Genomic DNA, 114157 nt, shown 5'->3' on the forward strand with positions numbered 1-114157 from the left:
GCAGGGTGGCGGCAAGGGCCTGCGCCGCGTCGCGCCCGCGCGCAATGGCTTCGGGCTGGCGCTCGAAACTGCCCGAGGTGATGTCGCCCAGGTCGGGGGCGATCAGGATGTCGTTTTCGCCGAGGGTGGCGAGTTCGGCGTCGACACGGCTCTTGCCGAGCAGGTTGATGAGCTGGCCCGTGATGGAGAAGGCCGAGCTGAGTTGTTCGCGCTTGAGCAGGGTCGACTGGATATTGACCGCAATCACCACGTCGGCGCAGGTCTGGCGGACCAGGCCGATGGGCAGGTTGTTGGCGATGCCGCCGTCGACCAGCAGCTTGCCGTCGAGCTCGACCGGTGCCATCACGCCCGGAATCGCCATGCTGGCCCGCATCGCCTGCGGCAGGCTGCCGTGCTCGAGGATGACGGCGTCGCCGGTCTCGATGTCGGTGGCGACGGCCTTGAACGGAATCGGCAGATCGGCAAAGCGCTCCACGTCGGCCACCGGGCGGGTGAGGCGGCGCAGGAAGCTCTCGATCTCGACGCCGCTGACCAGACCGCGGGCCGCGGCAATGCCATTCGCCTTGAGTCCCAGTTCGACTTCGCTCAGGCCCTTCAGCGCATCGGCCTTGCGCCTGATCGACTGCTCCCGGCGCGGCGGCTTGTCGTTGAACACGTCGTCCCAGTCGGTGGCGACGACAGCCGCTTCGAGATCGTCTGCGGACAGGCCCGCGGCATAGGCGCCGCCGACGATGGAGCCCATGCTGGTGCCGGTGATGCAATCGACCGGAATGCGCAGGGCCTCGAGCACCTGCAGCACGCCGATGTGGGCGGCACCGCGGGCGCCGCCGCCGGACAGGGCGAGGCCGATGCGGGGGCGCTGGGGCGGTGCATCGGCGAATGCCGGCAACACGCTGGACAGCATGAGAAAGGCAAGCAGCACAAGGCTTGCCGGGCGCAGCAGGGTGGGAGTGGGCATTGCGTCAGGGCGCTTGAAGCGGATGGAGCGGGAGATAGGATTGCCACAGTTGAAGCCAGGTCGGCCAGTCGTGGCCCCCGGCGATACGACAGATCTGCGCTGCTGGCAGCACCGCGGCCATCAGCGCATGTCCGCCGGAGAAACGGTCGTCATTGCCATAGCCCAGCCACACCGGTGGCGTGCGGGTGCGAGCCGCGTCCCGCAAGGCGCGCCAGCCGCGGCGCTCGTCGTTGGCGGCGAGGCCGTCGTCGGCCTGCCATGCTGAGAGGCCGCCAGCCGCGGCGATTTCGCGGGTGATGCTGCGGTTGCCGGGATAGGGCGCGAGCAGCACCAGCCCGTCGCTGCCACCGGGGTGCAGATCGGCATGCATCAGCGCGGTGATTCCGCCAATCGAGATTCCGCCGGTGAGAATGTGCGGATACATCGCCCGCCGCGGCGCAATGATTTCGGCCTCGACGCGGGTGGCAAGGCTGCCGTCGCAGACCGCTGCCAGATCGCTTTCCACCAGCACCAGGTCGATGGCTCGGCCGCTGGCGTGCAGGGCCGCGCCGAAACCGGCGTCGATGAAGTCTGCCGGTTTGTCGTAGGCGCCTGCGAGCATGACCAGCAGCGTGGGCGCCGCGACGCCGGCTGCGGCAGGCAGGCTCAGGGTGTTGAGCGTCATCGCAGCGGGCTCAGGGGCCGGGTGGCAGGGGGCGGCGCGGGCTGAGCATGGCCGAGAACACCAGGGCCAGGATGGCGCCCGGGCCGACGGTGATGCCGATGGCCTGCAGCACCGGCACCTCGGAAAAGGCCAGCAGTCCGAAACCGGCTACCGTCGTGAGATTCGCAAACAGCAGGGACGCCAGTGTGGCCGGGCTGGGCGCGGTGTTGCCGCCTTCGCCGCGATCGAAGAACAGGGCGTAGTTGGAGCCGACCGCGACGATCAGCAGCAGGCCGACCAGATGCAGCAGGATGAGTTGCTTGCCGGCCAGCGTCAGCGCCGCGACCACCACGAGAATCGAGGCGGCCAGCGGCAGGGCGACGCGGATGACCCGCATCGGATTGCGCAGGAAGACCAGCAGCAGGGCGAGGATCGCGAGTACGCCGCCGAGCGAGAGCTGGATGGCTTCGCCCAGATAGCCGCGGTAGAGCGTGTCGGATTCGTGCTTGAGATCGAGAAAGAGCGCCGGCGAACCATCGGCCGGAGAGGGGGCGGTGGCCAGTTCGGCGCGCACCGCCGTGGCGTCGATCAGCCCCGCCTGGCGGCCTTCGGTCGGCGCGCGCAGCGGAAGCAGCGCACGTACGCCGTGGTCGGTTTCAATCAGCATGGCGTCAACGGCGAGCGCGAGCGAGGTGCCCTCCATCGAGGCGCGGTTCAGCAGCGGGCGCTGGCGCGCGGCCTCCACTTCATCGAGAAAGGGTTGCAGGCGCTCTGCACGCAGCGGCAGATCCGCGCTGGCCTCCTGCAGGCGGGCGGAAAGCGCATCGCGCTGCGGCAGGCTGTTGATGCGGGCGCGCTGGGTGGCCAGGCTGGGGAGGAAGCGCGTGGCGCTGTCCCAGCCACTGATGAGGCCTGCGTCCTGCAGTCGGTTCAGTGCCGGAGCCAGTGCTTCGGCAGCCTGCAGTGCGGATTCGGCATCATGCCCGTCGACCACGATCAGATAGCGCACGTCGGGTGCGCCGAGTTCGCTGCGCAGGCGCTGGTCGAGCACCTGGTCGGCGATCGGTACCGGGCTCAGTGCGAGCAATTCGCTGTTCCAGATGGCCTGACGCTGGATCGCGATCAGCGCCAGGCTGCTCAGGGCCAGCGTGATCACCAGCCAGCGCAGGCGGGTGGCAGCCGACACCAGCCCGGCGAGGCGCCGGCCGAGCGGGCTCACGTCGCGCAGACTGAAGTCGGCCGGCAGCATGGCCGGGAGCAGGTAGCGCGTCATCAGCGCCGCCGCGATGAGGCCGGCAAGGGAATACAGGCCGAGCTGGGCGAGGCCGGGAAAGCCCGATGCCAGCAGGGCGACGAAGCCGCAGGCCGAGGTCAGCAGGCCGAGGCGGATGGTGGGCCAGAAGCCGTTCCTGCTGTCCTGCGGCTGCCCGCGCTGCACGAAAAGATAGATGGCGTAATCCACCGCCTCGCCGATCAGGGTGGTGCCGAAGCCGAGGGTAAGGCCGTGCACCACGCCAAAACCGAGGCTCACCGCGGCGATGCCGGCCAGGGTGCCGGTGATCACCGGCAGCAGGCCGAGCAGCAGCACCGGCACGGAGCGGTAGATGATGAGCAGCAGGACGATGATCAGGCTGCTGCCGATGGCGGCGATGCGGGTGACTTCATCCTTGATGGTGGTGCGCGACTGCACCGAGAACACGCCGGGCCCGGTCATGTCGAGGCGGATGGCGTTGCCGTTCCGGTTGTTGCCGTACTCGCTGACGGCCTCGTCGAACGCGGCGCGGATGGCGTTCATCGCGGCCTCCTGGGCGTCGATGTCGGAGCCGGAGGCGCGGCTCATCGCCAGCAGCAGGGTGGTGTCGCCATTGCGCGAGATCCACACGTCGCCATCGCGCCGCGGCTGCTCCGCGCTGTCGAGTGCGCTCAGCAGCTGCATGAGCTCGCCAGTGGGGTCGCGGGCGAGCAGGGGTTTGGCGAGCAGCCCTGCGGGGGAGGCGAGCAGGTTTATCGAATCCTGCAGTGCGCTGCGCAGGCCGTCGACGCTGAACCGTTCCGGGGTGACCGCGCTGCTGAGGGCGTAGCGATTCTCGAACAGCCAGCGCCGGTCGGCCTCGAGGTGTACCGCTTCGCCATTGTTGACCGCGGCGAAGCGCTCGTCGGCGCGCAGGGCTGCGGCCATCCTGCGCGACACCTCGCTGCGCCTGGAGATGCTGCCGCCTGACAGGCCGATCAGGGTCATCCGCGACACCATGCCGTCGCGCAGCTGGTCGACGAGCAGCTGCTGTTCCGGGGTCGGGCTGCGGGGCAGGAACACCGACATGTCGGCGGTGAAGCTGGCGCGGGCAACGATCGTGGCCAGCACGCCGACAATGGCCAGCCACATCAGGAAGGCGGACAGGCGCGGGCGCATGCTCATCGCGGTACCGGCTCGATACGCATCTCCGAGCGATCTCCATCGGCCTGGAGAATGTCGACCGCGCGCACTTCGCCCCGGCTGCCGCTGATGCTGATGCGCAACACCACCTTCGCCACCGCCGGATCGGACGGCAGCAGATCGAGCGCCCACTGCGTGGCATTGCCCGACAGCGACAAGGCATAGCTGCGCTCGAGCGTCTTGCGGTCACCGGCCAGCGTGGCGCGGATGCTCGCGATCAGCGCGGCGATTTCCGGGTAGTCGCGCAGGCGCAGGCTGTGGGTCTTGCCGTCGCGGGTGAGGGTCAGGGTGTCGCCATCGAGCACCATGGACTCGCGCACCGGCGTTTCGGTGTGGCGCTCGAGCCTGGCCGGCGCTCGGTAGACCAGTTCGCCGGTCGTGCTCAGGGGCTGGTCGAGGATGGCCAGGTGGCGGGTTTCGACGAAGCGCACCCGCCCGCCGCCATTGGCGGCGAGGGCCTTCATCAGCTCGGCGACATCCCAGCCCGCGGCATGGGCGGGGCCGGCAAGGAGTCCGATCAGGAGTGCAAACAGGCGGACGGTCATCGTGATTGAGCGGATCCGGTCGGACCGAAGTCGTTCCAGAAATCAAAGAAGTTGAACCAGTTTGACGGCGCGTCATGGCAGCAGCGTTCGAGTGCCGCAGCGTAGGCCTGCATGGCGGCATCGATGGCAGCTTCGCGGTCGTGACGTCCGACCGCGCTGAAATCGGCGATCGGTTCGAAACGGATCGTGTAGCGGTTGCCACCGTGATACAGGCCGGCCATGAAGATGATGCGGGCGCCGAGCATGGCCGCCATCCGGAACGGGCCGATCGGCAGATCGGCGGTGGTCCCGAGCAGTTTAACCGGTCTGCGCATTTCGTCACCCAGGCTGCGGTCGGCGAGCACGCCCACCAGTGCGCCGTCCTCGATCCGGGCGTGAATTCTGAGCATGGCGTCGAGCTTGCCCAGCGCAATCACCTCGGGGCTGGCGGAGGGGTTGAGTGCGGCAAGCAGGGTGTTGATCCGGCGCGCATTGTCCTCGAACATCGCCAGCGCGACCTTGAGTCCGGGCTGGGTGCGACCGATTGCGCGAATCACTTCGAAGCTGCCCACGTGAGCGCCGAACAGCAGCGCACCTTCGCCGCTGGCGATCTGGTCGCGGATCAATGCTTCGCCCTCGATACGGATGTCGAACAGGTCGAAGCGGTCCTTCAGCAGGTAAACGCGGTCGTGAATCGTCGCCGCAAAGCTGAACACCTGACGGTAGCCGTCGCCGATACGTGCCGGGCGACCGAGCGCACGCGGCAGGTAGGCGCGTGAGGCGCGCCGTGCGGAGGGGGCGAAGAGAAAGAAATAGGCGGCGATCAGGTGCAGCACGACGCGCCCTGCGGGACGCCCCAGGCGCAGCGACAGCCAGGCCATCAGGCGCAGCATGGCCATGTTGCTGCGCTCGGGCTGTCTCGCCCACTCGGCGCTGGCGGGCACACTTGCCGCGCGCTCGGAGGTCGGTCGCGCGCTCATCGGTCTGCTGCGGGGCTGGGCGCAGGGGTGAAGCTGCCGCTGGCCACCGCCTGACCGTCCGTCGTGTCGATGGCAAAGGCAATGGCGCCGCTCGCTGCAGGTGCCTTCCAGTTCAGGAACACGGCCTCGCCGGGACCCACCGGGCGGATGAACTTGACGTTTCCGACCTGCCACAGCGGGCGTTCGAGCTGCAGCGCACGCGCCAGCGCGCAGGCTGCCTCGTCGAGCAGCACCACGCCGGGCACGATGGGCTGTCCCGGGAAATGGCCGGCAAAGGCGGGGTGGTCGGGGGCGATGTTCAGCGCGCAGCGTCCGGGGCTCATGCGCTTTGCTCCCGGCTGGCGCGGTGCGCCTGCAGCAGGGCTTCACAGGTGTCGCGCGGCAGCTTGCCGGTGGCGTTGCGCGGCAGGGCATCGAGAAAGATCAGCGGACGCGGCATGAAGGCCGGGTCGATGCGCTCGCGCAGGGCGGCGCGCAGGCTTGCCGGGTCGATGCCGGGTGCGACGACGAAGGCGGCGAGGCGGGTGATGTGACCATCGCGTTCGCCGTCTGGCAGGTGAAAGCCGCCGTCGCGCACACCGCTCACGCCCAGCAGTTGCTGGTTGAGGTAACCGAGCGAGGTGCGCTTGCCGGCGATGTTGATGAGGTCGGCGTTCCGCCCCCTGAGCAGGAATCGACCGTTGCGGGTCTGCTCGATGACGTCGGACATCGGCACGGCGATCTCGATGTGGCCCCCGTCTGCCCAGGTCTGACCGTCGCGGTCCTCGAGCCGGATATCGGGAAACAGCGTCCATTGCTCGGTCTGCGCGCTGCGCCGAGTGGCGATCTGGCCGGTTTCGGTGGAACCGTAGATCTCGAGCAGCGGCGCCTGCAGGCGTTCTTCTGCCGCCTGGGCCAGCTCCAGCGGCAGCGGGGCGGTTGCGGAGACGACCAGTGCGACCGGTGTCAGGTCGATGCCTTCGTCGAGCAGGGTGCGCAGATGGAAGGGCGTGGTGATCAGGGCGGCTGGCGCCGGTGTGCTGGCCAGGGCCGCAGCGATGTCGGCCGGGTAGAAGGGGCGGCCGGCGTCGAACGCGGCGCCGCTCTGCCAGGCCACCAGCACGGTGGATTCGAATCCGTACATGTGCTGCGGCGGCACCGTGCCAATCAGCGTGGCGGGCCGCGCGGGATCGAGCCCGAGCGCGACGCCCTCGGCGCGGACGTTGATCACCAGCCGACCCCAGGTCTTGCGGTGCGGCACCGGCGTGCCGGTGGAGCCAGAGGTGAATACCCAGGCCACCAGTTGCGCGGCATCGAGCCGGGGTATGGCAGGCATCGTGGCGGGCACGTCCTGCGCCTCGCACAGGGCGGGGAAGCGCACCGTCGGCAGCGACAGCTGAGCGGGGTCGCCATCGGTCAGAATCTGGCAGTCGGGCGCGAACGCGGCGAGATGGCGCAGGGTTTCAGGCGTGTAGGTCGACGGCAGCAGGCTGACCCTGCCGGAGATCATGCTGGCGGCAAGGCCCACGGCGAAGCGGTAGCGGTCGGTGCATACGTTGAGGATGTGACCGCAGTCGGGCAGCACTGCGGCAACCCGCTCGATGTCGGCGAGAAAGCGGCGCAGGCTGATCGCTTCGCCATGGCGGCGGGCGACGACGGCATCCGGGTCGGTGTGCGAAACGAGGGGGAAGCTGGACACGGGTTGAGCTCAGGCTGCAGGTGGCGTGACACCACGCGAGGCATGGATGAAGGCGCGTACCGAGTCGGCAAGGCCGGTGCGCAGGGCGGGCGGGAGCACGGCCATGCGCACTGCAAACTCGACGACGAACATTGCGGCGATGAGGATCGGGGTCAGCAGGTTGATCAGCAGCGACCAGGCCTGCATCGAACCTGCAAAGAACAGCAGCGTGGATGTCGCCGCAATGGCGACGAAGAACAGGGTCCACGCCAGCGTGGCGCGCCGGGTGTAACGCAGCAGCGCCGGCGCCAGCTCTCTGCCGTGGACGATGCGTGCGAAGCGGGTGATCATCGGCTCGGCGCCATCGGACAGGCTGCGCCCGAAGCCGATCGCCAGCAGCGAGAAGGCGCCGAAGTGCTGGATGAAATAGATCCATTCGAAGCGCGATTCGACCAGTGGCCAGGCGCGCCACAGCAGCACCACAACGGCGGTCCACAGCATCAGCGCAAGTGCACGATGCTTGCTGCGCACTGCCAGCCCGAAGGCGATCGCCATGTAGGGCACAACGGCCACCAGGGCGCCAAGCGTGCTGGGCTGGTCCGGTGCGGTGGTGAGGTGGGCGAGCAGCAGATAGGCGCCGAACGCGACGGCCAGCAGCAAGGTGCGGCCGAGGCGCATGCCGCGGGTCATCAGGATACCCGGTGGGCAGCGATGTAATCGGCCAGGCTGCGCAGCGAAGAGAAAATCTTCAGGTTGTCCTCGTTGTCGGCGCGCAGCGAGAAGCCGAAGCGCTTGGATACGACCAGCGCGACTTCAAGGATGTCGATCGAATCCAGCCCCAGCCCTTCGCCGTACAGCGGCGCATCGGCTTCGATCTCGCCGGCGGCGATCTCGAGGTTGAGGGAAGAAACGATCAGCTCCGCGACTTCGGTCAGCAGTGCAGCATCAGCGGAGGAGGATGTGGTGTCGGTCATCATGGATCAACTGGCAGAAACGTTCGGTCCCGGTGCGCTTCGTGATGGCCTGCGCGCGGGCTGGCCGTCGGGTCGCGACGGGTGCAAAGGGGGAATGTTAACTGGCGTCTGGCGCCAAGGGTGAATTTTCGCTTTTTTGTGGCGCCAGTGACAGGGGGCAAGGCCCGGATTTACCTGATGTTTCCACCCGGACTCAGGCCGACTGCGCGATCTCGATGATGCGGCCGGCTGAGGGCGGAAGCTGTGGCCTGGGCTTGCGCGACACCTTGACCGGCGACATCGCGGCAATCGCATCGGCCTGCAGTTCGGGGCTGAGGAAGGGCGACAGGCCGCGTGGCTGGCGCGGGTGTGGTGCGAAGCTGTGCTTGGCGGCTTCGAGTTCGGCCTTGCCGGCGCTGAAGTAGCGCGCGGCCTGGATGATCTGCGGCAGGTGGCGTACCACGTGCCACAGGCTCCAGCGGTGCTGCCACAGCTTCTTCGAGAAGCGGCGGCGGTAGGGCTTGCTGTCGTAGTAGCGGCGCACATGCCAGTTGTAGAGTGCGTCCATTTCTTCGCGCGATTCGAAGCCCTTGGGCTTGAACACGAAGTTGAGGCAGTTCATCAGGCGCCAGTCCTCGTCGAACTCGCCCTCGGCGCCGGACACGCATTCGTCCCAGATCGGTGCGCCGTACATCGGGCTGAACTTGGTCATGTTCATCTCGTCGAGATCGAGCGAGAGGATGAAGTCGCTGGTCGCCTTCAGGGTTTCGGGCGTTTCGCCCGGCAGGCCGAAGATGAACAGGCCCTTGGCGCGCAAGCCGGCGGCATGGATCTGCTCGACGGTCTTCCTGACTGCGTCCAGGGTGACGCCGGTCTTGTGTCTTTCCATCATCGCCGGATCGGCCGACTCGATGCCCATCGACACCATCAGCGCGCCAGCGCGCTTGAGCAGGGCGAGCATTTCGTCCGAGGTGTGGCCGGTGCGGATCGCACAGTTGAAATCCACGCCGAGCGGCTGGGAGATGAGCAGTTCGCACAGTTCGTGGATGCGCTTCTTGTGTGCGGTGAACAGGTCGTCGTAGATGTTGATGTGATGCACGCCGAAGTTGTCGCGCAGGTGGCGGATGTGGTCGTGCACGTACTGCGCCGAGTTGTACTTGTACAGGCGCTCATACACCGTGCGGTCGCAGAACGAGCAGGTGTAGGGGCAGCCACGCGAGGTGATCATGGTCGCGCCCCAGCGCTTCTCGTAGGAGAACAGCGGCAGGTGGTAGCCATGCGGGAAGCCGGCGAGCTTCTCGTAGGCGGGGAAGGGTAGTTCGTCGAGGTCGAGGATACGCGCACGACGCGGGTTGATCACGATGTTGCCGCCGCCGTCACGGTAGATGATGTTGGCGATGTCCTTGTCGGCCATGCCTTCGGCCACATCCAGAATGGCGCCTTCGCCCTCGCCGATGCACAGGTAGTCGATCTCGGGGAAGTGGTCGAGCAGCGGTCCGCCTACCGACGAGGCATGGACGTTGCCGAAAAAGGTCTTGATGTGCGGATGCCTGCGCTTGATCTCGGCGGCCATGTCCACCGCATCCATGAAACCCGAGGTGGTTGCGGAAAAGCCGACCAGTTCAGGCTTTGTGGCGAGAATCTGCTCGATGTTGGCTTCCAGCGACGGGGGGGCGTAAGGCCCGAGGCAGTCGTGGAGCTGGGTGGGGTGGCCGTGTTTCTCCAGCCACGAAGCCAGTTGCAGGATGCCGATTGGCGCCATGCGATTGGCGAGGACCGAGAAATCGGGCTGCCCGGGCACGAAGTTGAACCCGGCGGGATGAACGAGGGTTACGCGCATGTTCGGAGCTCTCTGTGTTGGCGGTGCCCGAAGGCAGGCTTGTTCTACCCGGATTGTGCGGCATTTCCAGTGTCCAGATAAGGGTTATATGTCCCCGCGCTGGAAAAATATGCAATCAATTCATCCGTCTAGGCAGGGCCTGATCACTGCAGGCCGCGCGAAAGCGTGGTTTCAGCCGCCGAGGCGACGCCATTCGCAGCGATGCTGCGCCGCGCCCGGTTCCACGATGCCGATCAGCACATGGCGATGGCGGCCACAGGCAAGCCAGGCACTGGCGAGCTGCGCCATGCGCTGCCACAGCAGGGCGCTGTCGTCCGTGCCGGGCAGGTAATAGAAGGCATCCAGTCCGGGCAGGCGCTTCTGCACGGGCAGGGCGGCGAGCACCGCCTGGGTGGCGAGAAAATCGAAGGGCATGGGCGCTTCGCTGCGCAGGCACAGGTCTTCGAGCACGCGCGCAAAGGCCTGGCGCGGGCCGCTGCGCGAGGCGACGAGGATCGCGGTGGAGCCGGCATGCTCATCCGGTGGGGCACAGGCATCGACCCCTGCGAGGCACAGTTCGGCGAGCGCGCCGGCGCGGCGCAGCGGCGGTGCGGAGATCGCAGCGGCAACGGCGCGCGCACGCGCGTTCAGTTCTGCGCTGTCGAGTGCGAGCGCGATGCGGGCGCATTCGTGTGCGGCGATGGGCCGTGTGCCCTCATCCGTGCACGGTTCCTTCGTCTGCGCCGACGTGGCGGCTGGCGACGCCCTGAGCACGAGGGCGCCAATGCTGCCGCCGAAGCCGACGAGATTGAGCAGGAGGTGCCGGGGTGGCTGCGCCCGGCCATCCAGCACCGCCAGCAGCAGGCTGAGCTCGGCCACGCCGCTTGCGCCCAGCGTGTGCCCGAGACGGTGCTTGAAGCTGATGGTGGACGGGCGGGCGTCGCCGAACACCGCGCTCACTGCGCAGCTTTCGGCCTCGGCGGTGGCGGCGAGATCCCCGCCGTGCAGCTTGAGCAGGTCGATGTCGTCGGCGCGCAGTCCGGCATCGGCCAGTGCCGCATTCATGGTGGCGCGAATCACCCGGCCGTCGGGCGCGGGGCCGGTGGGTGAATGACCATCGACGCCAAGGCGGCAGGCGGCAAGCTCCCAGCCGCTGTCTGCGTTCGCGCTCAACAGCACGCCGGCCACCGCTTCGCCGAGCACCAGGCCCTTTTCGCCCGCCTGGCGCGCGAGCAGGCCGAGTCCGGCAAAGCCTGCCAGCGTGGTGTCGTTGGCCAGCTCGATACCGATGACGAGGGCGCGGTCGATCACGCCCTGGCGGATCAGGCTGGCTGCGGCATCGATCGCGGCAAAGCCCGAGGTGCAGGTGGTGGACACCGTCCATGGCGTACCCGCAATGCCGAGCCAGTCGGCGACCTGCTGCGGGAAGGCCGCGGCATCGGCCGGCATGTCGATCGCGCCTCGCGTGCGCGCGGCGTGCTCGAGCGCCCCCATCTGCAGCGAGGATGAGGCGACGAACAATGGCGTGCCGGCCCAGTCCGCTGCCGGCAGGGCTTGCGCAAGGTCGCTGCCCACGCGGGTGATGGCGGTGCATGCGCGGGCGCTCCAGTCGGCGTCATCCACCGCCATTGCGAACCAGGGCCAGGCTTCGCCGAGTACCTTGCGTTCGCCGGGGGCGCAGGCCGGGCGCGCGAGTGCGGCGGCGGCCTCGTGCGCGCGCTGGCCCAGCGTCGAGCAGTGTGCGACGGCGGCTATCCGCACGGTCCGCGTCATGGGCGGCTGGCGATGAAGGCGTCGAGCTGTTCGGCCAGGTTGCTGACGCTGGAGAGGATGCGGCGTGTCTCCTTGCTGTCGGTCAGGCGCAGGCCGTATTTCTTCTGGATGGCCATCGACAGCTGCAGGGCGTCGAGCGAATCCAGCGCCAGCGGTGCTTCGGGCCCGAACAGGATTTCGTCGTCGGTGATCGACGCCGGGTCGCAGTCCTTGTCACAGGCATCGACGATCAGTTGCTTGATCGCATGTTTGAGATCGTTCATCTTGGCTCGTCAGCGGAGCGCGCGCAGGGCGCGCCGGTTCAGCAGGATCGCGACGGCCAGCGCCGCGAGGCCGAAGGATAGCAGTGCGGCGGCGGGGCCGAGGACGTCGGCGATGGCGCCGCCGCGCAACATCACGCGGTGAAAGCCGTCCAGCGCCCATGCCATCGGCGACAGGTCGGTCAGGGGCTGCATGCCGGACGGCATGACGAATTTCGGCACCATGATGCCGCCGATCGCACCCATCAGGATGTTGCCGACACCGCCGATCACGGTGGCCTGCTCGGTGCTGCGCGCGCTGCTGGCAATCAGGAGGGCCCAGGCCACGGCGGCGACGCTGACCGCCGCGCTCATCAGCCACAGCGCGAGCAGCGAGGCGGCGCCCGTGGGCAGGGTGAGGGCTTCGCCGCCGGCGAGCGGTACGAGATAGCGTCCGACCAGCACCATCAGCACCGCCTGCACCTGATTGACGACAAAGAAGGGCAGCAGCTTGCCGGCGAGGATCAGGCCGAAGGACACCTGCTGCGTGGCCAGGCGCTGCAGCGTGCCGTGCTGGCGCTCGGCGATGAAGACGGCAGAGATCGGCACCACGACGAAGAACATCGAGAAGATCAGCCATGCAGGCACGTTCTGCTGCACCGATGAAGGCAGGGGGGCGGCGCTTTCCGACCCGTCGGCGAGCGTGGGCTTGCGAACGGCTTCGACCACGACCGGAAGGGGTGGTGCCTTGCCCGCCACGTCGCGCAGTTCGGGGATCAACAGGCTGCGCCCGATGCGCGCGAGCAGGGTGCTCAGTTGCAGGCGGGTGAGTTCGGCTTCGACCTGCTGGCGAAAGCCGTTGCGCACGGCCAGCGGCACCGTGGGGTCGGCGAGCAGGCGCACGCCTGCCGCTTCATGGCCTGCGCTGGCGGCGCTGCCAAGCGCGTGTTCGAAGCCTCGCGGCACCACGAGTACGAAGGCAATCCGACCGTCCGCCACCGCTTCGCGCCCGGTCTGCTCGCTGTCCAGGGTGCCGAACTCCCGCAGCAGGTCGATGCCGGCGAGCTGTCCCTCCAGCGCCTGCGAGGCTTCGCTGCGGTCGAGGTCGACGATGGCGTAGCCCAGATCGGCGGGTACGCCGGGTACGAAGGCGTCGCGCAGTGCCATCGACATCACCAGGATGAAGATGGCCGGCATCAGGAACAGGGCGGCCAGCCCGTGACGATCGCGCAGCAGCGCAAGCGCTTCCTTGCGCCACAGGGCGGCTAGCCGGATCAGGGCGCGGGCTGCAGTCATTGTTCAGTCCCGCAGCGAACGCCGGGTCAGGTGCATGAACACCTGCTCGAGGTTCTGCTGGCCGTGGTTCAGGGCCAGCGGCGTGAGCCCGTGCGCGGCGAGATCCCGCAGGATCTGCGGCAGCGCGGCGGCAGGGACCGGGGTCAGGCAGATGCTGTTCGCGCCCTGCGTCGTGACCGTATGCGCTGCCTCCCAGCGCTTGAGCAGCGGCTGTGGCAGATCGCGGTCGAGGCGGAGCAGCAGTTGCGACTCGCCGGCACCGAGCACCTCGGCCAGCGTGCCGCTGGCGAGCACCCGGCCGTGGTCGATGATGGCGATACGGTCGCAGATGGCTTCGACCTCATCCATGTAATGGCTGGTGTAGATCACCGTCTTGCCGGCGTCGCGCAGGTCGCGGATGGCGTCGAGAAGGAAGTGGCGTGACTGCGGATCGACACCGACGGTGGGCTCATCCAGCAGCAGCAGCGCGGGGTCGCCGAGCAGGCCGATGGCAAGGTTAAGCCGCCGGCGCAAGCCGCCGGAGAGTTCGCCGGCAAGCTGTCTGGCGACGCTCTCGAGGCGGGCGAAACGGATGGCCTCGCTGCTGCGGGCTTTCTGCTGATGCCGGTCCAGCCCCTGCACCCCGGCAAAGAAGGCGAGGTTCTCGGTGACCGTCAGCATGGGGTAGAAGGCGTAGTCCTGCGGTACCAGGGCAATCGCGTTGGGGCGGGCGCGGCGGAAGTCCGACAGCGTCTGAGCGCTGACCCTGATCTGCCCCTGCTGCGGGGCGATGAGGCCGGCGATGAGCGAGATCAGCGTGGTCTTGCCCGCGCCGTTGGGGCCGAGCAGGCCGAACAGACTGCCGCGTCCGACATCGAGCGTGATGGCATCGAGGGCAGCCGTGCTGGCGCTGCGATAACGATGGCTGATGCGCTCGATGGCGATCATTGGATGGCGCGGTCGAGGCTGCCGAAGAAGGTCTTTTCGCGGGCCGCCTGCTGGCGCAGCAGGGCGGCCAGACGGGCCGGATCGAAGGGGTCGCGGTCGCGGATCATGCGCGCGGTGGCGAGCGCGAACTCACGCCAGCCGTCGCCGATCTCGACCAGTTCGCCGGCCAGTTCGGCCAGCGCCGGACGCGCCGCGAGGCTGGCGGCCTCTTCGAGGAAGGAGGCGTACATGTAGCGGAAACCGCCGCCACCGGTGCCGATTTCCTCCTGCATCCGCACCAGGTGGCCGACGAAGAGCTTGGATTTCTGCAGATCGCCAGTCGCGGGCAGGCGCTCGACGGCGCGCGCCACCCGCTCCATGCCGCGAATGCCGATCAGCGGAATCGGCGCGCGCAGCATGATGCGCACCGTCTTGCGGATGGCTGCAGGAATCGCCTTGCGCCAGTCGGGCTCGCTCGGGCGTGTTTCCGGGTAGTAGAGCAGGCCCTTGGGCGCGAGCACGCCGCGGGCGAAGCGCGCACGGGCGAGGTCGGCCGGTGCGCAGCGCACCGGCTCTTCGAACACCGGGTCGGACAGCAGGTATTCGCCGCTGGCGCTGTCGCGGCCATAGGCGAGCACGTTGTGGGCGTTGAAGTGAAAACGCATGTCGTCGGGGAAATACGGCAACCAGAACACCGAGGTCTGCAGGCCGACCACCTTGCCCTCGTCGAGCAGGCTGTTGAGCCGTGCTTCGCCACGTTCAGTGGAGCGGAAGGTTTCGGTGCGCATGCGGATGCCAAGCGGTTTCTGCAGGCCGCGGATGATTGCGCGCGGCGGCATGCGGTAGGCCACCAGCGGCAGGCCGCCGAGCTTGATGAAGGGCAGGTAGGCGAAGGACACGGCCGAAGACAGGCCGAGCGCCATCGGCTCGGACAGGGGCAGGCCGTAGTGGCGCACGATGGCCGACATCACGCCGCTCTCGCAGTGCGAGGCGTGCTGGTGGCTGAACGTGTTTGGGGTGTCCTGCATTCAATCCACCCCCTTGAGCTGGTCGACGCTGATGCCCAGCGCCTCGGCGTAACGTGCGAGCAGGGCAGGACGCAGTCGGGCAAAGATGTCCGGGCGCAGGTGACGGCGCACCCGCCATGCCCAGATGCCGCTGATCTGGGACAGCAGGGTGAGATCCATGCGTGCCTTGTACATGTGGTACTCAAGCGGCGACGTGCTGCCTGCACGTGCCCGCTTGCGCGCGTCCGCCGCAAGACGGTCGAGGTCTTCCACCGCCTGCAGGGTGACGATTTCCTCGGCCTCCCAGCCGCTCGAAGGCACGATGCCGATGCGGCCGTCGGCGCCGCGCGCGTACATGGCCTTGCGGTGGCCGCCGAGGGTGGCGTTGCCTTCCTGTGGAACTTCGTTTGCGTCCATCGTCAGACCACGGTCAGGTGCATGAAACCGCTGGAGAAGCGGCCGCTTTCGGGTACGAAGCACAGCAGGCGCTCGCCTTCGCTCAGGCGGCCGCTGCGCAGCAGTTCGTCGATCATGATGTAGATCGAGGCCGCGCCGGTGTTGCCGCGGGTCGCGAGGTTGGTGAACCAGCGCTCGGGGGCGATCGGCAGGCCGAGCCCGCGCAGGCAGTCGGCGATCTGGTCGCGGAAATAGTGCGAGGACATGTGCGGCAGGAACCAGTCGATCCGGTCGGCGCGGAGCTGGCGACGCTCGATCAGCCGGCGCAGCGGCGCTTCGAGCGTGCTTGCGACCACCTGCTCGTTGAGCAGACGCACGTCCTGCTTGATGGCGAAGATCGACTCCTTGCCCCAGGCCTCGGGCGCGTACCCGGCCCAGCCCTGCAGTCTGCCGTCTTCGTCGCGCTCGCCGCCGGCATACATGCACACCGGCTGGGCGTGGGCCTGCGACGAGAGCTCGATCCAGTCGATGCGCAGTGCGCGTGCACCGGTGCGCGGTGCATCCTGCAGCAGGAAGGCGCCGGCGCCGTCGGACAGCATCCAGCGCAGGAAGTCCTTCTCGAATGCGATCTCGGGGTGACGCTCGAGTGCGGCCACGCGGTGCTCGTTCTCGGCCTCGAAACTGCTCCCGCGCAGCACCGCCGAGGGGCGGTCGGAGCCGGTGGTGACGGCGTTGCGCGTGTTGCCGGCGAGCACCGACAGCCAGCCATACTTGAGCGCGGCGAGTCCGGCAAGGCAGATGCCTGCGGTGCTGACGACTTCACATGCGGGGTTGCCGAGTTCGCCGTGCACCATCACACCGTGATTGGGCATGAGCTGGTCGGGCAGCGAGGTGCCGGTGGCAAGGCATTCGATGTCGTCGAGCGCAAATCCGTCTGTCGCCAGTCCGCGAATGGCCTCGGCCGTCATGCCGGCGTTGCTGTGGGTGGCTGCGCCGGTCGCGGGGTCGATGGCGTAGTGGCGCTGGCGGATGCCGTTGTTGCGCAGCACGATGCGGCGGGCACGCGAAGGCCGTTCGCCGATGCGGCCAAGTACCGACTCGATAGCCTCGTTGTCGACGGGGGCATTGGGCAGGCAGGTGGCCGTGGCGGTGATATATACGGAGCGGGGTTCAGTCATGTTCGGTCATGCGTGCGTTGCCCGAACCGGAGGGCTGTTCGTAGCGCGCGCGCAGCGCATCGAGGCGGTTCCGGAGCAGGGGTGCGAAGCTGCGCTGCAGCACAAGGCTCAAGGGTACCACCGTAATAATCAGGACGATGAGGTAGGTCACAAACAGCGCGAGCGCCGGCACCCGGCGCAGTTGTCCCGGTTTGCCGAACAGGCGTACGAAGCCGGACCACACGCGAAAGGCGCGCTGCCCGGCGCGTTCGCTGACCACCAGGCGCGGATTGACGCTGACGGCGCGCAGGCCGGTGAGCATCGGGGCCCCGCTGCGCTCCTCGTCCCGCGCCAGCGCCGTGACCAGCGCATGGCCGAAGCGTGCTGCAGCAGCAGCCTCGGCTGGCGTGACCCCGGCGGCAGGCAGGCCGAAGAAACGGTCGCGGCGGCCGGTGAACATCCAGCGCGGCGTGGTGATGAAGGTTGCCAGCGGGTGGGCGTTGTCGGTGAAGGCGACGTGATCCGTGAGGTGCGCGCCGGCGGCACCGAGCAGCGTTACGAGCTTGTCGTAGGCCGTCATCCACATGTTGCGGCAGGCGACCACGCTGACCACCGGCTTTCCCGCCAGCAGGCGCTTGCCTTCGTCGCTTTGCAGGAAGGCGGTGACCGGCTGCGAGGGCGACAGGTACCACACCTGCCAGGCCAGGATCACGAGGTCGAAATCGGTGTCCGGCGCCACCGTCAGCGGCAGATTCGGCCGCGGATCGAGGCGCACCGACTCGGGAAAGGCGTCGAGGAAGCGGAAGAAGGGCCACGGGAAGGGGAAGGGCGTCTGCGGGCGCAGGACTTCCTGGTGCACCCGGACGCCGGCGTCCTCGAGCGGGCGCAGCATCGCGGACACAACATCCGACAGCTGGCCGCTCTGCGAATAATGGACAACGAGAACGTTCTTCACTGGCAGGGCCGGTCAGTTGGTGATCTTGTGCAGTTCGAGACCGGAGAACAGCAGCACCTTCTCCTTGCCCGCGCTGGTGGCGAGGATGGTTTCGCCCTTGCCGGTGCCAAGCCCCGAAACCAGCAGTTCGGTGTCCGAGATCGGGTTGAGGCCGATGCGCAGCACGAAGCCGGGAAGCTCGGAGAAGCTGCACTCGCCGACCAGCAAGCCGTCCTCGAGGCGCAGGGCGAGGCGGTCGGGCATGATCCCCAGCTTCTGGCCGACGATGCGGTATTCGCCGACATAGTCGAGCAGACGCTGCGGCACGGGGGCGGGCTTCAGGCGCTCGCCGACGAGCATGGTGTCGTCGCCGAAGTGCCCCACCAGCACGTCGCGGTCTGCCACCTTCTTCATCGAGACGCGGATGCCATCGAAGGCGCTGACCTGCACCGGGATCATGCCGAACAGCTTGTAGCGCAGACCAAACTGCCCGGCCGGACGCGGCTTCAGTTGCAGCGTATGGCCCATCACGCTGGCGTCGAGCGCATCGTCACCCGGCCGCACCCTGACCAGCCCGACCATCGAGTCGTACCACGCCGAGTAGCGTGCGAGCTGTTCCGGTGGCAGGGCCACGTCGGCGCTGGAGGCCGGCACCGGCTCGGGCTGAACGATGCCGGCCTTGGCTTCGAGGGCCAGCTTCAGCGCCTCGGTGGCGACGGTCTTGACCACGCCCTGCGAGGTAGCTGAATTGGATGCGACGATGATGCCGAGTTTGTGCTCGGGCAGCACCACCATCATGCTGTGGGAGTCGAGCAGGGTGCCGCCGTGACTGGCAACGGTGCCCGCGTTGCGGATCTCGATGCCCGACAGCAGCCAGCCCAGCCCGACGCGAAAGCCCATGTCGAGCTGAACATGCGCGTTCTGCGGGCGCAGCATTTCGGCAAGGCTGTCGGCGCCGAGCAACTGCTGCCCGCCGGCACGGCCGTCGGCAAACACCCAGCGCATGAAGCGGCTCATGTCGTCGACGTTCGATACCAGCCCGCCGGAGGGCAGGTCGCGCAGCGCCAGTGCGTCGATCTCCTCGTGCCTGTTGTAGACCTTGAGCGCAGGCTTCGACTCGAAGCGCGTATTCACCATGCCCAGCGGGTTCAGCAGGCGCTGTTGCAGATGCTCACCGAAGGGGATGCCGGCGGTATGCTCGATTGCCGCGCCCAGCAGGCTCACCGCGAGGTTGGAGTAGCCGAAGATGAACTCGGGCGGATAGGCGACGTATTCGTTGCGCACCGCGTCCACCAGGCTGGTGAAGGGCGCAGGTGCCGAGGTGGTCAGCATGCCGCTCAGGTGGTTGGCGGGCAGGCCGGAGTGGTGATGCATGATGTTGCGGGGGGTGATCGGCGCAGCATTGTCGAAGCGCGATCGCACCGAAAATGCGGGCAGCGCGTCCCGCAGCGGACGGTCGATGTCGATGCGGCCCTCTTCTGCAAGCTGCATGGCTGCGGTTGCCGTGAGCACCTTGGCGATCGACCCGAGCCGGTAAGGGGTGTCCGGCGTGGCGGCAATCTCGCGCTCGGCGTCTTCGTAGCCGAAGCCCTCGGACCAGACCACGCGCTGGTCGTCGACCAGTGCGACGGAGAGTCCGGTGACCCTGTTGTCCGCCATCTCCTGCTCGATCAGCCAGCGGGCGCGCTCGATTGCATAGCGGAAGTCGCCGCGCTGAAGATCTGGCGGGCGCTGTGGCGCAGTGGCGCAGGCGCCCAGCACCAGCACGCATGCGCTCAGGGCGAGGTGACGGAGAAACGGGCGGAAGCCGGGAGCGGGGCCTGATGCGGACATGGTGGTTCTGGTGCAGGAGGTCGGACGGACCGAATGTTGACAGGGGTGGCCGAGGCTCAAGATGTGTCGCGCGACAGGCGGCCGGTGCGGGAAACTGCTCGCCTGACAGAAGCCCGCGAATTATACATGTGTCGGCATGCATCGACCCGTGCCTTACGCCACATGTCCTTGTTCCTGGGGATGTAAGTGGACGCGTTGAACCCGGCGCACGGGGGCGGGGTCGAACCGTCCGACATTTAATGGAGATACTTTCGATGAATATCCCGCTGAACGAACAACGCACGATTGCCGCACGTCTGGTCGCGCTGACCCTGATCTCGGACGGAGAGCTCGCCAACCGCGAGGTGGAGGCGCTCGACAGGCACGATATCGCCGCGCTGCTCGGGATTCCCCGCGACGTGCTGATTCAGGCCGTCATCGACCACTGTCAGCAGCTGCTGGCACGTGGCGGCAGTGCAGAGGCCATGCGCCTGCTGGACCTTGAACAGGTTGAGCACATGCTCGATCGCGTCACCGATCCGTCCCTGCGGGCTCTTACCTGCCAGGCCATGCTGGTGCTGTCGAAGGCGGACGGGCGGATTACGCAACCTGAGCAGACCTTGCTGCGCCATGCCCTGAGCCGGTGGGAGCTCTCGCTCAGCGAGCTCGGTCCGCAGCGCTGAAGGCGGGTCAGGCCTGCGTCGCGGCGGGGAGCCGGTGCGGCCCAGCCTCAGGCGCAGGACACTGTTGCGGGCAGGTGGCGGACATGGACGGCGAGCCAGACGGTGTCGGGTGCGGTGGATTCGACGCGATGGCGGCAATGGGCGGGGATGGTCACCCAGTCACCCGGTCGCATGGACATGCGGCTGTCGTCATCGAAAGCGAGCTCCGCGCTACCGGTCACGATCATGACCCACTCGTCGTCGGGCTGGTCGTACCAGAAGCCGGGTGGGCTCGCGCTGCCGTGGGAGGCGATGCGTTCGACGCAGGTGGTGTCGGTCTGCAGCAGCGGCAGAAACTTTTCACCACCTTCGGGGGCGCCAAGGTCGGCAAACAGGTTGCCGGTGGACTGCAGCACTGTCGCGCTGCGTGTTTCTCGTTCGAAAGTCATAGGCTCTGTTTTGGTGTCAATCTCCTGCAAGCCTATTCTCATGGCGAGCTGCTGACCAGTTCAACGGTGTCCTTCTCCAGATCGCGGCCAAGTGCGGAGGCCAGTGTGCGCTGCATCTTCACGTAGCGTTTCTCGCCTGGGGCATACCAGATCAGGAAGTGAATCCGCACCGGTTCGAGTCCGGCGATGGTCGGACCCCCGGTGGCGTGGCGGGTGCTCCAGACTTCGACCTTCCAGGCGTCGAAGCTGCCGGCCGGTACGCGGACGGTTTCACGTCCGATCACTTCGCCTGTGCCGTACCAGCCGCCCCAGTTGCCATCGAGATCGGGGGTCGGAATGCCGCGCCATGACATATCCTCCCGCAACTCGGTGAAGGCGCCGATGAAGGGACTGAACTCGCTGCCGAGACCGCCTGCATGGGCAATGTGTGCTTCGCTGCCGCGCCATCTGACCTGACTGCCGGCAGGCCCGGGGGATGGCTCGGTGTCCTGCATGCGTTCGGTGACTGCGGTGCCGTCCTGCGCGCTTACGGTGACGACGACGGTGCGTTTCGGGCTGGTTGCCCACAGTCCGCGCGTGCGATAGACCCAGCTTTCGCCCGCGCGCGGCAGGCGGCTGTCGACGGCTTCCGGCGCCGGGCGCGCAGGAGCCGGTTTTGGCGCTGCTTCAGGCCGGGTGACGATCGCAGGCTGGGGCGCGGCAGCTTCGGGCTTTGGCTTGATCGTGACGGCGGGTTTGGTGGCTTGCGCGGGCCTGGGTGCAGGCTGCTTTGGCGGCGCAGTGGTTTCGCGGGGCTTTGCTGCGGGGGTGGGTGCTGCGGGGGCCGGGGCAGCAGCTGCGGCTGGCGGTGCGGCGACCGGTGCAGTGACCGCCGGCTCGGCGGGGGCTTCCGCTGGTGGCTGTGTGCCCGCGCTGGCCCCGCCGGTGGCGGCTGCCGGGGGCGCAGGGGCAGGCGGTTCCGCTGCGGCGAGCAGGGTGGGGGTGGAGTGGTCGGTGACTGCGTCTCCCGGTTCGCGAACGCTGCTGGGCGGGCGTGTGGTGTCGTCAATCGCCAGCTTCTGCCATGACAGCCAGCCACCCGCTGCGAGCGCGACGCAGGTCGCTCCGATGATCGCCGGCAGGCGCCAGCGCGGCTTGTCGGTACCGAAGATGCGATCGAGTGCCTTCAGGACTTCGCCGGTCGATGCATCCCACTGCTTGTGGTTGATCTCGATGGCCTGGCGTCGTGCGAGCGCCTTGAGGTCGGGCGGGAGCGCATTTTCGCCGGGCATTTCCGCATCATTGACCAGCACCGGCAGCACGCGGATCTTGCGTCTCAGCGCGGCGGCGGTCTCGAGGCGGACGAAGTCGTGGGGGTCGTCGATGCGGCGACTGTCGTTGCCGATGTCCTCGCCCAGCCATTTGGGGCCGATGAGCACCAGCAGGACGGTGCATGAGGCGACCGCGCTGTCGATGGCGTCGATGAAGTCGGTGCCGGGGTCGATGCCTTCGACATCCATGAACACGCGCTCACGCCCGAAGCGGGCCGCGAGCCGGTCATAGAGGCGGCCTGCGTAACCCGATGAGTCCTCGCGGCGATAGCTGATGAAAATCCCGTCCATGCGCAGCTCCCGTGTGCGGGGCGAGGCGGGCGGCCGAGGTCGGTCGGCCCGCCTGCTGAACTAAGCATAGTCGGGTGCGGCGGCCATTGTGGCGGCCTTCAGCTGCCTTTCTTGGCGTCGATGAGGGGAACGACGCCCTCGAACTCGAAGCGCTTGCGCCCGGCTTCCATCTCGGTTAGCGGCTCGCAGGGCTTGAGTGTGGCGAGGCTGCGCACGGTCAGGTCCTGGTAGCAGCGGGTGCCGTCGACTTTCCAGTTCATCTCCTGTTCCGACAGGTCACGCATGATCTTTGCGGGCATGCCGGCGACCAGTTTCCCCGCGGGGATTTCCATGCCGGCTTTGACGAAGGCGCAGGCGGCGACGATGCTCGATTCGCCGATGCTGGCGTTGTCCATGATGACGGCGTTCATGCCGATCAGGGCGTTGCGACCGACACGGCAGCCATGCAGCACTGCGCCGTGGCCGACGTGGCCATCGACTTCGATCACGGTGTCGGTGCCGGGGAAGCCGTGCATGACACAGGTGTCCTGGATGTTGCTGCCTTCTTCCAGCACGATGCGGCCGAAGTCGCCGCGCAGCGAGGCGAGCGGGGCGACATAGCAGCGCGGGCCGACGATGACGTCACCAATCAGAACGGCATCGGGATGGACGAAGGCGGTGGGGTGGATGACGGGTTTGAGGCCGTCGATTTCGTAGCAGGGCATTGGGTGTCTCCTGGTCTCGTCTTCTGCTCTTCTATGCGGCAGTGCTGGATTGTTGCGTATTCTGGTTCGTGCCTGGCGCCCAACCGCGGCGCGGGCGGTCCGTCGGCGCCTGCTGTCGTGGCCTTCGGCTGCCCTCGCTGCGAACCTGCGCAGGGGAGGCGATGCAAACTCGCCCGGCTGCGCCGGACTCAGACATGCACCGCCTTGTTTCCCCTGCGCAGGTCCTCCGCTCGGCACAACAGAAGTTGCCGCCGGGCCGCCCGCGCCACGGCTGGGCGCCGTGAGCGTGGGCTCGTGATCTGGGTAAGAGCGAAAAGCCTGAATTGCTGAAGGCTCTGACCCAGTTCGCCGTGGTCTTACTCTACGTGGTAGCGGCGTTGTACGACGCGGAAACGGTTGGCTACGAAGGCGCTGTCGGAGTAGCTCGCGTTTGCAGCCGGGTTCATGCCTACGCCGTGGTAGTCGGAGAAGGCTGAGGACTGGTTCACGAACACGCCGCCGGTGAGGTTGATCGACAGGGCTACGCCGGCACGCAGGCTGGCGTCGGTCATGGCGTCGATGACGTCCTGCTTGCTTGAGTACAGGCCGACGGTGAGCGCGCCGTGTTCCTTGACGATGCGTTCCGACAGGGCGATGGCTGCGGCGCCGTCGGCGACCCTGACCACGAAGCTGACCGGGCCGAAGCGCTCTTCCATGTAGCTCTTTTCGTCGGCCGCGTCGCAGGTGAGCAGCACCGGGGTTCGGACTTCGGCCTGCGGGAAGTCGGGATGCTCGACCTTCCTGGAAGCCAGCACCACCTTGCCGTATTCGCCGGCTTCGGCGATGCGGCCGAGGGTGGCTTCGGACTGGATGGCGCCGAGCACGGCGGTCGCGACCGCCGGGTCGGTGAGGAACTTGTCGATTGCGGCGCCGAGGTCGGCGGCGACTTCGTCAAAGGACTTGTGACCCTGGTCGGTGTCGATGCCACCGGCCGGCACCAGGATGGCCTGGGTGGTGGTGCACATCTGGCCCGAGTACAGGCTCAGGGTGAAGGCGAGGTTGCGCATCATCGCCTTGTAGCTGTCGGTGGATTCGATGACGACGTTGTTCACGCCTGCGAGTTCGGCATACACCTGGGCCTGGCGGGCGTTGTCGATCAGCCACTGGCCGAAGACGTTGCTGCCGGTGAAGTCGATCGACTTCACTGCGGGGTGGGTGGCGAGCGCCTGGGTGGCGGCGCGCTTCTCGACCACGGCCAGCGACACCAGGTTGGGGTCGAGGCCGGCTTCGCTCAGCACTTCACGCGCGATCTTCACCGTCATCGCTGCCGGCAGGATGGAATTGCTGTGGGCCTTGATGATGACCGGGTTGCCGGTGACCAGGGTGGCGAACAGGCCGGGGTAGGTGTTCCAGGTCGGGAAGGTGCCGCAGCCGACGACCAGGCCAACGCCGCGGCCGACGATCTCGTAGTGCTTTTTCATCTTCAGCGGCGGGTTCTTGCCCTGCGGCTTTTCCCAGATGGTTTCGGCCGGCACCCGGCTCATTTCGTCCCATGCGTACGCAACGGCTTCCAGGCCGCGATCCTGCGCATGCGGGCCGCCGGCCTGGAAGGCCATCATCCAGCCCTGACCGGTGGTCATCATCACCGCGTGGGCGATCTCGAAGCTGCGCTTGTTGAGGCGGTCGAGGATTTCGAGGCACACGCCGACACGGCCTTCTGCACCGACCTTGCGCCAGCCTTCCATTGCGACCTGTGCGGCAGCAATCAGGGCCTCCGGGTCGCACACGGGATAGCGCACATCGAGGGCGATGCCATAGGGCGACCGTTCGGTGGCGAGCCAGCCGGTCTGGCCAGGCTGATCGAGCGCGAATTCCTTGCCGAGGCAGGCCTCAAACGCTTTCTTGCCATCGTCTGGCGCACTTTCGCCATAGACCTTGGGGCTGGGCATTTCGGGAAAGGGCGTCCAGTAACCGCGACCGTGAATGGCGGCGATGGCTGCGTCCAGGGTGGCCTTGTGCTTCTCGAACAGCGGATGGGTCATGCCTTGTCTCCTCAGATTTTTTGGGGCCGTCGGACGGGTCCGCGCGGGGTGATACATGCTTCGATGGTGCAGAAAAAGTGCAAGTGAAAAAAGCTTGTCTTTTGATCTGGATCAAGACTACTATTGATTGACCGGTCGGTCAAACAACGAAAACAGTTGTCGTACCGACCCCGGGGTTCGACCCCGGAAAGAACAATCCCCAGCGTGCGCCAGCGCGCCGGGCAAGACAAGGCCAGGAGGAGACAAGATGAACGCAGCAACCGGATACGGTGAAACCATTCGCCTCGAGATCGAAGCGGGCGTGGCTACACTGACCCTGAACCGACCCGATCGTCTGAACAGCTTCAACGATCAGATGCATGGCGAGATGCGTGCCGCGCTGGCACAGGTGAAGGCGGGTCGGGCGGACGCTTCGGTGCGCGTGCTGCTCATTACCGGTGCTGGCCGTGGCTTCTGCGCCGGACAGGACCTCTCCGACCGTTCGGTTGCGGCCGGCGGCGAGGCGCCTGATCTGGGCGCGTCGGTGGAGAAGAACTACAAGCCGCTAGTGACGACGCTGCGCAAGCTCGACCTGCCGGTGATCTGCGCCGTCAATGGCGTGGCGGCCGGCGCCGGTGCCAACCTGGCGCTGGCCTGCGACATGGTGTTTGCAGCCCGCTCGGCGAGCTTCATCCAGGCCTTCTGCAAGCTCGGCCTGATTCCCGATACGGGCGGCACCTGGATTCTGCCGCGTCTGCTCGGCCCTGCGCGGGCCATGGGTTTGTCCATGCTGGGCGACAAGCTCTCTGCCGAGCAGGCCGAAGCCTGGGGCCTGATCTGGAAGTGTGTCGATGATGATGCGCTGATGCCCACGGTGCAGGCGCTTGCTGCACAGATGGCCAAGGGGCCGACCTTCGGCTTTGCTCAGACCAAGAAGGCCATCTGGGCCAGTTCCACCAATGACTTCGACACCCAGCTCGATCTCGAGCGCGACATGATGCGCGACTGCGGCCGCTCGCACGACTACCGCGAGGGCGTCGCCGCCTTCATGGAAAAGCGCGTGCCCGAGTTCAAGGGGAGCTGAGCCGTGGCGCTTGACAAGAATGTAAAGGTGCTGGTCATCGGTGCCGGCGCCATGGGTGCGGGCATCGCCCATGTCGCGGCGCTGGCCGGACATCCGGTGTATCTGTACGACACCCGCGCCGAAGCCATTGACAAGGGCCTTGGCGGGATCGCGAAGGACCTCGATTTCCTGGTCTCCAAAGGCAAGCTGGATTCCGCCGCGCGTGAAGCGACCATGGCGCGGCTGACCGCTGTGACGGATCTGGACGCCGCCAGCGATGCCGGCCTGGCGATCGAAGCCATTGTCGAAAACCTCGACATCAAGCAGAAGCTCTTCCTGCAGCTCGAAAGCCTGCTCGGCGATGAGGCCATCCTTGCCTCCAATACGTCGTCGCTGTCGATAACCGCGATGGCCGCAGTGCTGGCCCGTCCCGAGCGCCTTGCCGGCCTGCACTTCTTCAATCCGGCGCCGCGCATGAAGCTGGTAGAGATCGTCTCCGGCCTCGCCACCGACCGTGCAGTGGCCAACACCCTGTACGCCACCGCAAAGGCGTGGGGCAAGGTGGCCGTGCATGCGAAATCCACGCCCGGCTTCATCGTCAACCGGGTGGCCCGGCCCTTCTACGCCGAAGCACTGCGGGTGCTCAACGAATGCGCAGCCGAGCCCGCCACCATCGACGCCGCGATGCGCGAATGCTGTGGTTTTCCGATGGGACCGTTCGAGCTGATGGACCTGATCGGCCACGATGTGAACTACGCGGTGACGCGCTCGGTGTTCGATGCCTATTTCGGCGACAAGCGCTTCACGCCCAGCCTGATTCAGTACGATCTGGTGCTGGCCGGACGGCTCGGACGCAAGAGCGGGCGTGGTTTCTACGCCTACGGCGCCGACGTCGCGAAACCCGCGGCAAGGACCGAGGCGCCCGCGACGGCCGAGCGTAGCGTGACTGCGGTGGGCAGCCTCGGTGTGGCCGAGCCGCTGCTGGCCAGGCTGGAAGCCGCGGGTGTCGCGGTGACGCGCAAGGCCGGACCGGCGGACGCCGCCGGGTGGCTGGAGATCGGCCGCGGGCGCTTGACCCTGAGCGACGGACGCACCGCAGCCCGGCGCACGGCGGAAGAGGGGCTGAGCAATCTCGTGCTGCTCGATCTGTGTCTCGATTACGCCACCACGCCGCGCGTTGTGCTGTCACGCGCGGACCACTGCGGTCTGGGCGCGTGGCATGCGGTGGTCGGCACGCTGCAGCAGGCTGGTCTGACAGTGTCGCGCATCGACGACGTGGCCGGACTGATCGGTCTGCGCACGGTCGCCATGCTCGCCAACGAGGGTGCGGATGCGGTGCTGCAAGGCATCGGTTCCGCCGCCGACATCGATCTTGCAATGCGCTTCGGCACCAACTATCCGAAAGGGCCGCTGAGCTGGGCGGACCAGATCGGCGTGCGCTTCGTGGCGCGGGTGCTGCACAACCTGCGTGAGCATTACGGTGAGGAGCGCTACCGCGTCTCGCCGCTGATCCTGAGAAAAAGCCATAACGGAGACAGCTTTCATGAGTGAAGTGTTGAATCGTGACCTGAGCGCCGGTCTTGATCCGCAGGCACTGGCCGAGCGCGTGCGCGACGGCATGTTCGAGCGCGATCAGGCTGCACGTGGTCTGGGCATGGCCTTTGTTGACGTCGGGCCCGGTCGCTCGACCATGACCATGACCGTGCGTGAGGACATGCTCAACGGCTTTCGTATCTGCCACGGCGGATTCATCACCACGCTCGCCGATACCGCCTTTGCCTATGCTTGTAACAGCGGCAACGAGATGACCGTGGCTTCGGGCATCAGCGTGGACTTCATGGCGCCTGGCCGTCCGGGTGACGTGTTGAGCGCCGAGGCGCGCGAAGTCTCCGCCTCGGGCCGCACCGGCGTGTACGACATCACGGTGACGAACCAGACGGGCGAGCTGATCGCCGTGATGCGCGGCAAGTCGTACCGGATGAAGGGCCGGCCGGTGGTCGAGCTGTAACGAATACAAAAATACAAGAACACCAGAATCAGATCGGACATAGAGGAGCAGGAGACAAAAATGACGGTGAATACATATTCCCCACCCGAACTCGAGCCTATCGAAAAGGCCAGCATCGACGAACTGCGTGCGCTGCAGCTCGAGCGGCTGAAGTGGAGCGTGCGTCACGCCTATGAGAACGTGCCGCACTACCGCAAGGCGTTCGACGACAAGGGCGTGCATCCGGACGACCTGAAGACGCTCGAGGATCTGGCGAAGTTTCCCTTCACCACCAAGCACGACCTGCGCGACAACTACCCGTTCGGGATGTTCGCCGTGCCGATGAACAAGGTGGCGCGGGTGCATGCCTCCTCCGGCACCACCGGCAAACCGACCGTGGTCGGCTACACGCTGAAGGACATCGACACCTGGGCCAACGTCGTGGCGCGCTCGATTCGCGCTTCGGGTGGGCGTCCTGGTGACATGGTGCATATCTCCTACGGCTATGGTCTCTTCACCGGCGGCATGGGTGCGCACTACGGTGCCGAGCGTCTTGGCTGCACGGTGATCCCGATGTCGGGCGGGCAGACCGAGAAGCAGGTCCAGATCATTCAGGACTTCAAGCCCAGCATCATCATGGTGACGCCGTCCTACATGCTGACCATCCTCGACGAGATGGAAGCGCAGGGCATCGACCCCAAGAGCACCTCGCTCAGGATCGGTATCTTCGGTGCCGAGCCCTGGACCCCGGCAATGCGCCTGGCGGTCGAGGCACGTGCAGGGATCGACGCGGTCGACATCTACGGTCTGTCCGAAGTCATGGGGCCGGGCGTCGCCAACGAATGCGTCGAAACCAAAGACGGCCCGACGATCTGGGAAGACCATTTCTATCCCGAAATCATCAACCCGGAAACGGGCGAAGTCGTGCCGGACGGCGAGGAAGGCGAGCTTGTCTTTACGTCCCTGAGCAAGGAAGCGATGCCGGTGATCCGTTATCGCACCCGCGACCTTACCCGTCTGCTGCCGCCGACTGCGCGCAGCATGCGCCGCATGGCCAAGATCACCGGCCGCTCGGACGACATGCTGATCATCCGCGGTGTGAACGTGTTCCCGACCCAGATCGAGGAGCTGATCTGCAAGATGCCCAAGCTGGCGCCGCAGTATCTGCTCGAGGTCGACAAGAACGGCCACATGGACACGCTGACGGTGAAGGTCGAGGTCAACGCCGAGGCCAATGTTGGTCGGCATCCGGAGCAGAAAGAGGCGCTGGCCAAGGAGCTCACCCACCACATCAAGGCCCTGATCGGTGTGTCGTGCAAGGTCGTGGTTGGCGAGCCGTTCTCGATCGAACGGGTCACGGTCGGCAAGGCCAAGCGCGTCGTCGATCGCAGGCCGAAAGAATAATGCATCTCCCGCGGCCAGCTATCCCGCTGTGCCGCTTGTGAACCCCACGAGGAGTCCACCATGTATACACAGTCACTCAGCATTCCCGACGGCGACGCCAAGGGCCCGCGCAAGGTCGAAAACCCCGAGTATCTGGCCGAGTTCAACGCCAAGATCGATGCCGGCGGCTTCATCGAGGCCAAGGACTGGATGCCCGAGGCCTATCGCAAGACCCTGGTGCGCCAGATCAGCCAGCACGCCCACTCCGAGATCGTCGGCATGCTGCCCGAAGGCAACTGGATCACCCGCGCACCCAGCCTCAAGCGCAAGGCCATTCTGCTGGCCAAGGTGCAGGACGAGGGCGGCCACGGTCTGTATCTGTATGCGGCGGCCGAAACCCTCGGCGTGTCGCGCGACGAACTGACCGAGGCGCTGCTCTCGGGCAAGGCCAAGTACAGCTCGATCTTCAACTACCCGACGCTCAACTGGGCGGATATCGGCGTGATCGGCTGGCTGGTCGATGGCGCGGCGATCATGAACCAGATCCCGCTGTGCAAGTGCAGCTACGGCCCCTATGCCCGCGCCATGGTGCGGGTGTGCAAGGAAGAGTCCTTCCATCAGCGCCAGGGCTATGACCTGCTGCTGCAGATGATGAAGGGCACGGAAGAGCAGCGCGAGATGGTGCAGGACGCGGTCGATCGCTGGTGGTTCCCGTCGATCATGATGTTCGGCCCGCACGACAAGGACAGCGTGCACACCGACTCCGCACGCTGGGGCATCAAGCGCATCTCCAACGACGACCTGCGGCAGAAGTTCGTCGATGCCACGGTCAAGCAGGCCGAGGTGCTCGGCGTCAGCCTGCCCGATCCCGAACTGAAGTGGAACGAGGCGCGCGGTCATTACGACTTCGGCGTGATCGACTGGGACGAGTTCTGGAACGTGGTCGGTGGTCATGGTCAGTGCAACGTCGATCGCCTGGCTGCACGCAACAAGGCCTGGGACGACGGTGCCTGGGTGCGCGAGGCCGCAATCGCCCACGCCGAGAAGATGGCCGAACGCGAGCGTCAGGCTGCCTGATCCGGCAACTGAATCGAAGTGCGGGCCTGCAAAGCACGGGCCCGACAGCACACACATTGAGGAGTGAGAGACATGGAACGCAAGGAATGGCCCCTGTGGGAAGTTTTCATCCGTAGCCGTAACGGCCTGGACCACAAGCATTGCGGCAGCGTGCACGCGCCGGACGCAAAGATGGCGCTGCAGATGGCGCGCGACGTCTATACCCGTCGCCTCGAAGGCGTGTCGATCTGGGTGGTGAAGGCCTCCGACATCGTCGCCTCCGACCCCGATGCCAAGCCCGAGCTGTTCGATCCGGCGGAAGACAAGATCTACCGCCACCCGACCTTCTATCAGCTGCCCGACGAAGTTAACCACATGTAATGGCGGACGACATGACGCAAACCTCAGTCCAAACCGTTGTCGCCTCAGCGGAACACATCGAATACGTGATGCGCCTCGGCGACAACGCCCTGATCCTCGGTCAGCGCCTGTCGGAGTGGTGCGGACACGCGCCGGTCATCGAAGAAGATCTGGCGCTTGCCAACATGGCGCTCGATCTGGTCGGCCAGGCCCGCCTGCTGCTGACCCATGCCGGCAATCTCGAAGGCAAGGGCCGCGACGAAGACCAGATGGCCTTCCTGCGTGTCGAGCGCGACTATCGCAACGTCACCATGATGGAAGTGCCGAACGAGGACTTCGGGCGCACGACGGTACGAAACTTCCTCTACAGCGCATTCCAGATCCTGCTGTGGCAGAAGCTCGCCACATCGTCCGATACCGAGCTCGCCGCCATCGCCGCCAAGAGCCTGAAGGAAGCCCGCTATCACTTCAATCACTCGGCCGAGTGGGTGATCCGTCTTGGCGATGGCACCGAGGTGTCGCACACGAAGACCCAGGCCGCACTCGACTACCTGTGGCCCTACACCGCCGAACTGTTCGCCGCCAACCCGACCGATGAAGCCGTTTCCGCGGCCGGCATCGGCCCGGCCTGGGGCGAGCTCGAGGCCGACTGGGAAGCCATGGTGCTGCCGGTCTTCGCCCAGGCCACGCTGGTGGTGCCGGCGCGCACGCCGTTCAAGAGCTTCGGCAAGTTCGGCCGTCACTCCGAGCACATGGGGCACCTGCTGGCGACCATGCAGTACATGCAGCGCACCTATCCCGGCGCGCAGTGGTGAGACGAAGAATGGATAAGCCTGCTGCATGCAGCGGCTTATCCACACTTCCTGGAGATACACAATGTTGACCGAAGACCAGGTCTGGAAGCTGCTCGACAGCGTGCCCGACCCCGAAGTGCCGGCGGTATCGGTGGTGGAGCTCGGCATCATCCGCGAGTTGCACTGCGCGGACGACGTGATCACCGTGGTGGTGACGCCGACGTATTCCGGCTGTCCCGCGACAGAGGTCATCGGGCTTGCGATTCGGGACACCCTGCTGGCCGCCGGTGCGGGCAAGGTCGAGCTGCAAACCCGGCTCGATCCGGCGTGGACCAGCGACTGGATCGGTGAGGCGGCGCGCGAGAAGCTGCGTGCGTACGGCATCGTTCCGCCGACCGGCAAGGCTGCGGTGGGCGGGGCGCAGCCGATCCATTTCGTGAAGAAGACGCTGACCTGCCCGCGCTGCGGCTCAAACGATACCGAGCGCCTGTCCGAGTTCGGCTCGACCGCCTGCAAGGCGACGTATCGCTGCAAGAGCTGCCTCGAACCCTTCGAATATTTCAAACCGATCTGATCCGCCCCACAAGACGGACAACGGAGACAAACATGACGCCGAAATTTCACCCGCTCACGATCGCCGAAGTGCGCCGCGAGACCCCCGAAGCCATCAGCCTGCGCTTCGACGTGCCCGTCGAGCTGGCCGACGACTACCGCTTTGTGCAGGGCCAGCACCTGACGCTCAAGGCCAATGTTGGTGGCGAGGAGTTGCGCCGCTCCTACTCGATCTGTGCCGGAGTCGACGACGGCGAATTGCGCGTCGCGATCAAGAAGATCGGCGGGGGACGTTTCTCCACCTGGGCCAATGCCAGCATCAAGGCCGGCGACGTGATCGAGGTCATGACGCCCGAGGGGCGCTTCCATACTGAACTCGATCCGGCCAATGCCCGCCACTACGTCGCGTTTGCGGCCGGTAGCGGCATCACCCCGATCCTGTCGCTGATCAAGACCACGCTGCGCGCCGAGCCCGACAGCCGCTTCACCCTGATCTACGGCAACCAGCGTCAGGGCAGCGTGATCTTCTCCGAGACACTGGAAGACCTGAAAGACCGTTACATGACGCGCTTCACGATGTACCACGTGTTCTCGCGCGAAGAGCAGGACGTCGAGCTGTTCAATGGTCGTCTCGACCGTGCCCGCGTGGCGAGTTTCCTCGATACCCTGATTCCGGCCGACACCATCGATGCGGCCTTTATCTGCGGGCCCGGCGGCATGATCGACGAGGTCGAAGCCGGTCTGCTGGCCAGCGGCGTCGACGCGGGGCGCATCCACCTCGAGCGCTTCGGTGTACCCGACAGCGGTCCCGCCCATCATGTGGAAGCGGGCGACGCACCGCAGGCGCGGATCACCATCATTGCCGACGGTCTGAAGCGCGAGATGGATTTCCGCGCCGAAGACCCGTCCATCCTCGATGTCGCGCTGCGGGCGGGGATGGATCTGCCGTACTCATGCAAGGGTGGGGTATGCTGCACCTGCCGCGCCAAGGTCATCGAGGGCAAGGTTCGCATGGACAAGAACTACACTCTCGAACAACCCGACGTTGACGCCGGTTATGTGCTCACCTGCCAGTCCCATCCGCTGACCGAGCGGGTGGTCATCAGCTTCGACGATCGTTGAAAGGCGGCATCCCAGACGCGTGCGGGTGAGCGAACTCATTTGCACAGGAACGGAAGCGAACAATGGCCAGGGGCAAATCTCCCACATTCGAGGTACAGCGCGGCGTCATCCTTCAGGAGGCGGCGCAGCTCTTTGCCGACAAGGGTTTTCACAACGCGTCGATGGCCGAGCTGGCCAAGGCCTGCGGGGTGTCGAAGCCGCTGCTCTACCACTACTACAAGGACAAGGAGAACATCCTGTTCGACATCGCCGACAGCTACATGGATCAGCTGCTTGCGATCGTGGCCGGTGTGGAGTCGCAGGACCTGGAGGCCGAGCCCCATCTGTCGGGGCTGGTCACGCGCTTCATGGAGGAATACGAGCATTCACAGAGCCAGCACGTGGTGCTGGTGCAGGACGTGAAGTTTCTGCAGACCGCCCAGGAAGAGTATGTGGTGGGCAAGCAGCGCAAGGTGGTGGCGGCGTTTGCCGATGCCATCGAGCGCGTCGAGCCCGGGCTCAGGTCGCGCAACCTCGACAAGCCGGTGGCGATGATCCTGTTCGGCATGATCAACTGGACCTTTACCTGGCTGCGCTCGGACGGTCATTACACCTATGGCGACATGGCGCCGGTGGTGACCGCAATCCTGCTCAACGGGGTCAAGGGTTTGCTCAAGACTGAAATGCGGCCGGCAACGGCGGTGGAAAACGAATAGACGCTGCCTGCCTGCACGGGCGCAGCGGCAACAATGACGAGGAGACACTCAGTGACAGAAGCCTTTATCTGCGACGGTATCCGGACACCCTTCGGGCGCTATGGCGGCGCCTTGTCGGGCGTGCGTGCGGACGATCTTGCAGCGCTGCCGATCCGGGCACTGCGTGAGCGCAATCCCGGGGTCGACTGGGCTGCCGTTGAGGACATCTACTACGGCTGCGCCAACCAGGCCGGCGAGGACAACCGCGACGTCGCGCGCATGGCCGGCCTGCTGGCGGGGCTGCCGATCGACGTGCCGGGCTCGACCATCAACCGCCTGTGCGGTTCGGGCATGGATGCGGTGGGCATCGTGGCCCGCGCCATCAAGGCCGGCGAGGCCGGGATGATGATCGCCGGCGGCGTCGAGAGCATGAGCCGCGCGCCCTTCGTCATGGGCAAGGCCGACACGGCCTTCTCGCGCAGCGCGAAGATCGAGGACACCACCATTGGCTGGCGCTTCGTGAATCCGCTGATGAAGGCGAAGTACGGTATCGACTCGATGCCGGAAACCGCCGAGAACGTCGCCACCGACTTCAAGGTCAGCCGTGCCGACCAGGACGCCTTTGCGCTGCGCAGTCAGCAGCGCTACGCGGCGGCGGCCGAACGTGGTTTCTTCGACGGCGAACTGTGTCCGGTGGAGATCCCGCGCAAGAAGGGCGATCCGGTCGTGGTCGCAGCGGACGAGCATCCGCGTGCCGACACCACCATCGAAACGCTGTCACGGCTCAAGGGCGTGGTGCGCCCGGACGGCTCGGTCACCGCGGGTAACGCCTCGGGCGTCAATGATGGTGCGGTCGCCCTGCTGATCGCGTCCGGCGAGGCGGCGGCAAAGCACGGCCTCAAGCCGCGTGCGCGCATCGTGGCCATGGCGACCGCCGGGGTCGAACCACGCATCATGGGCATCGGGCCGGCGCCTGCCTCGCTCAAGGTGCTCGAGAAAGCGGGTCTCACGCTCGAGCAGATGGACGTCATCGAACTCAACGAAGCGTTCGCAGCCCAGGGGCTGGCGGTGACGCGCCAACTCGGACTGCGCGACGACGATCCGCGGGTGAATCCCAATGGCGGCGCGATCGCCATCGGTCACCCGCTGGGCGCGTCGGGCGCACGCCTGGTGCTTACCGCCTTGCGTCAGCTGGAGGCGACGGGCGGTCGTTATGGCTTGTGCACCATGTGCATCGGGGTGGGACAGGGCATCGCAATGATCATCGAGCGGGTCTGATCTGCGATGTCTTCACAATTCGTCAGTTTTTAACGAATTAGGTATGTAATAATTTTGCGGCAGGTAACCGGGACACCTCAAGCCCGTTTACTCACATAAACCAAGAGGAGGAGACACCATGAAGCTGAAGAACACTCTGCTGGCCGCCATCGGCCTCGCATTCGTCGCCACCGCAGCACAGGCCGACGTCAATGTAGGCGTGATCGTGTCTGCGACCGGTCCCGCCGCGTCGCTCGGGATCCCGGAAAAGAACACGCTGGCCATGCTGCCGACGACGATCGGCGGGGAGAAGGTCAACTACATCGTTCTCGACGATGCGTCCGACACCACCACCGCGGTGAAGAACATCCGCAAGCTGATCTCCGAGGACAAGGTCGATGTGGTGATCGGTTCCACCATCAGCCCGAACTCGCTGGCGATGATCGACGTTGCCGCCGAAGCGCAGACGCCGATGATCTCGATGGCGGCCTCGGCCCGTATCGTCGAGCCGGTCGACGACAAGCGGCGCTGGGTGTTCAAGACGCCGCAGAACGACGCCCAGATGTCGACGGCAATCGTCGAGCACATGACCAATAGCGGCGTGAAGACGGTCGGCTTCATCGGATTTGCCGACGCCTACGGCGAAGGCTGGTACGAGCAGTTCAAGTCGGTGGCCGAGGCGCGCAAGCTGCAGATCGTGGCCAATGAGCGTTTCAACCGCAACGACACCTCGGTGACCGGTCAGGTACTGAAGGTCATGTCGGCGCGTCCGGATGCGGTGCTGATCGCCGGTTCCGGCACGCCCGCTGCCCTGCCGCAGAAGACGCTGAAGGAGCGTGGCTATGCCGGCAAGCTGTATCAGACCCACGGCGTCGCCAACAACGACTTCCTGCGCGTCTGTGGCAAGGACTGTGAAGGCACCTTCCTGCCCGCCGGCCCGGTGCTGGTCGCTGCCCAGCTGCCCGACAGCAACCCGGTGAAGAAGGCCGCGATGGACTACATCACCAAGTATGAAGCTGCGCACGGCAAGGGTTCGGTTTCGACCTTCGGTGCCCATGCCTGGGATGCCGGTCAGCTGATGAGCGCGGCCATCCCGGTCGCGCTGAAGAAGGCCAAGCCGGGCACCGTGGAGTTCCGTGCCGCGATGCGTGATGCGCTCGAAGGCATCAAGGAGCTGCCGGGCGCCCATGGCATCTTCAACATGAGCCCGACCGACCACCTCGGTTTCGACCAGCGCTCGCGCGTGATGGTCGAGATCCAGAATGGCACCTGGAAGCTGGTGAAGTAAGTCGCTGATCCGGCGCGGGGGCTCTCCGCTCCTGCGCCGCATACCCAACCGATAGAGAACCAAGTCTGCGAGCTGCACCGACCGCCCTGGGCGACGGTGAGGCAGGAGTTCGTCATGGATTTTCAGATAGCGCTGTTGCTGGGACAGGACGGCATTACCAACGGAGCGATCTACGCCTTGCTGGCGCTGGCCCTGGTGCTGGTGTTTGCAGTGACGCGGGTGATCTTCATTCCCCAGGGCGAATTCGTCGCCTACGGCGCGCTGACGCTTGCGATGCTGCAGGGCGGGGCGATCCCGGCCACGGTGTGGCTGCTGGTGATCATGGGCGCGCTGACGGCGGCGATCGACGGCAGTGCGGCGCTGCGCTCGGGGCAGACGAAGAAGCTGACCGGTGTGCTGGGCTGGAACCTGGCCTACCCGCTGGGGCTGGCCGGACTGCTCGCGGTACTGCCGCTGAAGGAGCTGCCGATGCTCGCGCAGGTGCTGTTGGCGCTGGCCGTGGTGGTGCCGATGGGGCCGCTGATGTACCGCCTGGTGTTTCAGCCGATTGCGGCGGCGCCGGTGCTGATCCTGCTGATCGTGTCGGTCGCCACCCACGTGGCCATGGTCGGGCTCGGCCTGCTGTTCTTCGGTGCCGAAGGCCAGCGTACGCCTCCCTTCAGTGATGCGCGCTTCGAAGTCGGCCCGCTGCTGGTGTCCGGGCAGACGATCTGGGTCATCCTCGCCTCGCTCGCGCTCATCGTTGCGCTCTACCTGTTCTTTGAACGCACCATCTACGGCAAGGCCTTGCGTGCCACCGCGATCAACCGCGTCGGTGCGCAGCTGATGGGGATCTCGCCTTCGCTCGCAGGCAAGCTCACCTTCGTGCTGGCCGCCTTCATCGGTGCGCTGTCGGGCGTGCTGATCGCACCGATCACCACCATCTACTACGACACCGGCTTCCTGATCGGCCTCAAGGGCTTCGTCGCCGCCATCATCGGCGGACTGGGCAGTTATCCGATTGCCGCCGTCGGCGCCGTGATGGTGGGCCTGCTCGAAGCCTTCTCGTCCTTCTGGGCCAGTGCCTACAAGGAAGTCATCGTATTCACCCTGATCATCCCCGTTCTCCTGTGGCGTTCGCTGACCAGCCACCATATGGAGGAGGAAGAATGAAATCCGCCGCTGCCAATAATGCCTTCCTGTCCCCGCGCGTGATGCTGGTCGCCTTCCTTGGCATCCTGCTCGTGGCACCGCTGGTGCTGTCGCCGTTCTACGTCACGCTGCTCAACTACATCGGCCTGTACGCGATGGTCGCGCTCGGGCTGGTGCTGCTCACCGGCGTGGGCGGACTCACCAGCTTCGGCCAGGCGGCCTTCGTTGGCCTCGGGGCCTACACCACCGGGGTGCTCACCACCGCGACCGAACTGCCGGGCTGGCTGTCGTGGCTGGGCGGCTCGCCGTGGCTGGCGCTGGTGGTCGGGCTGGTATTTACCGCGACCGTGGCCATCGTGCTCGGCTCGCTCACGCTCAAGCTCTCGGGCCACTTCCTGCCGCTGGGCACGATCGCGTGGGGCATCTCGCTGTATTTCCTGTTCGGCACCATGGAGACGCTGGGCGGCCACACCGGTCTCACCGGCATTCCGCCGATCTCGATCTTCGGCTGGGAGCTCGATCAGGGGGAGGAGATCTTCTACCTGATCTGGGCCTTCCTGCTGTCGGCCGTGCTCACCACGCAGAACCTGCTCGACTCGCGCGAAGGCCGTGCGATCCGCGCCCTGAAGGGCGGCATGGTGATGGCCGAAGCGATGGGGGTGAACACCTCGCGCTCGCGCATGATCATCTTCGTCATCGCCGCGCTGCACGCCTGCGCCTCGGGCTGGCTGTATGCGCACATGCAGCGCTTCGTGAACCCAACCCCGTTCGGGCTGCACATCGGCATCGAGTACCTGTTCATGGCCGTGGTCGGCGGTGCCGGTCACGTGTGGGGTGCGCTGGTCGGTGCCGGTGTGATCACCATCCTCAAGCAGTGGCTGCAGGATCTGCTGCCGCGCATCTTCGGGGCCAGCGGCAACTTCGAGGTGATCGTGTTCGGCCTGATGATGGTGCTCGTGCTGCAGCGTGCCCGCGACGGCCTGTGGCCCATCCTCACCCGCTTCGTGCCGGTGAAGGCGAAGCAGAAGACCATCGACCCCAGTGCGGTCGCCCTGCCACGGCGCACGCTGCCCAAGGTGGGCGAGCGCATCCTCGAAGCCAAGGCGGTGACGCGAAAGTTTGGCGGGCTGGTGGCCAACAACAACATGAGCCTGGAGGTGCGCGCAGGCGAGATCCTCGCGCTCATCGGCCCCAACGGTGCGGGCAAGAGCACGATGTTCAACCAGATCTCGGGCGTCGATACCCCGACCTCGGGCGAGGTGCTGTTCATGGGCAAGCCGGTGGCCGGCCACAACTCGCGCGAGATCGCGCAGATGGGCATGAGCCGCACCTTTCAGCATGTGAAGCTGCTGCCAACCATGACCGTGCTCGAGAACGTCGCCATCGGCGCGCACCTGCGCGGCGACAAGGGCGTGATCAGCTCGGCCTGGCGCATGGACCGCGAGGAAGAGGCCCGCCTGCTGGCCGAAGCCGCGCGTCAGATCGAACGCGTGGGCCTCGCGGACCACATGTTCGACGAAGCCGGCAGCCTCGCCCTCGGTCAGCAGCGCATCATGGAGATCGCCCGCGCGCTGTGCTCCGACCCCTGCCTGCTGCTGCTCGACGAACCGGCAGCCGGCCTGCGCTTCAAGGAGAAGCAGGCGCTCGGCGAGCTGCTGAAGAAACTCAAGGCCGAAGGCATGGCCACGCTGCTGGTCGAACACGACATGGACTTCGTCATGGGCCTGGTCGACCGGGTGGTGGTGATGGAGTTTGGCGAGAAGATCGCCGAAGGCCTGCCCGAAGACGTGCAGAAAGACCCCGCAGTGCTTGAAGCCTATCTGGGTGGGGTGGAGTGATGGAAACCAACATGGCAAACACACCGAACGACGCGGCAAGCGCGGCGAACACCCCGAAGAACAAGGTGCTCGAGATCCAGGACCTGTGCGTGTCCTACGGCAAGGTCGAGGCGCTCTCCAACGCCAACCTGGTGGTGGGCGAAGGCCAGATCGTGACCGTGATCGGCCCCAACGGCGCGGGCAAGACGACGATGCTGTCGGCCATCATGGGCGTGCTCGGCTCCAGGGGTCAGGTGCAGTTCGACGGCAACATCGAGTCGGTGCCCGAGGTCGAGCGCATGGTCGCGCGCGGCATGAACCTGGTGCCCGAGAAGCGCGAGCTCTTCGGCGAGATGACGGTGGAAGACAACCTCACGCTGGGCGCCTTCCAGCGCTACCGCATGGGGCACCGCGATCAGGCGAAGACGATGGAAGAGGTCTACACCCTGTTCCCGCGCCTGAAAGAAAGAAGAAGCCAGCTCGCCGGCACCCTGTCGGGCGGCGAGCGCCAGATGCTGGCGGTGGGCCGCGCGCTGATGGCCAAGCCCAAACTGCTGATGCTCGACGAGCCCAGCCTCGGGCTGGCGCCGCTGATCGTGCGCGAGATCTTTCGCATCATCGCCGAGCTGCGCAAGCGCGGGGTGTCGATCCTGCTGGTGGAGCAGAACGCACGGGCCGCGCTGCAGGTGGCCGACTACGCCTACGTGCTCGAGACCGGCGCGATCGCCATGGAAGGGCCTGCCGTGCAGCTGCGCGACGACCCCCGTGTGATCGAGGCCTACCTCGGACTCGGCGGCAAGCATCAGGCGATGCTGGCCACCTGAAGGGGGAGGGCGGCGCCTGCTGCCCTCCCGCCGGTGCCCGGCCGAAGCCACGGGCATTTCACCTAACACGTCGTTTGACACGACAGTCGGACAAGGACACAAATCATGGAAGCGCTGCGTATCATCCAGGACGAACATCAGTCGCTGGCGGCCATCCTTCACGCCATCCGTCACATGATCAAGGAGATCGGCGAAGGCAAGCTGCAGCCGGACTTCGCCCTGCTGAAGGCCATGGTGCACTATCTCGATGCCTATCCGGAGAAGAAGCACCACCCCAAGGAAGACCAGTACCTTTTCGCCATCCTCAAGAAGCGCACCAGCGAGGGCGCCGAGGCGATGGCGAGGCTCGAACAGGAGCACGCGGTGGGTGACGATCGAATCAAGGCGCTCGAGGCCGCACTGCATCAGTACGCAAGTGGCGCGCGCGACGGCTTCGACGCCTTCTCGCAGGCGTTCGAGCGCTTTGCCGAGTTCTATCGCAATCACATGCTGCTCGAAGAACACGTGATCCTGCCGCTGGTGAAGAAGTACTTCACCGCGGACGACTGGGCCGAGGCAGCGGCAGGTTTCCGCGAAAACGCCGATCCGATGGCGGGCACCGGCGATCCGGCCACGCACGAAGACTTTCAGCGAATCTTTTCCAGGCTCGTCGCGGCCGCGCCTGCACCGATCGGCCTCGGCGGCGGACCCTACAAGGCTGACTGAAGGGCCTGTTCCGGCACGCTCGGGGCAGAACACGTTCCACCTTCGTCAGTACTTCGGAGTACCATCTGCGGCTGCTCCGGCGGGCGCCGAATGCCATGAGTGTGCCGAATGTCTCAAAGATGACGCTGCATAGTGCTTTCGGGTTGTTACTGACTGCGCCAGTGCGTGGGACAGTGCTAGAATCCGCCGGTAGATCCAGTATTTCATTCCGTACACACCAATCAAATCGAGGAAAAGCATGAACAAAGGTGAATTCGTCGAAGCCCTGGCCGACCGTCTGGATGTTTCCCGCGCTCAGGCTGATCGCGCGCTGTCCTCCGTGCTCGACATTGTTGCCGAACAACTCTCCAAGGGCGACAAGATTGCCTTCACCGGCTTTGGTTCTTTCGAAGTGTCCAAGCGCGCTGCACGCACCGGTCGCAATCCGCAGACCGGCGCAGCCATCGAAATCGCCGCTTCCAGCGTGCCGAAGTTCACCGCTGGCGCAACGCTGAAGGCCGCCGTAAACGGCAAGTAATATCCGCAGGGTTCGCTGATGAGGCGACGACGCACCGTAGTGTGCTCGTCGCCTTTTTTGCATCTTTCGTAAATGAACCTTCGACAGCAGGACAGAAAGTCTTTATAATCCGCCCCGTTGTGCAATGCAGCAGCAGGGCCTTACAAGGTTGAGATGCGGAAATTTTTCCGCCGGACCGGCCCCAGGGACTGTTATCACAGCCCCATCGCCCCCGACCTCCCGCCAGAATCCTCTCGTTCTTCCGATCGATTGGCATCGCGACAACCGGTTGGTGCCGATGCGCGGTCTTCAGGCTTGCCTGATGACCGGCCCACGCCCATCGCGCGCTTGTCGCCCGACGCTCCGGAACTGCCTACCCGCAGTTGCGTGGCGGCGCGATGCCTTGTGGTCCGAATTTTCGGATCCGAATCCGTCTGGCCACAAGCCAGCCAGCAATACAGGAAGAATCATGACATTTCAGAGCCTCGGCCTCGCCGACGAACTCATCAAAGCCGTTGAGCAAACCGGTTACACCATCCCGACCCCGGTGCAGATGCAGGCCATTCCCGCCGCCATCTCCGGTTCGGACCTCCTGGTGTCCAGCCACACCGGTAGCGGCAAGACCGCAGCCTTCACGCTGCCGTCGCTGCACAAGCTCATCGACCGTCGTCCGGCGCCTGGTGCAGGTCCGCGCGTTCTGGTGCTGACGCCCACTCGCGAACTTGCCCAGCAGGTCGAGAAAGCGGTGCAGACCTACGGCAAGGCACTGCGCTGGCTCAACACCGCCTGCCTCGTTGGTGGCGCGCCCTTCTTTGCCCAGGTCAAGCAACTGCAGCGTCCGGTTGACGTTGTCGTCGCCACGCCGGGCCGTCTGCTCGATCACCTGAACCGTCGCAAGATCAAGCTCTCCGACGTTGAAGTGCTGATCCTCGACGAAGCCGACCGCATGCTCGACATGGGCTTCGCCGAAGACATCGACGCTATCGTTGCAGCAACCCCGGCCCAGCGCCAGACCCTGCTGTTCTCGGCAACGCTTGATGGCGTGGTCGGTCGCATGGCCGAGCGCATGACGCGCAACCCGCAGCGCATCGAGATCGAAGTCGCCAAGGAAGACCGCGGCCAGATCGAGCAGCGCCTGATGTTCGCCGATGACATGGGTCACAAGAGCCGTCTGCTCGAGGCCCTGCTGGGTCACGACGGCCTGCAGCAGGCCGTGGTGTTTACCGCGACCAAGCGCAGCGCCGACGAGCTGTCGCTGAGCCTCCAGGAAAAGGGCTTCTCGGCCGCAGCGCTGCATGGCGACATGCACCAGACCCAGCGTAACCGTACCCTCGACCGTCTGCGCCAGGGCCGCATCGGCGTGCTGGTCGCAACCGACGTTGCCGCGCGCGGTATCGACGTTGCCGGCATCAGCCACGTGATCAACTTCGATCCCCCGCGTCAGGCAGAAGACTATGTGCACCGTATCGGCCGTACCGGTCGTGCCGGTCGTGACGGTATCGCGATCACCCTGTCGGGCCCGCGTGAAACCGGCCTGATCCGTGCGATCGAGCGCTTCACCGGTGACCGTCTTGAAGTGCACACCATTCCCGGCATGGAGCCGTCGCCGCGCAAGCCTTCGGGCCCGCGTCCGGCAGGTGCAGGCAATGGTCGTCGCTTCGGTAATGGCGGTGGCTACGGCCGTCCGGCAGCCGGCAACGGCGAACGCCGTGGCTCGGGTGGTGGCGGCGGTTTTGGTGGCCGCGACGGTCATCCGTCGAGCCGCAGCGAGCGCAGCCATGGCGATCGCCGTGACCGCACTTCGCGCGGCTAAGCCTACAGGGCTGCAGCAGACGTAAAAAATCCCGCTTCGGCGGGATTTTTTTTGCCTGGTAAGGCGCGGCGCAGGTCGCCCTGCGCCCGCGCGGCGGGCGCCGGTCGCGTCAGCCCTTGGCTGCGCGTGCGGCTTCGACTTCTTCCGGGCGGATGTTGGCAGCGAGCTTGTCGAGCACGCCGTTGACGAAGCGATGGCCGTCGGTGCCGCCAAAGCCCTTGGCCAGTTCGATGGCTTCGTTGATTACCACGCGGTAGGGCGTTTCGAGGTTGTGCCGCAGTTCGTGTGCGCCCATCAGCAGGATGGCGTGCTCGATCGGCGACAGTTCATTCACCGGGCGGTGGATCAGCTTTGCGAACGAGGCCTGCAGCGACTCGACGTTCTCGAGGGTGCCGTGCAGCAGGCTGACGAAGAGTTCGCGGTCGACCTTGTCGAGATTCTCGGTGTCGGCCTCGAGGTGCTTCTGCACCGAGGTCATCGAGTTTCCCGACAGCAGCCACTGGTACACGCCTTGCAGTGCAAGCTCGCGTGCGCGACGACGGGCCATCTTGCTCATGGCAGTACCTTCATCAGATTGGCCATCTCGACTGCCGCACGGGCGCAGTCGCTGCCCTTTTCGTGCGTACGGGCGATGGCCTGGTCGTCGTCCTCGGTGGTGAGCACGCCGTTGGCGATCGGGATGCCGGCGTCGAGGCCGACACGGGTGATGGCGGCGCCCATCTCGTTCGAAACCAGTTCGAAGTGGTAGGTTTCACCACGGATCACCGCGCCGAGCGCGATCAGGGCGTCGAACTTGCCGCTGCTGGCGAGTTTCTGCAGCACCAGCGGGATTTCGAGTGCGCCGGGAACGGTGGCGATGCGGATCAGATCGGGTGCGACGCCAAGCTCGAGCAGCTCTGCGGTACAGGCCGACAGCAGGCCTTCGCAAACGTCCTGATTGAAACGGCTCATGACGACTGCGATACGCAGGCCCTTGCCGTTCAGGTCGCTTTCGTACTCATGGATGTTTTCGTAACGTGGCATGGTTTCGATTCAATATTAGGTTGGTTTGTGGGCGGTGCCACGCATGGCACCCCGCGCAGGTGAAGGGTCAGGGCGCAGGTGCGCTGACCGCTTCGCTTGCGCTCAGTCCTGGTCGACGAAACCCGTGATCTCGAGGCCGAAGCCGGTCATGCTCGGAATCTTGCGCGGGTTCGATAGCAGCCGCATCTTGCCGACATTGAGCGCACGCAGAATCTGCGCGCCCACGCCGAACAGGCGGGCATCCCATTTCACCGGACGGTCCGCGGTACCGGTCAGGCCCGCCAGCAGTTCGCGACCGGACTGGGGGCGGTAAAGCAGCACGATCACGCCGGCGTCGGCCGCAGCAAGCCGTGCCAGCGAGTGATTGACCGGGAAGCTGTGACGATTGCTTTCGGGGTCGAGAAAGTCCACGACCGAGATCGGCTCGTGCACCCGCACCAGGGTCTCGTTCTCGGGACGGATGTCACCGCGCGACAGGGCGAAATGCACGTCGCCGGAGGTCTTGTCCTCGAAGGCGGAGAGCAGGAAGGTGCCGTGCGCGGTCTCGACTTCCTTCTCGGTGACTTTTTCCACCAGGTGCTCGTTTGCTGCGCGGTACTCGATCAGGTCGCGGATGGCACCGATCTTGAGACCGTGCTCCTTGGCGAACTCGATCAGGTCCGGCAGGCGGGCCATGGTGCCGTCGTCCTTGAGGATCTCGCAGATCACCGATGCGGGTTCGACGCCCGCGAGGTGGGCGAGGTCGCAGCCGGCTTCGGTGTGGCCGGCACGGATGAGCACGCCGCCCTTCTGGGCGGTGAGCGGGAAGATGTGGCCCGGCATCACGATATCGTCCGGCGTGGCATGGCGGGCCACGGCGACCTGCACGGTGCGGGCGCGGTCATGGGCCGAAATGCCGGTGGTGACGCCGGTGGCGGCTTCGATCGAGGTGGTGAAGGCGGTGCCGTGCGGGGTGCGGTTGTCGCGCACCATCTGCTGCAGGCCGAGCTGGCGGCAGCGCTCTTCGGTGAGGGTGAGGCAGATCAGGCCACGACCGAAACGGGCCATGAAGTTGATGGCCTCGGGGGTGACGAACTCGGCTGCCATCACGAGGTCACCCTCGTTCTCGCGGTCCTCTTCGTCGACCAGGATCACCATCCGGCCGGCCTTGATCTCGGCGATGATGTCGGAAATCGGAGCGAGTGCGCTCATGTTGGGGTCCTTTCCAGTGTCAGGCTTGTTGCGCCTGCTCTTCTTCGGTGCGCCAGGCGAGCATGCGCTCGACGTAGCGGGCAATGAGGTCGATTTCCAGATTGACCCGGCTTCCGGCCTTCAGGTGCTTGAGGTTGGTCACCTCGACCGTGTGCGGAATCAGGTTGATCGAGAAATCACGATGTTCGACCCGGTTGACGGTCAGGCTGACGCCATTGACCGTGATCGAGCCCTTTTTGGCGATGTAGCCGGCAATCGCAGCCGGCGCGCGGATCACGAGCTCGTGGCTTTCGCCGACCGGCTCGAACTTCACCACTTCGCCCACGCCATCGACGTGGCCGGTTACCAGGTGACCGCCAAGGCGGTCGGCCATGCGCAGCGCCTTCTCCAGGTTCACCTCGCCACCGGCCTGATCCAGCCCCACGGTGCAGTTCAGCGTCTCGCGCGAAACGTCGAACTTCACCTTGGCGCCATCGCGCGCGATTACGGTGAGGCACACGCCACTGTTGGCGATGCTGTCACCGACAATCACGTCTTCCAGGTCGAGTCCGCGGGTGTCTACGGTCAGCCGCACGCCGTCAGCGAGGGCTTCGATGTGTTCAATGCGGCCGACTGCCGCGACGATGCCTGAGAACATGAAGGGACTGAAGGAAAAGGAGAAAAGCGGGATTGTAGGCGAAACCGGCGGCTTCGGCGCGATTCAGACTGCCCTTTGCCACCCGGGAGCTGCCCGTCAAGGCCTTCCGGCAGCGGAATGCCGGGCGTTCGCCGGCCCCCGTTCGCGCCTGCAGAAACGGCTTGTGCAGGGGCATCAGCGGGCGCGGTCGAGCACTTCGGCAAACGCCTGTGCCGGCATGAATCCGACCACACGCAGGCCATCACGCTCCTTGCCTGCGGGATCGAAAAAGATGATGCCGGGAGGGCCGAACAGGCCGAAGCGCTTGAGCAGCGCCTTGTGTTCGTCGTTGTTGTCGGTGACGTCGGCCTTGAGCAGCAGCATCTGGCTCATGCGTCCGGCCACCTGCGGGTCGGAGAAGGTGTAGCGCTCCATCTCCTTGCACGAGACGCACCAGTCGGCGTAGAAGTCGAGCATCACCGGACGGTCTGTGGCGGCAAGGCGGGCGTCGAGTTCGGCAATCGACCCGACCTTCTCGAAGGCCGGTGCGGGGTTGGTGGCGGCGGCTTCGGCGCGGAGGACGGCCAGCGGCTGCAGCGGATCGCGCGAACCCGCCATGGCGCCCACCAGCATGGCAGCGCCACTGATCAGCAGCATCACGCCCACGCCCTTCCAGAAGCGCTGCCAGCCCTTGGCGCCGGGCGGCAGGGGGTCGATGGCGTGCAGGAAAATGCCCGAGAACAGGAGCAGTGCGGCCCACGCAAGCATGCTGGCCAGTGCGGGCAGCACCGGCATCAGCATCCACACCGCAACCGCCAGCAGGAGTACGCCGAAGGCCTTCTTGACGCCTTCCATCCAGGGCCCCGTCCTGGGCAGGACCGAACGTGCAGCGAGACCCACGGCGAGGAGCGGCATGCCCATGCCGAGCGCCATCACGAACAGCGCGCCGCCGCCGAGCACCGCATCGCCCGTCTGCGCGATGTAGAGCAGGGCTCCGGCCAGCGGTGCGGCGACGCAGGGGCCGACGATCAGTGCCGAGAGTACGCCCATCACCGCCACCCCACCGAGGTGGCCACCCTTGTTGTGACTGGCGGTATCGGCCAGCTTGCTCTGCAGCGACGATGGCAGTTGCAGTTCGTAGAAGCCGAACATGGACAGCGACAGCGCAACGAACACCAGCGCAAAGCTCGACAGCACCCAGACGTTCTGCAGCGCGGCCGACAGCAATGTGCCGGTAAGGCCGGCGGCCACGCCGGCAGCGGCATAGGTGACGGCCATGCCCAGCACGTAGGCGAGCGAAAGCATGAAGGCGCGGCCGCGCGAGATGTGGTGACCGTGACCGACGATGATGCCCGACAGGATGGGGATCATCGGGAAGGTGCAGGGGGTGAAGGCCAGCAGCAGCCCAAAGCCGAAGAAGCTCGCCAGCACCAGCGGGATGCTTGCATTCCTGAGCAGGCCGGCGATGCGGCCGCTCTCGTCGCCGCTGACCGCAGGTGCTGCGCCGGATGTCGTTGCGGCCAGTGTCGACGCTGCCTTCGGCGCCTGGTCGAGCGCACGCTGCAGCAGGCTGTTGCCGGCCGGTGCCGCGCTTGTGGTGAGGTCGATGTCGGCTGATTGCGGGGTGGGCGGATAGCAGATGCCGCCGTCCCAGCAGCCCTGGCTGCTGACATGCAGTACGAAGCGCTCGACGTCGGCCGGCGCGGTGACCGGCAGCAGGATGCGCAGCTCACCGCGATAGGTTTCGACTTCGCCGAAAAACTCGTCCTGCTTGATCTTGCCGGGCGGGCGGTCGGGTTCGCCCAGCACCACGCTCGCGGGCTCGGCGTCGAAACGGAACTTGCTGCCGTACAGGTAATAGTCGGGCGCCACGTCGAACACGACCTCGACCGTTTGCCGGTCGAGCGCACGGGCCGTCATCGCAAAGGCCTTTTCCGGCTCGATGGGGTCGGCCGCCTGGCCGGGCAGGGAAAACAGGCTCGCCAGCAGGGCGAGCAGGATCAGCAGACGTTGCATCGTGTTCTTTTCGTGTCAGGAGGCGGGTGCGTCGGGCGCGGTTTCGTTCTCGATCCAGCCGAGGTAGGCGGCGAGGCCAAGCTCGATAGGGACTGCAACAATCTCGGGAAGTTCGTAAGGGTGCGCTTCAAGGATTGCCGCCTCGAGCGCGGCGTAGCGCGCGGCAGTGGTCTTGATCAGCATCGGCACCTCGGTGCTGCGCTCGGTTTCGCCCCGCCAGCGATACACCGATGTGCAGGGGGCAAGGATGTTGACGCAGGCGGCCAGGCGCCGGGCGACCAGGTGGCCGGCGAGCGCATCGGCCGCAGGCTGGTCGGGCAGGTTGGTGAGGACGATCAGGTTCGGAGTCATGGCGTGGATCGTGCGGGAGCGTGAGCGTGAGCGCCATTATCGCGGAGTCGCGACGATCGCGGCTTGCCTTCAGTCAATTCGGCCGCGACCGCGTCCCGCCGCTGCGCGGGTCACGGCAAGGGCTGAATACGGCCCGCGAGTTCGAGCGCGTCGCCGGCGATGCGCATGACGACGAGTTCGCCCGAAGCCGGATAGACCCCACTCAGCGCCGTGATGTTCACCTGGTGGGTGACCAGGATCAGTGGCCCCGCTGCGGTGTCCGCGTCCCGCACCAGGGCGCGCACGGCGGCGCTGCGCTCCGCGGCGTGATCGCGCTCGTTGAAGAAGGAGTCCAGCGCCGGCGTCGGAATGACCGGGCCGAGGCCGAGCAGGCGAGCGGTGTCGAGGCAGCGGCACCAGCGACTCGAGTGGATGGTGGCGCGGGTGATGCCCTGCGCGCGCAAGCGTTCGCCGGTGGTGGCGGCCTGAGCGCGCCCGGCGGGGGAGAGGTTGCGCTGGGTGCTGCAGTCCCCGAGCACGAAGCCCGCCGGGTCTCCGATGCCGGGGGCGGGCGCATGGCGCATCAGCGCCACATGTCCGCCCGCACGGAGGGCCGCCCAGAGGGATTCGTCATCGGCGATCGCCCCTGTGCTGAACAGCAACAACAGGCAGGTCATCAGGTTTCTCATGCTGGTCTCCATTCTTGCATTTCACGAGCGGTGCTGTGCGGGCGCGCCGCAAGTCCGGCTTGCGTCCGACGCGCGCCGGGTTTGCGCCTGATCAAGCCTCCACCGTTAGCCCCTAGGTAGAATCCCCGAGCGCGCACCAGTGCGCGTAGAGCTACGCTGAGGGCCGCAGCATGATGTTCGAAGGCTATGTCTAAAGGTATAGAATTCGATGGCATGTTCAGGGCTGTTGATTGTCAGGAGAATGTTGATGTCTCATACGAATGCCAGGCCGTTTCTGGCCTCGGCCTGCTGCCTGCTTGTGCTCGGCGGGCTGTCGCTACCGTCGTTCGGCGCGGCAGATGCGGTTGCGGCAGACAAGCTGGTCGCACAACTGCAACGCAGCCCGGCCGATCTGCAGGCGGCGCAGGCCGAGGGCAGAAAGTCCTCGGCTTTCTGCGCAAACTGCCACGGCGAGACGGGCATCAGTCGCTATCCCGAAGTCCCCAACCTGGCTGCTCAGCATCCCGACTATCTGCTCAGGCAGATCGATGCCTTTCTGACCGGCAAGCGCAAGAATGAGTTCATGCAGGGGCTGATGAAGGTGCTCAGCGAACGCGACAAGGCAGCCATCGTGCTTTTTTATGCGGCCGCTCCGGTGCAGGCCGCGACTGCGCCCGGCCCCCGTGCCGCGGAGGGTGAGGCGCACTTTGCCAAGCTGTGCGCGCGCTGCCACCGCGACGATGCACGCGGGGGCGACACGTTTCCCCGTCTGGCCGGGCAGCAGCGCGAATATGTCCGCCTCAGTCTGACGCGCTATCTGACGCAGTCGGGAGAACGTTTCTATGCGCCGATGACGGCAGCCGTCACCCAGCTCGGCAGGGACAACATCGACGCCGTCGCCGACTACCTCTCCGGGCTGAAGTAGGGGCCGCTTCAGGCGAACCGTCACGGCATGTGCCGCACATTCGGCATGTGAATCAAACGCCGAAACCGGCTTGGAAACAATGAATCAAGATGCCGCACAGAAACTGACGCAGGACCGGCGGCTACGATCGCTTGTTCTCGCCCTTGCAATCGGATTCGCGTCCCATGGCAGTGGCGTGTCTGCCGCAGTGGCTGATGAGCTCGAGCTCGCCGAGCTGTCACTCGACGACCTGCTGCGAATTGAAGTCGTGGGTGCGACGCGCTACGCGCAGCCCCTGGCCGACACCCCCGCCTCGGTCACGGTCATTGGCGCTGACGAGCTGCGGAACCAGGGCTATCGCAATCTCGGTGAGGCGCTTTCCACCGTGCCCGGCGTGTTTACGTCCAGCGATCAGAACTATACGTACCTCGGCGTCAGGGGCTTCAACCGCTCCGGCGATTACAACTCCCGCGTGCTGCTGGTCACCGACGGCGCCCGGCGCAACGACGCACTTTTCGATCAGGCCCTGATCGGCAATGAGTCTCCGGTCGAGATCGACTGGATCAAGCGCCTTGAGTTCGTGTCCGGCCCGTCCTCGGCGGTCTATGGCGGCAACGCGCTGTTCGGGATCATCAACCTGGTGATGCTCGACGGTGGCGATGTCAATGGCACGCGAGTCAGTGTCGATGCGGGCAGCGGGCAGAGCCGGCGCGTCGGCGTGGTCGCCGGCCAGCGCATGGAGGGCGGGGGCGACTGGTTCCTTGGCTTCGCCGCCTACGGTGCCGAGGGCAAGGACCGCTACTACCAGGAATACGACAGCGGCCTGAGTGACGGCTGGGCGCGCGGCCTCGACGGTGAGCACTACCGCAAGGTCTATGGCAAGTTGAGGCTTGGCAACTGGCGTCTGCTGGGCAGCTTCGCGACGCGTGAAAAGGCGATGCCGGGCGCGCCATATGGCACGGTTTTCGGCGAACCCGGCAGCGAGATCCTCGACCGCAGTTCGCTGATTGAGCTGTCCCACGATGACACCCTGAGCACCGGGTGGCGGCAGCATTTTTCGGTCTTCAGCGGTGCCTACCTTTACCGGGGGGACTACCGCTATGTGGGCGGGGTTGCCAATCGCGACGAGGCTGTCGCCGACTGGAGCGGACTGAACTACCGGCTGAACGGAACCGCAGGTGAAGATCACCGCTGGATGCTGGGTACCGAAGCGCAGTGGAACACCACCCTGAAACAGCGCAATTTCGATCGGGATCCCTACACAGAGGTCCTGAACACCAACAGCCCGTCGAGCACGTTCGGTGTGTTCGTGCAGGACGAGTGGCGTTTCCGCCCGCAGTGGCTGCTCAATCTGAGTCTGCGTCACGACAAGCACAGCGACTACGCCGCAATCGTTTCGCCCCGGCTTGCGCTGATCTACCAGCCCGACCGGGATCTGACCCTGAGAGCGGCCTACATGCATTCGTATCGGCCGCCCAATGCCTACGAACGCTACTATGCCGACGGGGTGTTGCAGAAGGCAAATACGGATCTCGATCCCGAGTGGATCCGCAGCGTCGAGCTCGCGGCCGATGTTCGTCTCGGTCGCAGCGGCCGGGCCGGGGTCAGCATCTACCGCAACGACATCTACGACATGATTGCCGAGCAGCTCGACGCGAACGACGGAATGTGGGCCTATGCCAATCTGCCGCGAGTACGGGTTCATGGCGTCGAAGTCGATGCCGAACACAGCTGGTCGGGCGGGTATGTGCTCCGCGGCAGCCTCGCATGGCAAGGTTCGCGCCTGAACGAGGGCGGCAGCCTGAAAAACTCGCCGGCCCTGCTCGGGAAGGTGGTGTTCTCGATGCCGCTGGATCTGCGCTGGAAGCTGTCCGGCCAGTGGCTGGGCATGACGTCCCGCCAGTCGAAAGCGGATCGGGTTTCCGGTCACGGCGTGCTCAACGTCGTGCTGTCGTCGGCCCCGTTTGCCGGTTGGGGCGAGTGGAGCGTCGGCATCTACAACCTCACGGATCAGCGCTACACCGACCCGGCCTCGTCTGCCTTCGTGCAGGACAGCATCGACCAGGACCGGCGGCAGATTCGCGTGCGCTGGCAGGTGGCGCTGTGAGCCTGTCTGCGATGCGTTGTCTCGTTCTGGTCTGCGCCGCCGTGCTGGCGTTCGCGGTCGCGCTGCCCGGCCATGCGATTGCTCAGCATCGGGCGCCCGAGCCCGACCTCAAGGCGGCCATCCTGATCAACATGCTGCTGTTCATCGACTGGCCAGTGACCGGCGCGCAGTCGGACAAAGCCCTGTCGGTGTGCTACTTCAGGGACAGTCCGGTTGCGGACGCGCTGGTCGTGCTCGATGGCAGGATGATCCGCAACAGGCTGCTCAGCGTGAAGCAGGTCGATGCCAGTGCGCTCGGCCGTTGTCATGCAGCCTATCTTGCGCCGGGCGACAATGCGCTGCTGAGCCACATGCGCGGCGACGTACTGCCCGGCGGCGTGCTGCTTGCCGGTGACACGCCGGGCTACCTTGACCGTGGAGTCATGATCAACCTCGAGCTGGCCGCGGGGAAAGTCGCCTTCGATGTCGACCTGTCTGCACTGCGCCGCTCCGGGCTGAGCCTGAGCTCGAAGGCGCTGCGTCTTGCGCGTTCGGTGAGGGAGTAGGCATGCCCTTCGCACACCGCATTCCGCGCGCTCACCGCCTGAGTTTCCTGTCGACCGGCCTGGCACTGCTCATTGCCTTCGTCCTGCTGATCGTTCATCAGTATTTCGTCGGGCGCCAGGTCCTGCTTGACGACCTCGCGACCGAAGCGGCGATCATCGCCGAGAACAGCAACGCTGCGGTGGTGTTCAATGATGCCGGCGCAGCGGGCGAGATCATTGCGGCCATCCGCCTGACGCCGCGCATCCTGTCGGGGGCACTGTACCGTGCCGACAACAGTTTTCTGGCCTCGTGGCCGGAGAATGATCCTGCGTTTCCGCCCTCGCTGGAGCCGGACATCGACGGCGACTGGCTCGGCGCCAATGCGTTGCCGAGCGAAACCACGCTGGGTCTGATGGGTGGGGTGATGCGCGAATCGGTTCGGGTGGAGGATGGCACCGTCGGCACCCTGATCCTGAATGTGGATTTCAGCTCCCTGTACTGGCGCCTGCTCGAATATGCGGGCGGTGTGCTCGGTATTGCATCGGTGGCGCTGAGCCTCGCCTATCGTCTCACCAGCAGGTTGCGCAAGCAGGTGTCCAGCACTGAACGACGCCTGGAGCGCCTCGCCCTGTACGACCATGTCACCAGCCTGCCCAACCGGCGCCTGTTCGAACAGGAGTTGCGCAAGGCTGTTGGCCGTGTCGGGCGCGACGCGAATTCGGCTGCGCTGCTTTTCCTGGATGTCGATGACTTCAAGAAGGTCAACGACTCTTTCGGCCACGAGGTCGGTGATCAGGTGCTGTGCATGATCGGGCAGCGCCTGTTGCACACCGTGCGCAACGGCGATGTCGTTGCGCGCATTGGCGGGGACGAGTTTGCCGTGGTGCTGTTCGATATCGGTGGCCCGGACAATGCGGCAATGGTGGCCCGTAACCTGATTGCGGCGATCGGCAAGCCGTTTTCGACCGAGCCCACGCCGACCCATATCGGGCTCAGTGTGGGCATCGCCATGATGCCGGTCGATGGCGACGATCCGGCTGCCTTGCTGCGCCACGCCGACATGGCGATGTATGTCGCCAAGGCACAGGGCAAGAACCGCTTCCAGTTCTTTTCCGAGGCGATTGACGGCAAGGTGCGCCAGGACCTCAGGCTCGAGTCCGCCTTGCGTCAGGCGCTCGAAAACAATGGCACTGGCCTCTGGGTCGCCTATCAGCCCAAGTTGTGCGCGAAAACGCGAGCGGTGGTCGGTGTGGAGGCGCTGACGCGCTGGCGCATGCCGGATGGTCAGGTGGTTTCGCCGGGCGAGTTCATTCCGGTGGCGGAACGCACGGGCCTGATCTCCGCGCTCGGCGACTGCATGCTGGAACGGGTCTGCACGGATCTCGGCGTTCTGAGAGGCGCCGGTTTCGAGTTCCCCACGGTCGCCGTCAACGTGTCCTCGCACCAGCTGCTTCAGGGCGAGGCCCTGGTTGAGCACTTCTGCGACACGATTGCCGCCCACGGCGAATCCGTGTGCAGGTTCGAGGTCGAGCTCACCGAAAGTGCATTGACCGATGCGCGTGGTGCCACGGTGCTCGAGGCGTTTCGCGTTGCCGGCTTCAAGCTGTCCATCGACGACTTCGGCACCGGCTACTCGTCGCTGGGTTATCTGAAGCGTTTCGATGTGAGTACGCTGAAGATCGACCAGGGCTTCGTGCGTGACCTGCCGGCGGACCAGGAGGGTGCGGCGATCGTCATCGCCGTCATCCAGATGGCGCATGCACTGGGCATTGACGTGGTGGCCGAGGGTGTCGAAACCGAGGCCCAGGCAGACTTCCTGCGTGCCAACGGATGCGACGTGCTGCAGGGCTATCTGCTAGGCGTACCGATGCCGGTGAGCGAACTTGCAGAGTATCTGCACAAGCACCGGACGCTTGCAAAGCGTGTGCTTGCGGGGCATCCGATCTGACCGCTACTGTGCACAATCGCGTGGATGGCAAGCGGATGTGTCGGCTATCATGCGTCTGCCGATGTCTATAGCTAAAGCATTATTGCCTCGTGTCGTGGAAGGAGCCGGGAGCCAATGAGGGTTCTCGCTTCGCTCAAGTACGTGCTGTCGCCACGCGCTGTCATCGGCTGGGCGGTGCTGCTTGTGGCCCTGTTCATCTACTGGGCTTCGCTGCTGCAATCGAACGAGCAGCAACTGCTCGATGCCGAGCGTCAGGCCCGCCTGCGCGCCGGCCAGACGGCACAGGCGCTGGCCGCACAGGTCGAGTCGATGGTGCTCGATATCGATCATATCGCGCGCAACATGGCGTCGGCGTGGATTTCGGGTGACGATGAGCGCTTGCGCCAAGCCGTTGTCGAGGCGAGCGACGCGCTTCCTGAAGGGGCGCTGGTTCAGGCCAGCGTGGCCGACGGCGAAGGCTACATGGTGTTCTCGAATCTCGGCCTGCCCGCTGAAGGTGAATCCCGGGTGTCCATCGCCGACCGCGCCCATTTCAAGGCGCACGGGTCCGGCATCGTGCCTGCGCTCTACATCAGTCACCCGGTCTTCGGTCGTGTGTCGCAGCGCTGGTCGGTGCAGTTCTCCCGGCCGGTCCTGACGCATGGCGTGTTTGCCGGCGTCGTCGTGATCTCGATCTCGCCGGAGTATCTCGCCCAGTCTTTCCGTCAGATCTTTCCCGATCCGACCGACGTGGTGGCGTTGCTGCGCGAAGACGGGGCCTATCTGACGCGTTCGCACCTGCTGGAAGAGGTGCTGGGCAAAAGCGTTCCCGACGTGCGGCCCTTTATCGGTGACCTCGGGGCGCAGCAGGGCAGTTACGATGCCGTTGCCGCCGTGGATGGCGTGGAGCGTTTCTACGCCTGGCAGCGCGTGGCAGCTTACCCGGTGGTCGTCAGCCTGGGGCTGGACAAAGGCGTGGCGATGGGTGGGATCGCGGAAGCCGTCGATGCGGCGGTCCTGCACAACCTGTTCGGTTCGGCGCTGCTCTTGCTGGCCGCGGCCTGGATTACCTGGCTGTTTGCGCAGAAGCGTCGCGACTTTGCACATCTGAACGAAAGCGGGGAGCGCTTTGAACTCGCTCTGCGCGGGGGAGACCTCGGATCGTGGGACTGGGATCTTGCGAGCGGCAGGATTCAGGGCAATGCGCGCTGGGCGCAGATGCTGGGTTATGACGAGGACGAGGCCGAGCATGACCTCAAGTCTCTGTCCAGGCTCACGCACCCGGACGACTGGGACGCCGTGCAGTCTGCGCTCGATGCGCATTTCCGGGGCGAACGCGACTATTACGAAGCCGACTACCGGGCGCGTCACCGCGACGGTCACTGGGTCTGGGTGCATAGCCGTGGCGAGATCATGGCACGCGACAAGAACGGCGACCCAGTGCGGATGGTTGGCACGCATCTGGACATTACAGAGCGCAAGCTGGCCGAAGCGCGCGAGCTCGATCTGCGGGCGCGGCTGTCCAAGCTGGTCGAGCAGGTGCCGGGGATGGTGTATCAGTATCTCGAACGCACCGACGGCACGTCCTGCTTTCCTTACGTCAGCCCCGGGGTTATCGACATCTATGGCATTTCGCCGGCTGAGGTCGAGGTATCGGCAGCAAGAGTCTTTGCCGTCATTCATCCGGACGATCTGCTGCGGGTGAAGGCCTCGATTCGCGACTCGGCCCGTCAGCTCTCCATCTGGCGCTGCGAGTATCGCGTCTGTACCGAAGACGGCAAGGTTCGCTGGCTGCTCGGGCATTCCAGCCCGGAGCGCACGCCCGAGGGCCATACACTGTGGCATGGCTACATTCAGGACGTGAGCGAAGCCCACGCAGCGGCCGACGCCCTGCGCCACAGCGAAGCGCGTCTGCGCCTCACCGTGGCCGCGGTTCGGGACGGCTTGTGGGAGTGGGATCTGGATAGTGGCGAAGCGCAATGGGATGCGCGCTGCTACAGCATGGCGGGATACGCCGAGGGCGCCATCGAGTCCACCCACGACGCGTTCATGGCGCTCGTTCACCCCAGGGACCGGGCGCGCATCAAGTCGAGTCTGTCCAATCAGATCCGCTTCAGGCCGGATGAGGTCGCCACCGAAGAGTTCCGTGTAAAGAAGGGATCGGGCGACTGGCTGTGGATCGAATGGCGGGGAAGCGTCGTCGAGCGTGAACACGGTGTCCCGAAAAAGATGATCGGCACCATTACCGATGTCACCCAGAGGGTGGCCGCCAACCAGTTCCGGCGTGCGCTGCTGGACCAGAATGCGGCGGCAATCGTGGTGTCCTCCCCTGACCGGTATGTGCTGTATGCCAATGAGCGCGCACACCAGATCTTTGCGCCGCCGGGGGAGATGCTGCAGGGGGTGGAGTTGCGCACCCTGCATGTCGACGATGCGTCGTGGCAGGCCATGGGCGGGTACGTCGACACGCTGCGTGCAAGCGGGTTTGCGCGCTTCGAGTATCCGCTGCGCGACGCCGACGGCAAGGCGCGCTGGTTCGACATGCATGGCACGGTGCTCGATCAGGAGCAGCCCGACAGCGAGATGCTGTGGACCCTGGTGGATATCACCGAACGAAAGGCCGCAGAAGCGGCGCTCATCACCGAGCGCACACGTCTGACCGCACTGCTCGAGCGCTTTCCCGGTGGCGTACTGCTGGAAGACTCGGCCGACCGGATCGTGATGGTCAACCAGGGCTTGTGCGAGCTGCTGTCGATTCCCTTGCCGTCGTCTTCGCTGGTGGGCATGACGCGGCAGTCGCTGGGCGAGCGCTTTCCCGAACTCGACCTGAGATGGCTGCAGCTCGAAGAGGGGGCGCACGTTGGGCTGGCACACACGATCGAAATCGACGCGGCGGGCAACCAGGCGTTTGAAGTCGATTGGGTGACGATCATGCATGGTGACGAGCGCCTCGGCCATGTATGGCTGGTGCGCGACATTACCGGGCGTAAGCTCTATGAAAGAAAGCTCGCCGCCCTGGCGGCCACGGACCCGCTGACCACGCTGCCCAACCGCCGCAGTTTCATGGCCGAGCTCGAACGCACGGTGGCCGAACAGCAGAGCGTGGACGACCGTCCGGGTGCCCTGTTGATGCTGGACATCGACCACTTCAAGCGGGTCAACGATACTTACGGTCATCCGGTAGGCGACCGCGTGCTCAAGCACCTGGCAGACGTGATCACCAAGGTGTTGCGGCGAGAGGATGTCGCCGGGCGCCTGGGGGGCGAGGAGTTTGCCGTCCTGCTGCGCGGTACGACGAACGAGACGTCCTTCGGCCTGGCCGAACGTTTGCGGTGGGCGGTATGCAATGCGCCGCTCGATTGCGACGATGGCCTGATCCAGATCACGATCAGTATCGGCCTGGCCGTGTTTGATGGCGCTCCGGCAGAGAGCATGCTATCGCGTGCCGACCAGGCCCTTTACGAAGCCAAGGAAGGCGGGCGTAACCGGGTGTGCATGTGGTCGGGGGGCGGGCGTCTATTGAGCGCCGGATAAGGCAGGAATTTCCTGCACTTCATTCCACCGCCACGCCTGAACGGTTAGGCTTCGGCCGGTCGCCCCCAACGCCCCCTGTCTTTCATGGATCACCGGACTGTTCTCCGCATCGCCCTGCCGGTGATGCTCTCCAACGCGTCTACGCCGCTGATCGGCGTTGTCGACACGGCCATCGTCGGGCGCATTCCCGATCCCGCCTATATCGCAGCAGTGGCGCTGGGCGCACTGGTGTTCACTTTTGTGTTCTGGGGCTTCGGCTTCCTGCGCATGGGCACCACGGGCCTGACTGCGCAGGCGCTAGGCAGCGGCGATACCGAAGAGCTGGTGGCCGGGCTGGGGCGGGCCTTGCTGATCGCCGCGGTGGTCGGAGCTGCGCTGGTCGGCCTGCAGTGGCCGATACGCGAGATCGCCTTTGCGCTGCTCGAAGCCAGCGACAGGACCGAGGGCCTGGCGCGCAGCTATTTCGATATCCGCATCTGGGCCGCACCCGCCACCCTGGCCAACTATGCGCTGCTGGGCTGGTTCATCGGGCTGGGCCGCACCGACATCGGTCTGGTGCTGCAGCTGGTGCTGAACATCGTCAATATCGCGCTCGACGCCTTCTTCGTGCTCGGGCTGGGGCTCGACGTGCGCGGTGTGGCGCTCGGTACCCTGTTTGCCGAATACTTCGCCGCCTTGGTCGGGCTGGCGATCGCCGTGCGCTACATGCGCCGTCACGGCGCGCAGCTGCGTTTTGGCAATCTGCTGGTGACCGAGCGGCTGAAGCGCACGCTGGCGGTGAACCGCGACATCATGATCCGCTCGCTGGCGCTGATCTTCGTATTTGTCTGGTTCATGGCCCAGGGCGCACGCTATGGCGATGTCACGCTGGCTGCCAATGCAGTGCTGATGCAGTTCGTATCGATCAGCGCCTATTTTCTCGACGGGCTCGCCTTTGCTGCAGAGGCCCTGGTGGGGCGTGCGCTGGGTGCGCGCGACCGCGCCGGCTTCCGTGCGGCGGTCCGCGTCAGCACCCTGTGGGCGGTGTTCGTCGCCCTGCTGGTCAGTAGCGTCTACTTCGTTGCAGGGCCCTGGGTGGTGGATGCACTCACCACCGACCCGGAAACCCGTGCGGCGGCCCGCATCTATCTCCCGTGGGCGGCTCTCGCGCCGCTTGCGGGCGTACTGGCCTTCCAGCTCGACGGCATCTTCATCGGTGCCACGCGCAGCATCGAGATGCGCAACGCCATGCTGTTCTCGACCGCGGTCTTCGTGCTGGCCTGGTGGCTGTTGCAGCCCTGGGGCAATCACGGCCTGTGGGCTGCGCTCTATGTGAACTACGTGGCGCGCACGTTCTCGCTCGGCTGGTATTTCCCGGCGCTGGCGCGGCTCGACTGAGGCGTGCGGGCAGGGCCCGCAGCCGTGGTGTTCGGGTGTGGCCTGCTGCAGGCGATAGAATGAGGCCATGACACATGCCGCTCCTGCCTTTTCGCTCGACCATGCCGGCCTGCTCGGCGCCCTTGCCGCCCACGACAGGCTGCTCATCATCCAGGACCTGGACGGTGTCTGCATGGGCCTTGTTCGCGACCCGCTGACCCGCAGCATCGAGTCCCGCTACGTCGAAGCGGCGCGCAGGCTCGCGGGGCAGTTCTACGTGCTCACCAATGGCGAACACGTCGGTCGCCGCGGCGTGAATGACATCGTCGACAAGGCGCTCGATGTGCCTGCCGATGCGCAGGATCACGGCCTCTATCTGCCTGGACTGGCCGCTGGTGGCGTGCAGTTTCAGGACCGTTACGGGGCGGTGTCGCACCCCGGCGTGAGTGACGATGAGCTGGCCTTCCTGCAGGCCGTGCCCGCGCGGGCAGAGCGCTTTCTGCGCGAACTGCTGGCGACGGCGCCGTTCGGGCTCGATGCGGGCGAGATTGACGACGCAGTGGCGTCGACCGTGCTCGACAACATCGCTTCGCCCACCATCAACATCAACCAGCTCTACCACCGCTTCGGCGCACAGCCCGCGCGCTACCGCCAGCTGCAGCAGGCAGTGGAAGCGTTCATGGACGGGCTGCAAAGCGAGGCGGCGAGTGCCGGGCTCGAGCAGGCCTTCTTCGTGCACCTCGCGCCCAATCTCGGCACGGATGCGCAGGGCCGCGAGCGCATCAGGCATGGCGACGCCAGCAGCGCCGGCACCACCGATTTCCAGTTCATGATCCGGGGGGCGGTCAAGGAGGTCGGCGTGCTGGTGATACTCAATCAGTACTACTTCGAGCACACCGGTCACTATCCGCTGGGCGAGCACTTCAACGCCCGCCAGGCTCCGCGCGATCACGGCGAACTGCTGCAACTTGCGCGCACGCACTTCGATCCCGCGCACATGCCGCTCATCGTGGGGGTCGGCGATACGGTCACGTCCAGTACGCAGACGGTGGACGGGCAGCGCCTCCAGTTGCGTGGCGGCAGCGATCGCGGCTTTCTCACGCTGGTACAGGCGCTGGGCGAAACCTTCGGCGCCGGCAGCACCGTGATCTATATCGACAGCAGCGGTGGCGAGGTGCGTCGTCCCGGACTGGACGCGAGCCATCTGCAGCTGCATGCCGCGGACCCGGCGCTCGAACCCTGGCCCGCGCTGGAGGGCATCACCGACCCCGCTGACCCGCTGCGGCTCGATTTTGTGTTCTGTGGCGGTCACGCGCAGTACGTGCCCTTCTTCTGCGCCCTCGCCGAGCGTCGCGCACCACGCTGACCGCGGCGTGCGAGTGTTGCTGGCTTACGCCGCTGACGACGCTGTGCTGGCGTGCGTTTCGATCTCCACGATTCCGTCGACCACGCGCAGCGGGATCTTCGGCAGGCTGCATTCCTCGCCCCGCACGCAGCTGCCGTCGCGCCCGTCGAACACCCACTCATGGACGGGACAGGTGAGGTAGCGGCCGTTGAACTCGCCACGGTAGAGCGGAACGTTCTGATGCGGGCAGAGCCCGTTGAAGGCCTGCAGCTCGCCGCCTTCCGGCCACAGCAGGATGACTTCGCGTCCTTCAACGGTGTAGGGCGCCGCATCGCCTTCCATCAGGCTGCTCAGCCTGCACACCGGGGTGTAAGGCATGTTTCGATCTCCGTCGGGTTTGAGACAGGAAGGCGGGAGTTTGCCCTCGACCTCACGCGACGAGCAATTCTGGGGCCTGTTCCGTGATTGAGGCGCGTTCGACTACTCGTCGACATGACGTTCCAGATCGCCTGCGCGGCGTTCCCGCAGCCGCCACGCCTCCGCCAGTTTCACGATCTGCGCGCGCAGCACGTCGCCCATCCCGGTGTCGGCGCTGTGACTGAGCGCTTCCAGGCTGCGCGCAATCCGGCGTGCATCGGCGTGCGGCGTGGCAATCGCCTGGCGCGAAAGCAGGGCGAGCAGTCCGGCAAGCGCGGGCTGATGCTCGATGCTGCCGCCACCGCAGGCGGCGGTGCCCCCCGGGCTGTCGAGCAGGGCGCCAAGTTGCTCAAGTGCCTTGCGGCCGCTGGCCGCCGAGCGCGGACTGCCGGTGGCGAGGTGGTGAGCGATGCTGTTGCGCAAGGCCTCGATGAGCGCGTCGAGCTCGTGGGGCGAGGATGCGGTGTGGTCGTGGGTGATGGGCATGTTGCGGGTGTCCTCCTTCATGTGCATGGTGGCGCTTCGGCCATTCGGGCAGCGCAGCGCTGCAGTTGGCACCATCCGTGCTTATTCGATTCCCGATCTGAATCACGCAAACGTATCGCAGCGAAGGAGCAAGCATGCTGTCAGTGGAAGAAGCGCGGGCGCGTCTGAAGACCAGACCCCTGCCGGCCAATCCGTGGGTGTTCGCAAGCGATGAGGCAATCATCATCAAGGCGGACTACACCGACACCATCGAGCGCATGCTGCGCTGGGTGCCAAGAACCCGATAGAGCCCGCGCCAACGGTGCTGGATCGTGCCCCTGTCCGGGCTGGAACTGGTGCGCTCCGTGTTGCCCGAACTGAGCCGGCTCGCCGAAGCCATGCAGGAGACACCCGTAGCACCCGAGTCGGCACCCACCGCGGGCAATGTCGATGGCGACGACGCCGAGGCCAGGACGTGGTTCCGTGACAGCGCACGCTTGCTGTATGGCAGCGACTGGCAGCGTGAAACCGCACGCGCCCTTGGTCGCGATGAAGCTGCGCTTGCGTGCTGGCTGGTCGGTGAGGGCGTCATGGAAGACTCGCCGGCAATCCTGCTGAACGAAATGCTCGCGCTGATGCGCCGGCGCAGTGTCGATATCAGCGCCGCGGCCGATGTGCTGGCGCAGCGCATCGCGTCATGAACACCTGCGTCCGCAAGCGTCCGGTGACATCAGAGCGTGCGCACCTGGTCGGCGTTTGCGGCGAAGGCAAAGTGATCGGCGCGATCGAAGACCTCGGTGGGGACATCGTAGACAAACTGGTTCTCGAACCAGGCGCTGGCGTAGGGCATGAACACCGTGTTTGCCGGCAGTTCAGTCAGCGTATCGCCGCCGCCCAGCAGTGCCGAGCCAAAGCCGCTGTTGCCTGCGAGCGGTACATTGTCGTCACCGAAGACCTCGAACTGAACAAAGATCTTGGCCGCTTCGACACCGCCCTCGGATGTCTTGATGCCGGTGACGCGGATGTTCTGGAAACGGCGCCCGACCGTGCCGTCATCGAGGAACTGGAAGAACTCCTGGAGTTTGCCTTTCTTGACCACGGTGCTTTCCAGAACGGGCACACCCAGTTGCGTCATGCTCAAGCCTTTGGGTTTGGCGTCCTTCAATTCGATCTGTGTCGTCTTCTCAGCCAATGCGGGCACGATGTTCTCCATGGTTTGGTTGTCGACAAAGGTGCGACAAAAGCGCGACAAAAAGACCGCCTTGCGCGCTGCATGGAGCCGATAAGCAGGTTCGATGCCAATCCGCTGCGCCCTCCGACCCTGACCGGGTGGCGCGCTCCATCACCCATTTCCCGGAAACATGTTCAACATGAAACAGCCCCCACTCCTGCAACGCCTGAGAGCGAAGAAACGCAGTCAGGCGATGATCGTCGGCCTCACCTGGTACACAGAAGAAACCTGGGCACAGGTCAAGGCATGCGCCACCGACCCCGAGTGCTTCGAAGACTCGTTTGAAAAATGGAAGGCGATGGCGGTCAGGGCGCGCAGGGAATTTCAGCGCGCGGGCGTGCGGGCCATCGAGTGCCAGATTGTTCCCGATGAGTTGTCAGCCTGGTGTGTGCTGAACGGGCAGCAGAACAACGCGACGTCGAGGGGCGAGTACGTATCGGAAAAGCTGAGCGCGAGCGTTGGATAGATCGGGCGGGGCCGCCCCGCGCCTAGCGCAGGCCGCGGCTCTGTGCGAACACCCTCACTAGGCCGAGCAGGGCCGAAATGTTGGGGACGGCAATGCCGGCCTTGCCCGCAATCTCGTGCACCACGCTCAGCAACGCGTCGATTTCAAGCCTGCGTCCGGCTTCGACGTCCTGCAGCATCGACGTCTTCATGGCGCCCATGGAGCGCGTGATGTCGTTGCGTGCTGCCGGCGCCTGGCCAACCGGGCAGCCGATGTACTCCCCGATGCTCGCGGCCTCTTCCATGATGCTGACGCAAAAGGCATTTACCAGCGGATCGTCGAGCAGGCGGTCCGAGGTGGCGCCGGTGAGTGCCGAGATTGGATTCATGGTCATGTTGCCCCAGAGCTTGAACCAGATCTCGCGCTGAATGTGTTCGCTCAGGGTGATGTCGAGCCCCGCGTCGGCGAGCGTTGCCGCCACCGCCCGGGTTGCGTCGGAGGGGGCTCCAAAGGGCTCGCCGATGATCAGGCCGTTTCCCATTTTCTGGATGCTGACACCGGGTTCGGCAGTGCTGCAGGCAATGTGCACGACACAGCCGATGATCTGCGCCGAAGGGATCTTCGAACGCAGCGCGTTTTCCGGGTCGACGCTGCTGAGCACCGCGCCCTCGAGCGGCCCCGGAAGCCCGTCGAAAAACCACCAGGGCACGCCGTTCATCGCGGTCATGACCTTCGTTTCGGGGCCGATCAGGGGTGCAATGCCTGCAGCGACTGCTGCCATCGCCGGCTCCTTCACGGCCACGATCACCAGATCCTGCGGGCCGAGTTCGGCCGGGTCCGCCACCGCACGCACCGGGTAGTGAGTGCGCTTGCCGTCGGCCTCAAGCCCCAGTCCATTGTGCTGGAGCGCGTCGAAGGTGGCACTGCGCGCGACGACCGACAGTGCGCGTCCGCTGGCGGCAATGTGCGCGCCAATCACCCCCCCCACGGCTCCCGCGCCATACAGGCAGATTCTCATGTGTGCTCCCGATCAGCATGTGCGATTGATGTCCACAGTTTGGCGGTGGACGGCCGTGCCTGACAACATCAGAAGGGATTCTGCTGCCCGGTGGCGTGATTCGACCTTGCCCCTGCTTGCACCGGGTGGCGTGCGACGTAGAATCGCTGTTTTAGCTATCAGGATATGCGATGGGCCAATTCCAGAAAGGCATTCTCGCCCCGCTGCCCGCACAGGCTCGTCATCTTTTCTTCGCCATCGAATCGATCGAAGCACTGCCTTCCGCGCTCGATGCGCTGGCGGGGCTGGTGGATGGCGAGTCGACGGTGGCAGGTTTTGGCGAGTCGGTGCGTCATGCGCTGTCGGGTTCGCTGGACGGGCTGCGGGTGTTCCCGCCGATCTCGGGCGTCGGTGTCGACGTACCTTCGACCCAGCATGCCCTGTGGTGCTGGCTGCGCGGCGAGGATCGCGGCGAACTGCTGCACCGGGCACGCGCGATCGAGGCCGCAGTGGCGCCGGCGCTGGTGCTGGTGCAGGCGACCGACACCTTCTGCTATGACAACGGTCGCGACCTGACCGGCTACGAAGACGGCACCGAGAACCCCGAAGGCGACGACGCGCTGGCCGCGGCTTTTGTCGCAGAGGGCGCCGGACCGGGTGCGGCAGGTGGCAGCTATGTCGCGGTTCAGCACTGGCGGCACGCGCTCGACACCTTCGCCGCCATGCCGGCGGCGGAGCAGGACAATGTCATCGGGCGGCGCAGGAGCGACAACGAGGAACTCGACGATGCGCCGGCGTCCGCGCACGTGAAGCGTACGGCGCAGGAGAGCTTCGAGCCCGAAGCCTTCGTGCTGCGGCGCTCGATGCCGTGGGTGGAAGGGCGTGAGGCGGGGCTGCTGTTCGTTGCCTTCGGCCATTCGCTCGACGCCTTTGAGGCGCAGTTGCGACGCATGGCGGGGCTGGACGATGGCATCACCGATGCGCTGTTCCGTTTCAGCCAGCCGACGACGGGCGGCTATTACTGGTGCCCGCCGATGTGCGACGGGCAGATGGATTTTCGGGTGATGACGGGCTGAGACGAACTCGGCGCAAGCCCGTGGGCCTGCGCCGAACTCGCTCCTGGACCTTACTTCAGGTCGAAGCGGTCGAGGTTCATGACCTTGGTCCAGGCTGCCGCAAAGTCGCGCACGAACTTCTCCTTCGCGTCTTCCTGCGCATAGACCTCGGCCAGCGCACGCAGCTGCGAGTTGGAGCCGAAGATCAGATCCACGCGCGTGCCGGTCCATTTGACCGCGCCCGTCCTGCGGTCGCGTCCCTCGAACTTCTCCCCGCTCTCGGAGGTCGGCTTCCAGGTCGTCCCCATGTCGAGCAGATTGACGAAGAAGTCATTGCTCAGGGTCTGGGCACGTTGGGTGAACACGCCGTCCTTCGAGCCACCGGTGTTGGCGCCAAGCACGCGCAGGCCACCGACCAGCACCGTCATTTCGGGCGCGCTCAGCTTCAGCAGCTGCGCCTTGTCCACCAGCATGGCCTCGGGCGGCACGGTGTAGTTCGCCCTCCGGTAGTTGCGGAAACCATCGGCCTCGGGCTCCATCACCGCGAACGATTCCACGTCGGTCTGCGCTTGCGACGCATCGGTGCGCCCCGGCGTGAAGGGCAGGTCCAGCGCATGACCACCGGCCTTGGCGGCGGCCTCGACAGCGGCGTTGCCGGCCAGCACGATCAGGTCGGCCAGCGACACTTTCTTGCCACCGCTCTGCGCGGCGTTGAACGCCTGCTGGATGCCTTCGAGCGTCGACAACACCTTGGCCAGCTGGGCGGGCTGATTGACTTCCCAGTCCTTCTGCGGCGCAAGCCGGATGCGCGCACCGTTGACGCCGCCGCGCATGTCCGAGCCACGGAAGCTCGAGGCCGAAGCCCATGCGGTGGCCACCAGTTCGGCAATCGACAGGCCGGATGCCAGCACCTTGGCCTTGAGTTCGGCGACGTCGTTGGCGTCGATCAGCGGGTGGTCGACCGCGGGGACCGGGTCCTGCCAGATCAGGTCTTCGGCCGGGACTTCCGGGCCGAGGTAGCGCGCCTTCGGCCCCATGTCACGGTGAGTGAGCTTGAACCAGGCTCGCGCAAACGCATCGGCAAACGCCTGCGGGTCCTTGTGGAAGCGACGCGCAATCGGTTCGTAGATCGGATCGAAGCGCATCGACAGGTCGGCCGTGGTCATCATCGGCGGATGCTTCTTCGACGGATCGTGGGCGTCGGGAATCATGTGCTCCGGCTTCACGTCCTTTGCCACCCACTGGTGGGCGCCGGCCGGGCTCTTGGTGAGCTCCCATTCGTAGCCGAACAGCATGTCGAAGTAGCCGTTGTCCCACGTCGTTGGGTTGGGTTTCCACGCACCTTCGATGCCGCTGGTGGTGGTATCGCCACCCTTGCCGGAGCCAAAACTGTTGATCCAGCCCAGCCCCTGCTCTTCGATGGGCGCACCTTCCGGTTCAGGGCCGACGAGGGCGGGGTCTCCCGCACCGTGCGCCTTGCCGAAGGTGTGGCCGCCCGCGGTAAGCGCGACCGTTTCTTCATCGTTCATCGCCATGCGGGCGAAGGTCTCGCGCACGTCACGGCCGGATGCCACCGGGTCGGGATTGCCGTCCGGGCCTTCCGGGTTCACATAGATCAGGCCCATCTGCACTGCGGCGAGCGGGTTTTCCAGTTCGCGGTCGCCTGAGTAGCGGCTGTTGGGCTTGTCGCTGGTGGCCAGCCATTCCGCCTCTGCGCCCCAGTAGATGTCCTCTTCGGGCTGGAAGATGTCGGCGCGGCCACCAGCGAAGCCGAAGGTCTTGAAACCCATCGATTCCATCGCGCAGTTGCCGGCGAGAACCATCAGGTCGGCCCATGAGATCTTGTTGCCGTACTTCTGCTTGATCGGCCACAGCAGGCGGCGCGCCTTGTCGAGGTTGCCGTTGTCAGGCCAGCTGTTGATCGGTGCGAAGCGCTGGTTGCCGGTGCCTGCGCCACCGCGGCCGTCCGCCGTGCGGTAGGTGCCGGCGCTGTGCCAGGCCATGCGGATGAACAGGCCGCCGTAATGGCCCCAGTCGGCGGGCCACCAATCCTGCGAAGTCGTCATCAGCGCGACGAGGTCCTGCTTCAGCGCAGCGAGGTCGAGCTTCTTGAATTCTTCAGCGTAGTCGAAGTCCTCGCCCAGCGGGCTGGAAGCCGGCGCATGCTGGTGCAGGATGTTCAGGTTCAGCTGGTGCGGCCACCAGTCACGATTGGAACGCGTTCCAGCCGCAGCACTCGCGGCATGATGTCCTGCGAATGGGCACTTGCTTTCGTTGCTCATGGTTGTCTCCTGTCTTAACTGTTGGTCTTGGTTCGGGCTGGGTCGTGTCGTCAACATAGCTCTGCTGTATGGCCATTTCTATCGAATTAAATTCATTGGAGTCTTAGGGAAAATGTATCGATGATGGCCAAGTTAAAAAGATTTTCCCTATCGCGAGCTCGTTCCGCACAAGCGCTGCGAGCCGCGCTTTACGTGTTGTGCCCGTTTTCTCTGGCACGGCGGGTGTCGGCGTATTGCCGGGCGCTGTCAACCAGTGCCTTAAACAGTGCTCGGTGGGTGACCATGGGTAGCAGAAACTCCGGGTGCCATTGCACGCCCAGCAGAAAACCATAGTCAGGGTCTTCGATGGCCTGCACGATGCCGTCGAGGTCGCGCCCGGATATACGGAGTCCTTCGCCGGCGCGATCAATGGCCTGGTTGTGCAGGCTGTTGATGCGCTGCGTACCATCCCCGACCAGGCGCGCAAGCATTGAGCCGGACTCGACGTGCAGCCGCTTGAGCGGCAGCACCGTCCAGCGGTTCGAGGTGCGACGGCGGCGCGAACGCAGTTCCTGGAAGAGGCTGCCGCCGCGGAATACGTTGAGGAGTTGCGCGCCGCGGCAGATGCCGAGGATCGGCAGCCGGCGCGCCAGCGACAGCTCGATGACGTGCATCTCGAGGGCGTCGCGCTCAGTGTCGTGGAGGGGTTCGACCTCGGGTTCGGCGGCATAGAGGGCAGGATTGACATCATGGCCGCCCGTGATCACGACGCCGTCGTAATGATGCTGCAGCGATCTGTCACTCGGGCGGATGTGCACAGGTTTTCCGCCGTACCATCGCACGGCACCGGCAACGAGCGCCCGCGGCCCCGCAGCGCCCTTCTCGGGGCCGGTGATGGCAATCAGTGGGCGAGCCACTTGCGTTCGACCTCGTCGGCCCAGTCGTCGATCAGGCGCTTGATCGGGTTGCGCACGATCTCCAGGTATCGCGCTCCACATGCGCTCAGGCGCTCCGGATCTGCCGCCAGCCGTTCGACCTCGATCCAGTCGTTCCATGCACAGTGCAGCCCCCAGCCGGGGCGACCGATCTCGCAGTCGGGTAACCGGTAGTGAAAGGCGGGCCGCGGCTTGATGCGCGGGTCGTCGGTCGCGCGGCGCACGCGGGGAGCATCGAGTTCGAGGAAAAGGGGGAGCAGGTCGAGGGCGCGGTTTCGCGTCGGGTTGGCGTCGAGATAATCCTCAATCAGCGTGGCGCGATCCGGCCGGTATCCGGGAGCGAGTACCCGCGTTACGTAGTCGACGGGGAACGGATCGACGTAGCTCGTCACTCGGCGCGAAACGTCGATGTCGGCCCGTGCGAACAGCCAGTCGTAGAGGCACAGGAAAGCCTTCAGATAGGCGGCGATGGAATCCGCATCGGCGCCTGGGATTTCCACGTTCAGCTGCATTCCGAACGCATTGACGAGGCGGTCGGATGTGCCGCGTGCGCCAGCCTTGCGCAGATGTGCGATCAAGCCTTCGACTTCGCCAAGGCGCGCCATCGGCAAGGGCGGGCTGACGACTTCGAGCGGTACCAGCGGGGTCGCAAGCCAACTCAGTACTTCTTCGGTGGACTTGCCGATGCCGCCCGCGAGGGTTTCTTCATCGTGGTGCTCGCGTCCAAGCTGCTTCAACAGCGCGAAATCGAGTTCGATCACCCACTCGCCGGCCGCATCCCCGGTGAGCACGCGCTCATACCGCCCGCGGCTGCCGATGCGGGCGCCGATGCTTTCGGCGACAATCCCGGCCAGTGCGTCGAGGGTAAAGCCATTCATCTCGAGCTCCACGCCGACGCGACGCGGCGTGCCGTCCGGATTCAGTGTCTGCAGTGGCATGAGCAGTGCAGGTGCTTCGTGTGCCATGTTGTGCGTGTCCTTTCTCAAGTCGGGGGCGGTCGCCCTGTCACTCACGGCTGCAGCCTGCGATAAACCCAGGCCGCCTGGCCATCGTCGAGATCCATCTCGACCCGTGCATACCGAATACCGCGGCGCTCATAGCGATCGAGCGCGCCGAGTTCGGTGGCTGAAACCTCGAATACCACACCATCAACCCGCGCCGTCGCGTCGGGCACGATGTTGAGCCCCGCTACGTCAAAGCTGGACAGCTGTGCACGGCGGGCCTCAGCCCCGCGGCCCATCACCAGCCAGCGCACCGGGCGGTACTGCAGCGTCCCGTAGGCGAACACACGATGAGCGCGCGTTACGTCGATCACCGAGAGCCCGGGTGGAGGCAGATAGCCATAGGGGCTGAGCAGCTGAAACCACAGGTAAGCGCTTGCAACAGCGACTGCTGCACCGAGGCCGGCAATACTCAACGCGAGTCTGCGCTGTGGTTTTCTCATGCACACGGTTCCATTCTCGCCACCGGAAAAGCTAACTCCTGATGGACAGGGAAGCCGACGCCGGGGTTCCTGCGCTGTGCCGCAGACATGGCAGTTGCGGTCAGGTGCGTGGCGTGCTCTGGTTGGTATCACCGGTTACGAAGGCCTGCAGCGAGCAGGCGCGCATGGCAGGCAGAGATCATTCAGAGCTATTGCACCACTGCTATCGACTACAAGATCGAGAAGGTCGCGGCTGCATCGAGAAACATACAACTGGTGCAGGCTTCTGCGTAAACTTCGATACCTTTGGCGGCGCCAACATGTGGATCAAAGTGTGTCAAAGGGGTCAGAGTCGTTTGATCACCCTGCGTATCGCCTCAGTCCGTGCGCGGTGCGTCGGCGACGTACATACAATTGCGCCCTGCTTGTTTGGCGCGGTACAGCGCCCGGTCTGCCTGCTCTACAAGGAACTCGGGTGGGTCGTTCCGGGAAGGCGTCAGGCTGGCCACGCCAAGGCTGGCGGTGACGATGCCTGCGGGTACGCCGGCATGTGGCAGTGCCAATGAACGGATTTCATCCAGCAGATGGTTGGCGAACTTCACTGCGTCGTCTCCGCCAGTCTCGGGTAATAGCACGACGAACTCTTCGCCGCCGAAACGCGCCACCAGGTCTCCCGCACGGCGGCCCGACTGCGCCAACAGCCTGGCTAACGCTTGCAGACACGCGTCGCCCGCGAGGTGTCCATTTGTGTCGTTGAAATGCTTGAAGAGATCGACGTCGAGCATGACCAGCGACAGCGGCGCGCCGGAGCGTAGTCCGCGGTCCCATTCCCGGGAAAGTGCCTGATCGAAGCTCCGGCGGTTAGCGACGCCGGTCAGGCCGTCGGTGTTGCTCAAGGCCTCAAGCTTTCTGTTTGCTTCCGCCAGGGCGTGAGTGCGCGTTTCGATCAGCGCTTCGAGCTCGCGATTGCGCTCACGCAAGTTAACCATCGGGTAGATTTCATCGTCCCCGGCGAGACCGAATGGAATTGAGATGCTGCTGTGTGCAATTTTCCAGGCATCGCCTTCGAGGCGGAAGATCAGCACCAGACGCGCCGTTTCCCGCGCCAGAATGTTTTCCGGAAAAGGAAGGTGGATGTGAAAGAAGGCAGTCACCGCGACCACATCGTCGGCCAGATCCTGAAGCGCCAGATCCAGCATTTCGATGTGGAGGCGCTCGGGCACCTGTGCGAAATCCAGCTTGGTGATGCGAACCCATTCAGCCCTGTCGGAGACCAGAACATCGCTGCTGCCTGCGTAGCCACTGAAGTTTTCGCTGAAGCACGTTATCAGGCGCTCGTCGCGCGAGGCATACATCTCGATGTAGTCCTCGAACAGGGACTGGATCAGGCGCTGGCGTATAGGTGGCATGGAGCCGGCCGTCTTGAGGAGTTGATCAAAGGGGTCAGAGGCGTTTGGTCGGTGGCGTTGGCAGCGGCTTTCATCTATACGATCACTTTGCCGTAGCTACCTCGTTCCATTTCCACAACTTCGGCTGTGATCGAGGTGTTGCTGAAGCCAAGTGCGCGTAACTGTGCGACAACGGTACTGGATAGATGTGATCGTTGTTCGGGTGTTCGCCCGGACAGGATTTTCAGCGCAACGTGAATGAAAGCGGATTTCCGCGGACCTGTCAGATAGCTGCTGAAACTCTGTGCCCGCACCTTTATATCATTGCCATCCGGGCCAAAAAGACCGGAATGCAGGGCGGCTTTAAAGACTTCGCTCACCAGCTGGTCACTATCAAAGTCTGTCGAGTGCTCGATGATGCAATGTGGCATTTCGTGTTCCCTGGATGAAACGTCCCTGGCCTGAGGAATGTGGGGAGCGCCCCGGCCCTGGCGCACAGCAGTCAAACCGCGACCGCGCAATCGGCATCGCGTCGCCCCCTATACGATAGACGATACCGCAGTACCAATGGGGCAGACAGCATGGATGCCGTCTTCAACTGGCGCAGGGGCCGTCCCCCATTGGAGGGGGAGCGGTCAGCCGGCGTTCCTCGCTACCCGGCTTCCCTTGGACGAAGGCGTCTGAGCCCTTTGAACTTGCGCGCGCGGTTCGTTTGGGAGGCGGCGTGCCTCAGCTCCTTGCGTGACTGATGATGCGGTTGCGGCCGCTGTTCTTTGCATCGTAGAGCGCACGGTCGGCGGTTCGGATCAGGGCTTCGGTGGTCGTGCCGCCTCCGTGCGCGATGCTGATGCCGATGCTCAGGGTGAGCTTCAGCGTTGTGCCGTCGACCAGAAAGGGAAACTGCTCGACGCTGCTGCGGATGCGCTCGGCGACAGCCCAGGCGGTGTCGTGCCCTGCGCCGGGCAGGATGACCGTGAACTCCTCCCCGCCGTAGCGTGCGACGAGGTCTTGCGGACGCACGCAGTCACGTATCAGGCGGGCCACGGACTGCAGCACGTGGTCGCCGCTGCGGTGGCCGTAAGTGTCGTTGACCCGCTTGAAGAAATCGATGTCGATCATCAGCAGTCCGGATGTGCTGTCATCGTGGCGGATGCGCTGCAATTCATTGTGCAGGGCCCGCATGAAGACATCCTGCCGCAGCAGGCCGGTCAGCGCATCGCGCTCTGCGCGCTCCAGATAGTCATCGCGCTCTTGCCGGGTTTCGTTCAGGCGGAGATAGACATGAGTGATGACCCGGTCGGCGATCAGCAGCGTGCCCAGTCCGATCAGCAGGCCAGCCCCCACCAGGAGTGCAATCGCGCGGTCATATCGGTCTTCGCTTGCAGAAACGTCCATCACCAGCAGCATCCGGCCCACGCTGCGCCCGGATGCGTCGCTCAGTGGTGTCGTTTCCACGACCAGGCTGCGAGCGGCCACCCGTGCACGTGCTACTTCGGTGGAAGAGGTCGCAGCCAGCAGCAGACGGTGTGGAACGTCGGTGCGGTCGGAGCCCTCGGGACGCCCCACCACCACGTGGTCCGGGAAACGGTCCCAATCGTGGTTGCGCCCGATCATGCGCATGCCTGCCTCCCAGCGCTCGCGCTGGACATGTTTCTTTTCGACGAGTGAATAGAGGCTCACGCCGGTCAGCGAATGCAATTGCTCCAGTGTGCGGTCAATCTCGATTCCGAGTTCGATGTAGCCAATCCGCTGGCCGGAGGTGTCAGTCCAGGGGTGGACCACGCGCAGCGTAAAGATGCCCATCGGCCCCAGCTCCAGGCCAGCGCTCGGTTTGCCCGTGCGCTCGGCCTCGCTGAGCGTGTAGCGGTTGATCTCGTCACCGCGGCGTTCCGGGGCCTGCACGCGAAGGAACATGCGGCGATCCGGTGCAATGAAGTAGAAATGGGTGATGTTGTGCCTGGCGCGCAGGACGGCGTAATAGGGCTGTGCCACCGCGCGCAGTTCGTCAAAGTCACGGCGGACGAAGGCCTGCTGCAGGTCGGCATTTCGCGTGAGCAGTTCGAGCAGGCCGCTAAGCTTGTCGGAGTCCCGGTCGATTGCGAGTTTCAGGGCGGACTTGACGCCTTCAACCGCAATCGAACGCTGTTCGTCGATCGCCCGGCGTTCGCGCAAGAACTCTGCTACGCCGACCACCAGCAGCAAGGTCAGCAAGCCTGCGGCAAGAGGCAGCAGCAGCGCCCGCTTGTAATCGGCAAGAGAGTTCAGCTTTGTGACCATGTCGGGTCGTGATCCTTGCCGGGAAAGGCCCGGTAAACAGGAGCAGTCGTGAAACTGAAGATGGGCTCTGCATCGTCGCTATCTTTTGGGGCGCTGTAAATTGGACGAAAGCCATAGAGCGCGCAGCCGCAGCCTCTCAGACCCTCTGCTCTCACGCCGTTGCTCCGCCGCACGCGGGCAACTCCCCGTTCAAGCGTGTTGCAGCTTCCGCCAGCACTGGCGGGCTGAGGCGAAAGGCGAGGAGGACGAGCGGGTTCGTGAAAATTCAGAAGGAGAATCAAAAGGGTCAGAGTCGTTTGATCCTTTCGCGGATGCGCAAATGCCAAGATGCTCCGGCCGCACTGGCTATTCCTGCGACTTCAAACGACTCTGACCCCTTTGGTCCTGTCGGTTGTGCTCGGAGGCGAGAACGGGGATAAATTCAGCAACATCCGCGATCACGTTAAACTTGATGTATGTCTCCGCCACGCGCACGGTTCGGGTTTTTCCTTCGGTTTCCGCTGGGCGCAATCCTGATTGCGTTGTGCGGATGGACTGCTGCTGCTCATGCCTTGGACGCTGTCACGCTTCAACTCAAATGGAGCCACGCTTTTCAGTTCGCCGGCTACTACGCCGCGAAGGAAAAGGGCTACTACCGCGAGGTGGGGCTTGATGTCGCAATACATGAAGCCCGTCCGGGAGATGACCCGGTAAAAAACGTGCTTGATGGCAATGCCCAGTATGGGGTTGGTAATAGCAGCCTGCTTCTGGCGCGAAGTTCGGGGCAGCCCGTGGTGGTGCTGGCCGTCCTTTTTCAGCATTCGCCTGTGGTGCTGCTTGTCCGCCGCGAGGGATCGGTTCAGGGAATTCACTACATGGCGGGCAAGCGCCTGATGATCGAACCCCAGTCCGACGAACTGTTGGCCTATCTCAAGCAAGAGGGCATCCCCTTGGCCGGTATTACCCGCGTCGAGCACAGTTTCCGGCCACAGGACCTGATTGACGGCAAGGCAGATGCGATCTCTGCCTACGTGACCAACGAGCCCTACTTTCTGGATCGCACGGGCTTCGAGTATCACACCTACACCCCGCGCTCCGCTGGCATCGATTTCTATGGCGACAACCTGTTCACCACCGAACATGAGCTGCGGAAGAATCCTGCCCGTGTAAAGGCATTTCGTGAAGCGAGCCTGCGTGGTTGGCAGTACGCGATGGCGCACCCTGAAGAAATCGCCGACCTGATCCTGGACAAATACTCGCAGCAGCATCCCCGAGAGTTCTACCTGTTCGAGGCCCGCCGCATGGAGCCGCTCTTTCGAACGGATCTGGTCGAGATCGGGTACATGAACCCAGGTCGCTGGCGTCATATTGCGGACACCTACGCCCAGCTTGGCTTGTTGCCGGAAAACTTTGTGTTCGACGGATTCGTCTATAACGCCGAATCAGAGCGTGATCTGACCTGGCTCTACCTCGCAGGCATCGTGCTTGTCATCGTGAGTGCCGTCGCGTTCTATATTTATCGCATCAACAGGCGCCTGACCCTGGCACTGATCACCAGCAAAAGGGATCACGAGCTGCTCAGGGTCAGTGAGGAGCGGCATCGCCTGTTGGCTGATAACGCCACCGACGTGATCTGGACGATGAATCTCGATGGTCAATTCACCTATGTCAGCCCATCGGTGGAGAAGCTGCGGGGATATAGCAGCGAAGAGGTCATGCGGCAGTCCATGGAACAGGCATTGACCGCAGCGTCCATCCCGATTGCAAAGGAAGCACTTGAAAACTCCATTGCAGCGATGGTTCAAGGCAAGCCCTTTGTAGAGTTTCAGGGCGAACTCGAACAGCCGTGCAAGGACGGATCAACCGTTTGGACCGAAGTGAGCACCTCTGGCATGCGAAACGCTGCCGGTGAGTTTTTTGGCATCCTGGGCGTGACCCGGAACATCACCAAGCGCAAGCAGATGGAAGATCAGGTGCGGCAGCTCGCCTTCTATGACCCGTTAACGAAGTTGCCAAATCGTCGGCTACTCAACGATCGGCTCACTCAAGCGATGGCTATCAGCAAACGCGGTGGTTGCTACGCTGCAGTGATGTTTCTCGATCTGGACAACTTCAAGCCACTTAACGACAAATATGGGCATGCCGTCGGAGACCTGCTACTGATCGAGACGGCGGACCGGCTGAAGAAATGTGTGCGTGAAACCGACACCGTGGCTCGCTTCGGCGGTGATGAATTTGTGGTGTTGATCAGCGAGCTGATGGAGGATCGAGCTGAATCAGAAGCGCTGGCCGTGCGCATTGCCGAGAAGGTTCGCAGTTCTTTAGCCAAAGCCTACGTCCTGACAGTGCAGCACGAAGACAAAGCTGACGGCATTGTGGAGCACCAATGTACGGTGAGCATCGGCATTGCACTGTTCATCAGCCATGATGCGACCGAGGGCGACATCCTCAGGCGTGCGGATACAGCCATGTATCAGGCAAAAGAGGCTGGGCGTAACAAGATTTGCTTTTACGACGCTGACCTTTTGGAAACAGGCAGCCTCTGATCAGAGGACAGGCTTGTTGCTGCTGCCTTCGCGTTGCTCTACCGCTTTCTGGCGCAGGCCCTCAACCCAGGTTTTGGTGGCCAGCTCGGCGTTAACCCAGTTCTTCACATCAATCATCTCGGCGGAGACGCGGGTGGCCGGCTTGGCCTCCCCGGGCGAGATGTTGTATTGCAGCATGCTGGCGCAATCGTCAAGGCTGACGACCCGCGGCGTCTGAAAGCGGCTGAAATCATGCTGTCCGCCTTTGCGCGCATACACCATGTCGAGAATGCTCTTGGCGTTGCGACCGCCCGCATCGGGAATCGGAATTCCGATTCCATTTGGGCTGGTGTTCAGGCAATTGCGGTTACCGCCATCGAACTGCCAGTTGATATTGGCAGGCGTCTGAACTGTCGGCGCGCCATATTTCTCCAGAACGGCAGCGCGAAACTGCCCGTTGGTCACCGGATCGACCCTGTTCTCAATGGTGCGGCGCACGGCTACCAGCTTGCCGCCCTTGGGTGGCGGCGAGAAAAAGAGGTTGAAGGTATCCGTTCGGCGCTTTCCATCCACAAACCCGTCGACATGGGCGACGATCATGTGGGTGAAATCCTCTGTGCGGTGGTTGTTTAGACCGTCGCTGTAACCAAAAGAGAGCCGGGACTCGTTGATGCTCTGTTCATTCACACCGTGCACCCTGAGCGCCTTCAGCGCTTCTTCTGGCGACATGCCAAGTGTGATACCGGCAATATCGAACTTGCCGGCATCGGCGGCATGGGTGAGAGGAGCCAAGCAACAGGCGGTTGCGGAGACGATTGCGGCGAGGGTCACGGTCTTCAGCTGCAGCATGCCAAGAACTCCGGAGTTTCAGGCGATAACGTTAAATTACTGACCAAAGCGACAGGTAGTCAAGCGCCTATAGCCGCAAGGGATCAAAGGGGTCAGAGTCGTTTGAAATCTGGATTTCAAACGACTCTGACCCCTTTGATCTCTATGCATCGCCCTTGTTGCGATGGCTACAGCTCTTCCAGCCCTTCATGCAGCCTTTCCGCTGCGCGCAGCCGGTTGCCTGCTTCGACTTCCGGCCGGTTTGCCAGTGCTGATACGAGCAGGTTGAGCACGCTCATTGCCGCTGCATAGGAGTCGAATCGGCCGGAGCCGCTCGTTTCGCAGGCGATGCGCCAGGTGGCGTCGACTTCCTTTGCGGGCGTTGTTGCGTCCATCAGCACAAGCACCGGCACGCCGGCTTTCTTTGCGTGGCGTGCGATTTCGGCGACCACCGGTACGCGGCGGCGGAAGGCGAGGATGACGAGCATGTCGTCGGGGCCGAAGGCGGCGAGGTCTTCGCCGATGGTCTGACCGGCCTGCGGGAGCAGGGCGACGTGGTTCTTGAGCAGCACGAGCTGGCGCGCAAAGTACTGCGCCAGGGCGTGGCTGTTGCGGTAGCCAACCACGCCGACCCGGCGGGCGCGGGCGAGGCTGGTGATGGCGGGCTCTACGACGCCGCTGGTGAGCTTCTCGAAGGTACGGGCAAGGTTCTGCAGGTCGCGCCTGAGGTGTTCGCCGAAGGCTTCTTCCGAGGCGGCGGGCAGGTCGGATGCGGCCTGCAGGCCGGGGGCGCCCCAGCGTTGCGCCTCGCGCGCTTCGCGTCGGGCGGAGGCGAAACCGTCGTAGCCAACACGCTGGATGAAGCGGGTGACTGCGGCTTTGGAGCTGCCCGCGATGGCCGCCAGCTCGGTGGCTGAGTGGGTGGCAAGCAGGGCGGGCTGCGCGGTGAGCAGCTGCGCGAGCTTGTGCTCGGAGTCGGGCAGGGTTTCGCTGAGCGCTTCGATGCGTTCGTCGATCGGCTTGAAGCGTTTGGCGGGCTTGGGCGTCATGCGCGGGGCTGCTCTCGGGCGTGGGTTCTCATTGACGGGGTGTTGCTGCCGGCGCCACCCGCGGCGCCGGCAATGGCTCAGGCAGGTTCGACCGGGCCCTTGGTGTCGACGATCAGGCGATAGGTTTCCGGTTCGCGATGCAGGCCGAAGTTGAAGACATTGTCCTTGAGCTCGCGACAGCGGTCGAGATCGCACACCGAGGTCACCAGTTCATCTTCCACCGTGGAGCACATCGCCACCATTTCGCCGGTGGGCGCAATGATGCAGCTTTGGCCGAGCAGATCGCAATCTTCTTCCTTGCCGGCCTTGGCGATGCCGACGATCCACATGCCGTTCTGATAGGCGCCAGCCTGCATGACCAGGTGGTTGTGAAAGCCTTGCAGGTGGTCGTGCTCGGGCACCGGCGGGTAGTGGATGGGGGTGTTGTAGCCGATGAAGGCCATTTCCACGCCCTGCAGGCCGAGCACGCGGTAGGTTTCGGGCCAGCGACGGTCGTTGCACAGCGCCATGCCAAAAATGCCTTTCTCCGCGGCGGCCTGCGCGCGCCAAGCCCCGAAGCCGAGGTTGCCGCGCTCGAAGTAGCGCTTTTCCAGATGCTGGAATGCGCGCCAGGGTTCGTGCTCGCGGTGGCCGGGCAGGTGCACCTTGCGGTACTTGCCGACGATGGTGCCGGTCGGGTCGACCAGGATCGAGGTGTTGTAGTGGTGGGTGACGCCGTCTTCCTGCGCCAGTTCGGCGTAGCCGAGGTAGAAGCCGATACCGAGCTTCCTGGCTTCCTCGAACAGAGGCAGGGTTTCCGGGCCGGGCATTTCCGTCTCGAACCAGGCGTCGATCTCGGCCTGGTTCTCGGTGTACCAGCGCGGAAAGAAGGTAGTGAGTGCCAGTTCGGGAAAGGCGACATAGTGGCAGCCACGGGACTTGGCTTCGCGCATCAGGTCGATCATGCGCGCGACGACCTGACGCCGCGACTCTGTGCGGGCGATGGGGCCGAGCTGGGCGGCGCCGACGGTGATCTTGCGGCTCATGCGGGTTCTCCTGCCGGCAGTGTGGCGCCCGCGAGTTCGCACAGAACGGCGAGCAGCACATTGGCACCGGCTTCGATATGTTGGGGGTGGGTGTATTCGCGGACGTTGTGGCTGATGCCGTCGACGCTGGGCACAAAAATCATGGCCGTCGGGCACACCGGCGCCATCATCTGGGCGTCGTGGCCGGCGCCGCTGGGCATGCGCCGGGTGCTCAGGCCCTGGGCGAGGGCGTGGCGTTCGATGCGGTCGGTCATTTCCGGGGCAAAGGGCACCGGGGCAAAGCGGGCGAGCTTGCGGGTGTTGATGTCCACCTTCTCGGCGTCACGCAGGGCGTCGAGGTGCGCGGCCAGCCGGGATTCGGCGCGTTGCAGCAGGGCTTCGTCGGTGTTGCGCAGGTCGACGGTGAGCACGGCGCGGTTGGGCACCACGTTGACCAGGTTGGGGAAGAACTCGATACGGCCGACGGTGGCGACCTGGTCGCCGCCAAACTCCTGCGCCAGTTCGCGCACGAAACTGATGATCGATCCCGCCGCCCAACCAGCGTCGCGACGCAGCGACATCGGGGTGGTGCCGGCGTGGTTGGAGGTGCCGAGGATCTCGATCTCGGTCCAGGAGATGCCCTGCACGGATTCGACGACGCCAATCTCCGTGCCTTCGCGGTCGAGCACCGGGCCTTGCTCCACGTGCAGCTCGACGAAGGCGTGCGGGGCGGCGGCCGGTGTCGGCGCGGTGCCGGCGTAGCCGATGCGGGCGAGGTTTTCGGCCACGGTGCTGCCGTCGATGCCTTGCGTCTGCAGGGCTTCGTCGAGCGCGAGCTCACCGGTGAACACGAGGCTACCCATCATGTCGGGGGCGAAACGTGCGCCCTCTTCATTGGTGAAGAATGCCACCGCGAGCGGGCGTTCGGTCTCGATGCCGGCGTCGTTGAGGCTGGCAATCACTTCCAGCCCGGCGAGCACGCCCAGATTGCCGTCGTAGCGGCCGCCGGTGCGCACGGTGTCGATGTGCGAGCCGGTCATCACCGCCGCGCCCGGCACGCGGCCGGCACGGGTGCCGACCACGTTGCCGATGGCGTCCACCGTCAGGCTGAGCCCGAGTTCGCGCATCCAGTCGCAGACCAGGTCGCGTCCGGCCTTGTCCTCGTCGGACAGGGCCAGACGGGCGCAACCGCCGCCGTCGATGGCGCCGACGTCGGCCAGCTGTGCGATGCGCTGTTGCAGGCGTTCGCCCTTGATGCGCAAGGTGGCGCTCATGATCTTGCTCCTGGCCGTCCTTCCACCGCCTCGGCGCTGCGCCCCACGAGCTTGGTGTACAGCTCGGGGTCGGTGGCGCCTTCGCTGCCGAACAGCAGCACCCGGCTGTCCGGGCCGAGGTCAAGGGTGGCGGCCATCTGCGGACGGGAGCACGCCATCAGCAGCGCGGCAAGGCCGGCAACGGCGGATTCACCGGCGGCAAGCGGCTGGTCGCCGAAGGGCGCATCGGCCAGCAGGCGCATGGCGGTGACGGCCGCTGCGTCGGGGATGGTGAGGAAGTCGCTGGTGCCGGCCTCGAGCACTTCCCATGCGATCAGTGATACCTCTCCGCATGCGAGGCCCGCCATCAGGGTGTCGAGATCGCCGTGGACGGCAGTCGGGGCGCCGGCCAGCGCCGAGGCGTACAGGCAAGCGGCGCGGTCGGGTTCGACCACGATGAAGCGGCCGCGCTTGTTGCCAAGGCGCTCCCACATCTGTGCACAGACCGCGGCAGCCAGGCCGCCAACACCGCCCTGGATGAGGACGTGGGTGGGGGGCTGGTCTTCGGGCCACTGGCGCAGTGCTTCTTCGACCATGACCGAATAGCCCTGCATGACGTCGCGCGGCACATCGGTATAGCCGGGGTAGGAGGTGTCGGAAACGATGAAGCGGCCGTGTGCCTTGGCGTCAGCGTCGGCGGTGCGCACGGCGTCGTCATAGTTGCCGGCGGTGCGGATCACCTCTGCGCCATAGTGAGCAATCGCGGCACGGCGAGCTTCGGACACGGTGGCGTGAATGTAGATCACGCACTTGCAGCCGAAGGTCTGTGCCCCCCAGGCCACCGAGCGGCCGTGGTTGCCGTCGGTGGCGCAGGTGACGGTGATGCCGGAAACGATGTCGGCAAACCTGCCATCGATCAGGTCGCGGCTGCTGGCGTCCTGCCCGGTACGGCGCAGGATCTCCTTTTTCAGCAGGCGCAGCACGGCGTACGCACCGCCCAGCGCCTTGAAGCTGCCGAGGCCGAAGCGGCTGGCCTCGTGCTTGTAATGGATGGCGGCCACGCCGGCGGCGCGGGCCATGCCGGCCAGATTCACCAGTGGCGTCGGCGCGTAGCCGGGCCACTCGCTGATCTCGGTCATGGCTTCGGCGTGTGCGGCCAGACTGAGGATGGGCTTGAGCCGATCCGGGTAGGGGCCTGCCGCCGCCCCTGCCGCGCCGGCGCAATGCGCCAGCGGCAGGACAGTCAGCTGACCGGGAAGGTCTAGCGTGGACATGGACATGCTCACTTGGAGGCGGCCTCGACAGCCTGTTGCAGGGAGCTCAGCATGTCTTCGCCTTCCTTGCCGAAGGTGTCGACGATGTAGGCTTTCACGGCCGGCTGTGCAGCGTCACGGAAGGCGGCTTTTTCTTTCGCGGTCAGCGTGGTCACGGTCATGGTCTTGGCGAGTTCCGGCAGACCCTTGGACGAGGCTTCGATGATGCGGCTGATGCCACGGTTGGCGACAATTGCGCTCTTGGCGGCGTTCTTCACCACGATCTGCTCTTCAGGCGTCAGGCTGTCAAAGAACTTGCGGTTGATCACCCAGACGTACGGTGCAAACAGATGGTCGGTAAGGGTGATGTGCTTCTGCACTTCGTTGAACTTGGCCATGGCCACGATGGGGATGGGGTTCATCTGGCCGTCGGCGACGCCGGTCTGCAGGGCTGTGTACACCTCTGCCCATGCGATGGCCGCCGGCTGACCGCCGAGGCTGCTGATCACGCGCTTGTGCGATTCCAGCGTCTGGGTGCGGATCTTCAGGCCCTTCATGTCGTCCGGGGTCTTGATCGCTTTCTTCGAGTTGGTGATGGCGAAGAAGCCGCCTGAGTCACCGAAGCCGAGCACTTCCATGCCGGTCTTCTTCTCGATGTCGTCGCCCAGCTTCTTGCCGAAGGGGCCGTCGAACACGGTGTAGGTGGTGGAGATGTCGGGGAAGACGAAGGGCATGTCGAGCACGCCGATCATCGGGTAGGTGCTGGCAAAGCCACCCACCGAGAACACGCCCGACTGCACCAGCCCGGCCTTGACCTGGGACAGCACCTCGTTGTCCTTGCCGAGCTGGCCGCTGGGGAAGGTCTGCACCTTCACCGAGCCACCCGTGCCGGCTTCGACCAGGTTCTTGAACACGGTGACGAGGGCGCCAGTGGTGCTTTCGAACGGATCGTCCACGTTCAGGTGATGCAGCTTGATGATCTTTTCCGCGTGGGCCGGGGCAACGGCAAAGACCATGGTGGTGGCGACGGCGGTGAGCAGGGTCTTGAGCTTCATGGGTGGAACTCCTTAAGGTTGGACGTAACCGAACAGGCGGGGAACAAACAGGGTGAGATCTGACCAGTAAGTGATCAGGAACAGGATCGCGACCTCGGCAATCAGGAACGGGGTGAGGGCGCGGGCGATACGCTCCATCTTTTCGCCGGTGACCGAGCACAGCACGAACAGGCAGGCGCCAACGGGGGGGGTCATCAGCGAGATGTTGAGTGCAAGGATGATCATGATCCCGGCATGAACCGGATCGATGCCGACGGCTGCGGTGAGGGGGCCGAGTACGGGTGCGAGGATGATCAGCGCGGCGGTGATGTCGAGGAACATGCCGACGAAGAGCAGCAGTAACAGGATGAGGGCGAGCACGCCTTCCTTGCTTGACGCCACCGACAGCATGGCCTGCGCGATCATCTGCGGGATCTGATGAAAGGTCAGCCACCACGACAGGATGGAGGCCGCGGCGATGATCAGGAATACGCTGCCGGTGATGCGCGCGGTGCGGATCAGCATGATGCCGACCTGGCGCAGCGTGAGGGTGCGATAGATGGCGAAACCGACGAACATCGCATAACCCACCGCAATCGATGCGGCTTCGGTCGGGGTGACGATGCCGAACAGGATGCCGCCAAGGATGATCGCTGGCATGGTGAGCCCGATCAGGCTGTCCTTGAAGCTGATGAGAATGGACATCAGGCTGGGGCGGTCCTCGCCCTTGGGCAGGCCGAGCTTCTTGCCCAGCGCGGCAATGACGCCCATGCAGATGGCGCAGATCAGGAGTCCGGGGACGATGCCGGCGGCGAACAGGCCGGCGATCGACACGCCCATGATGGAGCCGTAGATCACCATCAGGTTGGAGGGCGGAATGGTGGGGCCGATGATCGAGCCCGCTGCCGTGACGGCACAGGCGAAGGGCTTGCTGTAGCCCTGTTTAACCATCGCCGGCACCAGGGTGTTACCCATCGCGGCGGCATCCGACACGGCGGCACCGGTCATGCCGGCGAACAGCACCGAAGCCACCATGTTGGCGTGGGCGAGGCCGCCGCGCAGGTAGCCGACCAGCGACAGCGCAAAGGCGATCAGGCGCTGGGTGATGCCGGAGGCGTTCATCAGCTCGCCGGCGAGGATGAAGAAGGGCATGGCCATGAAGGTGAACATGTCCAGGCCTTCGAAATAGCGCTTTGGCGCCATGGCAAGGAAGGACACGTCGCCCAGCTGAACCAGCCCGATCGCGCCGGAGATGCCGATGACGACGCCGATCGGCATGCCCAGCAACATAAGACCAAAGAAGGCGACTGCAACAATCCACATGATGGCCGGCTCAGTAGGGAACAGCGGCCGTTTCGGCGCGCGGCAGGTTGACGAAGTCGGTGAGCAGTCGCACCCCGAACTGGAAGGCGGCCAGCGCCGAGGACACCGGTACGGCGGCGAAGGGGACTTCCATCGTGAGGCCGAACAGGGTGGAGAACTGGGTGCGGCCTTCGAGGGTCATGTCGATGCCGTAGATGAACATGAAGACGAAGAAGCCGACGGTGAGGCCATCAGTGGTCAGCTTCAGATAGCGGCGTGCAGTTTCGGGCAGGCGGGAGGGAATGAGGTCGAGGCCGACATGTTCGCGCCACCATGCGCCGCATGACACGGCCAGCAACGCGGCCCAGATCATCAGGTAGCGCGAAAGCTCTTCGGTCCAGCTGATCCCGTCCTGGGTGAAGTAGCGCCCGCCGACACCGAGCCACACCACCAGCACCATGACCGCAATCAGGCCGGCGCACAGCCATTCGACCACCCGGTTCAAGCGGCGACCGATGCCTTCAATCCTCTGCGCCAGCGCGGCCAAGCTCATGCATGACTCCTGAATATTGTGTTGAGTGTTTTTGGGCCGCGGTAGCGGCGTGTTGAATTCACTCTAAAACACAAATTTCAGAATCGCAAGTTTGAAATTATAGTTTCCAATGTGGTGCGTGCAGCGGACTTAGGGCACCAGCATTGTGCGCTGCAAGATATTGAGCATTAAGGGAAAGTTCGGTTTTTGCGACTTTTCGGGTGCGGCTGCGCACTGAAACGAAGCATGCTGCTTTGCGAGACAAATGCGGTGCGGCGCTCGTGCGGCGGAGCGATCCGCAGTGAGGACGGTGCAGCATTCTGCCCATTGCAGACATGAGCGCTGGCGAAGCCAGACAGGGCACGTCCGCGTGAGCGGGATGCGCAATTCGGGCCGGGCGCGTGCCGGTCCGGGGGTCAGCGCGTGCGATAGAGTGCGTGGCAGGCCACGCAGGAGCCCGTCAGCCTGGGCAGGGCGGCCATGGCCTTGGTGGCATCGCCCGTGGCGGCTGCGCGGGCAAACGCGCTGGCCGCGGCATGTCCGTCGCGGCCGAGGCCGTGCATCTCGATCGGCATCTGCGGGCCGGGGCGGGCGTCGTAGGGCAGCGCGGCGTTCTTGCCCATGGCGGTCTGTCCAAGGCGCTGTTCGGCCACTTCACCGGCTTCGCGGACCTTGTTGGACGCGAGCAGCGTGATGATCTCGTTGAGGGCGAGAAGGTTGTCGAGCATTTCCTTGCGCAGGGTTTCCTGTGCGGCGGGTGGCAGGGGCGCCAGAAAGCGCGTGTCCTGCGCGAGGGCGGGGGTAGTGAGCAGGGCAGCAAGCAGAAGCAGTCTTTTCATGGCGTTATCCATCCATTCGTAATCGAACAATGCGCGCTCCGCCTGCCGCCCCGGAGGGCATGCGCCCGGGCTCAGACCTTGCGCAGGTAGCAGGCCTTGAGCATGAAGTTGCCGGCGTCCATCTTGCAGTCGACCTCGTGATCGCCGCCGACGAGGCGGATGCTCTTGACCTTGGTGCCGACCTTCAGTGTGGTCGACGAGCCTTTGACTTTCAGGTCCTTGATCAGCACCACCGAGTCGCCGTTGGCGAGGACATTGCCGTTGGCATCCTTTACAACAGCCTCGTCATCTTCGTCGGCGCCGGTCACTTCGGCCATCGGCCATTCGTAGCCGCAGTCCGCGCACACGTAGTTTTCGCCGTCCGGATAGGTGTTCTCCAGGGTGCATTGGGGGCAGGCGGGTATGGCGGACATGATCGTGTTCCAGTGACAGTGAGCCCGCTAGTTTAGGTTATCGGACCCTTGTGGGGAAATCCGATACACGCGTACTTCATACTCACTCAATGCAAAAGACATTAAGTCGTCATGCGAGGCGACTTTCATGTTGGCCAGTATGCAATCGGCACGGCGAAGGGTGAAGCCGGCATGGCGGTAGCGTGCCGGCCGCGCGCTGAGGTTGCAGATCACCACGAAGCCGTCGTCACCGAGCACGCGGGTGTAGGCGTAGATCTGCGGGTTGTCCCTGAGCAGCAGGGTGTAGTGGCCATGCACCAGCGCCGGCTCGGCGGCGCGCAGGGCGATCATGCTGCGGTAGAAGTTCAGCACCGAGTGCGGATCGCGCTGCTGCTGCGCGACGTTGACCTCAGGGTAGTCGGGGTTCAGCGGCAGCCATGGCCTGCCCGTGCTGAAGCCCGCGTTGTGGCTGTCGTCCCACGGCATTGGCGTGCGCGAGTTGTCGCGGGCGGTGAGCGCCATCTCGTCGAAGATGGCGGCTTCGTCCATGCCGCTGGCGCGCATCTCCGCGATGCGGTGTTTGGCGAACACATCGTCGAAGTCGGCGAGGCTGTGGAACACGGTGTTGGCCATGCCGAGCTCCTGCCCCTGGTAGATGAAGGGCGTGCCCTGCATCAGGAAGTACATCGCGGCGAGTGCCGTGGCGCTGGCGCTGCGGTGATGCTGCGAGTCGCCCCAGCGTGATACGACGCGGGGCAGGTCGTGGTTCTCGAGGTAGAGCGCGTTCCAGCCGCGGCCGTCGAGTTCGCGCTGCCAGCGGCTCAGGATGGTCTTCAGCCGGCGCACATCAAGCCCGGCGCGCGGGTTGCCCGACCACAGGTGCCAGTGTTCGAATTGCAGGATCATCGACAGTCGCCCGCGGGTGTCGCCCACCCAGGTTTCGGCCTGATGCGCGCTGATGCCGTTGGCTTCGCCCACCGTCATGATGTCGCCGTGGTCGAAGGCGTCGCGGGCCATCTGGTCGACGTAGTCGAGCACGCCGTCGACATTCATGTGGAAGTCATAGGCCGGCACAGGCCTGTGAGGTGGCGCACCGGGCACATCGGGCAGGCCGGGCGCCTTCTTCATGTGGGTGATGGCATCGATGCGGAAACCGTCCACGCCCTTGTCCATCCACCACCGCACCATGTCGCAGATGGCGCTGCGCACGTCCGGGTTCTCCCAGTTGAGGTCGGGCTGGCGCGCGGTGAACAGGTGCAGGAAGTACTGGCCGGTGGCCGCGTCATACTGCCAGGCCGGCCCGCGGAAGATGCTCTCCCAGTTGTTGGGCGGGTGGCCTTCCTTGCCGTCGCGCCACACATACCAGTCGCGCTTCGAGTTGTCGCGTGCGCTGCGCGACTCGACAAACCACGGGTGCTCGTCGCTGGTGTGATTGACCACCAGGTCGAGAATGATGCGCATGCCTCGGCGCCGGGTCTCGGCCATCAGGCGGTCGAAGTCGGCCATGGTGCCGAACTCGTCCATGATGGCCTGGTAGTCCGAGATGTCGTAGCCGTTGTCGTCGTTTGGCGAGCGGAAAATCGGGCACAGCCAGATCACCGTGATGCCGAGCCACTGCAGATAGTCGAGGCGGGCGAGCACGCCGGGCAGGTCGCCGATGCCGTCGCCGTTGGTATCCATGAAGCTGCGTGGGTAGAGCTGATACACAACCGCTTCGCGCCACCATTTGTTCTTCATTTCTCGCGGCTCCCGGGTGCCATTCTGCGATCCTGCTGCGTCGTCGATTGTAGGCTTCGTGCATGCCGCCGGCGAGCGGATTGTGCGCATGGATTTTCGCGCTGGATGACGCGGGTAATCGCCCCAAGGTGCGCGCCCAGGCGTAATCTTGTCGGCATGGCAGCGCATGTGCGTTCCTTGTTCAGGGCGCGTGAAGATGACCCTTTTGCGGGAGGTGTGCGATGGATGCGACAGGCATGAAATTGCGTGGCGTCAACCTCGGTAGCTGGCTGTTGCTGGAAAAGTGGATGGTGCCCAGCGTGTTCGAGGGGCTGGCGGCGACCGATGAAACCACCTGGTGTGCGGAGATGGGTTCGGGGCGAGCGACAGGCTGCGCAAGCACTGGGAAAGCTTCGTGACCTACGAGGACTTCGCCTGGATTGCCGAGCGGGGTCTCAATGCGGTGCGGATTCCGGTCGGGCACTGGATTTTCGGCCCCGATTATCCCTACCACCCCGGCTATGGCGAGAACCGCCACCCCTTCGTCACCGGCGGCATCGACGTGCTCGACCGGGCGATGGACTGGGCGCAAAAGCTCGGCCTGCGGGTCATGCTCGATCTCCATGCCGCGCCGGGGTGCCAGAACGGCTTCGACAACGGCGGCATCATGGGCGTGGTCGAGTGGCATACCAAGCCCGAGTACCTCGAGCATTCGCTGCTGGTGCTCGAGCGCCTGGCCGAACGTTACCGCGCCCACCCCGCGCTGCATGCGATCGAGGTGCTCAACGAGCCGCGCTGGGATGTGCCGACCGAGTACCTCAAGGCCTACTACCTTGCGGCCTACGACCGCATCCGCAAACACTGCCCGGCAGAGCGCGTGGCGGTGGTGTTTCACGACGGCTTCCGCTCCTACCGCGAGTTCCTCGGCTTCATGCAGGCGCCGCAGTGGCAGAACGTGATTTTCGATTACCACCGCTACCAGTGCTTCGACCGTCGCGACATCGATACCGACATCTACGGCCACATGACCAAGGCTGCCATCGAGTGGCGCGACGAGGCCGATTCGATCAACGCCGCGATGGGCTTGCCCGCGGTGTGTGGCGAGTGGAGCCTGGGGCTGGATCTGCAGGTGGTGTCGCTGTGGGCCGAAGGGCCGTACAACCACGCGCTTGAGCACATGGACGCGTTCCAGCAGGATGTGGCCAGCCGTGGCTACGCGGCGGCGCAGTTGCTGGCCTTCGAGAAGCTGTTCGGCTGGTTCTTCTGGAGCTATAAAACGGAAACCACGCCCGCCTGGTGCTTGCGCGAGTCGGTCGAGCGCGGCTGGCTGCCGTCAAGTTTCCGGTAAGAGCTTCGTCGCCGGCGCGGTGGTGCCTGCCGTGCCGGTCTTGGCGTCGGTCGCAGCCGCCTGTGGCGGACGCACGCGTCCGCCGCGCAGGCGATTGAGCACCAGCTTGCGATCGTAGAAGTGATCGAGGCCGTTGTGCAGGCTGATGTTGAGCAGGGTTGCACTGGGCAGCTCGTGGTGCAGCAGTTCCAGGGTGTCGATCTCGTCCTTGGCGTCGAAGGCGTCGGTCGCTTCCTCGATGAACACCCAGCCCGGTTGCTGCAGGAACAGCCGTGCGATGCCGAGGCGCTGCTGTGCCCGCAGTGGCAGCGCCCGTCCCCAGTCGTCATGGTCGTCCAGCCGCGGTGCGAGCCACGCGATGCCGGCGCACTCCAGCGCACGGTGCAGACAGGGAGCGGTGTAGTGGCTGGCGTCATGCGGGTAGCTGAGCACCGCGCGCAGGCTGCCTTCGGGCAGGAAGGGGCGCTGCGGAATGAACATCATGTTATGTCCCGCAGGCAGGCTGATGACGCCGCTGCCCCAGGGCCACAGCCCGGCCACGGCCTTGAACAGGCTGATGGTGACGGCGGGGTCGCCGGTGATCAGGATGCGTTCGCCGTGTCGTACGTGCAGGTTGAAATCGTCCAGCAGCACCTGCCCCGAAGGCGAGGCCAGTTGCAGGTGGCGGATGTCGAGTTCGGCGTGGACCGATTGCTGCAGCTCGATCTTTTCCTTGCCGGTCACTTTCTGCCGATCCTGCGCTTCGAGTTCCAGCATTTCCTCATGCAGGCTGACAATACGGTCGATGGAGGCGCGGCAGCGTGCCAGCTCGCCGAGGTTGTCGATCGGCCACGAAAGCGCCGAGGTCAGGCGCTGGAAGGCCTGTGCGGCCTGCATCAGCAAGCCGAGGCTCATTGCACCGGCGATGTACTGCGGCGCGGCGATCAGGATCGGAAACACCGGCAGCAGCGTGCCGTAGCCGGTCGAAAACGAGATGATGCCCAGATACGCAAAGGTCTGGCGGTCCCAGCCGCGACCGACGTCCTTGAACAGGCGATCGGCACTGCGCCGCTCCAATGGCTCGCCATGCATCAGGGCAATGGCTTCGGAGTGTTCGCGGGCGCGCGCCAGGCCGAAGCGCAGGCTGGCTTCAACTGACTGCAAACGGTTGGTGGTGCGGATCAGCGGTCGCCCCAGCAGCAAGCCGAAAATCGTGCCAACACCGGCATAGACGAAAGCCATCAGCACCATGTAGCCCGGAACGGAGTACTCGGTGCCGGGCAGGTTCGCGCTTCCCGATACGCTGAGCAGGATGTCGATGAAGCTGCCGAGGATGAGAATCGAGTACAGCAGCGAATGCGCCAGCCCGACTGCAGCCTCGGTAGCGATGCGGATGTCCTCGGCGATACGCCCGTCCGGATTGTCGTGCTCTCCGCTGGAGAACTGCAGGCGGTAATGGTTGGCGTGCGACAGCCATTCGTCGAGCAGCAGGCTGGTCATCCATCGTCGCCAGTCGAGCTGGACCCAGCGCTTGACGTGCATGTGCAGCGCGGTCACCCCCATGGTGAGGGCAAAGATCAGCAGGAAGGTCAGGATCAGGCGCAGAAATTCGCTGAGCGAGCGATCCTCAAGTGCGTCGAACAGCTCGCGATGCCAGTAGCTGACCCAGATGACCAGGCCGACCTGGGCCGCGGTGAGCACGAACAGCGACAGCACCGCGCCGCGGACGGTCCATTTGCGCTCGCAGTTCCAGTAGTCCCGGGCCATGCGTGCGAACTGCCACGCTGCGTCGCGGCGCACGGCGGGTGGAGGCGATGTGGAAGCTGCGTCCGCTTGCATCTGTGTCATTCCGGTCGCAGCGGATCCCCGCGATGTGGCAGGCCGCAGGCCGCGGAAGCGGGGGGATGTGGCTGCAACTGCAGCCGGTTAGCGCTCTTGTCTGCAGCCCTCATGGTCATTGCGCCTTCGCCGCATGCACTCTTGTTTTGTATACCGCTGAGAGTATCGCAAAGGCCCGGATTTGCCGTGATCAGTTTGCACGTTCGGAGAAAAATTTTTGCGTGGCACGCCGTGCGGAAACGCACCGGCTGCGCGTGACGCCGGGCTGGGGTGTCAGTGGCGGCGCAGTGTGCCCAGTCTGAGCAGCACCATGTTGAGTTCGCGCTGAAGCAGCGTCCGCTGCTCGTCGTCGGGGGGCCGTGCGAGGGCCTCCCGAAGGTCGGCCAGCTCCTTGCGCAGTCGTACCTCGGGCGGGGTGAATCCGGCGTTCTTGAGCACCCGGTTGATCATGCGCTGTTCGCCGGACACGAAGAGCTCGTCGTCGAACACGAGCGGACGCCCCGCGCCGGGCAGGTTGTCCACCTCGCCGCGACGGATGGCGTCTGCAATGCGTTGTTCGGCGAGGATCTCGAAAATCGACATCGGCGAGCGGCTTCAGACCCGGTAGCTGATCTCGTGGCCGGTGTCCGAGTCGGTGCAGGTCACCGTGGCGGTGCGGAAGTTCAGGTCGACGAACACCTGCGCACTGTGCGGGCCGTTGCGCCAGCCCATCGACACGCTGGAGTCGTTCGAGTAATGCAGCTCGAACTCGCCGTCGAAGGCCGGGTGCGTCGAGCGCAGTTCCATCAGCTTGAACTGGCGCCGGGCAACCTCGCTGCCGAGGGCTGCGACCGCTTCGTCCACGGTGTAGTAGTGGCGGTTGATGTCGCGCGCCTCGCCGGTTTTCTCCATCAGCTCGAAGTCGTTGCGACCGGCCAGCAGGCCGACGTAATAGACCTGCGGGATGCCGGGCGTGAACATCTGGATTGCGCGCGCCGCAATGTAGGCGTCGTCATTGCACTGCAGGGCTTCGAAGAACGTGCAGGTGAGCTGGTAGATGGCGCCGACGCTGTGGGCATTGGCCGCCGAGCGGCGCAGGATGGGGTCGGCGCTGCGATCGGAGACATTCTTGATGACCGCTTCGACGTGGTAACGGGGCAGGATGTCCTCGACGTCGGGAATGCAGATGCCGTCATGGGTGTCGAGCACGGTGACCTGGTTGTGCGGGCACATTCGCAGCCAGGACTTGAGATAGCTGCTGTTGAGGTCCATGAGCGCATGCAGCAGCAGGGGCGGCAGGGCGAAGGCGTAGGCCCACATGCCGCGGCGGGCAATCGCGTACTGATAGCTCGGGTGGTCGTGGACCTCGGGCATGATCTCGATGCCACGTTCGGCGGCGGTCTTGCGGAACCATTCCAGAATGCGCCACACGTCCGGTTCGACCAGGAAGCAGCTGGTGCCGATCTTCTTGGTGGTATAGCCGAAGGCGTCCAGTCGCAGCAGCTTGACCCCACGTTCACCGAGGAAGGTGATGGTGTCGGTCATCATCGCGTAGGTTTTCTCGGCGTTGTAGTCGAGGTCGATCTGGCTCTCGCTGAATGTGCACCAGACGCGGCCATGCGTGCCGTCGGCGAAGGTGACGTCGCGGAAGGGTTCCTTCTCCTTGCGGATGTGGATCTTGGCGAGATCGTCAGGGCCGATTTCGCCCAGCGCGTCGACATCGACGAACAGGGATGCGTATTCGGAGGCCTTGCCCTTCTTCTTGAAGTCCTGGAATTCTGGCGACTGATCCGAGATGTGGTTCAGGATCAGGTCGAGGCAGACGTCGTAACGGCTGGCGATGCGCTCAACGTTCGCCCAGTCACCGAAGACCGGGTCGATCTCCTTGTGCGTCAGGGGCGAGAAGCCGCCGTCGGCATTGGACGGAAACGGGGGCAGCAGGTGCAGTCCGCCGATCGCCTTGCCCAGGTGCTGTTCGATGAAATCGGCAAGATCGTTCAGGTGGGTGCCGATCCGGTTCGGGTAGGCAATGAGCTGCACCTTGTTCTTGAGCGCCATGTATAACTCTCCCTTTATCAGGTGCCTGCCGCGTCACTGCGCGCACACCGCATCTCGTTCTTTTACAAGATACGGGGCCACCGGCCCGGGCGCAAGCCGGTGTCGTGCGTGATGCACACGACTGGGGTGGCATATGGACGAAGCGCACTGATGCGGTGCGTGTCACTGCTTGTGCAGCACGATGGCTGCGGCTCTGCTGGCAGGCCTGCCCCTTGCTTGGGAACGCTACTCCGTTCCCATCGACAGTCACCGTGCTTCCCAAGATTTTCCACCGCAGCAATGAGTCCATGAACATGAACATGAACCTGACCATGAGCAGGATGCTGGACGGTTCGCGCATCCTCGATACCCTGATGAACAACCTCGAGGGCATGGCCTACCGCTGTGTGGACGACGAACACTGGACGATGATCTTCGTCAGCCAGGGCTGTGCAGGCCTGACCGGATACACCGCGTCGGAACTGATCGATCAGACCTGCATCTCGTGGGAACAACTGACCTTTGCCGAAGACCGGCACCGAGTGCGTGCGGCGATCCGCGCGGCGGCCGATCGGGGGCGACGCTTTGCCGTGGAGTACCGCATCGTCAAGCGCTGCGGCGAACTGCGGTGGGTGGTCGAACGCGGTGTGGCCGTTGCCGATGAGCATGGCGAGTGCGTCATCGAAGGCTTCATCGAGGATGTCACCGAGCGGCGTGCAACGCTCGGTGCGCTTGAGCAGGCCGAAAGCCGCTACCGGAACATCTTCGAGCACGCTTCGGAGGGCATCTTCCAGACCACGGAGGATGGGCGCTACCTTGCGGCCAATCCGGCCCTGGCCCGGCTGTACGGTTACCCGTCGCCCCAGTCCCTGATCGAAAACCTGTCGGATATCGGGCGGCGCCTGTATGTCGACCCGAAGCGGCGCGATGAATTTCACCGCCTGATGCAGGCTCATGGCGAGGTCCTCAACTTCGAGTCCGAAGTCTTTTGCCATGACGGGTCGCGCATCTGGGTGTCGGAGAATGCTCACAGCGTGCGCGGGCCGCAGGGTGAGCTGCTCTGCTACGAGGGTACGGTGCAGGATATCTCGGAGCGCAAGCATTACCAGGCACAGCTTGAGCGCCAGGCAAATCACGACATGCTGACCGGTCTGCCCAACCGGGTGCTGCTGGGCGACCGGCTCAATCAGGGCATTGCCCGTGCCGAACGCCTTGGCTGCCGCCTGGCGGTTGTGTTCATCGATCTCGACAACTTCAAGTTCATCAATGACAGCCTGGGGCACAAGGCTGGCGACGATCTGCTCACTGCGATCGCCGGGCGCTTCTCCAACTGTTTGCGCAGTTCGGATACCGTGGCGAGGCTTGGCGGTGACGAGTTCGTGCTGGTGCTGAACGATCACGATGAGCTCAGCAGTGTCATCTCTCTGCTCGACCGGGTGCTGGCCGAGATTGGCCGCCCGGTGGCGCTGTCCGGCCGCGAATTCCAGGTCGGTGCGAGCCTCGGCGTTGCGCTTTATCCCGACGACGGGCGTGATGCGCAGAGCCTGCTCAAGCACGCCGATGTCGCAATGTATGCGGCCAAGGATCGGGGGCGAAACAACTTCCAGTTCTTCACCCGGGAGCTCAACCGGGTCGCCGAAGAACGGCTCAATCTTGAAGCGGCAATGCGTGCCGCGCTCGAGCGGGGCTGTTTCGAAGTGCATTACCAGCCGAAGGTGAACCACCTGCGCCGCATCGTTGGCGTTGAAGCGCTGGCGCGCTGGAATGACCCCCAGCTTGGGTCCATCGGTCCTGACCGCTTCATTCCCGTCGCCGAGGAGACGGGTCTCATCGTCCCGCTGACCACGACCATCCTGCGCCAGGCCTTTGCCGCCGCGCGGCGCTGGAACCTCGGCCGCGAGCATCCCCTGCGCGTGGCGGTCAACCTGTCGCCGCGGCTCTTCCTGAGCGGTGATATCGTCGCGCATGTCGCTTGCTTGCTGGGCGAAGTCGGTCTGTCGCCATCTCAGGTCGAGCTTGAGGTGACCGAAACCGTCTTTCTCGGCGACAGCGACAGGGCGGTCAGTATCCTGCGCGAATTCAAGTCGCTCGGCGTCAGCCTGGCGATGGATGACTTTGGCACCGGCTACTCGTCACTGAGCTACCTGCGGCGCTTTCCGCTCGATATCATCAAGCTCGATCGCTCGCTGGTGACCGACCTTGAGCATGAAGAGGAAGTGGCCATGATTGCCCGTGCCGCGATCTCACTCGGGCAGAGCCTGCGCAAGACGGTGGTTGCCGAAGGCGTGGAAACCCAGGCCCAGTTCGACTTCCTGCGCTTTCAGGGGTGTGACGAATTCCAGGGCTACCTGTTGTCGCGGCCGGTGCCCGAGGCCGCGCTGAGCCAGCTGCTCGCCGATGGTGGTGTGATCCCGAAGAAGCCGGTCTGAACGCCCCAGTCGGGTGCAGGGGAACTTCCGGCGCCGTGGAAGCACCTATAATGCGCCCCTCCATCGGGTGCCTGTTACCCGACCCACTCCTCACCGGATACCCTGCATGTCGCGATTGATCTTGTCTTCCATTCTTGTCCTGCTTGCCCTGACTGCCTGTAATCAGACGGTGGAGGACACCAGGCCGGGGCAGCCGGTGAAACATCGTCAGGACGCGTTCAAGGCGATGCTCCGCGCCTTTGAGCCGATGGGCGTCATGCTTCGAGACAAACAGTACGACGCCGGAAAATTCGCCGAACTGTCCGCCGAACTGGTGGCGCGCCGGGATGCACCGTGGGCGTACTTCACCGCCGATACGCTCTATCCGCCGACCAAGGCCACGGCCGCGGTGTGGGAGCGTGCAGATGAATTCGAGCGCGAGCGTGAGGCCTTCTTCGCGGTGACCGACGCGTTGCTTGCAGCGGCGCAGACGCGTGAGCTCGAACAGGTCGGGCCCGCGTACGACAAGGTGTACGACAGCTGCAAGTCCTGCCACAACGACTTCAAGAAGAAGTGACCCGACGAGGATCCGTCGTCGCCCGTCCGCTGCGTCATTCTGGCGGGCGTTGTATTTGTGCACAAATTGATGCATTTGGTCTCGTTAATACATAAATCCACTGCATTTGCGTGGATTTATGAAATATGGTGTGCGGGTTGTGTCGTGCGGCACTCCGCAGTCATGAGGCAGATGGGCATTGATGCGCGCATTCCTGAAACGAGTCACGAACGGCCCGGCCCCCGGCCCCCGGGCGCCTGAAATCCCGGTCAGATCCATGCTGACGCCGGGCCGCATTGCCATCTTTGTGCTGTTTTGCCTGCGTCGCGCATGCGTCGCAGCGATGCGCCCGGCGCTGGCGTCCGGCCTCCTGTGGTTTGCGTTGGTGAGTGTGTCGTCCGTCCATGCGCAAGGCGTCGTGCTGGACGGTCTGTCGTCCGGGATGCTCGGGCGCGCGGGCACGGTGATGCTCGAACATGGCAGTGCGTTCTCCGCGGAGGAGGCGCTGGCACTGCAGCGCCAGGGCGCGTTCAAGGGCGCCGGGGTGGCGGTTCCCAAGTTTGGTATCGGATCGCAGCCGGTGTGGTTCCACCTCTCCGTCGACAATCGCGGTGACCGTGCCGTGTCCCGGCGATTGCTTGCGGGGGTGTCCTGGATCGAACGCCTCGACGTCTTCATCGTGCGCGGCGGGGTGCCGGTCTCGCAGTGGGGGGCGGGCGATGGCGACGCGAGCCGCCGTCATCCGCTGGGCAGTCTGGGCTACGCCTTCGATCACGACTTCGAGCCGGGAATCACCGAGATCCTGTTGCGTGCCGAGACCGCCGACCCGCTGGTGTTGCCGGTTCGCCTGTTGAGTCCGGATGCCGCGACGGCGGCAATGCGCTTGCAGGACTACGGCTACGGCATGCTGTATGGCTTCCTGCTGGCGCTGATTGCCTACAACGCGATGCTCTACGCCGGACTGCGGGACAGCAGTCACCTGAACTACGCGCTCTATCTCGCCACCTTTATCCTGCTCAATATCTCCTACTCGGGGCGCGGCTATGAATGGCTGTGGCCGGAGAGTGTCATCTTCCAGCAGTACGTCACGCTGGTGCTGATGGTGCTGTTTGGCTGTGCCGGGCTGCGCTTTGCCTCCAGCTTTCTTGAGCTCGGACGGCTGCATCCGCAGGCCGAGCGTGGTGTGCGCGTCCTCATGTGGATCGGGTTGGGGGCCATTGCACTCACTGTCGTCATGCAATCGCAGGCTGCGGCAGCGGTGGTGGCGTTTGTTTTCGTGCTCGCTTTCTCGGTGCTGATGGTCGGGCTCGGCGTGCTGAGCCTGCGCCACGGGCGGCGGCCGGCCAGTTATTTCCTGGCCGGTGCGGTGGTGGCGATGGCGGGGGCCGCGGTGACCGCGACGAGTGTGTGGGCCGGCTTGCCGTACTCCGAAGCCTTCTTTCATGCCGCGGAACTGGGCATGGTGGTCGAGGGCAGCCTGCTGGCGCTGGCCCTGGCTTACCGCATGCGCCTGGTTCAGGCTGCACGCACCGAGGCCGAGCATCTGTCACGCATCGATCCGCTGACCGGCTTGCTGAACCGGCGCGCCTTTCTCGGCCTGGCTGAAGGTGTGTGGAGCACGGCGGCGCGCAAGGGGCGCCCGCTGTCGATCATCCTGATCGACCTCGACCATTTCAAGGCAATCAACGATACCTACGGGCATGAAACCGGTGATCGGGCGCTGATGGCGGTTGCCGGCGCCCTGAATCGCAATTGCCGGCGCGGAGACATCTCCGCACGGTGGGGCGGCGAGGAGTTCATCCTGCTGTTGCCGGAAACCAGTGCGGAGCAGGCCCGCACAATGGCCGTCCGCCTGCTGTCGGATATCCGCTCCATGCCCGTTTCGGATCAGGCCGGTGCAGCCTGTCTGTCGGCCAGTCTCGGGGTTGTCGAACGCAGGAAGCATGAGGTGCTCGAAGCCCTGATCCGCGAGGCCGACGGTTGCATGTACGAGGCCAAGCGCGCCGGGCGCGGCTGTGTTCGCGGCGTGTCGGATGCACGCGGGGACACCGCGCTCGCAGCCGATTGACTGCCGCGGTCCGGACGTTCGTGCTGCGCGCCCCTTGGAGCAGCAGGCTCAGCCCAGTGGCTTGATGAAATAGCTCATGATCGTTGCAGAGGCCTCGCCGTCAGCAAGGATTGCCGCGGTCCATTTCGGGATGGCTTGTGCCGCCCAGATGACAAACACCGCAAGCACGATCTTGCGGCCACGCGTCATGGCGTGAAGGCGCTCCATCACCTCGGCTGAAGCGCCGTGTTCCTTTGTCTCTCTCATTGCCCGCTCCTTGCTCGACGCCGGGTTTGACCCGGTCTGGATGCAACTGCCCGGCAGGTCCGGACCTCGCCTTGTGTGGCAGATGCATGTTGGAGAAGGAGCCTTTGCGGATCTTCAGTCCCGCGCACGAGCCTGCGGGGTGTCGCCGATGCCGGGCCGGCTTTTCTCCATTCATTCAGCGTAGTCGGCGCTGGCGGAGTTTCAAGGCGAGTCTTGCGGGGCGGGCGGACTCAGTCCCACATGCCGCGCATCTTCGCGGCCAGATCGAGCGCCGCCTGACGCGATGCGGGCGTGCCGCGCAGCTCGGGGGCGGCTCCGGCCACGTGTGCTGCTCGAAGTGCGGCAGCAGGCGGTTGGGAATGAAGCGGGTGCGCCCGGCATAAACGTGGCGGTCGCCCATGCCCGGCTGCTGGGTGACGTAGAAGCGCTGCGGCACGATGAGGTCGAGGTGGTCCTTCGCGCGCGTCATGCCGACATAGAGCAGGCGGCGCTCTTCTTCGATCTCTGCGGTGTGGCGGGTGGCGATGTCGGACGGGATGCAGCCATCCACCACATTGAGCACGGTCACTGCGTTCCATTCCTGACCCTTGGCTGAGTGCAGGGTGGACAGGATCAGGTAGTCCTCGTCCAGCAGCGGCATGCCGGCCTCGTCGCTGGTGGCGCTGGGTGGGTCGAGCGTGAGCTCGGTGAGGAAGCGCTGCCGGCTGGGATAGGTGGCGGCAATGCGTCCGATCTGCTGGATGTCGCCCTGACGCACGGCCGCGTCGTCGTACAGGCGTGGCATCTGCGCTTCGTACCAGCGGCAGGCCAGCTCGAAGCTGGTTGGCCACGGCGCATCGTCGCGGCCGAGGTGCTCGACCAGCGCGGCGAACTCGTTCCACGCCTGTTGAGCCGCATCGGGTACCGGCTGTTCGGCGAGCAGGGCACAGCCCTCGGGCGCGGTACACACGTTGTCGAGGATGCGGCCGGCGGTCTTGGGGCCGATGCCGGCCAGCAACTGCACGACCCTGAAACCGGAAACGCGGTCGCGCAGGTTCTCCGCCCAGCGCTGCAGCGCGAGCACGTCCTTGACGTGGGCGGCTTCGAGAAACTTGAGCCCGCCGAACTTCACGAAGGGGATGTTGCGCCGGGTCAGCTCCATCTCCAGCCGGGCGCTGTGACTGGCGGCGCGGAACAGCACCGCCTGCTGCTTGAGCCGGATGCCTTCCTCACGGCGGGCGAGCGCGCGTTCGACCACGTAAGCGGCCTGATCGGCATCGTCGCGCACCGACACCAGTCGCGGTCTGGCGCTGCTGTCGCGCTCGGACCACAGATCCTTGCTGTAGCGCTCCGCCGCCTGCGCGATCACCGCATTGGCCGCCTCGAGGATGGGGCGGGTGGAGCGGTAGTTCTGCTCCAGCGTCACGCGGTGAGCGGGCGGGTCGAAGCTTGCGGGGAAATCGAGGATGTTGCGCACCGTGGCGCCGCGAAAGGCGTAGATCGACTGCGCATCGTCGCCGACCACGGTGAGGCCGAGCCCGTCCGGTTTCATGCCCAGCAGGATCTCGGCCTGCAGGTGGTTGGTGTCCTGGTATTCATCCACCAGCACATGCTGGAACAGGCCGCCGACCTCTGCCGCCAGCGCGGGATCGGCCACCATGTGTGCCCAGTACAGCAGCAGGTCGTCGTAATCGAGCACCTGCTGTGCCTGCTTGGCGGCGACATAGGCGCGGAACAGGGCTTTCAGGTCGTCCGCCCATTCTGCGCACCACGGAAAGGTCGATTGCAGCACGTCCTTCAGCGGCGCACGTGTATTGACCACCGCCGAATAGATCGCGAGACAGGTGCTTTTCTGCGGGAAGCGCTTGCTGCGCGAGGACAGCCCCGCCTCGTGGCGGGCGAGGTTCATCAGGTCGGCGGAGTCTTCGCGGTCGTGGATGGTGAATGCCGGGTCCAGCCCGATGCGCCCCGCGTACTCGCGCAGCAGGCGCGCACCGATGCCGTGGAAGGTGCCCGACCATTGCAGGCTGGCCTGCGCCAGCCAGGGTGTGTCTGCCGCCGCCTGGCCGAGAATGCGTTGCACCCGTCGCCCCATTTCGTCCGCCGCACGGCGCGAGAACGTGAGCAGCAGAATGCGTCCCGGGTCGGCCCCGCCGACGATCAGGCGCGCAACGCGGTGGGCCAGGGTGTTGGTCTTGCCCGAGCCGGCGCCGGCAATGACCAGTAGCGGCCCGGGAATCCCGTTGCTGCCGTCACCGATGCCAAACTCGACCGCCTTGCGCTGGGCGGGGTTGAGGCGGTCGAGCCAGTCTGAAGGCGTGGCGGGCGGAGTCTGGGAACGGGTCATGACTGTAATTCTATCCAGTTCCGCGCCCGCTTTGGTGCTCGTCCTGCTCTGCAAACGTCAGCAAATTGATTGCACGCGTTGCTGCGCGTGCCTTCCCTGCTCAGGCCGGGGTGTCTTTTGATCGGGTCGCTGACGATGGGACGACCGGATCGAAGGGAAACAGGCCCGCCCGAAAGCTCTTTGCCATGAATTCGGCGCGGCCGATGGCGAGCTTTGCGGTTTCGGGGGGCAGGATCTCTTCGGCGGCTTCGCGGAACAGCGCCAGCCACTGTCCGAAGTGCTCGCGCGTGATCGGCAGGCGCATGTGCACCGGGAATGGATGGCCGGCGTAGCGCTTGGTGCCGAGCAGGGCGTTGGACCAGAAGTCGGTAACGATGGCGAGGTGGTGATCCCAGTCGCCGACGGCGTTGTTGAACACCGGGCCCAGGTCGTCATCCAGCCGGGCCCGATCGTAGAAAACCTGCACAAGTTCGGCGATCTGGGCTTCGGTGACGGCAGGTGCTTCGGACATGATGGTTCTCTTGAGGACGGGTTTCTGCATCGGGAAATATAGCCGATAAGCGGAGCGGCCATTTTTCTGCGTGACCCTGGCAGATGTGCTTCGGCGCGGCCGCGTACTCAGACGCGTGCGCTCATCCCTGCGAATTCGAGCAGATCGTCGATGAACGCATCGCGCTTCCACAGGTGCGGGGCATGATCCACGCCCTCGTATATGTGCAGTTTCGCGTTCGGCAGCTGGCTGGCCACGTACTCGGCGGTGGCGGTCGAGTAGAAATTGCTCTCGCCGCCGTAGATCAGCAAGGTCGGAATGTTCATCTGTGCCAGCACCGGGCGATAGTCGGCTGCGGTCAGGCTGTCCCAGCAGGCGATCAGGGGGGCGGGTGCCAGCTTTCGCAGGCGCTGACGCATGGCCTGGATGCCCTCGGTATTCGCGGCATAAGCCCTTGCGGCCGCTGCGTTGTGGCCGTCTGCCACCAGGCGCAGCACCGCTTCGGCAAAGTCCTCGCGTAGCGCAGCCATGAAGGCTTCATTGCGCTGCGCGTCGAAGTCGCCATACACGCCGAGCTTCCAGCGCTCGTCGGTCAGCAGGCGTGGAGACTGGTCGAGAATGACGGCACGCCCCAGTCGCTCGCAGCCGAAGTCGCGCACGTACTGCCACAGCGTGAGCGCGCCCATCGAGTGACCGACGACAACCGCGTCGCGCACATCGTAATGCGCCAGCAACAGGTGCAGATCCTGTGCCATCCGCTGCACGGTCGGCACCGTTGTGGTCAGTGGCGCGTGCCCGCCATGGCCACGGGCATCCCAGCGAAAGATGCGGAAGTGCGCGGCCAGTGGCTCGATGAAGGGCGTCCAGTCGCGGTGGCTCGAGGTCCAGCCGTGCAGCAGCACCAGCGGGCGCCCCTGGCCGGAAATACGCAAGTGGATGGTTTCGCCGTCGTCGGCGGTCAGCGTGTCCATGGGGCAGGATTATACGGGCTGCATGCGTATGGACTGTTACGTGATCACAGTCGGGCCAGCAGCGCCTCGAAGCCCGGATAGTTGTCGCGGGTCAGGCCGTACTTGCTTGCGCTGGCGCTGCGCGTTCCGCTTCTTAGCGCGTCGATGAAGGCTGCAGGGTCGGTGATCCAGCTGCCACCGACGAAGGTGACGCCGCGGGCGAACAGGGCGTCGGGCAGACAACCGGCGCTGGGGCCGATCATCGCGAACCAGCGTGCCTGGCGGCAGCAGCCGAGCATCCGGTCCAGGGTGTCGTTGAGCAGGAGTGTGCTGGTCGAGACCACCTTGGTGCAGGTGGCGAGTGCTTCGGCGTCGGTCGTGACCCGGTAGCCTTCATGCTCGCCCGCGAGCTCGGCCTTGAGTTCGACCACGGTCAGCCTGGCACCGGCCTCGATGATGCGGCCCAGCAGGGGCTTGAACAGGCCGATCATGCCGATCGCTTCGCCTGGCGTGGGCTGCAGGCTGCCGATGGAGTCGGTGCTGTCGTCAGGGCGGAAGCCGGCGCGGTCGTACAGGCAGCGGGTCAGGGCATTGGCGGCAGCAAAGCCGAGGGTCTTGTCGATGCCGCTGCCGCTGGCGTAGCGCCGGGCGAGGTCGAGCGCATCGGTGCCGGTGAGGGCCGTGCGCGTCGGGTGTGCGTGCAGATGCGCGAGGGTGTCGTCGAGCAGCACGTAGGACAGGCCGAGCGAACCATCGTCCAGTTCGATTGCGCAGAACTCGCCACGGCCATCGTTGTTGGGCTGCGCGGGCGGCAGGTGCAGTGCGCGGATGCGGGGCAGCGGGCTGCGGGCCGCGAAGCGTTCGAGCTGGGCGAGGTAGTCGTCCGCAAAACGTGCGGGCTTGGCGGTGGTCATGTCTGGTCCTGATCCGGAAGGTGCTCGCCGCGGTGCAATCCTGCACGGACGGCGGCAGAGGCGGTGTCGCCGGCAACGGTCGAGCGACGGTTTTCGGGGCTGCGCAGCGCTCCGGGGAAGTACATTGCGGTGAGGCTCTTGGAATGAACGGGCGAGTCGGCATCCGATGCGCCGAAGCGACGCCAGTCGCGCACCCACAGGACGTCATCGGCCAGTTCGAGCAGGCCGATGGTTTCGCGGTCGCCGATCAGGATGGCCTGAACGCGCAGGCCCAGCGTCGTCTTGGCCTGATCGAGGCGGCTGACGACATCGGCGGTGGCGCCGAATGCCCCGTCCGACGCCAGCAGCAGATCGGCCTGGCGCCATTGTGCGGCGTCGAGTTTTTCGATCGCCCGCTCCAGTGGACCACAGATGTCGGTGCCGCCGCGAAAGGTCTGCCCGAGAAAGCGGATCAGGCGTTCGATGCCGCCGGCGTCGACGCCGAGCTCCATTTCCACCAGCTCGTCGGGACCGCCGAACGCAAACACATGGCATGCACGATGTTGCGCGTGGGCGCTGCGCACCGCTTCGAGGACAGTGGCCTTGGCGACGGCCTCTGCGCCACCCTGCATCGAGCCCGAGGTGTCGACGCAGATCAGCATGGGGCCCGTCTCCATGCGTCGGTCGGGCGCGGGCCGTGGTTGCGGACGCAACACGGGTGAGCGGTGCTGGCGAACTTCTGCCATGCGGTCGTCGTCTTCGTACGCGAGCAGGGTGCGTTCGGCGCGGCGGGCATGCCACACCAGGCGCAGACGCGGGTGGCCGAGCAGCATGGCTTCGGCCGGCAGCATGCGGGCGATGCGGTCCGAGCGCTTGATGCCGCGGGTTTCGCCGGGCAGGTCGGGCACATGCACTGCATGCGGCTGCGGGTGTTGCGCAAGCGCCCGTTCCATGACCGGCACCGTGCGCTGGCTGCGGCGCTCGGGTTCGTCGGTCTGGCGGCTGCGCCCCAGCTGCCGGATCAGGCGACCCAGTTCGGGCAGGCGTTCGAGCAGTCGGCGGATGCGCAGTACCTCCTGCCAGCCCTCGCTGCGCAGCTGGCCGCAGATCGTGTCCCAGCGCAGGCTCTGGTCGCCTTCGGGCAGCATGCCGAAGACGTCCACCAGCTCGTCGATGTGGCCGCAGCGTTCCTGCCAGTCGGCGGCAAAGGCGTCGAGCGCCATGGCGGTGGCGGTGTCCTCGTCTGCACCGCGGTCGCGATAATCGACGATCAGGTCGAGGTGGAAGAGGATGCTCATCACCACGGTCACACTGAGGTCGCGTTGCCCGCGGCAGTAGCCGGGCAGGCCCAGCTGCGCCATGGTGGCGGACAGGGCGGCGGCAAGCTGCGGTGGCGGCCACGGCCACGCGGCGGGCGGAGGCAGGGAGCCGGCAAGCAGACTGTCGACGAGCAGGCTCAGGCCCGACAGGCGGGCCTCCAGCGTGCCCTGCGCATTGGTCATGCCGCCCAGCCACAAGTTGCGCGCCAGCGCGTCGAGTGCGGCCAGGCGCTGTTCGCGGGCCTCGAACAGCAGCGCGCAGGGTGCAGGCGCGCTCATGCGTCGTGTTGCAGCGGCACGGCGACCGGCTCCGGCGCCGTGCCGTGGTCTTCGCCCTCGGGCAGGCGGGGCAGGCGGGTGAAGCCTTCGCGCGTCGCGGCGGCGCGCTGGTGCAGGCCTGAAAGTGCTTCGGCGACCGCCGTCAGGTTTGCGTCGACCCGGTCGGCGAGTTCGCTCTCGAGCCACAGACTGGTGCTGCGGTAGAGGGCGAGGTTCTGGCGTTGCGCGGCGAGTTCTTCGGCATACCCGGCGATGCGCCTGATCAGGTCGTCGATCTGGGCGGTACGGGCGGCGATGTGGCGGGCACCGTAACGGCGCTGGCGGCTGTAGCGCATGCGCAACGCGCCGGCGCCGCCCTTGGCATCGCCGACTTCGTCGGCGAGCTCGGTGGCGGAAAAGCGCAGACGGCCGGACGCGTCGTAGTCGAGGTCGTTGGCCTTCAGCTCGGTGTCGAGCTGTGCTTCGAAAGCTTCGACCACACGGGTGAGGCGTGGTGGCGAGAAGCGCGCGTTCACGCCGATCCGGGTCTGCAGCCAGGTTCCGACGGCAGCCTGGCGGGCAGCGTCGGGCGCGGTGCACCAGGGCAGCAGGAGCAGGTCCCACAGCGCCACCGCCGTGCGCCCTTCGCACGCGGCCGCCATGCGCAGCAGCCACACGGTCTTCACCCAGCGGCGGTCGGAAACGCAGGCCTGCAGGCTGGCCAGATGCTCGCGAAGTTCGGCCAGGATCGTGCTCGCCGCGTGCGGCAGCGTCACCGCCGCAGCCTGTCGGGTGAGTGCCGTCAGCGCGTCGGCGTCAAGGCGAAGCGCCGCTGGCGGGGCTGTCCAGTCGGCCTTGTGCGCGGTGTCGAGCAGTTGGGCGAAGCCGTCACGGCTGACCGGCTCGACCGGTACCCGCAGCAGGAACCGATCGAAAAAGGCCTCGGCGACTTCGTCCTCCGGCACTTCATTGGTGGCACCGACGACGCTGATCAGCGGGCACTGCTCGCGGCCGGCGCCGTTGTCGAACTCGCGCTCGTTGAGCAGCGTCAGCAGCGCATTGAGGATTGCGCTGTTGGCCTTGAACACTTCATCGATGAAGGCAATCGAGGCGTCGGGCAGGAAGCCCGCGGTGTGACGCTCGTAGCGGTCCTCCTCGAGGGCCTTGATCGACAGTGGGCCAAAGAGTTCTTCGGGTACCGAGAAGCGGGTGAGCAGGCGCTCGAAGTAGCGGGCGTTGGCAAACACCGTGTGCAGGCGCCGGGCAAGCTCGCTCTTCGCCGTGCCGGGCGGGCCGATCAGCAGGCTGTGTTCGCCGGCGAGTGCCGCGAGCAGGGTGAGGCGTACCGCGCGTCGACGCTCGATCAACCCGCTTTCGAGGTAAGAGAGCAGGTGCGACAGGCGATCGCGGGTGCTGTTCGAGTCATGTGCAAGGGACTGATCCATGGAGAAATCCTAGCACCCGGATGTGTGGTGTGCCTTGATCGTGACGAAGTCGCGCACGGCAGGACGGCGGCGGTGCCGCCATCGCCTGATGCAGGCACCGCGTCGGTCGCGCTGCACGATGCTTCGGGCATCACCCGTTCAAGTTAAACTGCGTCTGTTCCGCTGCGCGGGGACGCATGTCGGGGGCGGCGTGGCCTAATTCTCGGGGGGGAGTGGCTGAATGCAAGAGTTGGCGTGGAGTGACGCACTGTTGACGGGAATCGACGTCATCGACCGGCAGCACCGGGGGCTGGTCGACATGATCAACGCCACCGCGGCGCGGCTGGAAGATCAGTCTGAACTCAGCGCTGAGGAGGTCCGCTCGCTGGTGGGCTACCTGAAGGACTACACCGAAGTCCATTTCAGCACCGAAGAGGCCTTGATGAGCCTGTGCGGACTGTCCCCCGCCTACGCGCAGGCACACCACCATAATCACGACCGCTTCCTCGCGCTCGTGGGCGACATGGCCGATGAGCTCGGCGACGATGCGGTGCCGGACGGCCGGCAGTTGCTGGCGTTTCTTGGTGACTGGCTGATTCGTCATATCCGTGGCGAGGATCAGGGACTCGCCCGGCGGCTGCGCGATGCACGACAGGCGACCGATGCCGCCCTGAGCACTGCGCAGTCGAGCGCACGCACGCAGGCCGCACCCGCCGCGCCGCTGATGTTTGCGGATGCGCTCGCCCAGGGCAGCGCCGCGCTCCATGCCAGCGAAGCCGATGTGCTGGCGTTCATCTCCGGGGACCGCTCCGCGGCACTGGTGGTCGCACTCGATGCGGCCTTACTGCCCGGAGAGGTGATTCAGGCCAATACCGCTGCCGAGGCGTATTTCGGCGCCGAGGCGGGGGCGCTTGGCGGACGCCCCGGCACCAGCCTGTTCAGTGATGCCCAGGTTCAACGTCTGCCGGTGGTGATGAGCGAAGTGCTGATGCACGGCAGCTTCGAAGGCGTGCTTGAGTGCGTCGGTGCAGACGGAAAGCCCGGGGCCGCAGCGGCCCGCGTGACCCATCTCGTACTCAATGGACGCATCGTCATTCTGGTGCTGCTGTCGGCAGCGCAGCGCGAGGTGGCCGGGAAGCGGGCTGCAGTTCCGGAAGATGCAGGCAGGACTGCGCTCTCGCGCCACCCCCTGTTCATGTGCCTGACGCCGGATGAAATGACTGCGCTCGAGCAGCAGGCACGCCTGGTTCGACTCGACAAGTCGCAGCAGCTGTTCGTGAACGGCACGGATCCGGCCGGGCTCTACATCGTCATCAGCGGTCAGGTGGGGGTGTTTGCCGCGAACGAGCGTGGCGACGAGAAGGTGCTCGACATCATGGTCGCGCCACAGATCGTGGGCGAAGTCGAGGTGCTCGCCCGCCGGGCTTCGCCGGCAACGGCCCGCAGCCTCTCGTCCTCCACCCTGCTGATGATTCCAGCCGACGCCCTGCGCGCGCTTCAGTCTTCCAGCCCGGCTTTTGCTGCTGCGGTGACGGCGCACCTTGGGCGGCGCATGCACGAGCGGGTTCGCGAGATCGCGGCCCTGACCCTGCATACCGCAATGGAGCGCACGATCGACTTTCTGCTCGCGCACGGCACCGACAACGGCGACGGTGGTGTCGACACCGTGCTGCCGGCGCAGAAGGGCATCATCGCGTCCTACCTCAATATCAACGGCGCGACGCTGTCGCGGAATTTTCAGCAGCTCTCCGATTGCGCCCTGATCAGTGTCAGCCGCCGTTTCGTGACCATTCCGGATCGTGAGGCGCTGCTGCGTTTTCGTCGGCAGTGAGCGATGGGGCCGCGTGGCGGCTCAGTCGCCGAGCACGATCGTCACGCGCTTGTTGCGTTTGCCCTCGGAGCGGATCCTGACCACGCTGGCCGTGCCGATCTCGCCGGTCCGGCGCAAATGGGTGCCGCCACAGGGCTGATAGTCGATGTCGCCTACGCGGATGGTGCGCACGCTGCCCTGGCCGCGCGGCGGCTGCACCGACATCGTTTTCACCAGCCCCGGATTCGCATCGAGCTCGGCGTCGCTGATGGCGCCGGTTTCCACCGGCTGATCGCGCGCGATGAGGGCGTTGAGCGCGGCTTCGATGTCTGCAGCCACGAGCTTTTCCATGTCGATGTCGAAATCCAGGTGTGCCTTGTCTTCTGCCATCCTGCCGCCGGTCACCGGCGCGTCGACCACGGCGCACAGCAGATGCAGACAGGTGTGGTAGCGCATCAGTGTGTGGCGCCGTTCCCAGTCGATCTCGGCCTGAAGCCGCGTTCCCGGGGCGGGCACGGGGGCGTCGTCGGCAATGCGGTGCACGATGGCTTCGTCCTCTCCCTTGATCGTGTCGATGACCGTCAGCCGGCTTCCGTCCTCAAGGATCAGCACGCCGCGGTCGCCGGGCTGCCCGCCACCCGTGGGGTAGAACACCGTGCGCTCAAGCTCGACGATGCCCGGTTCGCTGCGGGTCACCACGGTGTCGCACTGGCGTGCGTAGCTGTCTGCATGAAAGACACGATCGGTCACTGGTGGGCTCCTTTCCTGTGGATGCGACGAGGGATGATTGTGCCTCTTCTCCCGGTAGAAAGCGCGTATGCGAACGTTCTTTGCGCTCGGGACGGATGTGGGGCAGGCGGTCTGATGCGATCAAAAGGCCGTGTTGGATGCTGGTAAAGCTATTAGACTATGATGAATATTCGATGGCGCTCGCAGAAGCGTCACGCCCCCCGGAGAAGACATCATGTTCAAGCGCCGCCCAGCAATCCGCCGTGCCGACTGCCCTGTGCAGTTGCACCGCCGTGAGCGGGGCAGTCTGCTGTTCGTAGGAGATCACCTCGCACGCAGCGTTCGCGGCGTGCCCTGTGCGCCACCCCTGTTCCGATAGAAACCGACCCGTTCCACGGTATTACCGACCCTCTATCAGGAGCAGCACAATGACCGACCTGTTTGAAAATCCGATGGGGCTGATGGGCTTCGAGTTCGTCGAATTCGCTTCGCCCAAGCCGAATGTGCTCGAACCCATTTTCGAGATGATGGGCTTCACCCGCGTGGCGCAGCATCGCTCGAAGGATGTCACGCTGTATCGTCAGGGCGACATCAACTTCATCGTCAACCGCGAGCCGCGCAGCATTCCCGCCTATTTTGCTGCCGAGCACGGGCCTTCTGCCTGCGGCATGGCGTTTCGCGTGCGCGATGCGCAGTTTGCCTTCAAGCGCGCACTCGAGCTCGGCGCCCAGCCGCTGGACATGCCGACCGGCCCGATGGAGCTGCGTCTGCCCGCGATCCGGGGCATTGGCGGCGCGCCGCTGTACCTGATCGACCGCTACGGCGATGGCACCTCGATCTACGACATCGACTTCAACTTCATCGAAGGCGTGGATCGCCATCCGGTCGGCCACGGTTTCAAGCTCATCGACCACCTGACGCACAACGTCTACCGCGGACGCATGAGCCATTGGGGCAGTTTCTACGAGCGCATCTTCAACTTCCGCGAGATCCGCTACTTTGACATCAAGGGCGAGTACACCGGCCTGACCTCGCGAGCGATGACCGCGCCGGACGGCAAGATCCGCATCCCGCTCAACGAAGAGGCGTCGAAGGGCTCGGGGCAGATCGAGGAGTTCTTGATGAAGTTCAACGGCGAGGGCATCCAGCATGTGGCGCTGCTCACCGACGACCTCATCGGCAGCGTGGACAGGCTGCGCGCGGCAGGCGTGCCGCTGATGACGGCGCCGCCCGCCACCTATTACGAGATGCTGAGCGAACGCCTGCCGGGGCATGGCGAGAATGCGGACGAACTCCAGGCCCGCGGCATCCTGCTCGATGGCAGTACCGAAGGCGGCAAGCAGCGTCTGCTGCTGCAGATCTTCTCCGAGACCCTGCTCGGGCCGGTGTTCTTCGAGTTCATCCAGCGCAAGGGTGACGATGGCTTCGGCGAAGGCAACTTCAAGGCCTTGTTCGAATCGCTCGAACGCGACCAGATCCGGCGCGGCGCGATTACCGTGCCGGAATAACGCCGACGCTGCCGTGACCGGCAGGATCAGGGCGTCCGAAGCGGGGCGCCCTGTCTTTTCAGTACAGCCCGCGGGTGCGGGCAAACAGTCTCACCAGGCCGAGCAGGGCGGCCACGTTGGGCACTGCGACGCCGGCCTTGCCCGCGATCTCATGCACCACGCCGAGCAGCGCGTCGATCTCCAGCGCGCGGCCGGCTTCCACGTCCTGCAGCATCGAGGTTTTCATTGCACCCAGCTTGCGCGTGACCGCATTGCGCTCGCCCGGGCTTTGAGTCACCGGACAGCCGATGCGCTCCCCCACGGCGGCAGCTTCTTCCATGACCCGCACGCAGAAAGCCTCGACCAGTTCGTCATCGAGGATGCGGTCACTGGTGGCGCCCGTAATCGCCGACACCGGGTTCATCGTCATGTTGCCCCACAGCTTGAACCAGATGTCGCGCTGGATGCGATCAGATACGGTGAGTTCAAAACCCGCTGCAGTGAGCACGTCGGCCACTGCCCGGGTGGCGGGCGTGGTGGGGCCGGTGGCGTCGCCGATGATCAGGCCGTTGCCCATCTTGTGCAGGCTCACGCCGGGCGCCAGGGTGGCGCAGGCGATATGCACCACGCAGCCGATGACCTGAGCGGACGGAATGTGGCTGCGCAGCTCGCCTGCAGGATCGACGCTGCCAAGGGTGGCGCCGGCCAGCGGTCCGGACAGGCCGTCGAAGAACCACCACGGCACGCCGTTCATCGCCGTCATGACCTTGGTGGCGGGGCCGATCAGCGGCCCGATGGCCGCTGCGACCGTGGCCATCGCCGGTTCCTTGACGGCGACGATCACGAGGTCTTGCGGTCCGAGTTCGGCCGGGTCGGCCACTGCCCGTACCGGGAAGTGACGCAGTCCTTCCGCGTCCCGAAGGCCCAGGCCATCGCGCTGCAGTGCCGTCAGCGTCGAACCGCGCGCGACCACCGACACGGGCTGACCGCTAGCGGCGATGCGTGCGCCGATCAGACCGCCCACCGCACCGGCGCCATAAAGACAGATCTTCATTCGTGCTCCTTCATGTGGCAGGCAGCCTGAACCGGGCTGATCAGTGGCGGAAACTCGGGTCCTGCCGCTCGACCAGGCGGACGAACGCGGCGAAGGCGTCCTCTCCTGCACCGTACTTGGGGTCGAAGTTCAGCGAATCCGCGACACATTTTTCCAGAACCGGTGTCGGCAGTTCAAGCGCCTGCCCCATGGATTGGGTGGCGAGCTGAATTTCGCAAGCGCGATTGACCAGCCACATCAGCGAGAAGGCCTGTGCCAGGGTTGCGCCAATCACGACCGGACCGTGGTTGCGCAGCAGCAGCACCGGTTTGTCCCCCGCGCTGGCAAGGATGCGCTTGCCTTCGTCCAGATGAACGGTGATGCCTTCAAAGTCGTGATAGGCAATCTTGCCGTAGAGTTGGGCGGCGTAGAAGTTGCTGAACGAGAGGCCGTCCTTCAGGCAGCACACGGCCTGGGTCGCCGTGGTGTGGACGTGCATCACGCAGTGGCCGTCGGGCACGGTTGCATGGATCGCACTGTGGAAGGTGAATCCCGCCGGATTGATCGGCCAGTCGGCATGGCCGATGATGTTGCCGTCGATGTCGATCTTGACCAGATTGGATGCGCAGACTTCGCTGTAATGCAGTCCGAAGGGATTGATCAGGAAGTGGCCGGGCTCGCCCGGAACGCGCAGCGAGATATGGTTGTAGATCGACTCGTCCCACTTGAGGTAGGCAAAGATGCGGTACATCGCGGCAAGCTGCACGCGGGCCTGCCATTCGGTGTCGCTGAAGCGGGCGGGGTGTTCGTAGTAGCGTTTGGTGTTCGACATCGGAGTTCTCCTTGAGCGCTGTGCCGCCACCCCATCCGGGGCAACGGCAGTTGATTTTGTATGTGTGTAATCAGGGACGGGACTTGGCGGCTGCAGTGCGTGCTGCTGCAATCAGCGCAGCGCCATCGAAGCCCTTGCCCTTGGCGTCGGCAATCCATTCCTGTTCGACCGGAAGGGCACGTTCGCGCATGGCGGTGTAGGCAGCGCCTTCAACCTGCGTCACGGTATGTCCGGCCGCCTTGACCTTGTCACGCGCGGTGGCGATGGCACCGTCCCATGCCTGACCGAAGCGGGACACCAGCGCGGGGCCGCTATGGCGATCGATGATATCGCGCAGATCGGCGGGCAGGGCGGCGTAACGGTCCTTGTTCATCAGCACGGTCAGGATGGTCGCACCCATTGCCGGTTGATCGTCCGGGGTTTCCATGTGGAAGTGGGTGACCTCGTCGAGCTTGGTCGGCACGATGACTTCCCATACCGCGGACGCGCCATCGACGACGCCCTTTGAAATGGCTTCGGTCATCTGCGCAGGTGGCATTGCCACCGGCGTTGCGCCGAGTGCGGTCAGGGTGCGGGCGATGGTGCGGTTCGGCGCGCGCAGCTTGAGCCCCTTGAGGTCATCAGCGGTATGGATGGCCGTCTTGGCCGTGTGGATGTTCATGCCGCCATCGCCGTGCATGGCAAGCACCTTGAATCCGCTGTATTCGGCTTGTAGCTGCTGCTCGAAGAAGGGCCAGATCGCCCGTCCCTGAGCGGCACCGCCCAGCGGCAACACGCCGGGCAACTCCAGCGCTTCGGTCTTGGGGAAGCGGCCGGTCGAATAGCCCGGTGCGGTCCACACGATGTCGGCCACGCCGTTCTTGACCAGGTCGGGCAGTTGCGCCGGGGTGCCGCCAAGCTGCATGGACGGGAAGAACTGACACTTGATGCGACCGGCCGAGGCGCGGCCGAGATCGTCGCACCAGGGCTCGAGCACGGCTTTCTGGGCGAGCGCCATGCCGGGGAGGAAGTGGCTCACCTTGAGGGTGACTTCCTGCGCTGCGGCGGGAAGGGCAACAAAGCCTGCGAGCAGGGCGAGGGATGAAAGGCGCAGGGTGTTCATGGTTGTCTCCTGATGATCAGATTGCCTCGCGAACGGGTGCGCGAGTGCCGGGTGGTGCTACGCAGATACGACAGACGGTGCTATAGCCCGCCCATCGACAGGTACTTCAACTCCATGTACTCATCGAGCCCATGGTGCGAACCTTCGCGGCCAAGGCCCGAGTTCTTGACGCCGCCAAAGGGCGCAACCTCGGTCGAGATCAGGCCGGTATTGATGCCGACCATGCCGTATTCGAGCTGGCCCGAAACACGCCAGACGCGGCCAATGTCGCGCGAGTAGAAATAGGCGGCCAGGCCGAATTCGGTGTCGTTGGCCATGGCGACAGCCTCTTCCTCGGTGCGGAAACGGAACAGCGGGGCGACCGGGCCGAAGATCTCTTCCTTCGCCACCGCCATGTCGGGGGTCACGTCCGTGAGGACGGTTGGCTGGAACCAGGTGCCGCCGAGCGCGTGCCGGGAGCCGCCAGACGCCACCTGTGCGCCCTTGCCGACCGCATCCGCGACCAGCGACTCGACCTTGGCAATGGCTGCCTCATCGATCAGCGGTCCCTGGGTCACGCCTTCTTCCGTGCCCTTGCCGACCTTGAGTGCCGCCACGGCGGTGGCGAGCTTGTCGGCGAAGGCTTGGTACACGCCTTCCTGCACAAGGAAGCGATTGCTGCACACGCAGGTCTGGCCCGCGTTGCGGTACTTGGACGCCATGGCGCCCGCGACCGCGGCGTCGAGGTCGGCATCGTCGAACACGATGAAGGGCGCATTGCCGCCGAGTTCGAGCGAGAGCTTCTTGATCGTGGGGGCGCACTGCTGCATCAGCAGACGGCCGACTTCGGTGGAGCCGGTGAAGGTGAGCTTTCGCACCACCGGGCTGGCGGTGAGCACACCGCCGATGGCACGCGCATTGCCGGTGACGACACTGAACACGCCAGCGGGTACGCCGGCACGCTCGGCCAGTTCAGCCAGTGCGAGCGCCGACAGCGGGGTCTGTTCGGCGGGTTTGAGGATCATTGTGCAGCCGGCCGCGAGAGCAGGGCCCGCCTTGCGGGTGATCATCGCCGAGGGGAAATTCCACGGTGTGATGGCCGCACAGACGCCGACCGGCTCCTTGGTGACCACGATGCGGCGGTCGGCGAATGGTGAGGGAATCACGTCGCCATAGGCGCGCTTGGCCTCTTCGGCAAACCATTCGAGATAGGCCGCGGCATAGGCGATCTCGCCTTTCGCCTCGGCCAACGGTTTGCCCTGCTCAGCTGTCATGATGAGTGCGAGGTCGTCCTGATGCGCGAGCATCAGTTCGTACCAGCGCCGCAGGATGCGGGCGCGCTCGGCTGCAGTGCATGCGCGCCAGGCGGGCAAGGCCTTCTCCGCCGCGGCGATGGCGCGTTCGGTTTCGGCCGCACCGGCACGGGGTACGCTGGCGATGACGCGGCCGTCGGCCGGATCGGTGACCGGAAAGTGTTCTCCGCTGTCCGCGGCGACCCAGTGGCCGTCGATGTAGCAGGCCTGCCGCAGCAGGCCGGGATCCTTGAGGTTCAGCATGGCATGTTCCTGATGATCAGTAAGCTGCGCCGGCGCGCGGGGCGTCGGCAGTCTTGAAGCGGCCGGCGAGTTGCACGGCGGCGTTGCGCAGCAGCAGGGTGTCGACGCCGGCGGCGACGAAGCTGGCGCCGGCCTGGCGGT

The 114157-nt window shown here is 65.1% G+C and carries 105 protein-coding genes and 1 pseudogene (2 of these 106 only partly in view); 38 read left to right on the forward strand and 68 right to left on the reverse strand.

Going from position 1 to position 114157, the window contains the following annotated elements:
• From CEW83_RS15950 to CEW83_RS16035, 19 genes are all read right to left on the reverse strand, one after another.
• Positions 1 to 958: the start of a patatin-like phospholipase family protein gene (locus CEW83_RS15950; protein WP_108950219.1), read on the reverse strand. The gene continues 1259 nt to the left of window position 1, outside the view; only the first 958 of its 2217 coding nucleotides appear in the window; its start codon is at positions 956 to 958; its stop codon lies off the left edge, out of view.
• Between the two features lie 4 nt (positions 959 to 962).
• Complete coding sequence (locus tag CEW83_RS15955; protein WP_108950220.1) at positions 963 to 1622, reverse strand: hypothetical protein; 660 nt, start codon at positions 1620 to 1622, stop codon at positions 963 to 965.
• Between the two features lie 10 nt (positions 1623 to 1632).
• Positions 1633 to 4017 (reverse strand): MMPL family transporter, encoded by a 2385-nt coding sequence (locus tag CEW83_RS15960; RefSeq protein WP_108950221.1) that lies wholly within the window; start codon positions 4015 to 4017, stop codon positions 1633 to 1635.
• A complete protein-coding gene (locus CEW83_RS15965; protein ID WP_108950222.1) occupies positions 4014 to 4580 on the reverse strand; it encodes a LolA-related protein in 567 nt (188 codons plus the stop codon). The genes CEW83_RS15960 and CEW83_RS15965 overlap by 4 nt, the downstream gene beginning before the upstream one ends.
• On the reverse strand, positions 4577 to 5539 hold the full coding sequence (locus tag CEW83_RS15970; RefSeq protein WP_108950223.1) for an acyl-CoA synthetase: 963 nt from the start codon (positions 5537 to 5539) through the stop codon (positions 4577 to 4579). The genes CEW83_RS15965 and CEW83_RS15970 overlap by 4 nt, the downstream gene beginning before the upstream one ends.
• Positions 5536 to 5862, reverse strand: coding sequence for a 3-hydroxyacyl-ACP dehydratase FabZ family protein (locus CEW83_RS21240; RefSeq protein WP_199915137.1), 327 nt, complete (start codon positions 5860 to 5862; stop codon positions 5536 to 5538). Before CEW83_RS21240 ends, CEW83_RS15970 begins: the two co-directional genes overlap by 4 nt.
• Positions 5859 to 7217 (reverse strand): AMP-binding protein, encoded by a 1359-nt coding sequence (locus CEW83_RS15975; protein ID WP_199915138.1) that lies wholly within the window; start codon positions 7215 to 7217, stop codon positions 5859 to 5861. The genes CEW83_RS21240 and CEW83_RS15975 overlap by 4 nt, the downstream gene beginning before the upstream one ends.
• Before the next feature lie 9 nt (positions 7218 to 7226).
• Entirely contained in the window at positions 7227 to 7886 is a 660-nt protein-coding gene (locus tag CEW83_RS15980) for a hypothetical protein (protein WP_108950224.1), read from the reverse strand.
• On the reverse strand, positions 7886 to 8170 hold the full coding sequence (locus CEW83_RS15985) for a phosphopantetheine-binding protein (RefSeq protein ID WP_108951472.1): 285 nt from the start codon (positions 8168 to 8170) through the stop codon (positions 7886 to 7888). The genes CEW83_RS15980 and CEW83_RS15985 overlap by 1 nt, the downstream gene beginning before the upstream one ends.
• A gap of 193 nt (positions 8171 to 8363) precedes the next feature.
• Positions 8364 to 9989 (reverse strand): B12-binding domain-containing radical SAM protein, encoded by a 1626-nt coding sequence (locus tag CEW83_RS15990; RefSeq protein ID WP_108950225.1) that lies wholly within the window; start codon positions 9987 to 9989, stop codon positions 8364 to 8366.
• Positions 9990 to 10160: 171 nt separating this feature from the next.
• The gene (locus CEW83_RS15995; RefSeq protein ID WP_108950226.1) at positions 10161 to 11741 is read right to left on the reverse strand and encodes a beta-ketoacyl synthase N-terminal-like domain-containing protein; all 1581 of its coding nucleotides are present in this window, start codon (positions 11739 to 11741) and stop codon (positions 10161 to 10163) included.
• The gene (locus tag CEW83_RS16000; RefSeq protein WP_108950227.1) at positions 11738 to 12004 is read right to left on the reverse strand and encodes a phosphopantetheine-binding protein; all 267 of its coding nucleotides are present in this window, start codon (positions 12002 to 12004) and stop codon (positions 11738 to 11740) included. Before CEW83_RS16000 ends, CEW83_RS15995 begins: the two co-directional genes overlap by 4 nt.
• 9 nt (positions 12005 to 12013) lie before the next feature.
• A complete protein-coding gene (locus tag CEW83_RS16005) occupies positions 12014 to 13276 on the reverse strand; it encodes an ABC transporter permease (RefSeq protein WP_108950228.1) in 1263 nt (420 codons plus the stop codon).
• Positions 13277 to 13279: 3 nt separating this feature from the next.
• Positions 13280 to 14203, reverse strand: coding sequence for an ABC transporter ATP-binding protein (locus CEW83_RS16010; RefSeq protein ID WP_108950229.1), 924 nt, complete (start codon positions 14201 to 14203; stop codon positions 13280 to 13282).
• Positions 14200 to 15210 carry a BtrH N-terminal domain-containing protein gene (locus tag CEW83_RS16015; protein ID WP_108950230.1) on the reverse strand — a complete coding sequence of 337 codons (1011 nt, stop codon included), beginning with the start codon at positions 15208 to 15210 and terminating at the stop codon, positions 14200 to 14202. The genes CEW83_RS16010 and CEW83_RS16015 overlap by 4 nt, the downstream gene beginning before the upstream one ends.
• Positions 15211 to 15606: a hypothetical protein gene (locus CEW83_RS16020; protein ID WP_108950231.1), complete on the reverse strand. Its 396-nt coding sequence runs from the start codon at positions 15604 to 15606 to the stop codon at positions 15211 to 15213.
• A 2-nt stretch (positions 15607 to 15608) separates the two neighbouring features.
• Complete coding sequence (locus CEW83_RS16025) at positions 15609 to 16763, reverse strand: beta-ketoacyl-ACP synthase III (RefSeq protein WP_108950232.1); 1155 nt, start codon at positions 16761 to 16763, stop codon at positions 15609 to 15611.
• Positions 16756 to 17697, reverse strand: coding sequence for a hypothetical protein (locus CEW83_RS16030; protein ID WP_108950233.1), 942 nt, complete (start codon positions 17695 to 17697; stop codon positions 16756 to 16758). The genes CEW83_RS16025 and CEW83_RS16030 overlap by 8 nt, the downstream gene beginning before the upstream one ends.
• Before the next feature lie 12 nt (positions 17698 to 17709).
• Positions 17710 to 19509 carry a serine hydrolase domain-containing protein gene (locus tag CEW83_RS16035; RefSeq protein ID WP_108950234.1) on the reverse strand — a complete coding sequence of 600 codons (1800 nt, stop codon included), beginning with the start codon at positions 19507 to 19509 and terminating at the stop codon, positions 17710 to 17712.
• 254 nt (positions 19510 to 19763) lie between these two features.
• Here CEW83_RS16035 and CEW83_RS16040 point away from each other — a divergent pair, with 254 nt between their 5' ends.
• Positions 19764 to 20171 carry a hypothetical protein gene (locus CEW83_RS16040; protein WP_199915139.1) on the forward strand — a complete coding sequence of 136 codons (408 nt, stop codon included), beginning with the start codon at positions 19764 to 19766 and terminating at the stop codon, positions 20169 to 20171.
• Between the two features lie 47 nt (positions 20172 to 20218).
• Here the strand turns inward: CEW83_RS16040 and CEW83_RS16045 are convergent, their stop codons facing one another.
• From CEW83_RS16045 to paaN, 4 genes are all read right to left on the reverse strand, one after another.
• On the reverse strand, positions 20219 to 20599 hold the full coding sequence (locus CEW83_RS16045; protein ID WP_108950236.1) for a cupin domain-containing protein: 381 nt from the start codon (positions 20597 to 20599) through the stop codon (positions 20219 to 20221).
• A gap of 38 nt (positions 20600 to 20637) precedes the next feature.
• Positions 20638 to 22200 carry a toll/interleukin-1 receptor domain-containing protein gene (locus CEW83_RS21245; protein WP_199915140.1) on the reverse strand — a complete coding sequence of 521 codons (1563 nt, stop codon included), beginning with the start codon at positions 22198 to 22200 and terminating at the stop codon, positions 20638 to 20640.
• A 98-nt stretch (positions 22201 to 22298) separates the two neighbouring features.
• Complete coding sequence (gene paaY, locus CEW83_RS16055) at positions 22299 to 22904, reverse strand: phenylacetic acid degradation protein PaaY (RefSeq protein WP_108950237.1); 606 nt, start codon at positions 22902 to 22904, stop codon at positions 22299 to 22301.
• Between the two features lie 356 nt (positions 22905 to 23260).
• On the reverse strand, positions 23261 to 24925 hold the full coding sequence (paaN, locus tag CEW83_RS16060) for a phenylacetic acid degradation protein PaaN (protein WP_108950238.1): 1665 nt from the start codon (positions 24923 to 24925) through the stop codon (positions 23261 to 23263).
• 247 nt (positions 24926 to 25172) lie between these two features.
• On the opposite strand from paaN, the gene paaG reads away from it, so the two are divergent.
• The 18 genes from paaG (at position 25173) to CEW83_RS16150 (ending at position 43226) form a co-directional block, all read left to right on the forward strand.
• Entirely contained in the window at positions 25173 to 25988 is an 816-nt protein-coding gene (paaG, locus tag CEW83_RS16065) for a 2-(1,2-epoxy-1,2-dihydrophenyl)acetyl-CoA isomerase PaaG (protein ID WP_108950239.1), read from the forward strand.
• 51 nt (positions 25989 to 26039) lie between these two features.
• The gene (paaH, locus tag CEW83_RS16070) at positions 26040 to 27518 is read left to right on the forward strand and encodes a 3-hydroxyacyl-CoA dehydrogenase PaaH (protein WP_234419096.1); all 1479 of its coding nucleotides are present in this window, start codon (positions 26040 to 26042) and stop codon (positions 27516 to 27518) included.
• On the forward strand, positions 27511 to 27975 hold the full coding sequence (gene paaI, locus CEW83_RS16075) for a hydroxyphenylacetyl-CoA thioesterase PaaI (RefSeq protein ID WP_108950241.1): 465 nt from the start codon (positions 27511 to 27513) through the stop codon (positions 27973 to 27975). The genes paaH and paaI overlap by 8 nt, the downstream gene beginning before the upstream one ends.
• Positions 27976 to 28035: 60 nt before the next feature.
• On the forward strand, positions 28036 to 29358 hold the full coding sequence (gene paaK / locus CEW83_RS16080) for a phenylacetate--CoA ligase PaaK (RefSeq protein ID WP_108950242.1): 1323 nt from the start codon (positions 28036 to 28038) through the stop codon (positions 29356 to 29358).
• A 60-nt stretch (positions 29359 to 29418) separates the two neighbouring features.
• A complete protein-coding gene (gene paaA / locus CEW83_RS16085) occupies positions 29419 to 30414 on the forward strand; it encodes a 1,2-phenylacetyl-CoA epoxidase subunit PaaA (RefSeq protein ID WP_108950243.1) in 996 nt (331 codons plus the stop codon).
• Positions 30415 to 30486: 72 nt separating this feature from the next.
• The gene (gene paaB, locus CEW83_RS16090) at positions 30487 to 30774 is read left to right on the forward strand and encodes a 1,2-phenylacetyl-CoA epoxidase subunit PaaB (protein ID WP_108950244.1); all 288 of its coding nucleotides are present in this window, start codon (positions 30487 to 30489) and stop codon (positions 30772 to 30774) included.
• An 11-nt stretch (positions 30775 to 30785) separates the two neighbouring features.
• Positions 30786 to 31568, forward strand: a complete 783-nt coding sequence (paaC, locus tag CEW83_RS16095; protein WP_108951473.1) for a 1,2-phenylacetyl-CoA epoxidase subunit PaaC — start codon at positions 30786 to 30788, stop codon at positions 31566 to 31568.
• Between the two features lie 61 nt (positions 31569 to 31629).
• A complete protein-coding gene (paaD, locus tag CEW83_RS16100) occupies positions 31630 to 32121 on the forward strand; it encodes a 1,2-phenylacetyl-CoA epoxidase subunit PaaD (protein WP_108950245.1) in 492 nt (163 codons plus the stop codon).
• Between the two features lie 32 nt (positions 32122 to 32153).
• Positions 32154 to 33221, forward strand: a complete 1068-nt coding sequence (gene paaE, locus CEW83_RS16105; RefSeq protein ID WP_108950246.1) for a 1,2-phenylacetyl-CoA epoxidase subunit PaaE — start codon at positions 32154 to 32156, stop codon at positions 33219 to 33221.
• Between the two features lie 62 nt (positions 33222 to 33283).
• The gene (locus CEW83_RS16110; protein WP_108950247.1) at positions 33284 to 33916 is read left to right on the forward strand and encodes a TetR/AcrR family transcriptional regulator; all 633 of its coding nucleotides are present in this window, start codon (positions 33284 to 33286) and stop codon (positions 33914 to 33916) included.
• Between the two features lie 51 nt (positions 33917 to 33967).
• Positions 33968 to 35173 (forward strand): 3-oxoadipyl-CoA thiolase, encoded by a 1206-nt coding sequence (gene pcaF / locus CEW83_RS16115; protein ID WP_108950248.1) that lies wholly within the window; start codon positions 33968 to 33970, stop codon positions 35171 to 35173.
• A 118-nt stretch (positions 35174 to 35291) separates the two neighbouring features.
• The gene (locus CEW83_RS16120; RefSeq protein ID WP_108950249.1) at positions 35292 to 36440 is read left to right on the forward strand and encodes an ABC transporter substrate-binding protein; all 1149 of its coding nucleotides are present in this window, start codon (positions 35292 to 35294) and stop codon (positions 36438 to 36440) included.
• A gap of 114 nt (positions 36441 to 36554) precedes the next feature.
• Positions 36555 to 37592, forward strand: coding sequence for a branched-chain amino acid ABC transporter permease (locus tag CEW83_RS16125; protein ID WP_108950250.1), 1038 nt, complete (start codon positions 36555 to 36557; stop codon positions 37590 to 37592).
• Entirely contained in the window at positions 37589 to 39409 is a 1821-nt protein-coding gene (locus CEW83_RS16130; RefSeq protein ID WP_108950251.1) for an ABC transporter permease subunit, read from the forward strand. The genes CEW83_RS16125 and CEW83_RS16130 overlap by 4 nt, the downstream gene beginning before the upstream one ends.
• An 11-nt stretch (positions 39410 to 39420) precedes the next feature.
• Positions 39421 to 40212 (forward strand): ABC transporter ATP-binding protein, encoded by a 792-nt coding sequence (locus tag CEW83_RS16135; protein ID WP_108951474.1) that lies wholly within the window; start codon positions 39421 to 39423, stop codon positions 40210 to 40212.
• Between the two features lie 105 nt (positions 40213 to 40317).
• Positions 40318 to 40917, forward strand: a complete 600-nt coding sequence (locus CEW83_RS16140; RefSeq protein ID WP_108950252.1) for a hemerythrin domain-containing protein — start codon at positions 40318 to 40320, stop codon at positions 40915 to 40917.
• A gap of 220 nt (positions 40918 to 41137) precedes the next feature.
• Positions 41138 to 41434: an HU family DNA-binding protein gene (locus tag CEW83_RS16145; RefSeq protein WP_267896515.1), complete on the forward strand. Its 297-nt coding sequence runs from the start codon at positions 41138 to 41140 to the stop codon at positions 41432 to 41434.
• 448 nt (positions 41435 to 41882) lie between these two features.
• Complete coding sequence (locus CEW83_RS16150; RefSeq protein WP_108950254.1) at positions 41883 to 43226, forward strand: DEAD/DEAH box helicase; 1344 nt, start codon at positions 41883 to 41885, stop codon at positions 43224 to 43226.
• Between the two features lie 109 nt (positions 43227 to 43335).
• Here the strand turns inward: CEW83_RS16150 and nusB are convergent, their stop codons facing one another.
• The 7 genes from nusB to CEW83_RS16185 form a co-directional block, all read right to left on the reverse strand.
• Positions 43336 to 43782, reverse strand: a complete 447-nt coding sequence (gene nusB, locus CEW83_RS16155; RefSeq protein ID WP_108950255.1) for a transcription antitermination factor NusB — start codon at positions 43780 to 43782, stop codon at positions 43336 to 43338.
• Positions 43779 to 44249, reverse strand: a complete 471-nt coding sequence (gene ribH / locus CEW83_RS16160) for a 6,7-dimethyl-8-ribityllumazine synthase (protein ID WP_108950256.1) — start codon at positions 44247 to 44249, stop codon at positions 43779 to 43781. The genes nusB and ribH overlap by 4 nt, the downstream gene beginning before the upstream one ends.
• Before the next feature lie 102 nt (positions 44250 to 44351).
• Positions 44352 to 45440 carry a bifunctional 3,4-dihydroxy-2-butanone-4-phosphate synthase/GTP cyclohydrolase II gene (ribBA, locus tag CEW83_RS16165; RefSeq protein ID WP_108950257.1) on the reverse strand — a complete coding sequence of 363 codons (1089 nt, stop codon included), beginning with the start codon at positions 45438 to 45440 and terminating at the stop codon, positions 44352 to 44354.
• A gap of 19 nt (positions 45441 to 45459) precedes the next feature.
• Positions 45460 to 46077, reverse strand: a complete 618-nt coding sequence (locus tag CEW83_RS16170) for a riboflavin synthase (RefSeq protein WP_108950258.1) — start codon at positions 46075 to 46077, stop codon at positions 45460 to 45462.
• A 174-nt stretch (positions 46078 to 46251) separates the two neighbouring features.
• On the reverse strand, positions 46252 to 48072 hold the full coding sequence (dsbD, locus tag CEW83_RS16175; RefSeq protein ID WP_108950259.1) for a protein-disulfide reductase DsbD: 1821 nt from the start codon (positions 48070 to 48072) through the stop codon (positions 46252 to 46254).
• A gap of 15 nt (positions 48073 to 48087) precedes the next feature.
• Positions 48088 to 48423 carry a divalent-cation tolerance protein CutA gene (gene cutA / locus CEW83_RS16180; protein WP_108950260.1) on the reverse strand — a complete coding sequence of 112 codons (336 nt, stop codon included), beginning with the start codon at positions 48421 to 48423 and terminating at the stop codon, positions 48088 to 48090.
• Positions 48424 to 48533: 110 nt separating this feature from the next.
• Positions 48534 to 49091 (reverse strand): histidine phosphatase family protein, encoded by a 558-nt coding sequence (locus CEW83_RS16185; protein WP_108951475.1) that lies wholly within the window; start codon positions 49089 to 49091, stop codon positions 48534 to 48536.
• Positions 49092 to 49338: 247 nt separating this feature from the next.
• On the opposite strand from CEW83_RS16185, the gene CEW83_RS16190 reads away from it, so the two are divergent.
• The 7 genes from CEW83_RS16190 to stpA all read left to right on the forward strand — a co-directional run bounded on the left by CEW83_RS16190 (position 49339) and on the right by stpA (position 60789).
• Positions 49339 to 49995, forward strand: a complete 657-nt coding sequence (locus CEW83_RS16190; protein ID WP_108951476.1) for a c-type cytochrome — start codon at positions 49339 to 49341, stop codon at positions 49993 to 49995.
• Positions 49996 to 50074: 79 nt separating this feature from the next.
• Positions 50075 to 52081 carry a TonB-dependent receptor plug domain-containing protein gene (locus tag CEW83_RS16195; protein ID WP_108950261.1) on the forward strand — a complete coding sequence of 669 codons (2007 nt, stop codon included), beginning with the start codon at positions 50075 to 50077 and terminating at the stop codon, positions 52079 to 52081.
• Positions 52078 to 52626, forward strand: coding sequence for a YfiR family protein (locus CEW83_RS21110; RefSeq protein WP_234418864.1), 549 nt, complete (start codon positions 52078 to 52080; stop codon positions 52624 to 52626). Before CEW83_RS16195 ends, CEW83_RS21110 begins: the two co-directional genes overlap by 4 nt.
• Positions 52627 to 52628: 2 nt before the next feature.
• Positions 52629 to 54554: a putative bifunctional diguanylate cyclase/phosphodiesterase gene (locus tag CEW83_RS16205; RefSeq protein ID WP_108950262.1), complete on the forward strand. Its 1926-nt coding sequence runs from the start codon at positions 52629 to 52631 to the stop codon at positions 54552 to 54554.
• Between the two features lie 114 nt (positions 54555 to 54668).
• Positions 54669 to 58067, forward strand: a complete 3399-nt coding sequence (locus CEW83_RS16210; protein WP_108950263.1) for a PAS domain-containing protein — start codon at positions 54669 to 54671, stop codon at positions 58065 to 58067.
• Between the two features lie 84 nt (positions 58068 to 58151).
• Complete coding sequence (locus tag CEW83_RS16215) at positions 58152 to 59444, forward strand: MATE family efflux transporter (RefSeq protein WP_199915141.1); 1293 nt, start codon at positions 58152 to 58154, stop codon at positions 59442 to 59444.
• 67 nt (positions 59445 to 59511) lie between these two features.
• A complete protein-coding gene (stpA, locus tag CEW83_RS16220; protein WP_108950264.1) occupies positions 59512 to 60789 on the forward strand; it encodes a glucosylglycerol 3-phosphatase in 1278 nt (425 codons plus the stop codon).
• Between the two features lie 24 nt (positions 60790 to 60813).
• Here the strand turns inward: stpA and CEW83_RS16225 are convergent, their stop codons facing one another.
• Positions 60814 to 61146 carry a Rieske (2Fe-2S) protein gene (locus tag CEW83_RS16225; protein WP_108950265.1) on the reverse strand — a complete coding sequence of 111 codons (333 nt, stop codon included), beginning with the start codon at positions 61144 to 61146 and terminating at the stop codon, positions 60814 to 60816.
• 102 nt (positions 61147 to 61248) lie between these two features.
• Positions 61249 to 61746, reverse strand: a complete 498-nt coding sequence (locus tag CEW83_RS16230) for a hypothetical protein (RefSeq protein WP_108950266.1) — start codon at positions 61744 to 61746, stop codon at positions 61249 to 61251.
• A 59-nt stretch (positions 61747 to 61805) separates the two neighbouring features.
• Here CEW83_RS16230 and CEW83_RS21115 point away from each other — a divergent pair, with 59 nt between their 5' ends.
• Both CEW83_RS21115 and CEW83_RS16235 read left to right on the forward strand, forming a co-directional pair.
• A complete protein-coding gene (locus tag CEW83_RS21115) occupies positions 61806 to 61958 on the forward strand; it encodes a hypothetical protein (RefSeq protein ID WP_159099479.1) in 153 nt (50 codons plus the stop codon).
• 24 nt (positions 61959 to 61982) lie between these two features.
• A complete protein-coding gene (locus CEW83_RS16235; RefSeq protein WP_108950267.1) occupies positions 61983 to 62351 on the forward strand; it encodes a hypothetical protein in 369 nt (122 codons plus the stop codon).
• A gap of 29 nt (positions 62352 to 62380) precedes the next feature.
• Here the strand turns inward: CEW83_RS16235 and CEW83_RS16240 are convergent, their stop codons facing one another.
• Positions 62381 to 62851: a hypothetical protein gene (locus CEW83_RS16240; protein WP_234418866.1), complete on the reverse strand. Its 471-nt coding sequence runs from the start codon at positions 62849 to 62851 to the stop codon at positions 62381 to 62383.
• Between the two features lie 169 nt (positions 62852 to 63020).
• Here CEW83_RS16240 and CEW83_RS16245 point away from each other — a divergent pair, with 169 nt between their 5' ends.
• Positions 63021 to 63347: a hypothetical protein gene (locus CEW83_RS16245; RefSeq protein WP_159099480.1), complete on the forward strand. Its 327-nt coding sequence runs from the start codon at positions 63021 to 63023 to the stop codon at positions 63345 to 63347.
• 22 nt (positions 63348 to 63369) lie between these two features.
• On the opposite strand, the gene CEW83_RS16250 is transcribed toward CEW83_RS16245, so the two are convergent.
• Positions 63370 to 64344 (reverse strand): 2-dehydropantoate 2-reductase, encoded by a 975-nt coding sequence (locus tag CEW83_RS16250; protein ID WP_108950270.1) that lies wholly within the window; start codon positions 64342 to 64344, stop codon positions 63370 to 63372.
• 170 nt (positions 64345 to 64514) lie between these two features.
• On the opposite strand from CEW83_RS16250, the gene CEW83_RS16255 reads away from it, so the two are divergent.
• Entirely contained in the window at positions 64515 to 65399 is an 885-nt protein-coding gene (locus tag CEW83_RS16255; protein ID WP_108950271.1) for a Dyp-type peroxidase, read from the forward strand.
• A gap of 50 nt (positions 65400 to 65449) precedes the next feature.
• Here the strand turns inward: CEW83_RS16255 and katG are convergent, their stop codons facing one another.
• The 7 genes from katG to CEW83_RS16290 all read right to left on the reverse strand — a co-directional run bounded on the left by katG (position 65450) and on the right by CEW83_RS16290 (position 73662).
• Complete coding sequence (katG, locus tag CEW83_RS16260; RefSeq protein WP_108950272.1) at positions 65450 to 67660, reverse strand: catalase/peroxidase HPI; 2211 nt, start codon at positions 67658 to 67660, stop codon at positions 65450 to 65452.
• Positions 67661 to 67848: 188 nt separating this feature from the next.
• Complete coding sequence (locus CEW83_RS16265) at positions 67849 to 68457, reverse strand: gamma-glutamyl-gamma-aminobutyrate hydrolase family protein (RefSeq protein WP_234418868.1); 609 nt, start codon at positions 68455 to 68457, stop codon at positions 67849 to 67851.
• 83 nt (positions 68458 to 68540) lie between these two features.
• Positions 68541 to 69539, reverse strand: coding sequence for an amidoligase family protein (locus CEW83_RS16270; protein ID WP_199915142.1), 999 nt, complete (start codon positions 69537 to 69539; stop codon positions 68541 to 68543).
• A gap of 44 nt (positions 69540 to 69583) precedes the next feature.
• Complete coding sequence (locus CEW83_RS16275) at positions 69584 to 70018, reverse strand: gamma-glutamylcyclotransferase family protein (RefSeq protein ID WP_108950274.1); 435 nt, start codon at positions 70016 to 70018, stop codon at positions 69584 to 69586.
• 356 nt (positions 70019 to 70374) lie between these two features.
• Positions 70375 to 71352, reverse strand: a complete 978-nt coding sequence (locus tag CEW83_RS16280) for a GGDEF domain-containing protein (protein WP_234418869.1) — start codon at positions 71350 to 71352, stop codon at positions 70375 to 70377.
• Between the two features lie 128 nt (positions 71353 to 71480).
• Positions 71481 to 71765, reverse strand: a complete 285-nt coding sequence (locus tag CEW83_RS16285) for a 5-carboxymethyl-2-hydroxymuconate Delta-isomerase (RefSeq protein ID WP_234418870.1) — start codon at positions 71763 to 71765, stop codon at positions 71481 to 71483.
• 349 nt (positions 71766 to 72114) lie between these two features.
• A complete protein-coding gene (locus tag CEW83_RS16290; RefSeq protein ID WP_108950277.1) occupies positions 72115 to 73662 on the reverse strand; it encodes a sensor domain-containing diguanylate cyclase in 1548 nt (515 codons plus the stop codon).
• 551 nt (positions 73663 to 74213) lie between these two features.
• Between CEW83_RS16290 and CEW83_RS16295 the strand changes: the two genes are divergently transcribed.
• Positions 74214 to 76187: an ABC transporter substrate-binding protein gene (locus tag CEW83_RS16295; protein ID WP_199915143.1), complete on the forward strand. Its 1974-nt coding sequence runs from the start codon at positions 74214 to 74216 to the stop codon at positions 76185 to 76187.
• Here the strand turns inward: CEW83_RS16295 and CEW83_RS16300 are convergent, their stop codons facing one another.
• The 11 genes from CEW83_RS16300 to CEW83_RS16350 form a co-directional block, all read right to left on the reverse strand.
• Positions 76188 to 77015, reverse strand: a complete 828-nt coding sequence (locus tag CEW83_RS16300) for a hypothetical protein (RefSeq protein ID WP_108950279.1) — start codon at positions 77013 to 77015, stop codon at positions 76188 to 76190. It lies immediately after the preceding gene.
• Between the two features lie 167 nt (positions 77016 to 77182).
• On the reverse strand, positions 77183 to 78043 hold the full coding sequence (locus CEW83_RS16305; RefSeq protein WP_108950280.1) for a MurR/RpiR family transcriptional regulator: 861 nt from the start codon (positions 78041 to 78043) through the stop codon (positions 77183 to 77185).
• Positions 78044 to 78120: 77 nt separating this feature from the next.
• A complete protein-coding gene (locus CEW83_RS16310) occupies positions 78121 to 79068 on the reverse strand; it encodes an N-carbamoyl-D-amino-acid hydrolase (protein WP_108950281.1) in 948 nt (315 codons plus the stop codon).
• Entirely contained in the window at positions 79065 to 80321 is a 1257-nt protein-coding gene (locus tag CEW83_RS16315; protein ID WP_108950282.1) for a Zn-dependent hydrolase, read from the reverse strand. Before CEW83_RS16315 ends, CEW83_RS16310 begins: the two co-directional genes overlap by 4 nt.
• A complete protein-coding gene (locus CEW83_RS16320) occupies positions 80318 to 81574 on the reverse strand; it encodes a diaminopropionate ammonia-lyase (protein ID WP_108951480.1) in 1257 nt (418 codons plus the stop codon). Before CEW83_RS16320 ends, CEW83_RS16315 begins: the two co-directional genes overlap by 4 nt.
• Before the next feature lie 8 nt (positions 81575 to 81582).
• Positions 81583 to 82608, reverse strand: coding sequence for a DctP family TRAP transporter solute-binding subunit (locus CEW83_RS16325; protein WP_108950283.1), 1026 nt, complete (start codon positions 82606 to 82608; stop codon positions 81583 to 81585).
• 12 nt (positions 82609 to 82620) lie between these two features.
• Positions 82621 to 83910, reverse strand: coding sequence for a TRAP transporter large permease (locus CEW83_RS16330; protein WP_108950284.1), 1290 nt, complete (start codon positions 83908 to 83910; stop codon positions 82621 to 82623).
• 10 nt (positions 83911 to 83920) lie between these two features.
• Positions 83921 to 84442 (reverse strand): TRAP transporter small permease, encoded by a 522-nt coding sequence (locus CEW83_RS16335; RefSeq protein ID WP_108950285.1) that lies wholly within the window; start codon positions 84440 to 84442, stop codon positions 83921 to 83923.
• Between the two features lie 395 nt (positions 84443 to 84837).
• Positions 84838 to 85260, reverse strand: a complete 423-nt coding sequence (locus tag CEW83_RS16340) for a cytochrome c (protein WP_108951481.1) — start codon at positions 85258 to 85260, stop codon at positions 84838 to 84840.
• A gap of 71 nt (positions 85261 to 85331) precedes the next feature.
• The gene (locus CEW83_RS16345; protein WP_108950286.1) at positions 85332 to 85673 is read right to left on the reverse strand and encodes a zinc ribbon domain-containing protein YjdM; all 342 of its coding nucleotides are present in this window, start codon (positions 85671 to 85673) and stop codon (positions 85332 to 85334) included.
• Positions 85674 to 85700: 27 nt separating this feature from the next.
• A complete protein-coding gene (locus CEW83_RS16350) occupies positions 85701 to 87389 on the reverse strand; it encodes a glycoside hydrolase family 13 protein (RefSeq protein WP_108950287.1) in 1689 nt (562 codons plus the stop codon).
• Positions 87390 to 87625: 236 nt separating this feature from the next.
• On the opposite strand from CEW83_RS16350, the gene CEW83_RS21475 reads away from it, so the two are divergent.
• Both CEW83_RS21475 and CEW83_RS16355 read left to right on the forward strand, forming a co-directional pair.
• On the forward strand, positions 87626 to 87787 hold the full coding sequence (locus CEW83_RS21475) for a hypothetical protein (RefSeq protein WP_234418871.1): 162 nt from the start codon (positions 87626 to 87628) through the stop codon (positions 87785 to 87787).
• Positions 87784 to 88716: a glycoside hydrolase family 5 protein gene (locus tag CEW83_RS16355; protein ID WP_234418872.1), complete on the forward strand. Its 933-nt coding sequence runs from the start codon at positions 87784 to 87786 to the stop codon at positions 88714 to 88716. The genes CEW83_RS21475 and CEW83_RS16355 overlap by 4 nt, the downstream gene beginning before the upstream one ends.
• On the opposite strand, the gene CEW83_RS16360 is transcribed toward CEW83_RS16355, so the two are convergent.
• From CEW83_RS16360 to gtfA, 3 genes are all read right to left on the reverse strand, one after another.
• Entirely contained in the window at positions 88702 to 90534 is a 1833-nt protein-coding gene (locus CEW83_RS16360; RefSeq protein ID WP_108951482.1) for an ABC transporter ATP-binding protein/permease, read from the reverse strand. The two genes, CEW83_RS16355 and CEW83_RS16360, sit on opposite strands and share 15 nt — an antisense overlap.
• Positions 90535 to 90807: 273 nt before the next feature.
• Positions 90808 to 91116: a DUF1992 domain-containing protein gene (locus CEW83_RS16365; RefSeq protein WP_108950288.1), complete on the reverse strand. Its 309-nt coding sequence runs from the start codon at positions 91114 to 91116 to the stop codon at positions 90808 to 90810.
• 12 nt (positions 91117 to 91128) lie between these two features.
• Complete coding sequence (gene gtfA, locus CEW83_RS16370) at positions 91129 to 92571, reverse strand: sucrose phosphorylase (protein ID WP_108950289.1); 1443 nt, start codon at positions 92569 to 92571, stop codon at positions 91129 to 91131.
• A 293-nt stretch (positions 92572 to 92864) separates the two neighbouring features.
• On the opposite strand from gtfA, the gene CEW83_RS16375 reads away from it, so the two are divergent.
• The 3 genes from CEW83_RS16375 to CEW83_RS16385 all read left to right on the forward strand — a co-directional run bounded on the left by CEW83_RS16375 (position 92865) and on the right by CEW83_RS16385 (position 97582).
• The gene (locus CEW83_RS16375) at positions 92865 to 94979 is read left to right on the forward strand and encodes a putative bifunctional diguanylate cyclase/phosphodiesterase (protein WP_234418873.1); all 2115 of its coding nucleotides are present in this window, start codon (positions 92865 to 92867) and stop codon (positions 94977 to 94979) included.
• Between the two features lie 106 nt (positions 94980 to 95085).
• Positions 95086 to 95535, forward strand: a complete 450-nt coding sequence (locus CEW83_RS16380) for a c-type cytochrome (RefSeq protein ID WP_108950290.1) — start codon at positions 95086 to 95088, stop codon at positions 95533 to 95535.
• Between the two features lie 256 nt (positions 95536 to 95791).
• A complete protein-coding gene (locus CEW83_RS16385; protein ID WP_159099481.1) occupies positions 95792 to 97582 on the forward strand; it encodes a diguanylate cyclase in 1791 nt (596 codons plus the stop codon).
• Positions 97583 to 97630: 48 nt separating this feature from the next.
• Here the strand turns inward: CEW83_RS16385 and CEW83_RS21120 are convergent, their stop codons facing one another.
• The 7 genes and pseudogenes from CEW83_RS21120 to CEW83_RS16415 form a co-directional block, all read right to left on the reverse strand.
• A complete protein-coding gene (locus CEW83_RS21120; RefSeq protein ID WP_108972204.1) occupies positions 97631 to 97828 on the reverse strand; it encodes a hypothetical protein in 198 nt (65 codons plus the stop codon).
• Positions 97829 to 98058: 230 nt separating this feature from the next.
• Positions 98059 to 100154 (reverse strand): annotated as a pseudogene (locus CEW83_RS16390) (ATP-dependent helicase).
• A gap of 100 nt (positions 100155 to 100254) precedes the next feature.
• Complete coding sequence (locus CEW83_RS16395; protein ID WP_108951484.1) at positions 100255 to 100665, reverse strand: group III truncated hemoglobin; 411 nt, start codon at positions 100663 to 100665, stop codon at positions 100255 to 100257.
• A 107-nt stretch (positions 100666 to 100772) separates the two neighbouring features.
• Entirely contained in the window at positions 100773 to 101615 is an 843-nt protein-coding gene (locus tag CEW83_RS16400; RefSeq protein ID WP_108950292.1) for an alpha/beta fold hydrolase, read from the reverse strand.
• Positions 101616 to 101659: 44 nt separating this feature from the next.
• The gene (locus CEW83_RS16405) at positions 101660 to 102508 is read right to left on the reverse strand and encodes a Rossmann-like domain-containing protein (RefSeq protein WP_108950293.1); all 849 of its coding nucleotides are present in this window, start codon (positions 102506 to 102508) and stop codon (positions 101660 to 101662) included.
• Entirely contained in the window at positions 102505 to 104085 is a 1581-nt protein-coding gene (locus CEW83_RS16410; RefSeq protein ID WP_108950294.1) for a VWA domain-containing protein, read from the reverse strand. Before CEW83_RS16410 ends, CEW83_RS16405 begins: the two co-directional genes overlap by 4 nt.
• A complete protein-coding gene (locus tag CEW83_RS16415) occupies positions 104082 to 105509 on the reverse strand; it encodes an AAA family ATPase (RefSeq protein WP_108950295.1) in 1428 nt (475 codons plus the stop codon). The genes CEW83_RS16410 and CEW83_RS16415 overlap by 4 nt, the downstream gene beginning before the upstream one ends.
• Before the next feature lie 220 nt (positions 105510 to 105729).
• On the opposite strand from CEW83_RS16415, the gene CEW83_RS16420 reads away from it, so the two are divergent.
• Entirely contained in the window at positions 105730 to 107319 is a 1590-nt protein-coding gene (locus CEW83_RS16420) for a bacteriohemerythrin (protein WP_108950296.1), read from the forward strand.
• Positions 107320 to 107340: 21 nt separating this feature from the next.
• Here CEW83_RS16420 and CEW83_RS16425 read toward each other — a convergent pair whose 3' ends face one another.
• Positions 107341 to 108048 (reverse strand): alanyl-tRNA editing protein, encoded by a 708-nt coding sequence (locus tag CEW83_RS16425; protein WP_108950297.1) that lies wholly within the window; start codon positions 108046 to 108048, stop codon positions 107341 to 107343.
• Positions 108049 to 108455: 407 nt separating this feature from the next.
• On the opposite strand from CEW83_RS16425, the gene hppD reads away from it, so the two are divergent.
• A complete protein-coding gene (gene hppD, locus CEW83_RS16430) occupies positions 108456 to 109535 on the forward strand; it encodes a 4-hydroxyphenylpyruvate dioxygenase (protein WP_108950298.1) in 1080 nt (359 codons plus the stop codon).
• 58 nt (positions 109536 to 109593) lie between these two features.
• On the opposite strand, the gene CEW83_RS16435 is transcribed toward hppD, so the two are convergent.
• The 5 genes from CEW83_RS16435 to CEW83_RS16455 all read right to left on the reverse strand — a co-directional run.
• Positions 109594 to 110568: a 2-dehydropantoate 2-reductase gene (locus tag CEW83_RS16435; RefSeq protein ID WP_108950299.1), complete on the reverse strand. Its 975-nt coding sequence runs from the start codon at positions 110566 to 110568 to the stop codon at positions 109594 to 109596.
• 40 nt (positions 110569 to 110608) lie between these two features.
• Positions 110609 to 111379, reverse strand: a complete 771-nt coding sequence (locus tag CEW83_RS16440) for a class II aldolase/adducin family protein (RefSeq protein WP_108950300.1) — start codon at positions 111377 to 111379, stop codon at positions 110609 to 110611.
• A gap of 70 nt (positions 111380 to 111449) precedes the next feature.
• Entirely contained in the window at positions 111450 to 112481 is a 1032-nt protein-coding gene (locus CEW83_RS16445; protein ID WP_108950301.1) for a TRAP transporter substrate-binding protein, read from the reverse strand.
• An 80-nt stretch (positions 112482 to 112561) separates the two neighbouring features.
• Positions 112562 to 114016 carry an NAD-dependent succinate-semialdehyde dehydrogenase gene (locus CEW83_RS16450; RefSeq protein WP_108950302.1) on the reverse strand — a complete coding sequence of 485 codons (1455 nt, stop codon included), beginning with the start codon at positions 114014 to 114016 and terminating at the stop codon, positions 112562 to 112564.
• 16 nt (positions 114017 to 114032) lie between these two features.
• Positions 114033 to 114157: the 3' portion of an aldolase/citrate lyase family protein gene (locus tag CEW83_RS16455; protein WP_108950303.1), read on the reverse strand. 673 nt of this gene lie beyond the right edge of the window; only the last 125 of its 798 coding nucleotides appear in the window; its start codon lies beyond the right edge, outside the window — the gene reads right to left on this strand; its stop codon occupies positions 114033 to 114035.

It is taken from the genome of Parazoarcus communis (genome assembly GCF_003111645.1).
Lineage (GTDB): Bacteria > Pseudomonadota > Gammaproteobacteria > Burkholderiales > Rhodocyclaceae > Parazoarcus > Parazoarcus communis_A.

Bases quoted from the DNA above. Each gene is read 5' to 3' on its own strand.
- CEW83_RS15955 (WP_108950220.1), bottom strand. From the start codon at position 1,622: ATGACGCTCAACACCCTGAGCCTGCCTGCCGCAGCCGGCGTCGCGGCG.
- CEW83_RS15960 (WP_108950221.1), bottom strand. From the start codon at position 4,017: ATGAGCATGCGCCCGCGCCTGTCCGCCTTCCTGATGTGGCTGGCCATT.
- CEW83_RS15965 (WP_108950222.1), bottom strand. From the start codon at position 4,580: ATGACCGTCCGCCTGTTTGCACTCCTGATCGGACTCCTTGCCGGCCCC.
- CEW83_RS15970 (WP_108950223.1), bottom strand. From the start codon at position 5,539: ATGAGCGCGCGACCGACCTCCGAGCGCGCGGCAAGTGTGCCCGCCAGC.
- CEW83_RS21240 (WP_199915137.1), bottom strand. From the start codon at position 5,862: ATGAGCCCCGGACGCTGCGCGCTGAACATCGCCCCCGACCACCCCGCC.
- CEW83_RS15980 (WP_108950224.1), bottom strand. From the start codon at position 7,886: ATGACCCGCGGCATGCGCCTCGGCCGCACCTTGCTGCTGGCCGTCGCG.
- CEW83_RS15985 (WP_108951472.1), bottom strand. From the start codon at position 8,170: ATGACCGACACCACATCCTCCTCCGCTGATGCTGCACTGCTGACCGAA.
- CEW83_RS15990 (WP_108950225.1), bottom strand. From the start codon at position 9,989: ATGCGCGTAACCCTCGTTCATCCCGCCGGGTTCAACTTCGTGCCCGGG.
- CEW83_RS15995 (WP_108950226.1), bottom strand. From the start codon at position 11,741: ATGACGCGGACCGTGCGGATAGCCGCCGTCGCACACTGCTCGACGCTG.
- CEW83_RS16000 (WP_108950227.1), bottom strand. From the start codon at position 12,004: ATGAACGATCTCAAACATGCGATCAAGCAACTGATCGTCGATGCCTGT.
- CEW83_RS16005 (WP_108950228.1), bottom strand. From the start codon at position 13,276: ATGACTGCAGCCCGCGCCCTGATCCGGCTAGCCGCCCTGTGGCGCAAG.
- CEW83_RS16010 (WP_108950229.1), bottom strand. From the start codon at position 14,203: ATGATCGCCATCGAGCGCATCAGCCATCGTTATCGCAGCGCCAGCACG.
- CEW83_RS16015 (WP_108950230.1), bottom strand. From the start codon at position 15,210: ATGCAGGACACCCCAAACACGTTCAGCCACCAGCACGCCTCGCACTGC.
- CEW83_RS16020 (WP_108950231.1), bottom strand. From the start codon at position 15,606: ATGGACGCAAACGAAGTTCCACAGGAAGGCAACGCCACCCTCGGCGGC.
- CEW83_RS16025 (WP_108950232.1), bottom strand. From the start codon at position 16,763: ATGACTGAACCCCGCTCCGTATATATCACCGCCACGGCCACCTGCCTG.
- CEW83_RS16035 (WP_108950234.1), bottom strand. From the start codon at position 19,509: ATGTCCGCATCAGGCCCCGCTCCCGGCTTCCGCCCGTTTCTCCGTCAC.
- CEW83_RS16040 (WP_199915139.1), top strand. From the start codon at position 19,764: ATGAATATCCCGCTGAACGAACAACGCACGATTGCCGCACGTCTGGTC.
- CEW83_RS16045 (WP_108950236.1), bottom strand. From the start codon at position 20,599: ATGACTTTCGAACGAGAAACACGCAGCGCGACAGTGCTGCAGTCCACC.
- CEW83_RS21245 (WP_199915140.1), bottom strand. From the start codon at position 22,200: ATGGACGGGATTTTCATCAGCTATCGCCGCGAGGACTCATCGGGTTAC.
- paaY (WP_108950237.1), bottom strand. From the start codon at position 22,904: ATGCCCTGCTACGAAATCGACGGCCTCAAACCCGTCATCCACCCCACC.
- paaN (WP_108950238.1), bottom strand. From the start codon at position 24,925: ATGACCCATCCGCTGTTCGAGAAGCACAAGGCCACCCTGGACGCAGCC.
- paaG (WP_108950239.1), top strand. From the start codon at position 25,173: ATGAACGCAGCAACCGGATACGGTGAAACCATTCGCCTCGAGATCGAA.
- paaH (WP_234419096.1), top strand. From the start codon at position 26,040: ATGGGTGCGGGCATCGCCCATGTCGCGGCGCTGGCCGGACATCCGGTG.
- paaI (WP_108950241.1), top strand. From the start codon at position 27,511: ATGAGTGAAGTGTTGAATCGTGACCTGAGCGCCGGTCTTGATCCGCAG.
- paaK (WP_108950242.1), top strand. From the start codon at position 28,036: ATGACGGTGAATACATATTCCCCACCCGAACTCGAGCCTATCGAAAAG.
- paaA (WP_108950243.1), top strand. From the start codon at position 29,419: ATGTATACACAGTCACTCAGCATTCCCGACGGCGACGCCAAGGGCCCG.
- paaB (WP_108950244.1), top strand. From the start codon at position 30,487: ATGGAACGCAAGGAATGGCCCCTGTGGGAAGTTTTCATCCGTAGCCGT.
- paaC (WP_108951473.1), top strand. From the start codon at position 30,786: ATGACGCAAACCTCAGTCCAAACCGTTGTCGCCTCAGCGGAACACATC.
- paaD (WP_108950245.1), top strand. From the start codon at position 31,630: ATGTTGACCGAAGACCAGGTCTGGAAGCTGCTCGACAGCGTGCCCGAC.
- paaE (WP_108950246.1), top strand. From the start codon at position 32,154: ATGACGCCGAAATTTCACCCGCTCACGATCGCCGAAGTGCGCCGCGAG.
- CEW83_RS16110 (WP_108950247.1), top strand. From the start codon at position 33,284: ATGGCCAGGGGCAAATCTCCCACATTCGAGGTACAGCGCGGCGTCATC.
- CEW83_RS16120 (WP_108950249.1), top strand. From the start codon at position 35,292: ATGAAGCTGAAGAACACTCTGCTGGCCGCCATCGGCCTCGCATTCGTC.
- CEW83_RS16125 (WP_108950250.1), top strand. From the start codon at position 36,555: ATGGATTTTCAGATAGCGCTGTTGCTGGGACAGGACGGCATTACCAAC.
- CEW83_RS16130 (WP_108950251.1), top strand. From the start codon at position 37,589: ATGAAATCCGCCGCTGCCAATAATGCCTTCCTGTCCCCGCGCGTGATG.
- CEW83_RS16135 (WP_108951474.1), top strand. From the start codon at position 39,421: ATGGCAAACACACCGAACGACGCGGCAAGCGCGGCGAACACCCCGAAG.
- CEW83_RS16140 (WP_108950252.1), top strand. From the start codon at position 40,318: ATGGAAGCGCTGCGTATCATCCAGGACGAACATCAGTCGCTGGCGGCC.
- CEW83_RS16150 (WP_108950254.1), top strand. From the start codon at position 41,883: ATGACATTTCAGAGCCTCGGCCTCGCCGACGAACTCATCAAAGCCGTT.
- nusB (WP_108950255.1), bottom strand. From the start codon at position 43,782: ATGAGCAAGATGGCCCGTCGTCGCGCACGCGAGCTTGCACTGCAAGGC.
- ribH (WP_108950256.1), bottom strand. From the start codon at position 44,249: ATGCCACGTTACGAAAACATCCATGAGTACGAAAGCGACCTGAACGGC.
- ribBA (WP_108950257.1), bottom strand. From the start codon at position 45,440: ATGAGCGCACTCGCTCCGATTTCCGACATCATCGCCGAGATCAAGGCC.
- CEW83_RS16170 (WP_108950258.1), bottom strand. From the start codon at position 46,077: ATGTTCTCAGGCATCGTCGCGGCAGTCGGCCGCATTGAACACATCGAA.
- dsbD (WP_108950259.1), bottom strand. From the start codon at position 48,072: ATGCAACGTCTGCTGATCCTGCTCGCCCTGCTGGCGAGCCTGTTTTCC.
- cutA (WP_108950260.1), bottom strand. From the start codon at position 48,423: ATGACTCCGAACCTGATCGTCCTCACCAACCTGCCCGACCAGCCTGCG.
- CEW83_RS16185 (WP_108951475.1), bottom strand. From the start codon at position 49,091: ATGAGAAACCTGATGACCTGCCTGTTGTTGCTGTTCAGCACAGGGGCG.
- CEW83_RS16190 (WP_108951476.1), top strand. From the start codon at position 49,339: ATGTCTCATACGAATGCCAGGCCGTTTCTGGCCTCGGCCTGCTGCCTG.
- CEW83_RS16195 (WP_108950261.1), top strand. From the start codon at position 50,075: ATGAATCAAGATGCCGCACAGAAACTGACGCAGGACCGGCGGCTACGA.
- CEW83_RS16205 (WP_108950262.1), top strand. From the start codon at position 52,629: ATGCCCTTCGCACACCGCATTCCGCGCGCTCACCGCCTGAGTTTCCTG.
- CEW83_RS16210 (WP_108950263.1), top strand. From the start codon at position 54,669: ATGAGGGTTCTCGCTTCGCTCAAGTACGTGCTGTCGCCACGCGCTGTC.
- CEW83_RS16215 (WP_199915141.1), top strand. From the start codon at position 58,152: ATGGATCACCGGACTGTTCTCCGCATCGCCCTGCCGGTGATGCTCTCC.
- stpA (WP_108950264.1), top strand. From the start codon at position 59,512: ATGACACATGCCGCTCCTGCCTTTTCGCTCGACCATGCCGGCCTGCTC.
- CEW83_RS16225 (WP_108950265.1), bottom strand. From the start codon at position 61,146: ATGCCTTACACCCCGGTGTGCAGGCTGAGCAGCCTGATGGAAGGCGAT.
- CEW83_RS16230 (WP_108950266.1), bottom strand. From the start codon at position 61,746: ATGGTGCCAACTGCAGCGCTGCGCTGCCCGAATGGCCGAAGCGCCACC.
- CEW83_RS21115 (WP_159099479.1), top strand. From the start codon at position 61,806: ATGCTGTCAGTGGAAGAAGCGCGGGCGCGTCTGAAGACCAGACCCCTG.
- CEW83_RS16245 (WP_159099480.1), top strand. From the start codon at position 63,021: ATGAAACAGCCCCCACTCCTGCAACGCCTGAGAGCGAAGAAACGCAGT.
- CEW83_RS16250 (WP_108950270.1), bottom strand. From the start codon at position 64,344: ATGAGAATCTGCCTGTATGGCGCGGGAGCCGTGGGGGGGGTGATTGGC.
- CEW83_RS16255 (WP_108950271.1), top strand. From the start codon at position 64,515: ATGGGCCAATTCCAGAAAGGCATTCTCGCCCCGCTGCCCGCACAGGCT.
- katG (WP_108950272.1), bottom strand. From the start codon at position 67,660: ATGAGCAACGAAAGCAAGTGCCCATTCGCAGGACATCATGCCGCGAGT.
- CEW83_RS16270 (WP_199915142.1), bottom strand. From the start codon at position 69,539: ATGGCACACGAAGCACCTGCACTGCTCATGCCACTGCAGACACTGAAT.
- CEW83_RS16275 (WP_108950274.1), bottom strand. From the start codon at position 70,018: ATGAGAAAACCACAGCGCAGACTCGCGTTGAGTATTGCCGGCCTCGGT.
- CEW83_RS16280 (WP_234418869.1), bottom strand. From the start codon at position 71,352: ATGTATGCCTCGCGCGACGAGCGCCTGATAACGTGCTTCAGCGAAAAC.
- CEW83_RS16290 (WP_108950277.1), bottom strand. From the start codon at position 73,662: ATGGTCACAAAGCTGAACTCTCTTGCCGATTACAAGCGGGCGCTGCTG.
- CEW83_RS16300 (WP_108950279.1), bottom strand. From the start codon at position 77,015: ATGCTGCAGCTGAAGACCGTGACCCTCGCCGCAATCGTCTCCGCAACC.
- CEW83_RS16305 (WP_108950280.1), bottom strand. From the start codon at position 78,043: ATGACGCCCAAGCCCGCCAAACGCTTCAAGCCGATCGACGAACGCATC.
- CEW83_RS16310 (WP_108950281.1), bottom strand. From the start codon at position 79,068: ATGAGCCGCAAGATCACCGTCGGCGCCGCCCAGCTCGGCCCCATCGCC.
- CEW83_RS16315 (WP_108950282.1), bottom strand. From the start codon at position 80,321: ATGAGCGCCACCTTGCGCATCAAGGGCGAACGCCTGCAACAGCGCATC.
- CEW83_RS16320 (WP_108951480.1), bottom strand. From the start codon at position 81,574: ATGTCCACGCTAGACCTTCCCGGTCAGCTGACTGTCCTGCCGCTGGCG.
- CEW83_RS16325 (WP_108950283.1), bottom strand. From the start codon at position 82,608: ATGAAGCTCAAGACCCTGCTCACCGCCGTCGCCACCACCATGGTCTTT.
- CEW83_RS16330 (WP_108950284.1), bottom strand. From the start codon at position 83,910: ATGTGGATTGTTGCAGTCGCCTTCTTTGGTCTTATGTTGCTGGGCATG.
- CEW83_RS16335 (WP_108950285.1), bottom strand. From the start codon at position 84,442: ATGAGCTTGGCCGCGCTGGCGCAGAGGATTGAAGGCATCGGTCGCCGC.
- CEW83_RS16340 (WP_108951481.1), bottom strand. From the start codon at position 85,260: ATGAAAAGACTGCTTCTGCTTGCTGCCCTGCTCACTACCCCCGCCCTC.
- CEW83_RS16345 (WP_108950286.1), bottom strand. From the start codon at position 85,673: ATGTCCGCCATACCCGCCTGCCCCCAATGCACCCTGGAGAACACCTAT.
- CEW83_RS16350 (WP_108950287.1), bottom strand. From the start codon at position 87,389: ATGAAGAACAAATGGTGGCGCGAAGCGGTTGTGTATCAGCTCTACCCA.
- CEW83_RS21475 (WP_234418871.1), top strand. From the start codon at position 87,626: ATGAAATTGCGTGGCGTCAACCTCGGTAGCTGGCTGTTGCTGGAAAAG.
- CEW83_RS16360 (WP_108951482.1), bottom strand. From the start codon at position 90,534: ATGCAAGCGGACGCAGCTTCCACATCGCCTCCACCCGCCGTGCGCCGC.
- CEW83_RS16365 (WP_108950288.1), bottom strand. From the start codon at position 91,116: ATGTCGATTTTCGAGATCCTCGCCGAACAACGCATTGCAGACGCCATC.
- gtfA (WP_108950289.1), bottom strand. From the start codon at position 92,571: ATGGCGCTCAAGAACAAGGTGCAGCTCATTGCCTACCCGAACCGGATC.
- CEW83_RS16375 (WP_234418873.1), top strand. From the start codon at position 92,865: ATGAACATGAACCTGACCATGAGCAGGATGCTGGACGGTTCGCGCATC.
- CEW83_RS16380 (WP_108950290.1), top strand. From the start codon at position 95,086: ATGTCGCGATTGATCTTGTCTTCCATTCTTGTCCTGCTTGCCCTGACT.
- CEW83_RS16385 (WP_159099481.1), top strand. From the start codon at position 95,792: ATGCTGACGCCGGGCCGCATTGCCATCTTTGTGCTGTTTTGCCTGCGT.
- CEW83_RS21120 (WP_108972204.1), bottom strand. From the start codon at position 97,828: ATGAGAGAGACAAAGGAACACGGCGCTTCAGCCGAGGTGATGGAGCGC.
- CEW83_RS16395 (WP_108951484.1), bottom strand. From the start codon at position 100,665: ATGTCCGAAGCACCTGCCGTCACCGAAGCCCAGATCGCCGAACTTGTG.
- CEW83_RS16400 (WP_108950292.1), bottom strand. From the start codon at position 101,615: ATGGACACGCTGACCGCCGACGACGGCGAAACCATCCACTTGCGTATT.
- CEW83_RS16405 (WP_108950293.1), bottom strand. From the start codon at position 102,508: ATGACCACCGCCAAGCCCGCACGTTTTGCGGACGACTACCTCGCCCAG.
- CEW83_RS16410 (WP_108950294.1), bottom strand. From the start codon at position 104,085: ATGAGCGCGCCTGCACCCTGCGCGCTGCTGTTCGAGGCCCGCGAACAG.
- CEW83_RS16415 (WP_108950295.1), bottom strand. From the start codon at position 105,509: ATGGATCAGTCCCTTGCACATGACTCGAACAGCACCCGCGATCGCCTG.
- CEW83_RS16420 (WP_108950296.1), top strand. From the start codon at position 105,730: ATGCAAGAGTTGGCGTGGAGTGACGCACTGTTGACGGGAATCGACGTC.
- hppD (WP_108950298.1), top strand. From the start codon at position 108,456: ATGACCGACCTGTTTGAAAATCCGATGGGGCTGATGGGCTTCGAGTTC.
- CEW83_RS16435 (WP_108950299.1), bottom strand. From the start codon at position 110,568: ATGAAGATCTGTCTTTATGGCGCCGGTGCGGTGGGCGGTCTGATCGGC.
- CEW83_RS16440 (WP_108950300.1), bottom strand. From the start codon at position 111,379: ATGTCGAACACCAAACGCTACTACGAACACCCCGCCCGCTTCAGCGAC.
- CEW83_RS16445 (WP_108950301.1), bottom strand. From the start codon at position 112,481: ATGAACACCCTGCGCCTTTCATCCCTCGCCCTGCTCGCAGGCTTTGTT.
- CEW83_RS16450 (WP_108950302.1), bottom strand. From the start codon at position 114,016: ATGCTGAACCTCAAGGATCCCGGCCTGCTGCGGCAGGCCTGCTACATC.